78 protein-coding genes and 2 tRNA genes (1 of these 80 cut by a window edge) are annotated in these 87,510 nt (G+C 70.6%); 52 read left to right on the forward strand and 28 right to left on the reverse strand.

The genetic code is table 11. The features are described from left to right. Positions 1-301 carry the 5' end (the start) of an endonuclease NucS gene (gene nucS / locus ACX80W_RS05640; protein ID WP_459281211.1) on the reverse strand. Its footprint begins 395 nt before the window's first position, so 301 of the gene's 696 nt are visible here — the first part of the coding sequence; its start codon is at positions 299-301; the stop codon falls past the left edge of the window. 172 nt (positions 302-473) lie between these two features. On the opposite strand from nucS, the gene ACX80W_RS05645 reads away from it, so the two are divergent. Together ACX80W_RS05645 and ACX80W_RS05650 are read left to right on the forward strand one after the other, a co-directional pair. Next, the gene (locus tag ACX80W_RS05645; protein ID WP_459281213.1) at positions 474-797 is read left to right on the forward strand and encodes an Rv1322 family protein; all 324 of its coding nucleotides are present in this window, start codon (positions 474-476) and stop codon (positions 795-797) included. Positions 798-848: 51 nt separating this feature from the next. Further along, on the forward strand, positions 849-1,640 hold the full coding sequence (locus ACX80W_RS05650) for an alpha/beta hydrolase (protein ID WP_459281216.1): 792 nt from the start codon (positions 849-851) through the stop codon (positions 1,638-1,640). 16 nt (positions 1,641-1,656) lie between these two features. On the opposite strand, the gene ACX80W_RS05655 is transcribed toward ACX80W_RS05650, so the two are convergent. Then, entirely contained in the window at positions 1,657-2,853 is a 1,197-nt protein-coding gene (locus ACX80W_RS05655) for an AI-2E family transporter (protein ID WP_459281366.1), read from the reverse strand. Positions 2,854-3,296: 443 nt separating this feature from the next. On the opposite strand from ACX80W_RS05655, the gene ACX80W_RS05660 reads away from it, so the two are divergent. The 6 genes from ACX80W_RS05660 to ACX80W_RS05685 all read left to right on the forward strand — a co-directional run bounded on the left by ACX80W_RS05660 (position 3,297) and on the right by ACX80W_RS05685 (position 10,808). After that, positions 3,297-5,018 (forward strand): DUF8094 domain-containing protein, encoded by a 1,722-nt coding sequence (locus ACX80W_RS05660; RefSeq protein WP_459281218.1) that lies wholly within the window; start codon positions 3,297-3,299, stop codon positions 5,016-5,018. Between the two features lie 54 nt (positions 5,019-5,072). Continuing rightward, complete coding sequence (locus ACX80W_RS05665; protein WP_459281220.1) at positions 5,073-6,023, forward strand: tetratricopeptide repeat protein; 951 nt, start codon at positions 5,073-5,075, stop codon at positions 6,021-6,023. A 35-nt stretch (positions 6,024-6,058) separates the two neighbouring features. Beyond that, on the forward strand, positions 6,059-7,171 hold the full coding sequence (locus tag ACX80W_RS05670) for an NADH:flavin oxidoreductase/NADH oxidase (RefSeq protein ID WP_459281222.1): 1,113 nt from the start codon (positions 6,059-6,061) through the stop codon (positions 7,169-7,171). Positions 7,172-7,201: 30 nt separating this feature from the next. Further along, positions 7,202-7,501, forward strand: coding sequence for a DUF3039 domain-containing protein (locus ACX80W_RS05675; protein ID WP_459281224.1), 300 nt, complete (start codon positions 7,202-7,204; stop codon positions 7,499-7,501). Positions 7,502-7,578: 77 nt separating this feature from the next. Then, the gene (locus ACX80W_RS05680) at positions 7,579-9,030 is read left to right on the forward strand and encodes an MFS transporter (protein WP_459281226.1); all 1,452 of its coding nucleotides are present in this window, start codon (positions 7,579-7,581) and stop codon (positions 9,028-9,030) included. After that, complete coding sequence (locus ACX80W_RS05685; RefSeq protein WP_459281227.1) at positions 9,027-10,808, forward strand: DEAD/DEAH box helicase; 1,782 nt, start codon at positions 9,027-9,029, stop codon at positions 10,806-10,808. The genes ACX80W_RS05680 and ACX80W_RS05685 overlap by 4 nt, the downstream gene beginning before the upstream one ends. 70 nt (positions 10,809-10,878) lie before the next feature. Here ACX80W_RS05685 and ACX80W_RS05690 read toward each other — a convergent pair whose 3' ends face one another. Together ACX80W_RS05690 and ACX80W_RS05695 are read right to left on the reverse strand one after the other, a co-directional pair. Next, the gene (locus ACX80W_RS05690; RefSeq protein ID WP_459281229.1) at positions 10,879-11,502 is read right to left on the reverse strand and encodes an isochorismatase family protein; all 624 of its coding nucleotides are present in this window, start codon (positions 11,500-11,502) and stop codon (positions 10,879-10,881) included. Next, positions 11,499-12,767, reverse strand: a complete 1,269-nt coding sequence (locus ACX80W_RS05695; RefSeq protein ID WP_459281368.1) for a nicotinate phosphoribosyltransferase — start codon at positions 12,765-12,767, stop codon at positions 11,499-11,501. The genes ACX80W_RS05690 and ACX80W_RS05695 overlap by 4 nt, the downstream gene beginning before the upstream one ends. 158 nt (positions 12,768-12,925) lie before the next feature. On the opposite strand from ACX80W_RS05695, the gene clpS reads away from it, so the two are divergent. The 9 genes from clpS to ACX80W_RS05740 all read left to right on the forward strand — a co-directional run bounded on the left by clpS (position 12,926) and on the right by ACX80W_RS05740 (position 19,363). After that, complete coding sequence (gene clpS / locus ACX80W_RS05700; protein ID WP_459281231.1) at positions 12,926-13,234, forward strand: ATP-dependent Clp protease adapter ClpS; 309 nt, start codon at positions 12,926-12,928, stop codon at positions 13,232-13,234. A gap of 7 nt (positions 13,235-13,241) precedes the next feature. Beyond that, positions 13,242-13,808 carry a DUF2017 domain-containing protein gene (locus ACX80W_RS05705; RefSeq protein WP_459281233.1) on the forward strand — a complete coding sequence of 189 codons (567 nt, stop codon included), beginning with the start codon at positions 13,242-13,244 and terminating at the stop codon, positions 13,806-13,808. An 81-nt stretch (positions 13,809-13,889) separates the two neighbouring features. Next, positions 13,890-14,807 carry a glutamate racemase gene (gene murI / locus ACX80W_RS05710; RefSeq protein ID WP_459281235.1) on the forward strand — a complete coding sequence of 306 codons (918 nt, stop codon included), beginning with the start codon at positions 13,890-13,892 and terminating at the stop codon, positions 14,805-14,807. After that, positions 14,804-15,601 (forward strand): MBL fold metallo-hydrolase, encoded by a 798-nt coding sequence (locus tag ACX80W_RS05715; RefSeq protein ID WP_459281237.1) that lies wholly within the window; start codon positions 14,804-14,806, stop codon positions 15,599-15,601. Before murI ends, ACX80W_RS05715 begins: the two co-directional genes overlap by 4 nt. Before the next feature lie 127 nt (positions 15,602-15,728). Next, the gene (locus ACX80W_RS05720; protein ID WP_459281239.1) at positions 15,729-16,469 is read left to right on the forward strand and encodes a class F sortase; all 741 of its coding nucleotides are present in this window, start codon (positions 15,729-15,731) and stop codon (positions 16,467-16,469) included. Positions 16,470-16,532: 63 nt separating this feature from the next. Then, on the forward strand, positions 16,533-17,345 hold the full coding sequence (rph, locus tag ACX80W_RS05725; protein WP_459281240.1) for a ribonuclease PH: 813 nt from the start codon (positions 16,533-16,535) through the stop codon (positions 17,343-17,345). After that, positions 17,338-17,985, forward strand: coding sequence for an RdgB/HAM1 family non-canonical purine NTP pyrophosphatase (gene rdgB / locus ACX80W_RS05730; RefSeq protein WP_459281242.1), 648 nt, complete (start codon positions 17,338-17,340; stop codon positions 17,983-17,985). Before rph ends, rdgB begins: the two co-directional genes overlap by 8 nt. 47 nt (positions 17,986-18,032) lie before the next feature. After that, a complete protein-coding gene (locus tag ACX80W_RS05735) occupies positions 18,033-18,704 on the forward strand; it encodes a DedA family protein (protein ID WP_459281244.1) in 672 nt (223 codons plus the stop codon). Further along, positions 18,701-19,363: a GNAT family N-acetyltransferase gene (locus tag ACX80W_RS05740; RefSeq protein ID WP_459281246.1), complete on the forward strand. Its 663-nt coding sequence runs from the start codon at positions 18,701-18,703 to the stop codon at positions 19,361-19,363. The genes ACX80W_RS05735 and ACX80W_RS05740 overlap by 4 nt, the downstream gene beginning before the upstream one ends. On the opposite strand, the gene ACX80W_RS05745 is transcribed toward ACX80W_RS05740, so the two are convergent. Further along, positions 19,344-19,958, reverse strand: a complete 615-nt coding sequence (locus tag ACX80W_RS05745) for an HAD family hydrolase (RefSeq protein WP_459281247.1) — start codon at positions 19,956-19,958, stop codon at positions 19,344-19,346. The two genes, ACX80W_RS05740 and ACX80W_RS05745, sit on opposite strands and share 20 nt — an antisense overlap. 94 nt (positions 19,959-20,052) lie before the next feature. On the opposite strand from ACX80W_RS05745, the gene ACX80W_RS05750 reads away from it, so the two are divergent. Continuing rightward, positions 20,053-21,042, forward strand: coding sequence for a 3'-5' exonuclease (locus ACX80W_RS05750; RefSeq protein WP_459281249.1), 990 nt, complete (start codon positions 20,053-20,055; stop codon positions 21,040-21,042). A gap of 154 nt (positions 21,043-21,196) precedes the next feature. Here the strand turns inward: ACX80W_RS05750 and ACX80W_RS05755 are convergent, their stop codons facing one another. Then, positions 21,197-22,240, reverse strand: a complete 1,044-nt coding sequence (locus tag ACX80W_RS05755; protein ID WP_459281251.1) for an ADP-ribosylglycohydrolase family protein — start codon at positions 22,238-22,240, stop codon at positions 21,197-21,199. Positions 22,241-22,424: 184 nt separating this feature from the next. Between ACX80W_RS05755 and ACX80W_RS05760 the strand changes: the two genes are divergently transcribed. From ACX80W_RS05760 to ACX80W_RS05785, 6 genes are all read left to right on the forward strand, one after another. Further along, positions 22,425-23,399, forward strand: a complete 975-nt coding sequence (locus tag ACX80W_RS05760; protein ID WP_459281252.1) for an aquaporin — start codon at positions 22,425-22,427, stop codon at positions 23,397-23,399. Between the two features lie 108 nt (positions 23,400-23,507). Then, positions 23,508-24,668, forward strand: coding sequence for an exonuclease SbcCD subunit D (locus ACX80W_RS05765; RefSeq protein ID WP_459281254.1), 1,161 nt, complete (start codon positions 23,508-23,510; stop codon positions 24,666-24,668). A gap of 27 nt (positions 24,669-24,695) precedes the next feature. Then, complete coding sequence (locus tag ACX80W_RS05770; protein WP_459281256.1) at positions 24,696-27,836, forward strand: AAA family ATPase; 3,141 nt, start codon at positions 24,696-24,698, stop codon at positions 27,834-27,836. A gap of 70 nt (positions 27,837-27,906) precedes the next feature. Continuing rightward, the gene (locus ACX80W_RS05775; RefSeq protein WP_459281258.1) at positions 27,907-29,232 is read left to right on the forward strand and encodes an MFS transporter; all 1,326 of its coding nucleotides are present in this window, start codon (positions 27,907-27,909) and stop codon (positions 29,230-29,232) included. A gap of 112 nt (positions 29,233-29,344) precedes the next feature. Continuing rightward, positions 29,345-30,673 carry an MFS transporter gene (locus ACX80W_RS05780; RefSeq protein ID WP_459281260.1) on the forward strand — a complete coding sequence of 443 codons (1,329 nt, stop codon included), beginning with the start codon at positions 29,345-29,347 and terminating at the stop codon, positions 30,671-30,673. 136 nt (positions 30,674-30,809) lie between these two features. Next, positions 30,810-30,971 carry a hypothetical protein gene (locus ACX80W_RS05785; RefSeq protein ID WP_459281262.1) on the forward strand — a complete coding sequence of 54 codons (162 nt, stop codon included), beginning with the start codon at positions 30,810-30,812 and terminating at the stop codon, positions 30,969-30,971. Between the two features lie 137 nt (positions 30,972-31,108). On the opposite strand, the gene ACX80W_RS05790 is transcribed toward ACX80W_RS05785, so the two are convergent. The 5 genes from ACX80W_RS05790 to ACX80W_RS05810 form a co-directional block, all read right to left on the reverse strand. Further along, positions 31,109-32,083, reverse strand: a complete 975-nt coding sequence (locus ACX80W_RS05790) for a serine/threonine-protein kinase (RefSeq protein ID WP_459281264.1) — start codon at positions 32,081-32,083, stop codon at positions 31,109-31,111. Positions 32,084-32,260: 177 nt separating this feature from the next. Beyond that, positions 32,261-33,061, reverse strand: coding sequence for an alpha/beta fold hydrolase (locus tag ACX80W_RS05795; RefSeq protein ID WP_459281266.1), 801 nt, complete (start codon positions 33,059-33,061; stop codon positions 32,261-32,263). A gap of 46 nt (positions 33,062-33,107) precedes the next feature. Then, positions 33,108-33,437 carry a biotin/lipoyl-containing protein gene (locus tag ACX80W_RS05800; RefSeq protein ID WP_459281268.1) on the reverse strand — a complete coding sequence of 110 codons (330 nt, stop codon included), beginning with the start codon at positions 33,435-33,437 and terminating at the stop codon, positions 33,108-33,110. After that, the gene (locus ACX80W_RS05805) at positions 33,430-34,464 is read right to left on the reverse strand and encodes an alpha-ketoacid dehydrogenase subunit beta (protein WP_459281270.1); all 1,035 of its coding nucleotides are present in this window, start codon (positions 34,462-34,464) and stop codon (positions 33,430-33,432) included. Before ACX80W_RS05805 ends, ACX80W_RS05800 begins: the two co-directional genes overlap by 8 nt. After that, complete coding sequence (locus ACX80W_RS05810; RefSeq protein ID WP_459281271.1) at positions 34,457-35,479, reverse strand: thiamine pyrophosphate-dependent enzyme; 1,023 nt, start codon at positions 35,477-35,479, stop codon at positions 34,457-34,459. The genes ACX80W_RS05805 and ACX80W_RS05810 overlap by 8 nt, the downstream gene beginning before the upstream one ends. 248 nt (positions 35,480-35,727) lie before the next feature. Between ACX80W_RS05810 and ACX80W_RS05815 the strand changes: the two genes are divergently transcribed. The 6 genes from ACX80W_RS05815 to ACX80W_RS05840 all read left to right on the forward strand — a co-directional run bounded on the left by ACX80W_RS05815 (position 35,728) and on the right by ACX80W_RS05840 (position 42,041). Beyond that, positions 35,728-36,216: an Lrp/AsnC family transcriptional regulator gene (locus ACX80W_RS05815; RefSeq protein ID WP_459281273.1), complete on the forward strand. Its 489-nt coding sequence runs from the start codon at positions 35,728-35,730 to the stop codon at positions 36,214-36,216. 69 nt (positions 36,217-36,285) lie between these two features. Beyond that, on the forward strand, positions 36,286-36,993 hold the full coding sequence (locus tag ACX80W_RS05820; RefSeq protein WP_459281275.1) for an NUDIX hydrolase: 708 nt from the start codon (positions 36,286-36,288) through the stop codon (positions 36,991-36,993). Next, positions 36,990-38,276, forward strand: coding sequence for a quinolinate synthase NadA (gene nadA, locus ACX80W_RS05825; protein WP_459281277.1), 1,287 nt, complete (start codon positions 36,990-36,992; stop codon positions 38,274-38,276). The genes ACX80W_RS05820 and nadA overlap by 4 nt, the downstream gene beginning before the upstream one ends. Beyond that, positions 38,273-39,919, forward strand: a complete 1,647-nt coding sequence (gene nadB / locus ACX80W_RS05830) for an L-aspartate oxidase (protein ID WP_459281279.1) — start codon at positions 38,273-38,275, stop codon at positions 39,917-39,919. The genes nadA and nadB overlap by 4 nt, the downstream gene beginning before the upstream one ends. Beyond that, positions 39,916-40,872: a carboxylating nicotinate-nucleotide diphosphorylase gene (nadC, locus tag ACX80W_RS05835; RefSeq protein WP_459281281.1), complete on the forward strand. Its 957-nt coding sequence runs from the start codon at positions 39,916-39,918 to the stop codon at positions 40,870-40,872. Before nadB ends, nadC begins: the two co-directional genes overlap by 4 nt. After that, on the forward strand, positions 40,869-42,041 hold the full coding sequence (locus ACX80W_RS05840) for a cysteine desulfurase family protein (RefSeq protein ID WP_459281283.1): 1,173 nt from the start codon (positions 40,869-40,871) through the stop codon (positions 42,039-42,041). The genes nadC and ACX80W_RS05840 overlap by 4 nt, the downstream gene beginning before the upstream one ends. Before the next feature lie 30 nt (positions 42,042-42,071). Here ACX80W_RS05840 and ACX80W_RS05845 read toward each other — a convergent pair whose 3' ends face one another. From ACX80W_RS05845 to bcp, 9 genes are all read right to left on the reverse strand, one after another. Next, positions 42,072-43,007 (reverse strand): oxidoreductase, encoded by a 936-nt coding sequence (locus ACX80W_RS05845; protein WP_459281285.1) that lies wholly within the window; start codon positions 43,005-43,007, stop codon positions 42,072-42,074. 82 nt (positions 43,008-43,089) lie between these two features. Further along, positions 43,090-43,554, reverse strand: coding sequence for a MarR family winged helix-turn-helix transcriptional regulator (locus tag ACX80W_RS05850; protein WP_459281287.1), 465 nt, complete (start codon positions 43,552-43,554; stop codon positions 43,090-43,092). Further along, positions 43,547-44,641, reverse strand: coding sequence for an LLM class flavin-dependent oxidoreductase (locus tag ACX80W_RS05855; protein ID WP_459281289.1), 1,095 nt, complete (start codon positions 44,639-44,641; stop codon positions 43,547-43,549). Before ACX80W_RS05855 ends, ACX80W_RS05850 begins: the two co-directional genes overlap by 8 nt. 90 nt (positions 44,642-44,731) lie before the next feature. Further along, positions 44,732-48,070: an efflux RND transporter permease subunit gene (locus tag ACX80W_RS05860; RefSeq protein WP_459281291.1), complete on the reverse strand. Its 3,339-nt coding sequence runs from the start codon at positions 48,068-48,070 to the stop codon at positions 44,732-44,734. Between the two features lie 50 nt (positions 48,071-48,120). Further along, positions 48,121-49,617: a malate:quinone oxidoreductase gene (locus ACX80W_RS05865; RefSeq protein WP_459281293.1), complete on the reverse strand. Its 1,497-nt coding sequence runs from the start codon at positions 49,615-49,617 to the stop codon at positions 48,121-48,123. Between the two features lie 64 nt (positions 49,618-49,681). Beyond that, positions 49,682-51,397 carry an ABC transporter substrate-binding protein gene (locus tag ACX80W_RS05870; protein WP_459281295.1) on the reverse strand — a complete coding sequence of 572 codons (1,716 nt, stop codon included), beginning with the start codon at positions 51,395-51,397 and terminating at the stop codon, positions 49,682-49,684. Between the two features lie 198 nt (positions 51,398-51,595). Next, positions 51,596-52,300 carry a fasciclin domain-containing protein gene (locus ACX80W_RS05875; RefSeq protein WP_459281296.1) on the reverse strand — a complete coding sequence of 235 codons (705 nt, stop codon included), beginning with the start codon at positions 52,298-52,300 and terminating at the stop codon, positions 51,596-51,598. Between the two features lie 262 nt (positions 52,301-52,562). Further along, a tRNA-Leu gene (locus ACX80W_RS05880) sits at positions 52,563-52,644 on the reverse strand. Between the two features lie 47 nt (positions 52,645-52,691). Beyond that, positions 52,692-53,162 (reverse strand): thioredoxin-dependent thiol peroxidase, encoded by a 471-nt coding sequence (bcp, locus tag ACX80W_RS05885; RefSeq protein ID WP_459281298.1) that lies wholly within the window; start codon positions 53,160-53,162, stop codon positions 52,692-52,694. 133 nt (positions 53,163-53,295) lie between these two features. Here bcp and ACX80W_RS05890 point away from each other — a divergent pair, with 133 nt between their 5' ends. Beyond that, entirely contained in the window at positions 53,296-53,817 is a 522-nt protein-coding gene (locus tag ACX80W_RS05890) for a MarR family winged helix-turn-helix transcriptional regulator (protein WP_459281370.1), read from the forward strand. Between the two features lie 253 nt (positions 53,818-54,070). Continuing rightward, a complete protein-coding gene (locus ACX80W_RS05895) occupies positions 54,071-54,844 on the forward strand; it encodes a sigma-70 family RNA polymerase sigma factor (RefSeq protein ID WP_459281300.1) in 774 nt (257 codons plus the stop codon). A 53-nt stretch (positions 54,845-54,897) separates the two neighbouring features. On the opposite strand, the gene ACX80W_RS05900 is transcribed toward ACX80W_RS05895, so the two are convergent. Continuing rightward, complete coding sequence (locus tag ACX80W_RS05900; RefSeq protein ID WP_459281301.1) at positions 54,898-55,851, reverse strand: glycosyltransferase family 9 protein; 954 nt, start codon at positions 55,849-55,851, stop codon at positions 54,898-54,900. Between the two features lie 116 nt (positions 55,852-55,967). Here ACX80W_RS05900 and ACX80W_RS05905 point away from each other — a divergent pair, with 116 nt between their 5' ends. From ACX80W_RS05905 to ACX80W_RS05935, 7 genes are all read left to right on the forward strand, one after another. Beyond that, positions 55,968-56,513 carry a D-glycero-alpha-D-manno-heptose-1,7-bisphosphate 7-phosphatase gene (locus ACX80W_RS05905; RefSeq protein ID WP_459281303.1) on the forward strand — a complete coding sequence of 182 codons (546 nt, stop codon included), beginning with the start codon at positions 55,968-55,970 and terminating at the stop codon, positions 56,511-56,513. Continuing rightward, the gene (locus ACX80W_RS05910) at positions 56,510-57,610 is read left to right on the forward strand and encodes a glycosyltransferase family 9 protein (protein ID WP_459281305.1); all 1,101 of its coding nucleotides are present in this window, start codon (positions 56,510-56,512) and stop codon (positions 57,608-57,610) included. Before ACX80W_RS05905 ends, ACX80W_RS05910 begins: the two co-directional genes overlap by 4 nt. Beyond that, on the forward strand, positions 57,607-58,608 hold the full coding sequence (locus tag ACX80W_RS05915; protein WP_459281306.1) for a glycosyltransferase: 1,002 nt from the start codon (positions 57,607-57,609) through the stop codon (positions 58,606-58,608). The genes ACX80W_RS05910 and ACX80W_RS05915 overlap by 4 nt, the downstream gene beginning before the upstream one ends. Further along, complete coding sequence (locus tag ACX80W_RS05920; RefSeq protein ID WP_459281309.1) at positions 58,605-59,891, forward strand: glycosyltransferase; 1,287 nt, start codon at positions 58,605-58,607, stop codon at positions 59,889-59,891. Before ACX80W_RS05915 ends, ACX80W_RS05920 begins: the two co-directional genes overlap by 4 nt. 119 nt (positions 59,892-60,010) lie before the next feature. Continuing rightward, positions 60,011-60,580 carry a D-sedoheptulose-7-phosphate isomerase gene (locus tag ACX80W_RS05925; protein ID WP_459281372.1) on the forward strand — a complete coding sequence of 190 codons (570 nt, stop codon included), beginning with the start codon at positions 60,011-60,013 and terminating at the stop codon, positions 60,578-60,580. Then, positions 60,577-61,938, forward strand: coding sequence for a PfkB family carbohydrate kinase (locus tag ACX80W_RS05930; protein WP_459281311.1), 1,362 nt, complete (start codon positions 60,577-60,579; stop codon positions 61,936-61,938). The genes ACX80W_RS05925 and ACX80W_RS05930 overlap by 4 nt, the downstream gene beginning before the upstream one ends. Before the next feature lie 70 nt (positions 61,939-62,008). After that, complete coding sequence (locus tag ACX80W_RS05935) at positions 62,009-62,728, forward strand: SDR family oxidoreductase (RefSeq protein WP_459281313.1); 720 nt, start codon at positions 62,009-62,011, stop codon at positions 62,726-62,728. On the opposite strand, the gene ACX80W_RS05940 is transcribed toward ACX80W_RS05935, so the two are convergent. After that, complete coding sequence (locus tag ACX80W_RS05940) at positions 62,694-63,845, reverse strand: glycosyltransferase family 9 protein (RefSeq protein ID WP_459281315.1); 1,152 nt, start codon at positions 63,843-63,845, stop codon at positions 62,694-62,696. The two genes, ACX80W_RS05935 and ACX80W_RS05940, sit on opposite strands and share 35 nt — an antisense overlap. Positions 63,846-64,086: 241 nt before the next feature. On the opposite strand from ACX80W_RS05940, the gene ACX80W_RS05945 reads away from it, so the two are divergent. From ACX80W_RS05945 to ACX80W_RS05965, 5 genes are all read left to right on the forward strand, one after another. Continuing rightward, the gene (locus ACX80W_RS05945; protein WP_459281317.1) at positions 64,087-65,490 is read left to right on the forward strand and encodes an aldehyde dehydrogenase family protein; all 1,404 of its coding nucleotides are present in this window, start codon (positions 64,087-64,089) and stop codon (positions 65,488-65,490) included. Continuing rightward, a complete protein-coding gene (gene rfaE2 / locus ACX80W_RS05950; RefSeq protein ID WP_459281319.1) occupies positions 65,490-66,983 on the forward strand; it encodes a D-glycero-beta-D-manno-heptose 1-phosphate adenylyltransferase in 1,494 nt (497 codons plus the stop codon). The genes ACX80W_RS05945 and rfaE2 overlap by 1 nt, the downstream gene beginning before the upstream one ends. Further along, the gene (locus tag ACX80W_RS05955; protein WP_459281321.1) at positions 66,980-67,840 is read left to right on the forward strand and encodes a glycosyltransferase; all 861 of its coding nucleotides are present in this window, start codon (positions 66,980-66,982) and stop codon (positions 67,838-67,840) included. Before rfaE2 ends, ACX80W_RS05955 begins: the two co-directional genes overlap by 4 nt. Before the next feature lie 30 nt (positions 67,841-67,870). Further along, complete coding sequence (locus ACX80W_RS05960) at positions 67,871-68,062, forward strand: DUF2795 domain-containing protein (RefSeq protein ID WP_459281323.1); 192 nt, start codon at positions 67,871-67,873, stop codon at positions 68,060-68,062. 170 nt (positions 68,063-68,232) lie between these two features. Beyond that, positions 68,233-69,870, forward strand: a complete 1,638-nt coding sequence (locus ACX80W_RS05965) for an MFS transporter (RefSeq protein ID WP_459281324.1) — start codon at positions 68,233-68,235, stop codon at positions 69,868-69,870. A 52-nt stretch (positions 69,871-69,922) separates the two neighbouring features. Here the strand turns inward: ACX80W_RS05965 and ACX80W_RS05970 are convergent, their stop codons facing one another. The 3 genes from ACX80W_RS05970 to ACX80W_RS05980 all read right to left on the reverse strand — a co-directional run bounded on the left by ACX80W_RS05970 (position 69,923) and on the right by ACX80W_RS05980 (position 72,348). Then, on the reverse strand, positions 69,923-70,177 hold the full coding sequence (locus tag ACX80W_RS05970) for a hypothetical protein (protein WP_459281326.1): 255 nt from the start codon (positions 70,175-70,177) through the stop codon (positions 69,923-69,925). 327 nt (positions 70,178-70,504) lie between these two features. Next, a tRNA-Lys gene (locus ACX80W_RS05975) sits at positions 70,505-70,577 on the reverse strand. 100 nt (positions 70,578-70,677) lie between these two features. Then, positions 70,678-72,348, reverse strand: coding sequence for a sensor histidine kinase (locus tag ACX80W_RS05980; protein ID WP_459281328.1), 1,671 nt, complete (start codon positions 72,346-72,348; stop codon positions 70,678-70,680). Between the two features lie 157 nt (positions 72,349-72,505). Here ACX80W_RS05980 and ACX80W_RS05985 point away from each other — a divergent pair, with 157 nt between their 5' ends. Then, entirely contained in the window at positions 72,506-73,471 is a 966-nt protein-coding gene (locus ACX80W_RS05985; protein WP_459281330.1) for a 2-hydroxyacid dehydrogenase, read from the forward strand. A 3-nt stretch (positions 73,472-73,474) separates the two neighbouring features. Here the strand turns inward: ACX80W_RS05985 and ACX80W_RS05990 are convergent, their stop codons facing one another. After that, on the reverse strand, positions 73,475-73,894 hold the full coding sequence (locus ACX80W_RS05990) for a hypothetical protein (protein ID WP_459281332.1): 420 nt from the start codon (positions 73,892-73,894) through the stop codon (positions 73,475-73,477). A gap of 249 nt (positions 73,895-74,143) precedes the next feature. Between ACX80W_RS05990 and ilvD the strand changes: the two genes are divergently transcribed. The 7 genes from ilvD (at position 74,144) to metG (ending at position 84,289) form a co-directional block, all read left to right on the forward strand. After that, entirely contained in the window at positions 74,144-75,844 is a 1,701-nt protein-coding gene (ilvD, locus tag ACX80W_RS05995) for a dihydroxy-acid dehydratase (RefSeq protein WP_459281334.1), read from the forward strand. Positions 75,845-76,454: 610 nt separating this feature from the next. Beyond that, positions 76,455-78,338 (forward strand): acetolactate synthase large subunit, encoded by a 1,884-nt coding sequence (locus tag ACX80W_RS06000; protein ID WP_459281335.1) that lies wholly within the window; start codon positions 76,455-76,457, stop codon positions 78,336-78,338. Positions 78,339-78,340: 2 nt separating this feature from the next. Further along, the gene (gene ilvN, locus ACX80W_RS06005; protein ID WP_120165272.1) at positions 78,341-78,853 is read left to right on the forward strand and encodes an acetolactate synthase small subunit; all 513 of its coding nucleotides are present in this window, start codon (positions 78,341-78,343) and stop codon (positions 78,851-78,853) included. 65 nt (positions 78,854-78,918) lie between these two features. Then, complete coding sequence (gene ilvC, locus ACX80W_RS06010; RefSeq protein WP_459281338.1) at positions 78,919-79,944, forward strand: ketol-acid reductoisomerase; 1,026 nt, start codon at positions 78,919-78,921, stop codon at positions 79,942-79,944. A gap of 160 nt (positions 79,945-80,104) precedes the next feature. Beyond that, positions 80,105-81,694 carry a phosphoglycerate dehydrogenase gene (gene serA / locus ACX80W_RS06015; RefSeq protein ID WP_459281340.1) on the forward strand — a complete coding sequence of 530 codons (1,590 nt, stop codon included), beginning with the start codon at positions 80,105-80,107 and terminating at the stop codon, positions 81,692-81,694. A 27-nt stretch (positions 81,695-81,721) separates the two neighbouring features. Further along, the gene (locus ACX80W_RS06020; RefSeq protein ID WP_459281342.1) at positions 81,722-82,645 is read left to right on the forward strand and encodes an acetamidase/formamidase family protein; all 924 of its coding nucleotides are present in this window, start codon (positions 81,722-81,724) and stop codon (positions 82,643-82,645) included. Positions 82,646-82,717: 72 nt separating this feature from the next. Beyond that, on the forward strand, positions 82,718-84,289 hold the full coding sequence (gene metG, locus ACX80W_RS06025; protein ID WP_459281344.1) for a methionine--tRNA ligase: 1,572 nt from the start codon (positions 82,718-82,720) through the stop codon (positions 84,287-84,289). A gap of 18 nt (positions 84,290-84,307) precedes the next feature. Here the strand turns inward: metG and ACX80W_RS06030 are convergent, their stop codons facing one another. Both ACX80W_RS06030 and ACX80W_RS06035 read right to left on the reverse strand, forming a co-directional pair. Continuing rightward, complete coding sequence (locus tag ACX80W_RS06030) at positions 84,308-84,844, reverse strand: hypothetical protein (RefSeq protein ID WP_459281346.1); 537 nt, start codon at positions 84,842-84,844, stop codon at positions 84,308-84,310. Positions 84,845-84,904: 60 nt separating this feature from the next. Beyond that, a complete protein-coding gene (locus ACX80W_RS06035) occupies positions 84,905-86,593 on the reverse strand; it encodes an ATP-binding protein (protein WP_459281348.1) in 1,689 nt (562 codons plus the stop codon). Between the last annotated feature and the right edge of the window lie 917 nt (positions 86,594-87,510).

The raw sequence follows: 87,510 nt of genomic DNA on the forward strand, positions 1-87,510 counted from the left end.
CGAGGTCGTGGGAGGACTCGTGCAGCTGCTCGCGGATATTGATGACGAGCCGGTCATCGCTCTTGGCGTGCTGCACCGTCCACACCTCGGTGATCCCCTCCGCAGCGTCGGCCTCGTCGGGGGCGCTGACGCGCAGCGACGCCGGCGGGCTCATCCAGTTCAGCGGCTTGTAGGAGCCGCCGTCGGAGTGGACGAGGACGGAGCCGTCGGCCTTGACCATGAGCAGGCGGGTGGCCAGCGGCAGGTGGGCGCGGAGGCGGCCGATGTAATCAACGGAGCAGCGGGCAATGACTAGACGCACACGCTTCACTGTACCGTTTGGCGGCCCGCTGCCCGGTGCGCACCCGCCCCGGCGCGGCCAAGCCGGGGCAGCCCAGCCGGGGTCCGGGCCCGCCGGTCCGCCGCGGAGGGAAACCCGGGCCGGCCGCGGGGTGGGGTTTCGGCGCGGGGGTGGGTTCGGGCACACTTGGACAATGCCCCGCTCGAACCGCCCCCGCCGCACCAAGGGCTCCCCCCGCGGCAAGGCGCCGGAGCCGGAGGAGTCGGACCTCGAGCGGGCACGGGTCGGTTTGCCGCTGCGCGTGAGCGCCCCGGACGGGGAGTGGGCGGTGCGCCGGATCACCGAGCGGAACGCGGCCAAGGAGTACACCTGCCCGGGATGCCACCGGACGATCCCCCCGGGAATTGCCCATCTCGTGGTGTGGCGGGAGGACTCCCTGCTCGGCGCGGAGTCGGCCCTGGCGGACCGCAGGCACTGGCACGTGCACTGCTGGAACATCCGCAGCTACCGGTACTGAGCGCCCGGCGCCGGCGTCCAAGGGCCCGCGGGCGGGCCCTAGAATGGGGAAATGGCCAGCAATCCCCAGGACTATGACTTCTCACCGAGCACCGAGCCGATCGAGATCCGCGCCTCAACCGTGCTGCCCGCGGACCGGCGGAACATCGAGCTGAAGACCGCGGACGGGCTCACGCTCGTGGGCGAATTCGCTGCGCCCCTGGACGGGAAGCCGAAGGCGACCCTCATCACGCTGCACCCCCTGCCGACCCACGGCGGCTTCATGGACTCCCACCTCTTCCGCAAGGCCTCCTTCCGCCTGCCGGCCCTTGCCGGGATCGCCGTGCTGCGGTTCAACACGCGCGGCACCTGCTCCCCGCGCGGCTGCAGCGAGGGGACCTTCGACGGCGGTGCCTCCGAGCGCCTCGACGTTGAGGCGGCGGTGAAATGGGCCGTGGACCAGGGCCTGGAGAACATCTGGCTCGTGGGGTGGTCCTTCGGCACCGAGCTGTGCCTGAAGTACGGGGCGTCCGATCCGGTTGCGGAGCACATCGAGGGTGCGATCCTGATCTCCCCGCCGCTCCACCGCGCCGGGGACGCCGACCTTGAGGCCTGGGCCGACGCGGGGCTGCCCCTGACCGTCCTCGTTCCCGAGCTCGACGACTACCTCCGCCCGGAGGCCGCCCAGGAACGATTCGCCGCCGTCCCGCAGGCGGTGGTGACCCCCGTCGACGGAGCGAAGCACCTGTGGGTCGGGGAGAAGTACGCCTCCCGGGCGCTGAACGAGATCGTCGACGTCGTCCTCCCCTCGCCGGCTTCCCCGCTGCCCACCCGGTGGGAAGGCGAGGCGGCGACCGCCTCCTGAGCGCGGCCGGCGGGCCCTACTGCTGGTCCTGCCGGGCGATGAAGACCTCCTTGAGCAGCAGCATGATCGCCGCCGCCGTGGGGATGGCGATCAGGGCGCCGAGCACGCCGAGCAGGCTGCCGCCGGCGATCACGGCGATGACGGCGACGGCGCCGGGCACCGCGACGGCCCGCTGCATGATGCGCGGGGAGATGAAGTACGCCTCGAACTGCAGGTACGCGATGTACGGGATGGCGAACAGCAGCGCGGTCTGCCACCCGACGGTCAGGGCCACGAGGCTGACGAAGCAGGCGGCCATGAGCGCCCCCACCAGCGGGATGAACGCCAGCAGGACGACGACGAACGCCAGCAGCACCGAGAACGGCACTCCCACGATGGACATGACGATGAAGGCGAAGGCGCCGTTGAGGAGGGCGACGCAGGCCTGCCCGATCACGTACATGCCCACGCTGCGCGTGATCTCCTCGGACAGCGACTGCACGCGGGCCCGCCGCGACCGCGGGGCGAGGCGGTAGGCCCACTTCTTCATGGAGGGAAGGGAAGCGAGGAAGTAAAGGGTCAGGACCAGCACGATCAGGGTGCCGAACAGTCCGTTGAGGATGACGGTGCCCACCCCCAGGACGCCGCCGAAGATCCCGCTGACCGCGCCGCCCTCGGCGAAGAAGTTGTTGATCTCCGTCGACACCCGGTCGCGGACCTGGAACTGCTGGTCCACGGTGCGGAAGAAATCGGAGTTGAGGAAGGTCTGGGCGTAGGCCGGGCCGCGGTCGATGATCTGGGCGGTCTGGTCCACGATGGTGGGGATGAGGGTGGCGAAGAACCCCACCACCAGGCCCACCAGGAGCGTCAGGGACAGGGTGATCCCGGCCGGGCGGGGGACCCCGCGCTCGTCGAGCCACCGCACGATCGGGTCAAGGCCAAGGGCGATGAACAGGGCCGCCCCGATCCACAGGAGCAGCTGGCCGACATTCATGATCATGAAGTAGGCGAGCAGTGCCAGGCCGACCCCGACGCTGGCCATGAACCCGAAGTGGATCGGGTGCTGGCGCATTGAGCGGGGAGGAAGCCCGCCGAACTTCAGCCGCTCGTCGGTGAGCTGAACCGAGGGGTCGACGGGGACGGTCACCGGATCCATCTCCGGCGGGAACTCGAAGCGCCGCCGGGGCTGGGCCCCCGGGATCGGCCGCCGGAGCCGGGTGAACAGCGCAGCCATCCTGCCCTGGGCGAGTGCGGGGGTGGGTCCGCCCCCGTCGGCCGGGGGAGTTGCGCCGCTGTCCGTGCCGGCCGGGGCGTCGTCGGGCCGCGGCAGCGGCGCGTTGACCGGCACTTCCTCATTGTTCGTCACGCTGCGGTCTGCCTTCACTGGTGCTGCGTTCGGGGTTGGATCACAAGCGAAACACTACAGCCGGGCCCCCGTGAAGGCAGGCCTTTCCCCTCGCCCGGGCGTCGGAGTGTCCGGCGGCAGCACGCACCGGCGCCGCCGCGCCGCAGTGAGCCGGTCCACAGGAATCGAACCCCCACGCGCAACTTAGCTACCATGGGAGAACTAATCGAGAGTGAGTGCAGCCTGGTTCTTCCGTGCCCGCGGACGGCCGGCGGTGCGCCGCGGATCGGGAGGTCCGCTCGACAAGACAACGAATAGGTACCCGCGTGCGCGTGAAAACTGCAGTCCCGATCATTATTGCCGGCGTGCTGCTGATGCTCCTGGGCATCGGCCAGCGGACGTTCTGGGCGCCACCGGAGACGGTGACCTTCAGCGTGCCCGACGGCGCGGAGACCGGACCGGTGACGGTCATCGATGCCGCCGCCCGCAACGACGGGGCCGGTGGCGTCGAGATCACGGTGAAGGGCGACGGCGCGTTCACCCTCGCCGTGGGCAGGGCGGCGGACGTCGACGCCTGGGTCGGCGACGCCGCGCACCTGCGGGTCACCGGGGTCGGCGAAGACACCCTGGAGACGGAGTTCACCAAGGGCGAGGCAGAGGTCCCCGATCCCCGCGGCGCGGACCTGTGGACGAGCGAGGAGACGGCCGAGGGATCGGTCACCCATTCCTGGATCAACCCGGCCGAGGGCGACTTCTCCATCCTGCTCGTCGCCGACGGCACCGCGGCGGCGCCGTCGGACATCTCCATCACCGAACCCAATGACGCCTCGACGCCCTTCGCCGTGCCGCTGATCGTCGCCGGCGCCCTCGTGGCCGTCCTCGGCATCGCGCTGCTCTTCGTCACCCCGCGCAGCCCGGGGACCGGGCCGGGCCGCCCCACCCCGGCTCCCGAAGGCTCCCGGGCCTACCTGCGGCAGCAGCAGCGCGCCGGCGGCGCCGACCGCCGGGCCCGCGCCCGGCGCCTGGCCCACCCGGTGTCGGCCGTGACCGTCGCGGCGCTCCTGGCCGGAACCGCCGTGGCCGGCCCGGCCGTCGCCAAGCCGGCCGATCAGCAGCCGGAGCAGACCGGGTCCGCCGAGGGTTCAAAGTCCGGGGGAGCCCGGCAGGGCGCCCCGGCCGTCCTCGAATCCCAGCTCGAGCGCATCCTCGGATCGGTCGCCACCACGGTGGCCGAGGCCGACGCCGCGGCGGACTCCGCCCTGCTCGAGCCCCGCGTTGCCGGGGCGGCGGTCGAGCTGCGCACGGCGGGCTATTCGGTGCGGTCCAAGGACAAGGAGGCCCCGGCTCCGGCTCCGGTGGCAGGCTCGCCGGTGCTGACCCGGGTCATCCCGGCGGCCGGTGAGTGGCCCCGCACCGTCGTGGCCCTGACCCAGGGCGAGGGCAACCCCGTTCCGCAGGCGCTGGTCCTGACCCAGGACAGCCCGCGCACCAACTACAAGCTCGTGTCGGCGATCCAGATGCTTCCGGGCACCACCTTCCCCGCATCCGCGGCCGACGGCGGACTCAATGAACTTGCGCCCGACGCCGAGGACACGCTCGCCATGGCACCGCAGGCCGCGGTGTCCGCCATCGCGGACTTCCTGACCTCGCCGAAGGGCCAGCACAAGGACACCTTCGAAGCGAACTCCTTCGCCGACGCCATCACCGGCTTCCAGTCGCAGGTGGTGGCGGACAAGGACAACGCCGCAGCCACCATCTCCTTCCGCCATGTCGCCCAGGCCCCGAGTACCCGGGCGTTGGGCACCGAGGACGGCGGCGCCGTGGTCTTCGGCTACCTCAAGCACACCTACTCGAGCGTGCCCAAGGGCAGGGGCGACTCCATCGACCTCAACGGCACGATCTACGAGACGCTCACCGGCCAGAAGAAGACCGAAAAAGGAATTGACGTCGACTACGGTGAGGCCGTGATGATGTACGTACCACCGGCCGGCAGCAAGGACAAGATCCGTGTGATCGGCGCCGCCCAGCAGCTGTTGGCCGCCAAACTCAAGTAGGCGCCCCACCTCCGCACCCCTGAGTCCGGGGTTCCCGACCCGAAAGGCAAGCTCTTGTCCACACCAGCCGGCCGCGGCAATGTGCCGCCGTCAATGAACCTTCACGGTGCCGTCGACCTCTCCGCCGTCAAGGCGCGTGCAGAGGCGGCCGCCCGCCCCGCCGCGGACCGGCCCTCCGCCGCCAGCCCCTACATCGTCCAGGTGACCGAGCAGACCTTCCCGCAGCTCGTGCAGCTCTCCGCCACGGTTCCGGTGATCGTCGACCTGGGCGCGGCCTGGAGCGAGCAGTCGGCCCAGGTCAGTGCCGTCCTCGAGGCGGCGGCGATCGAGTTGGACGGCCGGATCCTGCTGGCCAAGGCCGACCTGCAGGCCCAGCCCCAGATCGCCCAGGCGTTCCAGGCTCAGGCCGCGCCCACCGTCGTGGCCGTCGTCAAGGGCCAGCCGGTGCCAATGTTCGAAGGTGCGCTGCCGGCCGAGCAGATCCGCGCCTTCATCGATGAACTGCTCAAGGTCGCCGAGGCCAACGGCGTCACCGGCACCCTCAACGACGGCGCGCAGGCGGCCCCCGGCGCCCCGGCGCCGGAGCCCGAGCTGCCGCCGCTCCACCAGGAGGCCTTCGATGCGATCGAGGCCGGCAACTTCGCTGCGGCGGCCGCGGCCTACCGCAGGGCGCTGGCCGAGCAGCCGGCGGATGCCGACGCGAAGGCCGGGCTGGCGCAGGTCGAACTCATGCAGCGGCTCGAAGGCGCCGACGCGGCCGCGATCCGCAGCGCCGGTGCCGAGCGGCCCGACGACGTCGACGCCCAGCTCGCGGTCGCCGACCTTGACCTGAGCGGGGGACACGTCGAGGACGCCTTCGCGCGCGTCACCGGCTTCATCGCGCGCAGCGCGGGGGAGGACAAGGAAGCGGCCCGCAAGCGGCTGCTCGAGCTGTTCGAGATCGTCGGACCCACCGACCCCCGGGTCACCAAGGCGCGGGCCGCGCTGGCCCGGGCGCTCTTCTAGGCTCCGCACCCCGTTCCACCCACCGTTAGGACTTCATGACTTCCGGCACCGCCCCCGGCCTGTTCGACCCGATCACCCTGCGTTCGCTGACGGTGCCCCACCGGGGGTGGGTGGCCGCGATGTGCCAGTACTCCTGCGACCCGGTGGGCGCCCCCGGGGTGCCGACGGACTGGCACCTGATGCACCTTGGCCAGTTCGCCGCAGGGGGAGCGGCGCTGATCATCACCGAGGCCGCTGCGGTGAACCCCGAGGGACGGATCAGCCCGCGGGATGCGGGCATCTACAACGGGGAGCAGGTGGCGGCCTGGCGCCGCATCACCGACTTCATCCATACCCAAGGCATCCCCGGCACCCTCACCGGGATCCAGCTGGCCCATGCCGGGCGCAAGGCCTCGACGTACTGGCCCTTCAGCGGGCTGCACGGCTCGGTGCCCGAGGCCGAGGGGGGCTGGCAGACGGTCGGCCCCACCAACGACGCCTTCGACGGTTACGCCGCCCCGCGGGCCATGGTGGAGGATGACATCCTCGCGGTGATCCGCGACTTCGGCCTCGCGGCGCGGCGCGCCGTCGAGGCCGGTTTCGACACCGTCGAAATCCACGGCGCGCACGGCTACCTGCTGCACGAGTTCCTGACCCCGCTGGTCAACACCCGCACCGACGGCTGGGGCGGTTCCGAGGAGGGCCGGTTCCGGCTCACGCTCGAAGTGATCGATGAGGTCCGCCGGAACATCCCGGCCGAAATGCCCCTGCTCCTGCGCATCTCCGCCTCCGACTGGGTCGAGGGCGGCCTGGACGGGGCCGCGTCGGCGCGGCTCGCGCGGCAGGCGGCCGAGCGCGGGGTCGACTTCATCGACGTCTCCTCCGGTGGTGCGGTGCCGCACGCGAAGATCCCCGTTGGGCCGGGATACCAGGTGGAGTTCGCCGAGACGGTGCGGGCGGCCGGGCTGCCCACCGGGGCCGTCGGCCTGATCGACGCCCCGGAGCAGGCCGAGGCCATCATCCGAGGGGGGAAGGCCGACGTCGTGCTCATCGCCCGGGCGGCGCTGCGCGACCCCCACTGGTGGCTGCGGGCGGCCTCCGCCCTGCAGCGGGAGCTGGACCCGGTGCCGCAGTACCAGCGGGCCGGATCCTTCGGCCGTCCCGCCTGACGCACCGGGGGCCGGCGGTAGAATGGGCTCATGACGATGCCCGCAGACCCCTTTGCCAACGATCCCCTGGACAGCCCCGGCGCCGGCTCGACCGCCACCCTTGAGCGGGAGGAGATGCGCCAGGAGGTGGAGCCCGGCGACAGTGAGCGCTTCGCGCACTATGTGCGCAAGGAAAAGATCATGGAATCCGCCCTCACCGGCGAGCCCGTCATTGCGCTCTGCGGCAAGGTCTGGACCCCGGGCCGCGACCCGGAGAAGTTCCCGGTGTGCCCCGAGTGCAAGGAAATCTACAACGGCCTGCGGCCCGGCAAGGACGAAACGCCGAAGTAGGCCTCCGGCCGGTTCCCGGCTCCCGCCCCACCGCCTCCGGCCCGCCGCAGGAGGAGAGCTACGACGCGTAAGGTGAAATGACGGATACCCCCGCGCCCGAATCCGCGATGGCGGCCCGCCTGCGTCCGCTGACGATCGGGCTGATCGCCATCATCACCTGTGCCGCCTTCGAGGCAATGGCGGTGGCTACCGCCATGCCCGCCGTGGCCGCCGAGCTGGGTGGGGAGGCGAGCTACGGGCTCGCCTTCTCGATGTACCTCACCGCGTCCCTGCTGGGCACCGTCCTGGCGGGGTCCTGGACCGACCGGCAGGGTCCGCGTCCCGCGCTCGGGGTCGGTATGGCCCTGATGATCGCCGGCCTGCTCCTCTCCGGGGCGGCGCCGGAGTTCTGGGTGGTCACGGCCGGCCGTGCGGTCTCCGGGCTCGGCGGCGGCTTCCTGATCGTCGCCGTCTACGTGGTCATTGGACGGGCCTTTCCCTCCGGGGCCCAACCCGTTGTCTTCGGCTGGCTCTCGGCCGCCTGGGTCGTGCCCTCCCTCGTGGGACCCCTGGTGGCGGGCGTGGTGGCCGAGGAGCTGCACTGGCGGTGGGTGTTCCTCGGCGTTGCGCCCCTGGTGGCGGCCGCCGGACTCATCGTCGCTCCGCGGATCCGCGCCCTCGGACCGGCGGGTGACACCGCCGCCAACGCCGGCGGGAACGCCGGTTGGCAGCGTGCCGTACGCGGCCTTGGCCTTTCCGGCGGTGTCTTCGCCGTGCAGTGGGCCGTGAGCCGGCTGGCGGTCGACGGCACCAGTGCTGCCGCGACCGGGCTCCTGGCCGCCCTCGCCGCGGCCGGGCTGGCGGCGGTGCTCATCACCCTTCCCGGCTTGCTGCCGCGCGGCACCCTCCGCTTCGGCCGGGGCCTGCCAAGCATCATCGGAACCCGCGGGCTGGTGAACGTCGCCTTCTTCGGGGCGGAGGCGTTCATCCCGCTGATGCTCGTGAGCTCCCGCGGGGTCAGCGTGTCCACCGCCGGGCTGGCCCTCAGCGCCGGCGCGCTGGGCTGGAGTGCCGGCTCCTTCCTGCAGACCCGGGTGCGGTTCCGCCGCCAGTGGCTCCTGGTGGCCGGTTCAACCCTGCTGTCGCTGGCCCTGGGCGGCTTCGCCCTGGCCTCGGGGGTGGCGGCGCCCCTTCCCGTCCTGGTCCTGGTGTGGGCCCTGGCGGGAATGGCGATGGGCATGACCCTTTCGAGCACCTCGGTCCTGGTGCTCTCGCTCTCGCCCAGGGACGAACAGGGCCGCAATTCGGCCTCCCTGCAGATCGCCGACCAGCTCGGCGGCGTGGCCGGCACCGCCGGCGCCGGGACCCTCTTCGCGCTGCTGCGGGACCCCGCGGCGCCCGGACGCGTGGAGGTCTTTGTTGCGATCTGGCTGGCTCTGTGCCTGTTCGCGGCAGCAGGTATAGTTTCCGGTCTGAGAGGGGCACAGGCACCCAAGGCCGGCCCCGAAAAGGACACCAAGAAGTCAATGGAAGGTACTGTCCCGGCGTGAGTAGTGACACCCTGTTCGGGGCCGGCCCAGCCCTGCCGCCCGCCTATCCGGAACGTGCGGCCTGGGGTACGGCTCCCAAGCTCCGGCAGTGGCAGAGTGAGGCCCTCGAGAAGTACTTCGCCAATTCGCCGCAGGATTTCCTCGCCGTCGCAACCCCCGGGGCGGGTAAGACGACCTTCGCCCTGCGCGTCGCCACCGAACTGGTGGAGCGCGGCATCGTGAACCGCGTCACCGTCGTGGCCCCCACCGACCACCTGAAGCGGCAGTGGGCCGACGCCGCCGCGCGGGTGGGCCTGGCCATCGACCCGAACTTCAAGAACGCCGACGGCCGCCACGGGAACGGCTTCATCGGCGTCGCCGTCACCTATGCCCAGGTCGCCAGCAAACCCATGCTCCACCGGGCCAAGACCGAAGCGGCGAAGACCCTGGTGATCCTCGACGAGATCCACCACGGCGGCGACGCCCTGTCCTGGGGTGACGGCATCCGCGAAGCCTTCGAGCCCGCCACCCGCCGGCTCGCCCTGACCGGCACCCCCTTCCGGTCCGACACCGCCGCGATTCCGTTCGTTGAGTACGTCGAGGACGGCGAGGGCATCCGGCGCTCGCGCTCGGACTACACCTACGGGTACGGGCAGGCACTGCGCGACCACGTGGTGCGCCCGGTGATCTTCATGGCCTACTCGGGCCAGATGCGCTGGCGCACGAGCACCGGCGACGAGATGGCCGCCTCCCTCGGTGAGGCCGCTGTGACCAAGGACATCACCGCCCAGGCCTGGCGCACCGCCCTGAACCCCTCCGGCGAGTGGATCCCCGCGGTGCTCGCGGCGGCCGACAAGCGCCTCACCGAGGTGCGGCGCACGGTGCCCGACGCCGGCGGGCTGGTCATCGCGACGGACCACGACGACGCCCGCGCCTACGCCGGCCGGCTCAAGAAGATCACGGGGGAATCCCCGACGGTCATCCTCTCCGACGATGTGAAGGCGTCCTCGAAGATCGAGGAGTTCTCCGCGGACACGACGCGGTGGATGGTCGCCGTCCGCATGGTCTCCGAGGGCGTTGACGTGCCGCGGCTGGCGGTCGGGGTGTACGCGACCTCCACGGCGACCCCGCTCTTCTTCGCCCAGGCCGTCGGCCGGTACGTGCGCGCGCGGCGCCGCGGCGAAACGGCGTCGATCTTCCTGCCCTCCGTCCCGAACCTCATGGCGCTGGCCAACCAGCTGGAGGCCGAGCGCGACCACGCCCTGGACCGCCCCAAGACGGGGGAGGAGGACGACTTCGCCCTCGAGGACGGCCTGATGGAGGCCGCGAACCGCGAGGAGAAGGCCTCGGATTCGCTCACGAAGCAGAAGTTCGAAGCCCTTGAGTCGCAGGCCTCCTTCGACCGCGTGCTCTTCGACGGCGGCGAGTTCGGCACCGGCGGTGAGATGGGAAGCGAGGAGGAGTTCGACTTCCTGGGCATCCCCGGGCTGTTGGACGCCGACCAGGTGGGGCAGCTGCTCCGCCAACGCCAGCAGGAGCAGCAGTCTCGGCGGCGCGGGCGCCCCGCCGAGCCCGCCCCGGCGGACCCATCGGTGCCCGACCACCGGCAGCTGACGGAGCTGCGCGGCCAGCTCGCCAAGAACGTTTCCGCCTGGTCGGCCCGCACGGGCACGCCCCACGGCGTGGTCCACACCGAGCTGCGCAAGGCCTGCGGCGGGCCCGCGGTCGCGCAGGCCAACGAGGAACAGCTGCAGCGCCGCCTGAAGAAGCTGCAGGACTGGTTCATCGGGCGCAAATAGGCTCCTGCCGACCCCCGGCACCCGGCACCCGTTATCCCGGTCCCGGGACCGGGGTGACGGGTGCCGGTACTCAGCGCCGGACTTCGACCCCCGCCGATTCGAGTTCCTCGAAGGTGTCCTCGATCTTCCCGGCATGTACCGCCCGGGTCAGGTCCGGAAGCACCGTGACCGAATAGCCGGCCGCGAGGGCATCCAGGGCCGTGGCGCGCACGCAGTAGTCGGCGGCCAGACCGGCCACCACCACCTCGTCGACGTCGCGGTCCCGCAGCCAGTCGTCGAGGCTCAGCGGCGTCTCGTCCGGCTCGGCCAGGGCCGCGCCGAGCTTCCGCTCCCCGGTGGGAACCTCGTCCTCGGGCGCCAGGACGCCCTCGAAACCGGAGTAGGCGGCCTCGAACTGGCCCTTGCGGAACACCGCGTCGAGGTTTTCAGTGTCGAGGTCGGGGTGGAAGTCCGCCCCGCGGGTATCGGCCACGCAGTGAACGGGCCAGGAGTCGATGAAGTCCGGAGTCTCGGAGAAATGCGGCCCCGGATCGATGTGCCAGTCCTGGGTGGCCACGACGTAGTCGTAGTCGGCCGCGCGGGCGTCGGCGTGGTCGCTGATGGCGGCCGCGACCTCCGCGCCGCCCTCCACCGCGAGGGAACCACCCTCGCAGAAGTCGTTTTGGACGTCGATGATGATCAGTGCGCGCGTCATGGAAGAATCTCCTCGTACTCGGTTGGGATGGCTGGCTCGCCGCGCTGAAGGCGGTGCACGGACTCCGGAAGCTCGGCGACGGACTCCGAGTGGCGCAGGGCCGCCCGCTGGACGCCCTCCGCGCCGGTCCAGCCGGGCAGGACCTCCCCGCCCTTGACGAGCTGCTGGAGCAGGGGGCGGTCATTGCCGTCGTCGGTCGGCGATGCGGAGATGCCCACCACCTCGGCCGTGGCCCTCCCGTGTTCATCGAGCCGGCGCAGGGCGTATTTCCTCCCGCCCACTGACGACTTGTTCTTCGCCGCCTTCGCCACCGACACGAAGGTGCCGTCGTTGTCCTCGCGGCTGACCAGCTTGTAGACCATCCCGGCGGTCGGGGCGCCCGAGCCGGTCACCAGGGAGGTTCCCACGCCGTAGGCGTCGACGGGCGCCGAGGCCAGCAGTCCGATGGCGAACTCGTCGAGGTCGGAGGTCACCACGATGCGGGTGTTGGTGTTGCCCAGGTCATCGAGCAGTTCGCGCACCCAGCGGGCCTGGGTCACGAGGTCGCCGGAGTCGAGCCGCACCGCCCCCAGGTCCGGGCCGGCCACCTCCACGGCCGTGCGCACCCCCTGTTCGACGTCATAGGTGTCAACGAGGAGGGAGGTGCCCCGGCCGAGGGCCTCGACCTGGGCCTCGAAGGCTTGGCGTTCGGTGTCGTGGAGCAGGGTGAAGGAGTGGGCCGCCGTGCCGACGGTGGGTACCCCGTAGCGCCGGCCGGCTTCGAGGTTGGAGGTGCTGGCGAATCCGCCGATGATCGCGGCCCGTGAGGCGGCCACCGCGGATTCCTCGTGGGTGCGGCGCGAGCCCATCTCGATGCACGGCCGGCCCGCGGCGGCGCTGGTCATGCGTGAGGCCGCCGAGGCGATGGCGCTGTCGTGGTTGAGCACGGAGAGCACCAGGGTCTCAAGGATGCATGCCTCGGCGAAGGTGGATTCAACGATCAGGATGGGGGAGTTCGGGAAGTAGGCCTCGCCCTCGGCGTAGCCGTAGATGTCCCCGCTGAAGGAGAAGTCGGCGAGCCAGTCGAGGGTCCGGTCGTCCACGATGGCATTGTCCGAGAGGTATCCGAGCTGGTCGTCCTCGAACCGGAAGGAGCCCAGCGCCTCGAGGAGGCGGCCGGTTCCGGCGGTGACGCCGTAGCGCCGGCCGTCGGGTAGCCGGCGGGCGAAGGCTTCGAAGACCGAACGGCGGTGCGCGGCACCCGAGTGCAGGGCCGCCTGCAGCATCGTGAGCTCGTACTGGTCGGTGAACAGTGAGGTGTTGGGCTGCCCCTTCCGGGGCGCCGGAGCGCTGCTGGCTTTGGTCACAGTTCAAACATTAGCGGGGCGTTCGCTATGTGAGTACCTGACCGCCCGGGGTCCCGGGGCAACTTAGAATGAGGTACATGACACCTGGCGCTTCCACAGATACCCGTGTGCGGGACGAAGCCTCAACCCGTTCAGAGGCCAGCCTGGACCAGCCCTGGGTCGTTGTCGTCTGGAACGACCCGGTGAACCTCATGACCTACGTGAGCTACGTCTTCCAGACCTACTTCGGGTACAGCGAGTCCAAGGCGCGCACGCTGATGCTCGAGGTCCACGAGCAGGGACGGTCGGCGGTGGCCACGGGCAGCAGGGAAAAGGCCGAGCGCGACACCGTCGCCATGCACTCGTTCGGACTCTGGGCCACCTTCGAAAAAGCCGGAAGCGAGTAAGCCCTCCATGGCAAAACCGTTCAAGTCGACCCGCCGCGGGATCACCGGACACTTCGAGCCGGGTGAGGTGCGCCTCCTGGGCACCCTGTTCAGCGACATCATCACCATGCTCGAGCCGGAGACCGGCCCCAGCACCGACCCGCTGGCCGCGATGGTCGGGGTGGACACCGAGGCGGAGCGGCCCACGGACTCGGCGCTCCAGCGCCTGTTGCCCGACGCCGTGCGGGGCGACGAGGCCGAAGCACTCGAATTCCGCAGGCTCACCGAGCGTTCCCTGCGCGAACAGAAGATCGGCGCGCTGCGCAGCAGCGCCCTGCTGCTCGAGAACAACCCCGTGACGCTGAACCCCGAGCAGGGGCGGCTGATGGCCCAGGCCTTCAACGATGTCCGGCTTGTGCTGGCCGACCGGCTGGGGATCCGGACCGACGAGGACGCCGCCCGCCTCCACGGGATCGATGATTTCGCCGACGCCGAGGACGTGGAGACGTACCTGGCGCTCGTGTACAACTTCCTCACCTGGCTCCAGGAGTCCCTGCTGCAGGCGATGCTCAGCAGCGGCCGCACCGCCCGGTAGGCGGCCCCCGCCTTCGGTGTGATGGATCCCACGCGGAATCAGTTAGTCTCCGGGCTCCGCACGCCCTATTCTCAGTAGACTATGAGCTCAGAGCCTGCGGGAACATCGCCCTCGATGAAGTCCGGGGCGCCGATCGGTATCTTCGACTCCGGAGTTGGCGGCCTGACGGTCGCCCGCGCCGTCATCGACCAACTGCCGAACGAGTCGATCCTCTACGTCGGCGACACGGCCAACGGCCCGTACGGGCCCCTGCCGATCGCCCGGGTGCGCGCCCATGCGCTTGGCGTCATGGACGAGCTCGTCGACTCGGGCGTGAAGCTGCTCGTCATCGCCTGCAACTCGGCCTCCGCGGCGGTGCTCCGCGACGCCCGGGAGCGCTACACCGCGCGGTACGGCATCCCCGTCATCGAGGTCATCCAGCCCGCCGTCCGGCGGGCGGTGGCGGCGACCCGCAGCGGGGACATCGGCGTCATCGGGACCTCCGCCACCATCGGGTCGCGGGCCTACGAGGACACGTTCGCCGCGGCTCCACATCTGCGCATCACCTCGGCGGCCTGCCCGGAGTTCGTTGAGTACGTCGAGGCCGGGGTCACTGCGGGGCCGGACCTTCTTTCGGCCGCCGAGCGGTACCTCGAGCCGCTGAAGCGCGCCGGCGTCGACACCGTGGTGCTTGGCTGCACCCACTACCCGCTGCTGACCGGGGTCATCTCGTACGTCATGGGGGACAGCGTCAGCCTCGTCTCCAGCGCCGAGGAGACGGCCAAGGACGTCTACCGGGCCCTGGTGTCCCACGACCTGCTCAGCAGCGGGCCCGGTCCGGCGGAGCACAGCTTCCTGGCCACCGGGGACGCCGAGAGCTTCGAGGTCCTCGCCCGCCGGTTCCTTGGCCCCGAGGTGCTCAGCGTCCAGCACGTCGACCACGTCGCCGCGCAGTACCCCACGGGAAGCCTCGCGCGGATCACCCCGGACATGATCAGCGCCTCCGGCGGCCCGCGGTGAAACTGACGATCGTGGGCTGCAGCGGCTCCTTCCCCGGCCCGCAGTCGCCCGCGTCGTGCTACCTCATCACCGCCGAGCACGAGGGCCGGACCTGGCGGATCCTGCTGGACCTCGGCAACGGCTCCCTGGGGGCCCTCCAGCGGTACATGGACCTGCGGCAGATCGACGCGGTCTTCCTGAGCCACCTGCATCCCGACCACTGCCTGGACCTGTGCGGGCTCCACGTCGCGGTGCACTGGGACCCCGCCGGCTGGGGGCGGCCCCGGATCCCCGTCTGGGGCCCGGCCGCCACGGCCGACCGCATGGCGACGGCGTACGGCCTGGCGCTGGACCCCGGCATGCATGAGGACTTCGAGTTCCATTCCTGGCAGGACCGCACCACGGTGCGCCTCGGCCCGTTCAGCATCACCCCCTACACCGTGCTGCACCCCGCCGAGGAGGCCTACGCACTGCGTATCGAGGTCACGGAGCCGAACGCGGACGGCGTGCCCGAAACCCGGGTGCTGACCTACTCCGGGGACACCGACTCGTGCGAAGGCCTCGTGGAGGCGGCGACCGAGGCCGACCTGTTCCTGTGTGAGGCGGCGTTCCAGGAGGGACGCGACGACGCGATCAGCGGGGTGCACCTGACCGGCCTCCGCGCGGGGGAAGCGGCCGAGGCGGCCGCGGCCAAGCGCCTGCTGCTGACCCACCTGCCCGTCTGGAACGACGCCAACGTCTCGATCGGCGAAGCCCGCTCGCGGTACAGCGGGCAGCTCGCCGTCGCCGTCGCCGGGGTGTCCTACACGGTCTGACCGGCCGCCCTTTCAACGTGCCAACGCGCCGGACCCCGCCGCACCCGCGGCGGGGACTGTACCCTGTGCGGAGGTACCGGTTCCTGGTGGGCCGCGACCTCCATCCTCCTGAAAGGAGCCCGCAGCGATGGCACCCACGGCGCACCCCGACGGGCCCCCGGTACCCAGCGGCCCGTCCCGACCAGGGGACCGGAAGGAGCGCGCGTCCCGGCGCCGCCGTGCCCTGGCCCTGCTGCTGTCCTCGGCAGGGGCGCTGGTGCTCGCCCTGCTCGTGTTCAATCCCCAGCTCCAGCCCGGCTCGCCGGCCGCCGGGAGCGACCCCACCGCGCCACCGCCGACGCTCTCGCAAACGCCTTCACCGACCACCGCTCCGGCCGCTCCGAGCGCAGCGCCCACGAAGGCACCGGCCGGACCGGCCGCCGCCGCACCCACCCACCTCACGGTGGAGGCAGCCGGCATCGACGTCGCGGTGCTCCCGCTGCGGCCGAGCGCCGCCGAGCTGGAGAACCAGTCGATCGTCCCTCCGTTCACCGACGACGGCTACTGGCTCGCCTCCTACGGCATGCCGGGCACCGGATCGAACAACACGACCTACATCACCGGGCACAGCTGGGAAGGCAGGGAAGCCCCCTTCGACCGGTTCAGCACGCACACCGAGGTCGGTGACACGGTGAGCGTCACGACGAAGACGGGCACCCTGCGCTACATCGTCGACGCGATCACCACCCACGACAAGGACACCCTCAAGACCAGCGACATCTGGAATGTCGTCCCGAACCGCCTCGTCATCATCAGCTGCTACACCGAGGACCCCTGGGGGAAGAACGTCGTGGTGACGGCCACCCCGGTTCCCGCCACTGCGGGCTGAGGGTCCCCGCGGGCGCGGTGCCGCCCCGCCGGGCGGGCGCGCGGTGCGGTTTAGACTTGCCTCATGACCCCAGCCGACCTGCCCTCCTCCACGCCCGTTTCCGGTACCGACGCCACGGGCACCACCGCACAGCCGCCCGTGCGGCGCGCCGACGGCCGAACCCCGGACCAGCTGCGGAACATCAGCATCACCCGGGGGTGGTCCACCCAGGCCGAGGGCTCGGCCCTGATCGAGTTCGGCAACACCCGCGTGCTGTGCACCGCCTCGCTGACCAGCGGGGTTCCGCGCTGGCTCAAGGGGGAGGGGAAGGGCTGGGTGACCGCCGAATACGCGATGCTGCCGCGGGCCACAAACACGCGCTCGGACCGGGAGTCGGTCAAGGGCAAGATCGGCGGGCGCACCCATGAGATCTCGCGCCTGATCGGCCGCTCGCTGCGCTCGATCATCGACACGAAGGCGCTGGGGGAGAACACGATCGTGCTTGACTGCGACGTACTCCAGGCCGACGGCGGCACCCGCACCGCGGCGATCACCGGCGCCTACGTGGCCCTCGCCGACGCCATCCGCTACGCCAAGGACAAGAAGCTGATCCCGGCCAATGCGAAACCGCTGATTGACACTGTTGCGGCTGTCAGCGTCGGCATCATCGACGGCGTCCCCATGCTTGACCTTCCCTACGTCGAGGACGTGCGCGCCGAGACCGACATGAACGTCGTTGTCACCGGCTCCGGGAAGTTCGTCGAGGTCCAGGGCACCGCGGAGGGCGCGCCCTTCGACCGGGCCGAACTCGATGCCCTGCTCGACCTCGCCCTGCTGGGCACCGCCCAGCTCACCCAGATCCAGCTCGACACGCTCAAGGAAGCCGTCGGTGCCTGAGCCGGCGCACCGGCTGGTGCTCGCAACCCGCAACCAGGGCAAGCTCCGTGAGCTGCGGGAGCTGCTGCGGGGGCAGGTCCCCGGGCTCGACGTCGACACGCAGGTGGTGGACGCCGAAACGGCAGGGGCCGCGGACGTCGTGGAGAGCGGCGTCACCTTCGAGGAGAACGCAGTGCTCAAGGCGCGCCAGACCGCGGCTGCCACCGGACTCGTGGCGGTGGCCGACGATTCCGGCCTCGCCGTCGACGTCCTGGGCGGGGCTCCCGGGATCTTCTCGGCCCGCTGGTCCGGCCGCCACGGCGACGACGCGGCGAACCTCGAACTCCTCCTGGCCCAGCTCGCGGACATCGGCCCGGAGCACCGCGGGGCGGCCTTCCACTGCGCCGCGGCGCTCGCCGTGCCCACCGGTGCCGTGCACGTGGAGGTCGGCGAACTGCGCGGGACCCTGCTGGGCGGGCCCCGGGGCACCGGCGGGTTCGGGTACGACCCGCTGCTGGTTCCCGCCGGGCTCGACCGCACCTGCGCCGAACTGACCCCCGAGGAAAAGAACCGCATCAGCCACCGGGGCCTTGCCTTCCGTGCGCTTCTGCCGCACCTGATCCGGGCGTTGGACGATGCCGCGGACGGCGCCCGGCCCTGACCGGTTTTGGCGGCGGGGCCCGGGCATAGGGCAGACTTGAAGGCGATATGACTACATTTCTGCAGCAGGGCCTGACCACCGAGTCCGACGGATCCGCACTGGGCGGGGTAGCGGAGTGGGCGGTGAACGTCATGGAGACCATCGGCGCGCCCGGCGCCGGCCTCGCCATCGCCCTTGAGAACCTCTTTCCTCCGCTGCCGAGCGAGGTCATCCTTCCGCTCGCCGGGTTCACGGCGAGCCGGGGCAACTTCACCCTGTTCGAAGCGATCTTCTGGACCACCCTCGGCTCGGTGGTGGGCGCCTACGTACTCTATGCGCTCGGTGCCGGCCTCGGGCGGCGGCGGATGCGCGCGATCGTCGGGCGGGTGCCCCTCGTCGACCTTGAGGACATCGACAGGGTTGAGGCGTGGTTCGCCCGCTACGGCTACCGCGCCGTCTTCTTCGGCCGGATGATCCCGCTCTTCCGCAGCCTGATCTCGATCCCCGCGGGCATCGAAAGAATGCCGCAGGGGAAATTCCTGCTCCTCACCACGGCGGGCAGCCTCATCTGGAACAGCATCTTCGTCCTGGCCGGCTTCTACCTCGGGGAGAGCTGGCATCTCGTGGAGCGCTACGCGGACACCTTCCAAAAGATCGTCATCGCCGCGGTGATACTGTGTGCCGCGTGGTTCATCATCAGCAAGGTCCTCAAGCGCCGCCGCGCCCGCGAAGCCCAGTGACCGCCGACGGGCCCCGCCTGGCCGGGCTGTGGCCGCTCTTCGGGCTCTCGATCACCACTCCGCGGCTCACCCTCACCCCGGTGCGCGATGAGCACCTGCCCGGGCTCGTCGAGGCGATCCTGGCGGGCATCCACGACCCGTCGGTGATGCCGTTCGACGTTCCCTGGACCGACGCGCCGCGGGACACCCTCATCCGGGAAAGCCTGAAATACCACTGGGGGCTGCGGGCCGCCCTCGGCCCCGACGACTGGACCGTCAGCTTCGCCGTGCAGCACGGGGACCGCATCATCGGCGTCCAGGACCTCTCCGCGCGCAGCTTCCCGCTGCTGCGCCGGGTCAGCACCGGCTCCTGGCTGACACTGGACGCGCAGGGCAGGGGGCTCGGCAAGGAGATGCGTGCCGCGGTCCTCTCCTTCGCCTTCGACCACCTCGGGGCCCACGCGGCGGTCTCCGACGCGGCGGTGTGGAACGCGGCCTCGCTCGGGGTATCGGCGGCGCTCGGGTACCGGCCCAACGGCACCACCGTCATCGAGGCGCGCCCGGGCGAGGTGTGCGAACACCAGCTGCTTCTGCTGGCACGGGAGGATTTCCGCCGGCCGGAGTGGACGGCGGGCGTTGAGGGCTTCGACGCGGTGCGTCCTATACTGACAGGCGCCTGAGCTCCCGCGAGAGGTCCGTCTCGGGCCCGTAGAGCCGGGCGTCGATCCCTGCGGAGCGTGCGGCCTCGATGTTCGCCGGCGAATCGTCAATGAAGAGGACATGCCCGGGCTCGGCGCCCAGTTCGGTCAGCACCTGCGCGAAGATGGCGGCGTCCGGCTTGGCCAGCCGCAGGGACGAACTGAAGAACAGCTTCTCGAAGTGCCTCGTCCACGTGGCGCCGGCGAAATGCCCGACCATCGGGGCGGGCATGTTCGACAGGAGCGCCAGGCGGGCCCCGGAGCCGGAGAGTTCATCGAGCACATCAAGGGTCTCGAGGTTGTAGTGGGACCACTGGTTTGCGTCGAGGACGTCGAGCCAGGAGGCGCGGGCTTCGCTGACCGGGTATCCGGCCACCTGCGACCAGTACAGGACCGGGCTGGACTCTCCAGCGTCATAGCCGTCGCGGTGCCGCCAGTAGGCCGAGGAACGGTCCCGCAGCCGCGCAACACCGAGCTCGTCCTCCAGCCGGTCCCAGTCCTCGGCCGTTGGCTCGGTGGAGATCACCATGCCGTAATCGAAGAGGTACCACTGAGGGGGGCGCATTGAACCGGGCATGGTTCAGCCTACGACCCGCCGGCGGTTACCGGCACCGTCCCCGCGTGAACGTTGGGTGAACGGCTCCACTCCGCGGCACGGGTAGCCTTGAGGGGTGGGAATTGAGTTCACGGCGATCGACTTTGAAACAGCCAACGGGTTTCGGGGCTCGCCCTGTGCGGTGGGACTCACGAAGGTCCGGGACGGACGCGTCGTCGACGAGGCTTCCTGGCTGATGCGCCCGCCCGCGGGCCACGACTACTTCGATTCCCGCAATACCGCCATCCACGGCATCACGGCCGACCAGGTGGCCGCCGCCCCAAGGTTCGGCGACCTGTTTCCCGAGATCGGCGGGTTCATCGGCGGAGACATCCTGGTGGCCCACAACGCCGCCTTCGACCTCGGGGTGATCCGCTCGGCGCTCGAAGTGTCGGAGCTCGCCGGGCCCGGCTGGGACTACGCGTGCACCGTGATGCTCTCGCGCCGCAGCTACTCCCTCGCCTCCTACTCCCTTCCGTTCGTCGCCGAAGCCGCTGGGGTGCCGCTGGTCAACCACCACGACGCCGTGGAGGACGCACGCGCCTGCGCCGGCATTCTGCTGGACATCGCCCGGCGCAGCGGCGCCTCGACGGTTGAGGAGCTCATGGCCGTCCAGCGGCTCCCGCTTTCGCGCGCCGAGCCCTATGAGCCCGGGGTCGACGAACTGTCAAAGGCCACCCGGACGGCGCTGGAACGCGGTGCTGCGGCAGGGTGGGCCGGGTGGCCGGAGGAGGGCGACAACCCGCCGCCCAACCCGGCCGCCGATGCAAACCACCCGCTCTACGGGCAGACCGTCGTCTTCACCGGCGACCTTGGCATGCCCCGCCCGCAGGCGAAGGAACGGGCGGCGCGGGTGGGCGCGCAGCCGGCCAGCGCGGTCACCCGCCGCACCACGGTGCTGGTGGTCGGCGACGGGTTCGTGGCTTCCGACCTGCGCAACGGCCGCGTCACCGGCAAGGCCCGCCGGGTGCTCGAGCTGCACGAGCGCGGGCAGCGGATCGAGGTCCTTTCGGAGGCCGAGTTCCTGCAGATGATCGGCGGGCTCTGGCCCGCAGGCAGTCAGTAGGTCCGCGCCGCGCTGCACGCGCCGTCCTGCCGGCCCGGCCCGGGAGCGTACCCCCGCAGCCGATCCCTCCGGCGCCAGGCGGTCGCGGCGGCCGGTTACGCCCTGGGCATTTCAGCAGGCCGCTCAGCCGGGCCGCCGGCCGCGCCGGGACCGGTTACTCCCCGGTGGCCGCGATGAGGAAGTCTCCCAGGGCCCGGATCACGTCCGAGCCGTCGAGCCTGCCGAGCCAGTGCCCCGGCAGGGCATCCTCGCCGTAGAGCGCCCCGAGGATATTCCCGGTGACGGAGCCGGTCGTGTCGCTGTCGCCGTCGTGGTTCACCGCCAGGACGACCCCGGCGGTGAAGTGCCCGCTGGGGTCCGGCCCGGCGGAGGCAAGCGACGCATAGACGGCCAGGGCGAGCGCCTCCGGCGCGAGCCACCCGCTGCCCAGCGCCTCGGTGGCCCGCTCGGGGGGAACCGGGCCGTCCGCGGCAAGCGCGACCGCCGCCCGGAGGCGGTCGGCGAGCTCGGGGTCACCCAGGACCCCGGCATGCCCGATGGCGGCCTGCACCGCCGCTTGAAGGTCCAGCTCCTCGAGGGCGAGGGAGCGGATGAGGTGGCTGAAGACGGCGGCAGGAGTCTGTGCCGCGGGATGGCCGTGGGTCAGCGCCGCGGCGTCGAGCGTCAACCGGTCCGCCATCTCGCGGGGGATCCGCGGCACGAGTCCGAACGGAGCGGAGCGCATGAGCGCTCCGGAACCCTTCGCCCGCGGGTTGAGGGGGCGGTTCCGGGTTCCCATGATGCCGGTGAGGAGGCCGGTGAGGCAGGCATCGCCGGGGTCCCTCCGCTGGTGGAGGACGGTCTGGGCGTCGATCCACCGGGGAGGCGGGGCCGGCGCGGGCTCGGGCGGCGCCTCGCCCTGGGTGGCAAGCCAGCGCAGGTAGGCGAGCCAGAGGATGGCCATCTCGTCGGCCGAGACGCCGTCGTTGGCCCATTCGAGTGCTTCGACCAGCCCGTCGACCGTGTAGAGGGTCAGTTGCGTGTCGTCGGAGAAGACAAAGGGCGCGTCCTCCGCGGGCGCTCTCACCCCGCCCGGGCCGAACCGGGACCGGATCGCCGCCAGGCTGTCGCGTTCCACAAGATAGCCCAGGGCGTCTCCGAGGGCGCCGCCGAGCAGGCTCCCATGGACGCGCTGGGGGTAGGTTGCGTGGTGTGCCATCCTTCCAGTCTAGGTCCGTCCGGCGGGCCGGTCCGGCGCGCATGCCTCGGGTTCGGCCGGACGAATTCCGCCCGGCGGGGACCACGCCTAGGATGGGACGTTGGACGGGTGTGCGCCGCTGCCGGGAGCGCGAGCGCCGACCGCGGGCACCCACGAAAACCCCAACCGAAGGACTCACTGCCCTATGTCGCATGAAAAAAAGCCCACCACGGCGGACGTCGGAACGGACCGCGCCGCCGGCCCCGACCGCTCCGGCCCGTTGTCCGAGCGGTCCTACGGCACAGTGGCCCGGTGCGCGGCCGAAGGCGTCGGTTCCTTCGCCGTCGTCCTCGCCGGACTGGGCGTCACGATGCTCAACACGCAGGCCGGAGTGCCGCCGACCCTTGCTTTCGGGTTCGCGCTGCTCGCCGCGATGATCGCCTTCGGCTACATCTCGGGCGGGCATTTCAATCCCGCCGTCACCGTCGGGTCGGCAGTGGCCGGACGCACCGCCTGGTCATCGGTGCTGCCCTACGTCCTGGCGCAGCTGATCGGCGGCGCGGCCGCCGGCGGCCTGCTGTGGCTGCTGCTCAGTGCCAATGCGCAGCTGACGGACGTCAACGGGCTCTTCGCGGGGGCCTCCAACGGCTTCGACGAGCATTCGGCGGCGCAGTTCCCGCTGACCAGCGCCTTCCTGGCCGAGGTCGTCACCACGGCCATCCTCGTCGGCGTCTTCCTCGGCGCCACCGCCCGGCAGGGCAACCGGAGCACCGCCCCGTTCGCCGTGGGCCTGACCTACGCAGCCCTGCTCACGCTGCTGCTCCCCGTCACCAACGGCGGGCTCAACCCCGCGCGTTCCACCGCCTCGGCGCTGTTCACCGGCGACTGGGCCCTCGCCCAGCTGTGGCTGTTCTTCGCGGCGCCGCTCGTCGGCGCGGTCATCGCGGGACTGGTGTTCCGCAGCATTGACGGGGCCGGCAGGCGCACCGCGCCCGCACCGGCGGCCGTGCCCGCTGCGGAGGCCGCCACCGATCCGGCTCCCACCGGAGCCGGTTCCGCCCCGGCCGGACAGGTTCCGGCCGCAGGCGGTCAGGACGCCTCCGCCGCGGGTCCGGCGGGCCCGGCCGACGAGGTGCGCTCCTTCTTCGACAAGGGGCCCGGAAAGGCCGGCCGCAACTAGCAGCCGGCCCGCCTCGGCGGGCGCCGGAGGACCCCCTTTGGGGTCGAATATCCCCGGCGCCCGCGCGGGAGCCCCAGGAATGTCCGGGGCGGGCGGTAGCGTGAAAATATGCTGTTACTCCACACCTCGGATTGGCACCTTGGCCGTTCCTTCCATGGAACGGGAACCCTCGCGGCCCAGCGGATGTTCGTCGACAACCTGGAGAAGACGGTGCGCGAGGCGCAGGTCGACGTCGTGCTCGTCGCCGGGGACGTGTACGACCGGGCGCTGCCCGGCGTGGACGTCGTGGCGCTCTTCGACGAGGCGCTCGACCGGCTCCGCGGCGCCGGTGCCGAGGTCGTCATCTCGAGCGGGAACCACGACTCGGCCACCCGGCTCGGTTTCGGCGGGCGCATCCTCGAACGCGGGGGAGTGCACCTGCGCACCCGCACCGAGGACATCGACCGGCCCGTCACCTTTTCCCTCGGCGGCGACGCCGAGCTCGCCGTGTACGGCATCCCCTACCTCGAGCCGCGGGTCGTTGCCGGCGCCCTTTCGGCCGAGCCCACCCACTCCAGCGTCACCCGGGCGGCCGTGCGGCGGATCGAGGAGGACCTGCGCCGCCGCAGGGCCTCAGGCACGGTGCACTCGGTGGTGATGGCCCATACCTTCGCCAGCGGGGGCGCCAGCTCCGACAGCGAACGGGACCTCGCGCTGGGGGGCCTCGGCGCCGTTCCGCTGGACCTGTTCGACGCCTTCGACTACACGGCGCTGGGCCACCTCCACGGGCAGCAGAAGCTTTCCCCGACCGTCCGGTACTCGGGGTCGCCCCTGGCCTACTCCTTCTCCGAAGCCCGCCAGACGAAGGGTGCCTGGCTTGTTGAGGTGACCGCCGCCGGGCTCGGCCCGGTGACGCCGGTCCAGTGGCCCGCGCCGAAGGAACTCGCCGTCCTGAGGGGCCGCATCGAGGACCTCCTTGCCGATGCCTCCCTCGCCGAGGCCGAGCACGCGTACTGCTCGATCACCCTTACCGACCCCGAGCGGCCCCCGCGCGCCATGGAGCGTCTGCGGGCCCGCTTCCCCGACACGCTGGTCCTTGCCTTCGAGCCCGAAGGCGGCCGCCCGGAGGACTCCCGCACCTACAGCCAACGCATCGCCGCGGCGGTGGACGACGCCGATATCTGCTGCGGGTTCCTTGAGCACGTGCGCTCCCGGGAGGCATCCCCCGAGGAACGTGAACTCCTGGTCTCCACCGTGGACGCTGCGCTCAGCTCGGTCTCCGAGCGGTGAGCGGCCGATGAACAAAGGAAACGCAGGATGAGGATCTCCCGCCTTGAAGTGCAGGCCTTCGGACCCTTCGCCGAACGGCAGGTGGTGGACTTCGACAGGCTGGGCGCCTCGGGCCTGTTCCTGTTGAACGGCCCGACGGGTGCGGGAAAGTCGAGCGTGCTCGATGCGATCTGCTACGCCCTGTACGGATCGGTGCCCGGGGTGCGCCAGGGCGCCAAGAGGCTGCGCAGCGACCACGCGCCCGTCGACCTCGCCCCCGAGGTCGAGCTTGAATTCACGGTGGGGACGCGCCGGTTCACGGTGACCCGTTCCCCCCAGTGGGAGCGGCCCGCCAAACGTGGCACCGGCACCACGACCGAGCAGGCCCGGACGCTGCTGCAGGAATTCGTCGACGGTGCCTGGGTGCAGAAATCGGCACGCAACGACGAGGCGGGCCTCGAACTTCGAAACGTGCTGGGCATGGACAAGGAACAGTTCACCCGGGTGGTGATGCTCCCACAGGGCGAATTCGCGGCGTTCCTGAGGGCCGACGCCGCCTCCCGGCGCGAACTGCTGCAGCGTCTGTTCTCCACCGACAGGTTCGAGAACGTCGAAAAGCTGCTCAACGACTCGGCCGTCCAGGCAGCGGCCCGGCTGGCTGCAGCGGAGGAAGGACAGCGGCAGACCATCCAGCGGGCGCTCGACGAGGCGGCCCGGCACGGTATCGAAGCGGACCCACCGGCCGACGGCGGGACCGGCCCGGGCGGGCAGGCGGTCGTGGAGAAACTGCTCGAGGCGGTCGCCGCGGAACACCGCGGTGCGGTGGCGGCGGCCGGGCGAACGGCGCAGCAGCTCGAGCGCGGCAAGGCACACTACGAGGAGCTCGCCGCAGCCCGGGCACGGGCCGAGGCACTTGAGCGGTACCGCGCGGCGCAGGCCCGACACGACGCCGCCGCCGGGGAGGCGGCCGGGTTGGCTGCGGCCGTGGCCCGGCACCAGGACGCACGCTCGCTGGCGGGCGTCGTCGACGCCGCCGGGGAGGCCGGCCTCGAACACGAGGGCTGCCGGACCACCTACGGGCGCGCCCTCGACGCGCTGCACGCAGATGAGACCGCGGCAGGTTACCTGGCGGCCGTCGGCGACCCATCCACGGATGGCCCCGCAGCCGGCGCGGCGGACCCGGCAGCCGACCCGGCAGCCGGCGCCGTGGCATCCGGCCCCGGGGCACCGGCCCTTCCGGCGGGGCCCACCTCGGTCCAGCTCGACGCCGCGGCCCGGGCCGCGGCGTCGGATCTAGGGGTGCTGCGCGCGGTGCTCCCCGACGAGGAGAAGCTCCAGGGACTCCACGACCGCATCGGCGGAGTTTCGGCGGAACTTGCGTCGCTGATGGGCCGGGCCGCCGGGCTCGACCAGCGGTTGGCGGAACTGCGTGCCGACAAGGCCCGGCTCGAGCAGGAGGCCGCAGGGTTGAAGGACACCGCCGGGCAGGAGACCCGGCACGCCGAGGCGCTGGCGGACGCCCGGACGCTGGAGGCCACCATCGCCGACTATGCGAAGGCCGAGCAGCGGCGTTCGGCCGCCGAGAGCGCCTATGCGGCGGCCCACGCGGAGCACCTCGACCGGAAGGAAACGTGGCTGACGCGGCTGCAGCTGCGCCTCGAGCAGGCCGCCGTCGAGCTCGCGGGCCAGCTCGAGGACGGCACGGCGTGCGCCGTGTGCGGCAGCCTTGACCACCCCGCGCCGGCCCAGGCGGGTGCCGATGAGCGGGTCACCCACGCCGACGAGCAGGCGGCCCGGGAGGCCCACACCGCGGCCGAGGCGCGGCTCACCGAGGCGCGGGCCCTCCGGGACGCCGCGGCACTGGAAGCGGCCCGGCTGGCTGCCCTGGGCGGTGACGGGGATGCCGCAGCGGCCCGGGAGGCGGCCCTTCACGCCGAAGCCCGGCTCTCCGACGCACGCCGGGCGCAGCAGGAACTCGAGCGGGCCGCCGCGCGGATCGACGGACTCGTCGCCGGCGAACAGGAGATCCTGGCACAGCAGGAGGCGGCAGGGCAGGGGGCGGCCGAGGCCTCCGCCCAGCTGCGCAGCCTGGAGGACCAGGCCGGTGAGCTCGCGGCGCGCCTCGAGGACCACAGGGGCGGTTACGGCTCGCTTCGTGAGCGGGCGGACGCAGTCGACTCGGCCCGTGCCGTCCTGGTGGCGGCCCGCGAGGCCCTCGAAGCCCAGGACCGGGCCGCAGTGCGCGCGGCCAAGGCCGCCCGTTCCCTCGCCGATGCCCTGGCCGGCTCGGACTTCGACGACGCCGCCGCGGTCCGCGGTGCCCTCCTTGAACCGCCGGTGCTCGAGGAGCACCTCCGCCGCATCCGGGACCATGAGGCGGCAGGGCACCGCCTCGAGGCCGAGCGGGAAAGCCGGGAGGTCACCACCGCCCTCCAGGACGAGGCCGAGGGGCGCCCCGTCCCGTCCGGGGCCGAGGTCGAGTCCGCGGGCCGGGACCACGCGGCGCTGGCGCAAAGGGCCGCCGACGGCACAGTGGCGGTCCGGCTCCTTGAGCAGTCGCTGAGCCAGCTCCGGGCCTACAACGCCCTCCTGCTGGAGCAGGAGGGCGCCGTGGCGCCGCTGCGCGAGCGTCACTCGCTGCTGCGCTCGGTGGCCGACTCCGCGCGGGGTGGTGGGGACAACCGCTACAAGATGTCGCTGAGCACCTACGTCCTCGCATCACGCCTCGAACAGGTGGCCGAGGCCGCCACCGAACGGCTGCTGGCCATGACGGACGGACGCTTCGCCCTCGTCCACAGCGACGCGCTGGCGGGGAACAGGAAAGCCGGGCTGGGCCTGAGCGTCATCGACGGCTGGACCGGCAACCGCCGGGACACGGCGACGCTTTCGGGGGGAGAGTCCTTCATGGCCTCCCTGGCCATGGCGCTCGGACTCGCCGATGTGGTCCAGCAGGAGGCCGGCGGGATCGACATCGAGACGCTTTTCGTCGACGAGGGCTTCGGGTCCCTGGATGACCAGGCCCTTGAACAGGTGATGGATGCCCTTGAGGGCCTCCGCAGCGGCGGCCGGGTCGTGGGCCTGGTGAGCCACGTTGCCGAGTTGAAGCAGCGCATCCCGGCCCAGCTCCAGGTGCACAAGGACAGGAAGGGCTCACGCCTGGAATTTGTGGATCAGCTCCAGATGGTGTAGATTCGCTCAGTTACCGGGTAGGGCGCATCGGGAGGAGGGACGATGCGCGCTTCGAAGTACCCGGATTACGATGAACTCAACCCCTGGTTTCAGCCCCGCTGCTGAACGTTTCCCCGCCGCCCCCGATTCCCAGCCCCGCAGCAGGTTCGGCCGCCTCCCGCAGCTGGCGGGCACCTCCTTCCTCTCAGTGGGCTTCCTCGCCCGCCTTCCCCTTGCCATGCTGACCGTCGGTGCGCTGACCATCGTCACCTCCGCCAGCGGATCCTACGCGCTGGGAGGGTTCGCGGCCGGTGCCGTCGGCATCGGCTCCGCCCTCGGTGCGCCGCTGCTCGGTTTCCTGGCGGACCGCTTCGGCCAGCGGGGGGTCCTGCTGCCGGCAGCCGTCCTCAACACCGTTGCCATCGCGGCCCTTGTGGTGCTCGCACTGACTCCCACCGGACCTGCCGCCGCGGCCGCGGGCCCGGTTCTGGCCGCTGCGTTCCTCACCGGCTTCACTTCCCCGCAGATCGGCCCGCTGGCGCGTGTGCGCTGGGTCGCAATGACCCGCAGACCCGCCGACCTCGACACGGCCATGTCCTACGAAAGCACCGCCGATGAGCTGACCTTCGTGCTCGGACCGGCGCTCGTCGGCCTCCTCGCGAGCCTGGTGGCCCCCTGGCTTCCGCTGACCGTCGCCGCGGTCCTGACCCTCGTCATGGTGAGCGCCTTCGCACTCCACCCGACCGGCCGCCTCGTGGGGTCCTCCCGCGGGCGCTCGGAGGAGCAGCCGGCCGGATCGGCGCTGACGGGCCGCCGTGTCCGGCTGCTGATCTCCCTCCCGGTGCTCGGCATGGTGGCCATGGGCACCTTCTTCGGGTCGACCCAGACCGCGCTGACGGCCTTCGCGGGACAGTTCGACGCCGCCTCGGCGGCGGGGCTGCTCTACGCCGTAATGGGACTGAGCTCGGCGGGCGCGGCCCTTTCGGTGGCCTTCTGGCCCGCCGCCTTCAAGCACTCCTGGCGCTGGATCGCCGCAGCGGCTGCGATGGCCGGGCTTGCCGCGCTGCTCTTCCTGCCGTCGAGCATCCCGCAGATGGTGGTCGTGCTGTTCCTGCTCGGCATCCCGGTCGGGCCCACGATGGTCTCGATCTTCAGCATCGGATCCATCGTGGCGCCCCGGCGCCTGCTGGGCACCGTCATGACCCTGCTCGCCAGCGGCATCGTCGCAGGCTCCGCCCTCGGGTCGTCCGTCGCCGGTTCCCTTGCGGAGGGCGCGGGAGCCGGGGCCGCCTTCGCGGTGCCGGTGCTGTCCGCGGCGGCGCTCCTCGTCCTGGGCTTTGCCGGCGCGGCCGGACTCCGCGCCCACGACCGGTCCTTGGCCGCCTCCGTAGCCGCCTCCGCCGTCCGCGGTTCCTGACCCGCGGAAACGAATCCGCAGGACCTCCCCCATTCGGGGGAGGTCCTGCGTATGATGTGGATCACATGACCGAACGTTCTGTCGGTAATGTTTTCCGTCCCTGGGAGTGACAATGACGTCTTTCACCGCTGCGGAGGCCACGGGCCACCGCACCTCACGCGAGGAGCGCCGGGTTCTGGCCGGAACCCTCGTAGGAACCACCATCGAGTGGTACGACTTCTTCATCTTCGCCCAGCTCACCGCCACGGTCCTGGGCGCGCTGTTCCTCACTCCGCTTCGGGAGTCCAACCCGGGGCTGGCCCAGGTCCTGGCGTTTTCCCTGATCGGCATCAGCTTCCTGTTCCGCCCCCTCGGCGCGATCGTCGCCGGCCACCTCGGCGACCGCATCGGCCGGAAGTCGGTCCTCGTCTTCACCCTCGTCCTGATGGGCGCGGCGACGGCGCTCATCGGGCTCCTTCCCACCTACGCGTCGATCGGCGTCTGGGCGCCGGTCCTGCTGATCCTCCTGCGCATCGTCCAGGGGTTCTCGGCCGGCGGCGAATGGGGCGGCGCGGCCCTGATGTCGGTCGAGCACGCCCCGGTCGGCAAGCGCGGGCTGTTCGGCGCCTACCCGCAGATCGGGGTTCCGATCGGCATGATCCTGGCGACCGGCACCCTGCTGCTGCTGCGCACCGCCATCCCGGAGGACCAGTTCCTCGAATGGGGCTGGCGCGTGCCGTTCCTGCTGTCGGTGGTGCTGATCATCGTCGGCTACCTGATCCGGCGCGCCGTCAGCGAGAGCCCCGTCTTCAAGGAGATGCTGGCCCGCAAGGGCGAGAGCAAGGCGCCGCTGCGCCAGCTGTTCCGGAAGAACACCCGCGAGGTACTGCTCGCCGCCGTCATCTTCATCGGCAACAACGCCGCGGGCTACCTCGTCATCGCGTTCTTCATCTCCTACGCCACCACGGCCCTGGAGATGCCCGTGGTGCCGGTGCTGCTGGCGACCACGCTGGCCTCCTTCGGGTGGCTGATCTTCACCATGGTCGGCGGGTGGCTGTCGGACCGGATCGGGCGCGTCCGGACCTTCCAGATCGGCTATGCGCTGGTCTTCGTCTGGATGCTGCCGATGTTCCTGCTCGTGGACACCGCCAACATCTTCCTCTACGGGCTCGGCCTGTTCGTCCTCACCATCGGCCTCGGCCTTTCCTATGGGCCGATGTCGGCGATGTACGCCGAGATGTTCCCCGCCAACGTGCGCTACTCCGGGATCTCCATCGGGTACGCGCTGGGGGCGATCCTGGGCGGTGCGTTCGCCGCCATGGTCGCCCAGCTGCTGCTTGAGACCTATCAGTGGTCCGGGGCCGTGGCGATCTACATCATGGTCCTGTGCGCCATCTCCTTCGTCGGGGTCACCCTGGCCAGGGAAACCCGCGGCGCGCCCCTTGGGGTATCGCAGCACTAAGCCCCCGGGCCATACAGGAAAAGGCCGGAAGGCCCAGGAAAACCAGCCTGGGCCTTTCGGCCTTTTGCGTTTCCATCGGGGCCCATAGGATCGATGGCAGGAACACCGCAATCAACACCGACATCGGAGGCTGAAAATGACCGAGACGCCGAACGGCCGCGGGCAGGACGACGGAGCGGGCCCCGAAGGAACAATCCCCGACAGCGCCGACGGCATCGGTGCAACGACGCTGGACGAACCGTCGAACTTCGAGCCCGAAGAGGACGACGTCGACACCGAAAGCGGCGAACCCCGCTAGGCAGGGCGAACCCCCGCAAGGCGGGTGGGGAGCCGGCCTGGCCCAGCCGCGGAGTCGACGTCGACACCGAAAGCGGCGAACCCCGCTGGGCGGGGCGGGAGTGTGCATGTTTAGGCGGGGCGGGCCCGGGAGCCGGCCTAGCCCAGCCGCGGAGCGTGTGACGGCGGGGCGGGAATGTGGATGTTCCCGGTGGTGATGCCGCCGGTCGAGGCGCCGTCGCCGTCGTCGGAGCTGCCGGAAACGGCCGCGGCGACCGCCGGGGGCGTCCCGATGCCCGAGAAGCCCACGCCCTCATCGGACTGGCCCCGCAGGAGCAGGGCGACCTCGTGGGCGTCCGGGCGGTCGGCGGGGTTGCGGGCGGTCATGCGGGAGAGCAGGCCGGCCCAGTCGCCGCCCAGCCATTCGGGCACTTCGGGGTCGCGGAGCAGCCGGGCCAGGGCGGCCTCGACCACCGGCCCGGGGAAGGCTTTTTCCCCGGTAAGGCACTCGAGGAGGACCAAACCCAGGGAGTAGATGTCGCTGTGTTCATCGATCTCGCCCGACTCGGCCTGCTCGGGGCTGAGGTAGTTCGCCGTGCCAATGGTGGCACCGACCGCCGTGGCCATCGTGGCGTCGACCATGCGCGCGATCCCGAAGTCGGTGAGCTTCGGGTAGAGCCGCGTGTCGTTCTCACCCGAGTGGAACATCAGGATGTTCGCCGGCTTCACGTCGCGGTGCACCACCCCGTGGGAGTGGATGTAGGCGAGGGCATCGGCGAGGTCGGCTCCGACCTGGGCGACGGCGGCGGGCGCCAGGGGGCCCTTCTTCAGCAGCCTGCGCAGGTCCTCGCCGTCCACGAGCTCCATGACCAGGAAGCCGGTGGTGCGTCCGTCCTCGTCCTGGTGCAGCCCGGCGTCGTGCAGGGTCACCAGGCCGGGATGGTTCAGGGTGGAGAGCAGCAGCGTTTCGGTGTGCTGCCGGCGGTAGTCGTCGTCGTCGGCGGTGGTGGGATTGAACACCTTCACTGCGACCTCACGCTGCAGGTTCCGGTCGAGCGCCCTGTAGACGGAGGCGGCGCCGCCGACGCCCAACAGGTCGGTGGTCTGGTACCGCTCGGCTAGGAGCACATCCATGGGTGTTCTCCCGGGAAGATGAAAGGTGGAGGTGGAGCAGGGCCGCACAGGAAAGGTAAGTGTGCTGACGACTTTTCCGATTGTATCCTGTGCCAACGGATTTTTCGCCCAAGGCGCCGGTCCTTTTACCGAAACATTATGCCTCCCGGTACCCCGGCGGGCACCGGCCGACGGGGATCAGGCGGACAGGAAGGCGACGGCGGCGGCCTTGAAGGCACGGGAGGTCACGGCGTTCGCGTGGGTGCGCGCGGGCAGCTGCAGGAACTCCGCGTGCGGGGCGAGGTCCACGAGTTCCCGGGCCGTCGCGGCGAGCCCGTCGTTCTCACCGGCCACGAGCAGCAGCGGCATCCGCGGCACGGCCTCGGCGGGGGTGAACGGTTCATCCTTGACCGCCTCCACCATCGTCAGCAGGGCGAACACATCGTTCGTCGGGACGAGGCGCGCCATGCGCATCAGTTCGGCCGTCCGGGGATCCTCGATCGGCGTCCCCTCGGCCAGCAGCTGCTGTGCCGCGGGCAGGTCGAATTCCGCCAGCGGGTCGCCGCTGCCCGGGCCGCCGAGCACCATGCGGTGCACCAGTTCGGGCTGGGTGGCACCGAACTCCCAGGCGAGGCGGGAGCCCAGGGAATACCCGATGATGTCGACGCCGCTCGTGGGAATCCCCTCGCGCAGGGGCACCACGTGGTGGTCCTGGAGGACCTGGAGGATGTCGGCGCGGATGCGGCTGGGGGAGTAGGAGTCGCGCGCCTCCGGGGCGGCGCTGGCGCCGTGTCCGGGAAGGTCGACGGTGAGGACGGCCCGCCCGGCCTCGGTGAGGTAGCGGATCCAGCCCGTATCGACCCAGTTCAGCTTCGTCGAGGAGGCGAACCCGTGAAGGAGCAGCACCGGGCGCAGTCCGGCGTCCGCGACGGGCGGGTGCAGCGCCACGCTCAGCTGCGGATCCGAGCCCTCCACCAGGTGGTCGCGGTGCCGTCCCATGTCTTTCCTCTCCTGCCGTTCCGGATCCCGCACAGCGGGGAGGTGCCTAGTCGTCATCGAGCACGGCGCTGAGCCGCACGCGCCGGGCCGGGGCCTTCTCGACGGGCACGGTTCCCACAATGCCGGCCGTGTCATCCGGCACTTCGAACACGATGAGCGGATCACCCACGGCGATCACCGATCCGGCGCCGCCGTGGACCTTCACGACTGTACCGGCCTGGGGGGAGGGCAGTTCGACGGCGGACTTGCTGGTTTCCACCTCGACGAGGGGCTGGTTCCGCTCGACCTGGTCGCCCTCGGCGACGAGCCACTCGAGGATCGTCGCCTCGATGAGGCCCTCGCCGAGGTCCGGCAGGGGAAATGACAGTTCAGCCACGGCGGTGCTCCAATACGCGTTGGATGCCAAAGAGGATCCGGTCAATGTTGGGAATGTACTCATCCTCAAGGTCGCCCGACGGATAGGGAACATCGAATCCCGTCACCCGCTCCACCGGTGCCTTGAGGGTATTGAAGCACCTTTCCGTCACGAGGGCGGCGATTTCCGCCCCGAGCCCGCTGCTGCGCGGCGCCTCATGGACGACGACGGCGCGCCGGGTGCGGGAGACCGATTCGGCAAGGCCGTCGGCGTCGACCGGACTGAGCCAGCGCAGGTCGAGCACCTCCACCTCGATGCCGTCCTCGGCGGCCAGTTCGGCGACCTGCAGGCAGCGGGCAACCATGGCACCCCAGGCGATCAGGGTGAGGTGGCGGCCCGGGCGGGCGATGCGCGCACCCTCGAGCGGGCCGGCGTCGGCCGGGTCCACCGGGCCCTTCTGCCAGTACCGGGACTTGGGCTCCATAAAGATCACCGGATCGGGCATCGAGCCGGCCCGGCGCATCAGGTGGTAGGCCTGGTGCGGGTCCGCGGGGGAGACGACCTTCAGGCCCGGGACGTGGACGAAGAGGCTCTCGAGGCTCTCGCCGTGGAGTTCAGGTGCGCGGATTCCGCCGAAGCTGGGAACGCGCAGGGTGATCGGCATGGGCAGGGTTCCGCGGCTGCGGTAGTTCATCCGGCCGATTTGGGACACGATCTGGTTGACGGCCGGGTAGGCGAAGCCGTCGAACTGCACCTCGGGGATCGGGTGGAACCCCGCCATCGCCAGGCCGACGGACATGCCGAGGATGCCCGATTCGGCCAGGGGCGTGTCGAAGACGCGTCCGGCGCCGAACCGGGCCTGCAGGCCGTCGGTGATGCGGAAGACCCCGCCGAGCCGGCCGACGTCCTCGCCGAAGATCAGGGCCTTGGGATTGTCCTCGAGGACCTCCCCGAGCGCACGGTTCAGTGCGGCCTGCATCGAGAGCGTCAGCGCTGCGGGTGCGGCCCCCACGGCCGGGGACAGAGGGTTCGACAGGGTCTCAGACATGCTCGGATTCCGTCCTCCAGGCCGCGGCCTGGGCTTTCAGTGCGGCGGTGGGCTCCTGGAAGACGAAGTCGAACATCTCGCTTCCCGGGCGGGGGGCAAGGCCCTCAAGGCCCTGCCGGACGCGGTCGGCCTCCTCCTCCCCAGCGGCCCGGGCCGCGGCGAAGAAGGAATCGGGGGTGCCGAAGCGGGTGCGCAGCTGCGCCTCGCACGCCGCCAGCGGATCGGAGCGGCGTGCCGCCTGCTCCTCGTCGAGGGTGCGGTAACGGCCGGGGTCGTCGCTTGTCGAGTGCGGGCCGAGCCGGTAGGTCAGGGCCTCGATGAGGATCGGACCGCCGCCGTTCCTGCAGTGCGCCAGGGCCGAGCGCGTCGCCTCGAGCACCGCCGTGACGTCGTTGCCGTCGACGCTGAGCGAGGGCATGCCGTAACCGGCCGCCCGGGCCGCGACGGAGCCGCCCGCCACCTGGCGTTCGGTGGGCACCGAGATCGCCCAGCCGTTGTTCTGGACAAAGAAAATGACGGGTGCCTTCATCACGGCCGCGAAGTTCATCGCCTCATGCACGTCGCCCTGGGAACTTGCGCCGTCGCCGAAGTAGCTCAATGCCACGTTGTAGCCGTCGGCGCCGGGGCCGGCCAGGGTCTGCCCGTGCGCCCAGCCGACGGCGTGGAGCACCGATCCACCGACCACGGCCTGGATCGGGGCGAAATGGGTGGCGGCGGGGTCGTAGAGACCGCCGTGCCAGGTGGCCTTGTGGGTGGCCATGTATTGAACCATGTCCACGCCGACGGCGCGGGCGACGCCGAGTTCACGGTAGGTGGGGAAGACGAAGTCCCGCGTGGGATCCACGGCGTACCCGCTGCCCACCTGGGCCGCCTCCTGCCCGAGCAGGGGGGCGTAGCCGGGGATGATGCCCTGGCGCTGCCAGCGGACCGCGGCGGTGTCGAGCTGCCGGACGGCAGCGAGGAGCCGGTAGAGCTCCTCGAGCTCGTTCGGGTCCGCAGGTGTCGGAGATTCCATGGTGCGTCCTTGCGTAGGTGGCCTGGGGCGACGGTATCCGCACCCGGAGCCCTGCGCAATCTGCCGGGTCGGTCCTCCGCAGATTGCCGTACCGGATCCCCGAATAGCGCAGCCGACTGTACAGGTTGCTCGGTCGTACGGCTATTGTCTGTACAAACGGGCGTCCGTCGCACGGGGGTGTCCGCCCACCGCGCTGCACGGTGCAGGGTGGCGACGGCAGGGCACGGTGTGTCCGGAGGAAGGATCCAGTGGAGATCGACGGGCTTGATTCACGCATTGTTGAGCTGTTCACCGACAACCCCCGGATGTCGGTGCTTGAGGCATCGCGCGTGCTCGGGGTGGCCCGGGCGACGGTGTCGGCGCGGCTGGAGCGGATGCAGCGCAACGGGGTGATCACCGGCTGGGGGCCGCGCATCGATCCGGCGCCGCTGGGGTACGGCGTCACCGCCTTCTGTTCGCTGATCATCCACCAGGACTCGGGCCATGACGCCGTGGCCCGGGCGCTCGCGGAGATCCCGGAGATCCAGGAACTGCACACCGTGTCGGGGGAGAGCGACCTGCTGGCGAGGGTGACTGCCCGCTCCAATGCCGACCTGCAGCGCGTCATCGACGCCATCATCGCCACCCGGACGGTGATCCGCTCCTCCAGCGTCATCGTCCTCAACTCCCACTTCGAGGGGCGGACCCTTCCCCTGATGCGCGCCGCCGCCAGCCGAGACCCCGCCGGGAGCCTCTGACACCTGTTATAGTCATAGTGACTTTAACCCGGGTTGCGGCGGCGGCCCACCTTTGAAGGCGGTGCAGGGATGGGCTTCAATTCGGCCAACGTCACCGAACGCGACCGGCTGTCCCCGGCACTGGCGATCTCGACGGTGATCTTCGCGCTGCGCTCCGACGGCGGCCGGAAGGCCCTCTGGATGCCGCTGGTGCGCCGGATCCGTGAGCCGCACCTGGGCAAGTGGGCGCTGCCCGGCGGGCCGCTGACGGGACGGGAATCCCTCCAGGACGCCGCGGCGCGGAACCTGAATGAGACCACGGGCCTGGCTCCGCGGTACCTGGAGCAGCTCTACGCCTTCGGCGGGCTCGACCGCGCCGCCACGCAGCGGCTGGTGTCCATCGTGTACTGGGCCCTGGTCCAACCCGGGGAGGCCGACCTCGCCCGCGAATCGGAGAACGTCCGGTGGTTCCCGGCCGACGACCTCCCGGACCTCGCCTTCGACCACAACTCGATCGTCGAGTACGCCCTCTGGCGGCTGCGCAACAAGATGGAGTACGGCCCGATCGCCTTCTCCTTCCTCGGCGAGTCCTTCACCCTGGCCCAGGTGCGCGGGGTCTACGAAGCGGTCATGGGCAGGGAACTCGACCCGGCCAACTTCCGCCGCCACCTCCGGGCCACCCCGGACATCGTCCCCACGGACACCTTCCAGCAGGGCGGCCGGCACCGCCCGCCCCGCCTCTACCGCTACACCGGCCCCGCCTCGCCCGATTCCGGCTTCCCCAGGAGAACCCCATGACCTCTGTCAACACCGCGATCCAGCTCATCACCCGGGCTGAGGCACAGGCCGCGCCGGCCGCAGGGGGAACCTGCTCACCGGCGCTCGCCGAGGGCCCGTGGGTGTTCGACACGCCGGTTCCGGCCTACGGCCCGGGCGCCTCGATGGCCGACCCCGCGCCCGCCGCGACCCCCCGCCAGGGCGAACTGCCCGAGGAGTACCGCCTGGCCGGCGACGACGAACTCGAGCGGCGCATCACCGCGGCGAAGGAGGCCCTGGGGGACAGGGTGGTCCTGCTGGGGCACTTCTACCAGCGCGACGAGGTCATCCGGCACGCCGACTTCGTCGGGGACAGCTTCCAGCTCGCCCGCGCGGCGACCCAGCGCGGGGACGCCGAGGCGATCGTCTTCTGCGGCGTCCACTTCATGGCCGAAACCGCCGACCTGCTTTCCCGGCCGGACCAGGCGGTGATCCTGCCCAATCTCGCCGCGGGCTGCTCGATGGCGGATATGGCCGACATCGATTCGGTGACCGACTGCTGGGAGCAGCTCGCCGAGGCGTTCGGCACCGAACCCGACGCCGACGGGAAGGTCCCGGTCCTTCCCGTCACCTACATGAACTCCTCCGCGGCGCTCAAGGGATTCTGCGGGGAGAACGGCGGAATCGTCTGCACCTCCTCCAATGCCGCCGCGGTGCTCGAATGGGCCTTCGAGCGGGCGCAGCGGGTGCTGTTCTTCCCCGACCAGCACCTGGGCCGCAACACCGCCAAGGCGATGGGCGTCCCGCTCGAGCGGATGCCGCTGTGGAACCCGCGCAAGGACCTCGGCGGCCTCGGGGATCAGGAACTTCGAGACTCCCGGGTGATCCTGTGGAACGGTTTCTGCTCGGTCCACAAGCGCTTCAGCGTGGCCCAGATCGAGAAAGCCCGGGCGGAGCACCCGGGCGTGCGCGTCATCGTCCACCCCGAGTGCCCGATGCCCGTGGTGGACGCCGCGGACGAGGCCGGCTCAACCGACTACATCCGCAAGGCGATCGCCGCCGCCGCGCCCGGCAGCACCTTCGCCGTCGGCACCGAGGTCAACCTGGTCAACCGCCTCGCCGCCGAACACCCCGAACACACGATCTTCTGCCTCGACCCGGTGATCTGCCCCTGCTCAACGATGTACCGGATCCACCCCGGGTACCTCGCCTGGGTGCTCGAGGGTCTGCTCGAAGGGGAGGTGCGCAACCGGATCACCGTGCCGGCCGGAACCGCCGGTCCCGCCCGCACCGCCCTGCAACGCATGCTCGCGGTCCGGCCATGACCCCGGCCCCGGCCGCCCACCCGGACGCCCCGCGCCGGGTCGTCGTCGTGGGCGGCGGGATCGCAGGCCTGGCCACCGTGCTCAGGATCCGCCGGAGCCTCCCGGGGGCGCAGCTGACGCTGATCACGAAGGCTGCCCTCGAGGAAAGCAACACCTGGTACGCCCAGGGCGGTATGGCTGCAGTCCTCCCGGGGGCGGAGGGCACCGGGGCCACCGGACGCGCGCAGGCCGGCACCGGGGGTGCCGGCGCGGACAGCGTCGCCGCGCACATCGCCGACACCCTGGCAGCCGGCGCGGGCCTCGCCGACCCGGACGTGGTCGGGCTGCTGTGTGCCGGTGCGCAGGCCCAGGTCGACTGGCTGGGGTCCTTGGGGTTCCGCTTCGACAGCGCCGCCGGAGTCCTCTCGAGCGGGCGGGAGGCCGCCCACAGCGCGGCAAGGATCCTCCACGCCGGAGGAGACGCGACGGGCCGCGCCCTGGCCGGGGCCCTGATCCGCGCCGTGCGCGCCGACCCACAGGTGAGGATCCTCGAGTCCACCTTCGTCACGGAGCTGCTGCGTTCGGGACCCGCCGGGGGCCGGGTGATCTCGGGCGTGCTCACCCGCTCCGCCACCGGCGTGCCCCCGGTCCAGGAGATCCCCGCCGACGCCGTCGTGCTCGCCACCGGCGGAGCAGGCATGCTCTACGAGCACACGACGAACCCGTCGGTTGCCACCGCGGACGGCGTGGCCCTGGCCTGGCGGGCGGGGGCGGTGGTGGCCGACGTCGAATTCTTCCAGTTCCACCCCACGGCGCTCGCTGTGCCCGGCAGCCCACTCATCTCCGAGGCGGTGCGGGGTGAAGGCGCCGTCCTCCTCGACGCCGCGGGAACCCGCTTCCTGCCGGCCTACCACCCCGACGGCGAGCTCGCCCCGCGCGACGCCGTCTCCCGGAGCATCGCCGCGCACCTCGCGGCACGGGGCGAGCCGTGCGTCTACCTCGACGCGACCGGCCTGGGCCGCGCGTTCCTCGCCCGGCGTTTCCCCTCCCTGACCTCCCTGACCGCCCGCCACGGCCTGGACTGGGCGTCCGAACCGATCCCGGTGGTACCCGCGGCGCACTACTGGATGGGAGGGATCCGCACCGACACCTCGGGCCGGACCTCCCTCCCGGGCCTGTATGCGGTGGGTGAGGCCGCCTGCACGCGGGTCCACGGCGCCAACCGGCTCGCCTCGAACTCGCTCCTCGAAGCACTCGTGTTCGCCGAACGCGCAGCGGCGGCCCTTGCGGCGCCGGCGCCGCCGTGGCCCCGGTTCCCGGCACGCGGGGTGGACCTCGTGCACCCCGGCGCCGGCGAGCCCTTCGACCGGGCGCAGCTGCAGCGCCTGATGACCGGGCACGCCGGCGTCGTCCGGGACGGGGCCGGACTCGAACTGGCCGCGAAGCAGCTGGCCGCCTTCGCGCCCGCCGCCGACACCGTGGAGGAGCTGGAAACGGCGAACCTCCTGCTGTGCGCGCGGCTGCTCGTCCAGGCCGCCGCGGCCCGCCGCGAGAGCCGGGGCGCCCACTACCGCACGGACTTCCCGTCGGCCGATCCGCAGGCAGTTCCCGGGAGCGCGGCGTACGTCCGCGCCTCCACCTCCGAGGAAGGATTTCCGCTATGACCCCACCGGCAGCAGCCTCCGCCCCGCCCGCCGCGGTGATCGACGCGGTGATCGCCGCCGCGCTCGCCGAGGACGCCCCCTGGGGCGACCTCACCTGCCAAAGCCTGATCGCGCCGGAGGCCCAGGCACGGGCTGCGGTCACGGCCCGGGAGGCGGGGGTCTTCTGCGGGGCGCAGGTCATCGAATCCGCTCTGCGGCTGGCCGATCCGCGCATCACCGTGGAGCGCGCAGTGGAGGACGGTACCCGGTTCGCCCCGGGCACGGTGCTCGCGGTCCTCAGCGGTCCCGCCGCGGGAATCCTCGCCGCCGAGCGCACCGCGCTGAACCTCGCCCAGCGACTGAGCGGCATCGCCACCCTCACCGCGCGGTATGTCGAGGCGGTCCGCGGGACCGGGGCGCGGATCGTGGACACCCGCAAGACCACCCCGGGGCTGCGTGCCCTGGAGAAATACGCGGTGCGCTGCGGGGGAGGGGCCAACCACCGCTTCAGCCTCTCCGACGCTGTGCTGGTGAAGGACAACCACCTCGCGCTGCTGTCGGTCGACGGCCCGGACGCGCTCACCCGCGCCCTCGCGGACGCCAGGGGCCGGCTGCCCCACACCGTGCACTTCGAGGTGGAGGTGGACCGGCTCGACCAGATCGAACCGGTGCTCGCTGCGGGCGTCGACACGATCATGCTCGACAACTTCTCCCTGCCCGACCTCGCCGAAGGGGTCCGCCGCATCGCAGGACGCGCCCTTGTGGAGGCCAGCGGCAACGTCACCCTGGACACCGTCGCCGCGATCGCCGCGACCGGGGTGGACCTGATCTCCTCGGGGGCCCTCACCCACAGCGTCCGCAGCCTCGACCTCGGACTCGACTTCCAGCCCGCCGTCACGGCGGACACCGGAACCGGCGGTGCCAGGCCGGCGGCGGCTGCCGGGACCCCGGCGCAGGTGGACCTGCGGCCATGATCTACCTCGATGCCGCCGCCACCACCGCCGTGCGGCGGGAGGTGCTTGAGGCGATGTGGCCGGTGCTGACGGCCGACTTCGGCAACCCCTCGAGCCACCACACGGTGGGGGAGGCCGCCGCGGCCGCCCTCGCGTCGGCGCGGGAAACGGTCGCCGCGGTGCTGAACTGCCGCCCGGCGGAGGTGGTCTTCACCTCCGGGGGAACCGAGGCCAACAACCTCGCGCTGAAGGGCATCGCCCTCGCGGCCCCCCGTGGGCGGCACATCGTCACCAGCGCCGTCGAGCACGCCGCCGTGCACGGCCCGCTGTCCTACCTCGAGCGGTTCCACGGTTTCCGGATCACCGTGCTGCCGGTGGACGGGGCCGGCATGGTGGATCCGGGGGAGCTCCGGGCCGCCCTGACGGAGCAGACCACCCTGTGCAGCATTATGTACGCCAACAACGAGGTCGGCACCGTGCAGGACGTCGGCGGACTCGCGGCGATCTGCCGGAGCCGCGGCGTCTATTTCCATACCGACGCCGTGCAGGCCGCGGGGTGGCTTCCCCTCGACGTCCAGGGCCTCGGCGTCGACGCGCTGGGCATCTCGGGCCACAAGCTGGGGGCACCCAAGGGATCCGGTGTGCTCTACCTCCGCCGGAGGGTTCCGGTGGAGCCGGTGGTCCACGGCGGAGGCCAGGAGCGCGGCCGCCGGTCGGGCACCGAAAACGTCGCGGGCGCCGTCGGGGTGGCGGCGGCCCTGGCGACAGCGCGGGAGGGCATCCGGGATGCCGCGGCGCAATCAGCCCGGCTGCGGGACCGGCTCATCGCACAGGTCCTGGCCGGGGTGCCGGGCGCTGTCCTGACCGGACACCCCGAGCGGCGGCTGCCCAACCTCGCCTCCTTCTGCTTCCCGGGCCTCAGCGGCGAATCGGTCCTGCTGGAACTGGAGCGCCTCGGCGTGGTGGCGTCCTCCGGTTCGGCCTGCGCGGCCGGGTCGGACGAGCCCTCCGCCGTCCTGCTCGCCCTAGGCCTCGACGCCGACACAGCCACCAGCGCGCTGCGCCTGTCCTGGACGCGGGAGGCGACCGCGGAGGACCTGGCGGCGGCGGCCGCATCGGTGGCCGACGCCGCCGCACGGGTCCGGGCCCCGCACGCCCGGCACCCGGACGGCGCCTGGATGGCGGGCTGAAACGAACGCCGGAGGGATCCTGCCGGCTGCTCAGGGGCGGTGTCCGGCGTCCGGCTGCAGGGCGCGGTAGTCGACTCCGGTGAGTTCGACGCTGCGTTCCCAGAGCCGGGCGGCGACCCCGGGGTCAAGGACGTGCGGGGAGGGCGCCACGAGGCGGACGTTGCCCCGGGTTTCGCCGGGACCGTCCGGCCCGTAGTAGTCCCCGCCCACCACGCCGGCCCCGGTGGCCGCATGGAGCACCGGAAGCGCCCCGGCCTCCTCCGACTGGCTCAGGACGCCGAGGAACCCGCCGAGCAGGTCGAGCACCGGTCCCGCCTGCCGGTTCCGGACCAGGTTGGTGCGGGCGAGCCCCGGGTGCGCCGCCGCGGCCGTGAGGTTCGAGCCGGCCGCGCGGGCGCGCCGGTCCAACTCGAGGGTGAAGTAGAGGTTGGCGGCCTTGCTCTGGCCGTACGCGGTCCAGGGGCGGTACCGCCGGGCGGACTGCAGATCGTCGAAGCGGATGCGGCCGCGTCGATGCGCGAGGCTGGAGACGGTCACCACCCGGGGGCGTGCGGCCGCCCGCAGCTGGTCGAGGAGCAGCCCGGTCAGGGCGAAGTGGCCCAGGTGGTTGATGCCGAACTGCGCCTCGAAACCGTCCTCGGTCAGCATCCGCCGCGGCGGCGCCATCACTCCGGCGTTGTTGACCAACAGGTCCAGTGGTCCGCTCCAGTCCGCGGCGAACCGCCGGACGGAGGCGAGGCTGGCAAGGTCCAGCAGGCGCAGCTCCACCGTCCGGCTGCCGCTGAGCGAGCGGATCTGCTGCTCGGCCTCCTGCCCCCGCCGCGCATCCCGGCACGCGAGCACGACGTGCGCACCCTTCCGCGCCAGGGCGAGGGCGACCTGCCGGCCGATGCCGCTGTTGGCCCCGGTGACGATGGCGCTGCGGCCGGTCAGGTCGGGGACGTCGCCGGAGGTGTTGCTGTGCATGGGGCCGCCTTCGCTTGGAACGGTAGACGCCGATGCGTCAGGCCCCAGCCTAGGGGCACCGGGCGGTGCCCGGTGCCCCGGCTCAGGACGGGCGTTCCACCCCGGAGCTGATCTTGGCGGTAAGCCGGCGGAGCTGTTCGAGCTCCTCGACGTTCAGCACCGGCCCAAGGGTCTCCTGGATCACCCGCACGTGGGAGGTGCCGATGCGCTTCTGGAGCGCCCGGCCCTCCTCGGTCAGGGAGACCTCCACGCCGCGGTGGTCGTGCTCGGCCGGCCGGCGCTGGATGAGCCCCTTGGCCTCAAGCCGTTCAATCATCCGGCTCAGGCTCGGCTGGCTGATCAACAGGTTCGCGTTCAGCTCATTGAGCCGGGCCCACCCGGTCTCGCACCGGCTCAGGTTGAACAGCACGTCGTAGTCGCGGATGCTCAGCTGCTTGAAGGCCTCGTCCTGCCTCAGGATCTTCATCACCGCGACCTGGGCGCGGAAGAGGGACTCCCACGCCTCGGCGGTGAGGCGCACCGGCGGGAGGTCGGCCCTCTCAGCCACGGGAGGCCGCTGGTGCGTCCGCGGCAGCACGCCGGTTCTCGAAGGTCGGCCCGGCCGGAACCTCCGCCGGAGTGCGCTTGGCGAACTCGGCGCGCAGCTCGGGCAGGACCAGTTCGCCGAAGAGGTCGAGCTGGTTCAGCACGGTCTTCAGCGGCAGGCCCGCGTGGTCGACGAGGAACAGCTGGCGCTGGTAGTCGCCGAAGTACTCCCGAAAGGTCAGGGTCTTCTCGATGACCTCCTGCGGACTGCCCACCGTCAGCGGCGTCTGCGAGGTGAACTGCTCAAGGGACGGGCCGTGGCCGTAGACCGGCGCATTGTCGAAGTACGGGCGGAACTCCTTCACCGCGTCCTGGGACTTCCGGGCCATGTAGAAGTGCCCGCCCAGCCCGACGATGGCCTGCTCCGGCGTTCCGTGGCCGTAGTGGGCGTAGCGCTCACGGTAGAGCCCGATGAGCTGCTGGTAGTGCTCCTTGGGCCAGAAGATGTTGTTCGCGAAGAACCCGTCGCCGAAGTACGCGGCGATCTCGGCGACCTCGGGGGTGCGGATCGACCCGTGCCAGACGAAGGGCGCGACGCCGTCGAGCGGGCGCGGGGTGGAGGTGAAGTTGCGCAGCGGGGTGCGGAACTTTCCCTGCCAGTTCACGACGTCGTTGTCCCACAGCTGGCGCAGCAGGTTGTAGTTCTCGATGGTCAGTTCCACGCTGTCCTGCTGGTTCTTGCCGAACCAGGGGTAGACCGGCGCCGTGTTGCCGCGGCCCAGGACCAGGTCGACCCGGCCGTCGGCCAGGTGCTGGAGCATGGCGAAGTCCTCGGCGATCTTCACCGGGTCATTCGTGGTGATCAGCGTCACGGAGGTGGAGAGGATGATCCGCTCGGTCTGCGCAGCGATGTACCCGAGCAGCGTGGTGGGGGAGCTTGGCACGAACGGGCGGTTGTGGTGCTCGCCGGTGGCGAAGACGTCAAGGCCGATCTCTTCGACCTTCTTGGCGATGGCGACCATGGCCTTGATGCGCTCGTACTCGCTGGGTGCGGTGTTGTTGGTGGGGTCGACGGTGACGTCGCCGACCGTGAAAATGCCGATCTGCACGTGCCCTCCTGGGCTAGATAGATGCGTTTGCATCCATTGTACGCCCGGGAGGGGGCGGCCGGTCCGGGGGACCTCCGATCCGGTGGAGGGCTAGGCCGGAACGGACTCGGTGGCCCGCTCCAGGCGGTCCGTCGCCGCGCGGCGCCGGGCCCGCAGCTCCCGCCGTCCCTCGATCAGCCGGTAGAGAACAGGAACCAGGATCAGGGTCAGCGCGGTGGAGGAGACGAGTCCGCCGATGACGACCACGGCGAGCGGCTGCGAGATGAAGCCGCCCTCCCCGGTGAAGCCCAAGGCCAGCGGCGTCAGCGCGAAGACCGTGGCAAGGGCGGTCATCAGGATCGGGCGCAGCCGCTGCCGGGCGCCCTGCAGGATGGCCTCGGGCACCTCGAGGCCCGGGGTGCCGTCCCGCGGCCGGCGGTACTGGTTGATCAGGTCGATCAGCACGATGGCGTTTGTCACGACGATCCCGACGAGCATGAGCATGCCGATGAGCGAGGGCAGCCCGAGCGGGATGCCGGTGAGCACCAGCAGCGCAATCGCGCCCGTGGCGGCGAACGGGATGGACACCAGCAGGATGAGGGGCTGAAGGAGGCTCTTGAAGGTTGCGACCATGATCACGTAGACGATCGCGACGGCCGCCCACAGCGCGATGAAGAGCTGGCCGAAGGAGTCCCTCTGCTGCGCCGCCGCCCCGCCCACGGTGGCGGTGGCTCCGGCGGGCAGTTCGACGCCGTCGAGCCGTTCCGACACCGCCGCGGTCAGGGCGCCCAGGTCGTCGCCGGCAGGGGTGACCGAGACGCGGGCGGTGCGCTCTCCGTTGGCGCTGGTGACGGTCAGCGGGACCTGGACCTCCTCGATGGTGGCCACCTCCGTCAGGGGAACCGGACCTCCGGCCGCCGGGATGACCAGGTCGGTGAGCTGGGCCAGGCTCGTGATGGGGGTTCCCTCACCGATGAGGACCGGATAGTCGGTGGCCTCGAGCCGGAGCACGCCCGCGGGGACCGGGCTGATGCTGCCGCCGAGCAGGCCGGCAATCTGCCCTTCGGTGAGTCCTGCTGCGACCGCGGCGGCCCGGTCCACGCTGATCTGGACCTGGGGCTGAGCGGCCGAGAGATTGCTCACCACCTCGCCGGCGCCTTCGAGCCCCGTCAGGCTCCCGGCCACCGCATCGCTTGCGCGCTGGAGGTCTTCGCGGACCGGTGCGGTGATGTTCACGTCGATGGTGCTCGAGGTGCCGAAGCCGCCCTGCTGGGTCGACAGCGTGAAGTCCCCTGCGTCGTTGGCCGTGTCGAGTTCGTCGAGCAGCTCGAGGTCGTCGCGGATCCGCGCCTGCAGCGCTTCCTGGTCGGCGTCCTCGTCGGTGGTGACGGTGAAGCTCGCCACCGAGGCCCCTTCGGAGAACTGGGCGGCAAATGCGCCTTGGGCGTTCCCGACGGTCAGCTGGATGTCGCGGATGTCCGGGTCGCGGGCCAGCACCTCCTCGGTGCGGGCCGCCGCCGCGGCCGTCGTGGCAAGGCTCGAGCCGGGCGGGAGGGTCTGGGAGATGCTGAAATTGTTCTGCCCGCTGTCGCCCAGCAGGTTCGTCGACAGCAAAGGGACCATCGCGGCCGTCGCGCCGAGCACGAGCACACCGGCGGTCAGCGTCCAGACCGGGTGCCGCTGGGTCCCGCGGAGGACCGGAAGGTAGCCGCGCTGCAGCCAGGAGCGGCGTTCGGCGCGGTGGGCCTCCTCCACCGCCGCGGCGCGCGCCCGCCGGACCGCCTCGGGTGCGGCGTCGCCGTCCTCCCCGGTGGCGGCGGCCCGCGTGCGGGGCAGGAACCAGAATGCGAGGACCGGGATGATCGTCAGGGACACCGCGAGGGAGGCCAGCAGGGCAATCCCGGTGGTGACGGCGAAGGGGCGGAACAGCTCCCCGGCCAGTCCGCCGACGAACCCGATGGGGGCGAACACGGCCACGGTGGTCAGGGTCGACGCGGTCACCGCACCGGCGACCTCGCGCACCGCCGTGAGGATGGCGAAGCGTTTTTCCTCGCCGTAGCTCAGGTGCCGCTTAATGTTCTCGATGACGACGATCGAGTCGTCGACCACCCGGCCGATGGCGATGGTCAGGGCCCCGAGGGTGAGGATGTTGAGGGAGTACCCGGCCGCGTAGAGGCCGATGAAGGTGACCAGCAGCGACAGCGGGATGGAGATGGCGGTCACCAGGGTGGAGCGGACCGAGAGCAGGAACACGAGGATCACGAGGACGGCGAAGGCGAGGCCGAGCAGCCCCTCGGTGGTGAGGTCCTTGATCGAGCGTTCGATGAAGGGCGCCTGGTCGAAGACCACGGTGATGTTGGCGCCGTCGCCGAGTTCGGTCTCGAGCTCGGGGATGAGGTCGGCGACGGCCCGGGAGATGCGCACCGTGTCGCCGTCGGGCACCTTGGTGATGGTGAGGCCGAGGGTCTCGACCGCGTTGGTTCGGGTGATCGAGGTGGCAGCGTCGTCGGCGATTTCGACGTCGGCGACCTCCCCGATGGTCACCGGAGCCGCCGGGGGCGCCGGCGCCCGCGCGGCCGGCGGCACGGCCCCCGCGTCCGCGGTGCCGGGCTCCGTGGTGCCGGGGGCGCCCGGAACGGCGCCCGGAACCCCGGGGACCGGGAAGCCTGGGGGGGCCTGGGTGTCCTCCGGGGCCGGCGGAGGCCCGGCGGAGGGGAGGACGGGCAGGCGCCGGATGTCATCGAGTGAGGTGACGGGGCTGCCGGCCTGGATGGTCAGGGACCGCAGTTCCTCCTCGAGCGTGCCCACGGGGAACAGGGCGCCATTGGCTTCGAGCGTGTCGACGATGTCGCGCACCTCCACCCCGGCCCCCGCGAGGGCGCCGTCGCGGGGAAGCACCGCGATGTGCTGCCGCGAGCCGCCGGTGATGCCGGCCGAGCGGACGCCCTCGAGCTTCTGCAGCCGGGGAACCGTCAACCGGGTCAGCTTGTCATTGAGTTCGCTGAGCGGCCGGTCGGAGGAGACGGCGAGGAAGGCGATCGGGAAGTCGCTGATGCTGCCGGCCAGCGCCTGCGGCTCGACATCCTCGGGCAGGTTGGGGCGCACGGTGGAGATGGCCCGGTCCACCTGGGCGCGGGCACGGTCGAGGTTCGTGCCGTAGACGAATTCGAGGTTGACCGTGGAGACCCCGCTGCGGGAGGTCGCGGAGGAGGACTCGAGGCCCTCGACCCCGCTGAGCGCGCTTTCGAGCGGGCTGCTGACCTGCTTGTCGATGTATTCGGGGGACGCCCCGGGCACCGAGGAGACGACGGTGATCCGGGGGAACTCCAGCGAGGGGATGAGTTCCTGCTTGAGCGAGCCCACCGTGATGACACCGAACACCGAAGCGAACACGGTGATCAACGCAATCAGGGCCCGGTTGCCCAGGGAGAGCTGCGCCAGTCGGAACATGGGCCTGCCTTCGGTGCTGACGGTGCCTGGTGTCCCGGGGCAGCCGCGGCTTACTGGAGTTTCAAGACCCGATCCGTCATGGACAGGATTTCCGCGGCAAGCTCCTCGTTCTCATTGAGCTTCACGCCGTAGCCGGGGATCATCTCCTTCAGCTTCGCCTCCCAGCCCGACATCTTCGCCGGGAAGCACCGCTTCAGGAGTTCGACCATGATCGGGGCCGCCGTGGACGCTCCCGGCGATGCGCCGAGGAGAGCCCCCACCGACCCGTCGGCCGAGGTGATGACCTCCGTTCCGAACTGCAGAATCCCACCCGTCTTGGGGGCCTTCTTGATGACCTGTACACGTTGGCCGGCGGTGATGAGTTCCCACGCTCCGCCGTCGGCCGACGGGACGAACTGGTTGAGGGCCTCGTTCTTGGCCTCGCGGTTCTTCAGGACCTCGGAAATCAGGTACTTGGTCAGCGGAACGTTGTCCTTGGCGACGGCGAGCATGGGCACCAGGTTGGACGGGCGGACCGACCCGGGCAGGTCGAGGAAGGAGCCCCGCTTGAGGAACTTGGTGGAGAAGCCGGCGTAGGGTCCGAACAGCAGGGACCGCTCGCCGTTGACGAACCGGGTGTCGAGGTGCGGCACCGACATCGGCGGGGCGCCGACCGAGGCCTGGCCGTAGACCTTGGCGTTGTGCTGGTTCACCGTGTCGGGATCGGTGCAGCGCAGGAACTGTCCCGAGACCGGGAAGCCCGCGAAGCCCTTGCCCTCGGGGATGCCGCTGCGCTGCAGCAGGTGCAGGGCGCCGCCGCCGGCGCCGATGAACACGAACCTGGTGCTGACGGTGCGGGTTGCCCCGGTGCCGCGGTTCTTCACCTTGATGTCCCAGCGTCCGCTGGAGGCGCGGGACACGTCGAGCACGTCGTGGTGGTAGTTCAGTTCGACGCCGTTGCCCTCGAGGTAGGTGGTGAGCCCGCGCGTGAGGGCCCCGAAGTCCACGTCCGTCCCGCCGGCGACCCGGGAGGCCGCCACGGGCTGGCTCGGGTTGCGGTCCTTCATAATCAGGGGGGTCCACCCGGCGATGGTGGCCGGGTCTTCCGAGTGCTCCATGGTGCGGAAGAGGGGCTGTGCGCTGAGCGCTTCATGGCGCCGGCGCAGGTAGGACGCATTGGCGCTGCCCCAGACGAAGCTCATGTGGGGGACCGGGTTGATGAAGTTGCGTGGATCTCCGAGGTGGCCGTTCGAGACCATATGGGCCCAGAACTGGCGCGACACCTGGAACTGCTCATTGATCGCAACGGCCTTGGCCGGGTCGACCGAGCCGTCCTTGCCCGCCGGCGAGTAGTTCAGCTCGCACAGGGCGGCGTGCCCGGTCCCGGCGTTGTTCCACGGATCGGAGCTCTCGAGGCCGGCCCGGTCGAGGCGTTCGAAGACGGAGATGTCCCAGTCCGGCTGGAGCTGCTTCAGGAAGGCCCCGAGCGTGGCGCTCATGATGCCACCGCCGATCAGGACAACGTCGGTGGTCGATGCGGGTGATGCCGCCTGGCTTTGTGCAGTCAACGTTGTCTCCAGTCGCGAGGTCCTAGCCCTTGAAGCCTAGCGGCTGGGAGCCGCCTAGTTTAAATCAGCCGGCGCTTGCGTCGCCGCTGGGGGCCGGCACCCCGTCCAGGTCGATCCGGTTGAACACCTCGTTCATGACCGGGCTCACCGGGTAGGAGGCCACCCGGGGGGCCATGGCCAGGGCCGACACCGGGAAGGCCAGCGGAACGGCCGGCAGCCTCGTGGCGATCTGGGCGCTGATGTCGGCGTACGCCTCGAGCCGGTCGGTGCCGTTGGGCAGGGTGCCGGCCCGGGAGATCTTGCTGAACAGCTGATGGTCCTCGAAGCCGAACTCGCTGCTGTAGCCGCCGAAGATCGCGCCGGCGAAATTGTCCGGATCCTGGTAGCTTCCGCTCCAGCCCAGCAGGTGGAAGGCGCGGTCGCCGTCCTCGAGGACACGGTCGAGGTAGCCCTCGTTCCAGTCCACCGGGACCGGCTTGAGGTTGAATCCGGCGGCGGTGAGCTGCCTGCTGAGCTTGGCATACGTCTTCTCCGGCGCGGGGAGGTACGGCCGGGAGATGTTGCGCGGGTAGTAGAAGGGCAGGGGGATGCCCGTATAACCGGATTCCTCGAGCAGCTCCCGGGCCTTGCGGGGGTCGTGGTTGTAGGAGGGAACCGATTCGCTGCCCACCCCGAGTTTCTGCGGGAGGAATCCCCGGGCCGGCTTGGTGCCGTTCAGGAAGCGCCCCTCGATCAGCGCCTCCTTGTCGATCGCGTGGGCCACCGCCTGGCGGAAGAGCAGGTTGTCGACGCCCGGGAAGTTCTGGTTCATCCCCAGGTACAGCACCGAGTAGGGGTCGCGCTGCAGCAGCTGCTGTCCGGCCCGGGCCAGCTCGGCGGCGTTCTCCACCGTGACGAAGTCGTAGCCGTCGATGCGGCCGGCCTTCAGGGCGCGCAGCCGGGAGTCGGGATGGGTGAGCGTGGTGAACACCACGTCGGTGACCTCGCCGGGGTCGCCCCAGTAGGAGCCGGACGCGGCGAGCCGCACCTCGCCCTTGGTCCAGCTCACGAGCCGGAACGGGCCGGTGCCGACCGGTGCCAGGGCGTACCGGGACAGCCGGTTGCCCTCCCGGGTTTCGGTCGGTTCGTCCGCGCCGAGCCGCTCAAGGGCCCGGGGGGAGGACATGGCGAAGGACGGCAACGCGAGGGCGGGGATGAACTCGGTCATCCGGCTGTTCAGCTCGATCAGCACCTCGTGGCTGTCCAGGGGCCGGCAGCCCTTGTAAAGGGAGGCCTCCGCATTGTCGGAGAAGGCGAGGAACACGGTTTCGAAGGGAAGGGTCGCGGCGTCCGCGCGCGCGGCGGGGGGCGTGGTGAACCAGCGGTTGAAGTTGGCGCAGACAGCTTCGGCATCGAAGGGTTCGCCGTCGTGGAAGACGACGTCCTCCCGGAGTTCGAAGGCGTACGCCCTGCCCTCGTTGCGTTCCTCCCACGACTCGGCGAGGAGCGGCGCCGGCTCGGAGGTGAGCGGATCGATCCCGACGAGGCCTTCAAACAGCTGCTGGGTGACCCGGAAGGATTCGCTGTCGGTTGCCATCGCCGGATCGAGGCCGGTGGGGTCGGCCGCGGCTCCGAAGGTGAAGGTGGTGTCGGAGGCGGTGGGCGCCGGATCCGGGGCGGACGGCGTGGGCGACGGCGCGGGGGAGGTGGCCGTGCAGGCGGGAAGGATGAGCGCCACCGCGGCCGCGGCAAGGGCCAGGGGGACACGTCGGGACCGGACGCGCCCGGCGGTATTCTTCACGGCCAGATTCTCCAAAGGGCGCAGCGCCCTGACTAGACGGTTGGAGAGTCCAGTCTAGGCGATTCGGCCGGACGGCCCGCCCGGCCGCGGGCGCCGTCGGCCGCCCGTCCCCGGGGAAAGAACAGGCCCCCGCACGCCAGGTGCGGGGGCCCGTCCAGGTTCCCTGGTCACGTTAGAGGAGTTACACCAGGGAAGCGGTTAGCCCGCCGGCGGCGTGAGGACTCCGTCGATCAGGTACACGGTGGCGTTGGCGGTCTTGACTCCGCCGCAGATGACGTTCGCGCCGTTGACCATCAGTTCGTCGCCCGAACCGGTGATTTCGACGTCCCCGCCCTGCACCGTGGTCTGAGTGGTTCCCTCAAGGTCGGCCGGAAGCATCTGGCCGGGTACGACGTGGTAGGTCAGGATGCCCGAGAGCAGGTCCTTGTCGGTCTTGAGGGCCTCGACCGTCTCGGCGGGCAGCGCCTTGAAGGCGTCGTCGACCGGGGCGAAGACGGTGAACTCATCGCCATTGAGGGTGTCAACCAGATTGACCTCGGGATTCAGCTGGCCGGAGACGGCAGCCGTGAGCTGGGTCAGGATGGGGTTGTTCGAGGCCGCCACCGCCACCGGGTCGAGGGACATGCCTTCGACCGATCCGGCGCCGTCGGGCACCTGGGCGGCGTAGTCGGCGCATCCGGGCCCGACGAGGTTCGCCGCCGGATCCATTGCCGCGTCCGAGGAGTCGCCGGTGGCTTCGGGGGCCATCGACTCGGTTGCCTCCGACTCCATGCTTTCGGGAGCGGCCGAGGTGCCGGAGGCCGCCTCGCCGCCCCCGCCGCCCCCGCCGCAGGCGGAGAGGCCGAGGACCGAGATGGCCGCGAGGCCGAGGACGCTGAGGTTCCTGCGCTTGATGAGTTCCATGAGATTTCTCCTTGATTTGACCTGGCCCGGTGGGGGAGTCCGGGGCCCGCTGGCTGTGGGCTGGAGCACATCGTGTCGACGTCTCGGAGGTACTTCGAGGGTGGGCCGAAGCCGGATGGGTGGGACCTGGAAATTCCCGGCCGGCCCGCCTCCCGCCGGGCCGGCCGATCCGCCTTAACGAAGCAAGCCGCCTTAACGCAGCAACGGCACCCCGGTCCGAAGACCGGGATGCCGTTGCTGCGGGCCCGAGGGGGCCTTCCTGTGCGCAAGGGGGGACTTGAACCCCCACGTCCGAAGACACTGGAACCTAAATCCAGCGCGTCTGCCAATTCCGCCACTCGCGCGCGCCGACCCGCGCCGGAGCGCAGTGTCGGCTTTCAGTCTACGGGAGTCAGGAAACCCCGAGGTCGCGCCGGAGCTTGGCGACGTGCCCGGTCGCCCGGACGTTGTACTGGGCGAGCTCCACCTTCCCGCTCTCGTCGACGACGACGGTGGAGCGGATGAGGCCCTCGTAGGTCTTCCCGTAGTTCTTCTTCTCGCCCCAGGCCCCCCACGCCTCGGCGACCGCGTGGTCTTCGTCCGAGAGCAGCGGGAAGGTCAGCTGCTCCTTGTCGCTGAAGGCGCGGAGCTTCTCCGGGGCGTCGGGGGAGACCCCGAGGACGCTGTACCCGGCCCCGGCGAGGGACGAGAGGTTGTCGCGGAAATCACAGGCCTGGGTGGTGCAGCCCGGGGTCGCCGCCGCAGGGTAGAAGTAGACGACCGTCTTCCGGCCGCGGAACTCCGAGAGCGAGACCGAGTTGCCAAACGCGTCAGTGAGCGTAAAGTCGGGGGCATGATCTCCAGCCGCCAGTTGGTGTGTCATTCGGGTTCCTCAGTTCGATAGGGGCGGCGGCCAAGGCACTAAAAAAGAACGGGCACGCCTAGTTATCATAGGGGGACGGGTTGGCGCCATCCATGAGCGTTGATCAGCTTAGCGAAAGGGAGTGCACACTTTCATGCCGGATCTGGAGCAATGGCCCACTGGCCGACTGCTGACGACGGCTGCCCGCCTTGTCGAGCACGCCTGGAATGAGCGGCTTGTGGACATTGGGGTCACCCATGCCGGAGTGATAGCACTTGGGGTCCTCGCATCGCAGGGCGCCATGACCCAGGCGAGCCTTGCCCAGATTGTCCGGGTGCAGGCCCAGACCATGGGGAAGACACTCGCCAGGCTCGAATCACGCGGACATGTGGCCCGCGTGCGGAACGACCTCGACCGGCGGTCCCATCTCGTCTCGATCACCGATGCGGGCCGTGAGGTCCTCACCCGGGCCGACGACGTCGAACGCACGCTCGTGGCAGGCGGCGGCCTTGTCTCCGACGAACTCCGGACACACCTCCAGAGCGTGATCAAGGAACTCGGCGCGCCCCGGTGGAACTGGGCGGCCGCTGCGGCAGCCCCCGAGGTTGCCTCGGCCCTTCAGGACGACTCCGTCCCGGGACCCGAGTCCGGCCCCGCGGCGACCATCACCACCTGAAGCGCCCCGGCATGCGGTGCCGGGCCCGGTCATCTCCGGCGGACGCCCGTGTCCGTCGGGGCGGGCATCGCCTTGGCCCGGAGGACGGTAAGACCGACCGCGAAATCCGGCGCGAAGAGCACCGAGAACGCATACTCCATCGGAATTGAAAATAGAAGATTTCCGGAGCAAAACTTTCGAATAATCGTTGCAGGGCCCGTGCGCCCGTGGTTCTTTGGGGGAGTCAGTTGGACACCCCGAACTGGAGAACCATATGTCGAATCCTGCCGCCGCCCCGACGCCCGAGTTCGAGCCTCCACGCAGGACCGACGGACCGTTGCGGAACGCGCTGCAGGACGACATCGCACTGCGGCACCTGGACCTTGCCGAGTCGGTCGCACGGTCCTTCTCCTCGTTCGGACCGGACGCGGCGGATATCCGGCAGGTGGCGTATCTCGGCCTGATCAAGGCGGTCCAACGGTTCAATCCCACCCGGGGCGTGCCCTTTGCCTCCTTCGCGATCCCCACCATCACCGGGGAGATCAAACGCTACCTGCGCGACTGCTGCTGGGTGATCCGGCCGCCGCGGCACCTCCAGGATCTAAGGACCGAAGCGGTCCGCGCGGCGCCCGTGCTGGCACAACGGTTCGGGCGGGAAGCCACGGCGCGGGAGCTCGCGGCGGAACTGGGCGTGGAGGAGTCGTCGGTGGCCGAGGCGCTGACCTGCTCGACGAGCCTGCGGCCGGAGTCCCTCGATGCGCCGTTCGAGGGCAGGAGCTGGGGCGAGACACTTCCCGCGGCGGACAACTGCATCGAGCGCAGCGACGACCTCGTTTCGCTGCGGGCGGCGGTCAATGGGCTCACCGCGGCGGAGAAGGAACTGCTGTACCGGAGGTACTTCAACGAGGAGACCCAGCAGCAGATCGGTGAGCACCTCGGAATGACCCAGATGCAGGTGTCCCGGAAGCTGGCCCGCATCCTCGTGCTGCTGCAGGAACGGCTGGTCGGCACGGCGGCCGGGGGACCCGCCGACGTCCGGATCGCCTGAAATCTGCCGTCCGGTCGGCGCCCGGAGCCGGCGGGGGCGGAGCCGGGGCGGCCCTAGTACACGCCGAGCCGCGAGGCGGCCGCGAGCACCGCGTCGGCGGTCACGGCGAGCAGCGCCGGGTCCGGCTCGGTGGCGAAGGTCTCCCCGACCCGCTTTGACTCGTCGGTGAGCACGATGTGCGGCCCGGGCGGCGGGCCCCACTCCTCGACCGGCGCGGGCCCGAAGATCACGACGGAAGGGCGGGCGTAGGCGGAGGCAAGGTGGGCCGCGCCGGTGTCGGCCGACACCACGAGCGAGGCGCCGGCCACGAGTGCCGCGAAGCGTTCGAGCGGAAGTTCCCCGGCGACGACGGCGCCCACGGGCAGTCCGGCTGCCTCCGCCACGGCCAGTGCCCGCGCCCGTTCCCCGGCGCTGCCGGTCAGCAGCACGCGGTGCCCGGCCCCCGCCAGGGCCTTGGACACCGCGGCGAACCGCTCAACCGGCCACAGCCGGCTGCCGTAGGCGGCCCCGACATGCACGACGACGGCCCCGGGTGCGGGACTTCCCCCCGCGGGGATACGCAGCCGCTGGTCGAGGGGATCGGCCGGCGCCCCGTGCCAGGAGACGAGCCCGGCCCACCGGTGCCGCTCGTGGATCCCATGGAGCCAGGGCGGACCGTCCCAGCCGGGGGCACGGTGGCCGATGCGCCGGGCGGGCGCCAGCTCCTCAAGGCGGCCGCGGCTTTCGGGCCCATTGCCATGCAGGTTCACGGCGATGTCAACGGTCCCCGGCGCCAGCGCCAGCGGCCCGTCCAGGCCGTGGGTCGGGAGCAGCTCATCGACGGCGTCGGTGAGCGCGACGATTGGCGCCAGCCACGCCTGCGCGGCGTACCGGATGCGGTGTTCGGGGAAGGCCCGGCGCAGTCCGCGCAGGGCCGGCACCGCCACCAGCAGGTCCCCGAGCTTCAGGGCCCGCAGTGCCAGCAGTTCCGGCCGGCCGTCCCGGGCCGCGGTGGGGTTCGATGCCATTCCCCCATCCTGCCAGAGGCCTCCGGGCCGCGGCCGGGCACTTTCCCTCCGCCGGGGAGGCAAAGAAGTTTGCCTTCAAGTGTTTAGCCCTGCTTCTTCTCGGGAACAGAGGTTGTATGAGAAGCAGGGCTTCGGCCGCGACCGCTCCGAAGGCGGTCCTGTTCGACCGCGACGGGACGCTCGTTATCGACGTCCCGTACAACGGTGAGCCCGCGCTCGTGCAGGAGATGCCCGGAGCGCGGGCGGTGCTGGACTCCCTGCGCCGCGCCGGGGTCGCCGTCGGAGTGGTGACGAACCAGTCGGGAATCGCCCGGGGCCTGCTCACCCGCGCTCAGGTGGATGCCGTCCACGCCCGGATCGAGGAGCTCCTTGGCCCCTTCGCGGTCTGGGAGATCTGCCCGCACGGGCCCGCCGACGGGTGTTCCTGCCGGAAGCCGGAGCCCGGCATGGTGCTGTCCGCCTGCAGCCGGCTCGGGCTGGATCCCGGCGAGGCGGCAGTGATCGGTGACATCGGGGCCGACATGGGGGCTGCCCGCGCCGCCGGGGCCGTGGGCGTCCTGGTCCCCACGGCGGTGACCCGGCGCGAGGAGGTCCTGGCCGCACCGCTCGTCGCCGATTCCCTCGCCGGTGCCGTCGAGCTGCTGTGGCAGGAGCGGCGGTGACCGCGCGCGTGCTGGTGGCCCGGCTCGACAGCGCCGGGGACGTGCTGCTGGCAGGGCCGGCCGTCCGCGCCGTCGCCGCCGGGCGCGGTGGAGGGCACTCCGAGGTGGTCATGCTGTGCGGGCCGCAGGGCGCACCGGCGGCGCGTCTGCTGCCGGGCGTGGTCGACGTCGTTACGTGGGCGGCGCCCTGGATCGTCGACCCGGCGCCGCCGGTGACCGCCGGCCTGATGCGGGAACTCGTGGACTTGGCGGCTGCCTGCGGAGCCGGGGAGGCGGTGATCCTCACCTCGTTCCACCAGTCCCCGCTCCCGCTCGCCCTCGCGCTGAGGCTCGCAGGGATCGGGCGCATCACCGGTGCGTCAATCGACTACGCCGGCTCCCTGCTGGACATCCGCCTCAAGCCCGGCGAGGACTTCCCCGAGGACCAGCCCGAGGCCGAACGCGCGCTGGGGATCGCGGCGGCCGCCGGCTACCTCCTGCCGCCCGACGACGACGGACGGCTCCAGGTTACCGGCCTTCCCGACGTCTCGGACCTGGTCGGGACGGCCCCCTATGTCGTCGTCCACCCGGGGGCCGCAGTGCCGGCACGCGCCTGGCCGCCGCTGCACCACGCGGCAGCCGTCGAACTGCTTACCGCCGCAGGCTTCCGGGTGGTGGTCACCGGCGGTCCGGCGGAAAAGGGGCTGACTGCGACGGTCGCCGGACCGGAGGGCCTCGACCTCGGCGGCCGCACCGACCTGGCGTCCCTGGCTGCGGTCCTGCAGGGCGCCGAGGCCCTTATTACGGGCAACACCGGTCCGGCCCACCTCGCCGCCGCCGTGGGGACGCCGGTGGCATGCCTGTTCTCGCCCGTGGTGCCCGCCGTGCGGTGGGCCCCCTACAAGGTTCCCGTTGAACTCCTCGGCGACCAGTCGGCGGCCTGCGCCTCGAGCCGGGCCCGGACCTGTCCGGTGCCCGGACACCCCTGCCTCTCCCGCGTCCAGCCGGAAGAGGTCGTCGACGCCGTCGTCAGGCTCACCGCCGGGGTCCCCTCCCTTGCTTCACGCCGCCGGATCGGGCGCGCCGAGACGCGCCGCAGCGAAAGGAGAGCGCCATGAGGATCCTGTTGTGGCACGTCCACGGAGGGTGGACCGACGCCTTCGTGCGCGGCAGCCACACCTACCTGCTGCCCACCACCGCCGACGGCGGTCCCTGGGGGCTCGGGCGGGCGGGGCGGGACTGGCCCGGGTCCGTGCTGGAGGTCGCCCCGACGGACCTGGCCGGACAGGACATCGACGTCGTCGTCCTGCAGCGGATCGAGGAGCTGGCCGAGTGCGAGCGGCTCCTGGGCCGCACGCCCGGCCGGGACCTGCCTGCGGTCTTCGTCGAGCACAACACCCCGAAGGGCAACGTCCCCTCGGCGGTGCATCCCCTCGGCTGGCAGGACCGCATCCCTCTTGTCCATGTCACCCACTTCAACGACCTGATGTGGGACAGCGGGGTGGCTCCGACCACGGTCATCGAACACGGAATCGTCGACCCCGGCCACCTCTACACCGGGGAGCTGGAGCAACTCGGGGTCGTCGTCAACGAACCGGTCCGGAGGGGGCGCGTCACCGGAACGGACCTGCTGCCCCGCTTCGCCTCGACGGCGCCGCTCGAGGTGTTCGGCATGGGCGCCGAGCGCCTCCCGGAGCTGCTCGGGCTGCCCCCGGAGCGGCTCCGGCTCGGCGGGGACCTCCCCGCGGCGCAGCTCCACGCCCGCCTCGCCCGCTCCCGTGCCTACCTCCACCCGCTGCGGTGGACCTCCCTTGGGCTCGCCCTGCTCGAGGCGATGCACCTGGGCATGCCGGTGCTCGTCCTGGCCACCACCGAGGCTGCCCGGGCGGTCCCGCCCGGGGCCGGGGCCATCTCGACGAACCTTGAGGATCTCCGGGCCATGGCGGTGCGGCTCCTTGCCGACCCCGACGAGGCCCGCTCCCGGGGCCGGACCGCCCGCCAGGCGGCCCTTGACCGTTATTCACTGGCCCGTTTCCTGGCGGACTGGGACGACGTACTGGACTCCGCGGCTGGGCGCGGGCGGGTCCTTGCAGTTACCGAAAGGAAGGCGCAGTGAGGATATCCCTGGTTTCCGAACACGCGAGCCCGCTCGCAGCCCTGGGCGGAGTCGACGCCGGTGGGCAGAACGTGCACGTGGCGGAGCTGTCGCGGGCGCTCGCCTACCGCGGCCACGACGTCACCGTCTACACCCGGCGGGATGATCCCGCGCTGCCCCGGCGCGTGCGCCCGGTGCTGGGGCTCGAGATCGTGCACGTCGACGCAGGCCCTCTCCGTTCGGTGCCCAAGGACCAGCTCCTGCCCTTCATGCCCGAGTTCGCCCGGGGCATTGTCGAGGACTGGGGCAACCGCCCGCCCGAGGTGGTGCACGGGCACTTCTGGATGTCGGGCCTTGCCTGCCTCGACGCGGCGGCGCAGTGCCGGCCCGCCGCGCTGCGGCCCGCGGTGGTGCAGACCTTCCACGCCCTGGGCACCGTCAAGCGCCGCCACCAGGGGCCCGACGACACGAGCCCGGCCGAACGCATCCGGCTTGAGGCATCCGTCGGCCAGGGCGCCGACCGGATCATCGCCACCTGCAGCGACGAGGTGTTCGAACTTAAGGCACTCGGCGTCCCGGGGCACCGGGTCTCCATCGCACCGTGCGGGGTGGACCTCGAGCTCTTCTCCCCGTCGGGGCCCGCCTCACCGCGCGGACGCACGCACCGGATCGTCTCAGTGGGACGCCTCGTCCCCCGCAAGGGCATGGACCTGGTGATCCGTGCCCTGCGCATCCTCCGCGACGGTGGGCACGACGTCGAACTCGTGCTCGTCGGGGGACCCGGGAACGCGGCCCGCCTCGAGGAGGACCCCGAGGCGCGGCGCCTGAAGGCCCTGGCCGTCGAACTGGAGGTGGACGACCGGGTCGTGTTCGCCGGGCAGGTGGGGCGGGAGGAGATGCCGCCGGTCCTTCGCAGCGCCGACGCCGTCGTCTGTGCCCCCTGGTACGAGCCATTCGGCATCGTCCCGCTTGAGGCGATGGCCTGCGGGGTGCCCGTGGTGGCCGCCGCCGTCGGGGGCCTTGTCGACACGGTGGTCGACGGGCGCACCGGCAAGCACGTTCCGCCGCAGGACCCAGGCGCCATCGCCGGGGCGGTGGCGGAAATCCTCGCCAGTCCGGACTGGGCCGCCGAGCTCGGCCGGAACGGTTACCGGAGGGTCCGGGCACGGTATTCGTGGAACCGGATCGCCGCCGACACGGAGAAGGCGTACCTGCTGACCCTGCGCGGCACCGGGGTGCTTGGGCAGGCGCAGGGCTCCACCCTGCCGAGGTCCCTGGAGAGCACGGGAGGGAGGGCGCTGTGACCGCCGAATACCTCAATGCCGGCCGGCACGTGGGGACCCTGCCGGAGCAGCTCACGGTGGACCTTCCGGCCGGGCTCGGGGAGCTCGCCGAGGAGCGGCACGCCCGCTCGCTCGAGGCCGTGGTGGACCACCTCGCGGCGGTCCTCCCGGCCCTCGAGTCGCTGCGCGCCGAGGCGGACACCCTCGCCCGGTGGGGCGTGGAGCTGGCCGGACGGCTCCTGTCCGGCAGCCGGCTCCTCGTGGCAGGGAACGGCGGGTCGGCCGCCGAGGCCCAACACCTCACCGCCGAGCTGGTTGGGAGGTTCGACGGCGAGCGCGAACCGTTCTCGGCGATCTCCCTCCATGCCGAGAGCTCGGCCGTGACCGCCATCGCCAACGACTACGGGTACGACCAGCTCTTCGCACGCCAGGTCCGGGCCCACGGGCGGCGCGGCGACGTGCTGATCCTGCTGAGCACGAGCGGGAAGAGCCCGAACCTGCTGCAGGCGGTGGAGGCCGCCCGCGCCGCGGGCATCACCACGTGGGCGCTCACCGGTTCGGCGCCGAACCCCCTCAGCTGCTGCGTCGATGAGTACGTCGCGGTCGAGGCGGCCTCGGCCAACGCCCAGGAGGGGCACCTGATCGCGCTCCACGCGCTCTGCCGGGCCTTCGACTCGGAAGTGCGCCGGCACCGGGAGGAACAGCCATGAGGGTCCTGGTGATCGGCGACGTCCTGCTCGACGCCGACCTGTCGGGGGCGGCGGAACGCCTCTCCCCGGACGCCCCGGTCCCCGTTGTCGACGTCGACACCGTGCTGCGGCGGGCCGGCGGGGCGGGCCTCGTGGCGCGGATGCTCCAGCGCGACGGGCACGACACCGAGCTCGTCACGGTGCTCTCCGACGACGGCGCCGCCGCCCTCCTGCGCGCCGAGCTCGACGGCATCACCGTCACCGCCGGCCCCTCCGGGGCGCCGACACCGGTGAAGACCCGCGTCCGGGCCGCGGGGCACCCGATCGTGCGCTTCGATGAGGGCTGCGCTCCGGCGCCCGTTCCGGCCTGCACTCCGCAGATGGCGGCGGCACTGGAGCGCGCAGAGGTGATCGTGGTGGCCGACTACGGCAGGGGGCTGATGGGCAACCCGGACCTGCGCCGGGCCCTCTCGCGGCAGGTCGGCAGGGTGCCGGTGGTCTGGGACCCGCACCCGTCCGGGGCCGATCCCGTCCCCGGTGCCACCGCGGTCACGCCCAACTTCGGTGAGGCGGTCCGGTTCGCCGGCGTCGGCGGCGAGCGCACCGCGGCGGCGGCGGAGGCGGCGGACCGCCTGCGCTCGCGGTGGCAGGCCCGTGCGGTGGTTGTGACACTGGGCGAACGGGGTGCACTCGTCTCGGCCGACGGCGCCCTCCCGCAGGCCATTCCCGCCCCGGCGATCGCCGCGCCCGATCCGTGCGGCGCCGGCGACCGCTTCGCCGCCACGCTCGCCGTCGCGCTGGCCCGCGGGAAGCCCCTCGATGCTGCCGCGCAGGAGGCGGTGAGGGCCGCGGCCGCCTTCCTGTCGGCCGGCGGGGTGTCCTCCCTGCGGGCACCTCAGGCCCCTCCTGTCCTGGCGGTCCCCGGCTCGGATGCGGTCGAGACCGCCCGGCGGACGCGCGCGGCCGGCGGCACGGTCGTGGCCACCGGAGGGTGCTTCGACCTGCTCCACGCCGGCCACGCCCGCACCCTGGCCGCGGCCCGGGGGCTCGGCGACTGCCTCATTGTCTGCCTCAACTCCGATGCCTCGGTGCGCCGCCTCAAGGGCGAAACCCGGCCGATCATGCCGCTCGAGGACCGGGTCGAACTGCTGCTTGCCCTTGAGTGCGTGGACGCGGTCCTCGTCTTCGAGGAATCGACGCCCGAGAACGCCCTCGGGCGCCTCCGGCCCGACATCTGGGTCAAGGGAGGCGACTACGCCGCCGCGGACCTGCCCGAGGCACGCCTGATCAGCGGGTGGGGCGGCAGGACGGTCACCGTGCCCTACATCCCGGCCCGCTCCACCACTCGGCTCGCGGCCGCCCTGGCCCGGGTGGGCTGAGCAGCCCGCCCCCACGACGGTGCGGCCGGTCCACCCGGCCGTGCATGTTCCAGCACTAGGAAGGAAAAACATGACCTATACCGCACCAGAGACCCAGGCCGCCCCCAACCCCGGACGGGTCCTGATCACCGGGGGAGGCTCCGGCCTCGGCGCCGCCGTGGTCGAGGCGGTCATCGCCGCCGGAGGCACCCCGGTTGTGTTGGACCTCGACGTGAGCCGGGTCTCCGGCGTCAAGGCGTTCGAGGTCGATGTGGCCGACCGGCATGCCGTCGAGGCCGCCGTCCGGGAGGCCGGCGAGGCACTCGGCGGGCTCGACGCCGTGGTGACAGCGGCCGGCATCGACCGCTGCGGGAAACTCGCGGATGTTCCGGCCGAGCAGTGGGAAAAGGTCCTCGGGGTGAACCTGCTCGGCACGGTGTCCACCGTCCGGGCGGCGCTGCCGTACCTGCTGCCCACGCACGGCCGGGTGGTCACGATCGCCTCGACGCTGGGCATCCGGGCCGTCGCCGACGCCACCGCCTACTGCGCCTCCAAGTTCGGCGTCGTCGGCTTCTCCCACGCCCTGGCGGCCGAGACCTCCGGTGAGGTCGGCGTCACCACGATCATCCCCGGCGGAATGAAGACCCGCTTCTTCGATGACCGCGACGAACAGTACAAGCCGCAGGACGACTCACGGCTCAACGACCCCGAGCGGGTGGCCGCGGCCATCCTGTTCGCCCTGTCCCAGCCCAAGGGCTGCGAGGTGCGTCAGATGCTCATCTGCCATGAGGAGGAAGGCTCGTGGCCATAAGCTCCCGAACATCCGCGTAGACGGCGGCGGGCCGGACCGACTGGACCAGTGAGTCATCGTGCTCGCAGCGCTCGGCCGTCCAGCCCACCTGGGTCACATCCACCCCGCAGACGGGGCAGGCGATGACCCACGCGAGGTGGACCCGGTGCAGTGTCCGGCCGAAGGCGCCGGCATTGATCACATTGCCGACCCAGTAGACGCCGACGGTCGGGGTGCCCACGGCCTGCGCGAGGTGGCGCGGCCCGCTGTCATTCCCAACCACGACGGCGCTCGCGGCGAGCACTCCAGCAAGCTGGCCCAGGTCGAGGGCCCCGGCCAGTGAGGTGATCAACCCACCCGGGGCCCGCCGCCTGGCGCGCCGGACGATCTCGTCCGCAGCCGGGACGTCGGTGTCGTCGCCGACCACGACCACCCGGGCGCCGTCGGCGGCCGCCAGGGCGGCCACCGCGGCGAAGGATCCGGCCGGCCACCGCCGGCGCGGATCCGTCGCGCCCGGATGGATCGTCACCAGCGGGCCGCTGCCGGGGACGAGCCGGGCCGCGTTCACGAGTTCGCCGGCCCGGACGGCGATCCGGGGTTCGAGGATCCGCGGCTCGGCCCCTGCGAGCCCCACCACCTCAAGGGCGCGGAAGACCTCGTGCTGATAGTAGACGTACGGCAGGGTCCGCTCCAGGGCAACGGCGTCGGGGGTCCGGGTTCCGACGGTGTGCCGTGCGCCGAGACGGAGCAGGAACGGATTCGAGTTGCGGCCGCCGCCGTGGATCTGGACGGCGAGGTCGAAGTCCACCGCGGCCATCCGCTGAAAGAATCGGCCGACCTCCCGCTCGTCGGGTGTGCCGGGGCGGATGCCCGGCGCCACCGGCAGGATCTCGACCTCGGCGACGGGGCCGGGCCGGCCGGTGAGCAGGGCGGCGTGGAGCGGCGTGCCCAGCAGGGTGATGCGTGCCTGGGGGTAGGCGGCCTGGAGGGCGTCGATGGCGGGCACGGAGAACATCAGGTCCCCGAGCCCTCCGCCGCGCAGCACTGCGATCCGCTGCACATCCTCGAAGGGCGGATGCACCGGTCCCACCCCGGTTCCATAGGTCGTGTCGGCCAACACGGGTGGCGCGTGGTCCATAACCCCTCCTGATCATCGTGCCGCAACGGGTTGAGCCGGGTTCCGGTTCCCCGCGGGGGTGGTGGCCGCGCAGGACCCGGCCGTGCTGAGGAAACGATAGGGTGCTGCGGTGGCGCGCCACAATTTCTAATTTCCCCGCCCCGCAGCTGTGTAAACGCGCGGACGCCGGGGTATTGGTTCAGCTACCCGCCGGAAATTGGACCCGCGGCGGGCCGATTCGGAGAACCCGCCAAGGAGCGCAATGTCCACCTACTCCCACGTCCATTCACCCGCCGTGGCCGAGTCGATCACCGTCCTTGACCCGCGGGACGGGACGCATGTCGGCACCCTCGAGTCGTCAACACCGGAACAGGTCGAGATTGCGCTGTCGCTGGCCCGCACCGTGCAGCCCGAATGGGCGGCGACCGATCCGGCCGCCCGCGGCCGCCACCTGCGCTCGGCCGCCGACGCGCTGCGGGCGGCGGCCCCGGAGCTCGCCGCGCTGAACGCCCGGGAGACCGGACGGCCCGTCGAGGAGGCGTTGGCGGGGGCCTACGCGGCGGTCTCGGCCCTCGAGCAGTACGCCGAGCTCGGGCCGGTGCACCGGGGACACGCCCTCCGCGGGGCGGCCCTCGCCGCGGACTACACGGTGGCCGAGCCCCGTGGGGTGGCCGTGCTGCTGACCCCCTGGAACGATCCGGTGGCCGTCGCGGTGGGACTGATTGCCGCGGCACTGGTCACCGGCAACACCGTGGTGCACAAGCCCAGCGAACGCTGTCCGCACCTCGGCCTGCGGCTCGGGGAGGTCCTCTCCCAGACCTTTCCCTACGGAGTGCTCATCACGCTCACCGGCGGTCCCGAGGTCGGTGCCCTCCTGACCCGGCAGGGCGGGGTCGATGTTTTCGCCCACGTCGGCTCCAGCGCCACGGGGGAGCGCATCGCCCGCGCCGCAGCGCTGACCGGTGCGCACGTGCTGCGGGAGAACGGCGGGAACGATCCCCTCGTGATCGACGCCGACGTCGATCCCGGGTGGGCCGCCGAGCAGGCCGCCATCGGTTCCTTCAGCAACAGCGGGCAGATCTGCACGGCCGTCGAGCGCATCTACGTCCACCGGGCGATTTCCGGACGGTTCGCCGAGGCGCTCGTGGAGCAGGCCCGGACCCGCAACGGGTCCGGAGCGGTGGCACCGCTTGTCGACACCCGGTTGCGCGACGCCGTCCACGCCCAGGTCTCCGAGGCGCTTGCCTTCGGCGCTGTGCGCGCCGTCGGGGGAGAGGTCCCCGAAGGCCCCGGGGCCCACTACCCGGCCACGGTGCTCCTTGGCTGCACCGAGGTGATGCGGGTGATGACCGAGGAGACCTTCGGCCCGGTGGCACCGGTGAGCGTCGTTGAAAGCTTCGAGGAGGGCCTGGCCCGGGCGGCGTCCGGTCGGTACGGCCTGGCCGCGACGGTGCTCACGGGCAGCATCGCCAATGCCCAGCGGGCCGTCGCCGCCCTGCCGGTGGGCACGGTGAAGATCAACGCGGTCTTCGGGGGCGCCCCCGGGGGTTCCGCCCAGCCACGGGGGATCAGTGGGGAAGGCTTCGGCTACGGCCCCGAACTGCTCGACGAGTTCACCCGGGTCAAGGTGGTGCACATCAGCTCCCCGCCCGCCGGGAGCGCCTGATGGGTGGCCTGGAGGAGGTCCGCGGCCTCGCCGGGTGGGTCCCGCTGAGGATCGCCGGGATCGCCCCGGTCATCACGGTGGTGGGCGATGTGATGCTCGATGGCTGGTTCAGCGGCACCATCGAACGGCTCTGCCGGGAGGCGCCGGCGCCGGTCGTGGACCTTGACCGCAGGGACTACGCGCCGGGCGGCGCGGCGAACACCGCGATGAACCTCGCCGCCCTCGGTGCCCGGGTGCGCTTGTGCGGGCTGACGGGCGCCGACGACGCCGGCGCGAAGCTGCGCGCGCTCCTCGCCGCGGCCGGGGTGGATGTCACCCATCTCATCGAGGACCCCGGTATGACGACGACCACCAAGTACCGGATCCTTGGCGGCGGCCAGGTGCTGCTGCGGCTCGACGAGGCACCTCGGAACGTCCGGAACGGCCCGGCCCTGGTGGCCGCCGGGGTTCCGGCCGCCGTCGCAGGGTCCGACGCCGTCATCGTCTGCGACTACGGCACCGGGGTGCTTGGCGGTGAGGTGCGCGATGCGCTCGCCGCCGCCGAAGGTGACCGGCTCACCCTCGTCGACGCCCACGATCCCGCCGCGTGGGCTGCGCTGCGGCCCGACCTCGTGACACCGAATGCGCGCGAGGCGGCGGCTCTGCTGGGCGGGCGGCTCGACGTGCGGCAGGACCGGGCCGCGGCGGTGCGTGCCCGCAGCGCCGACCTGCTCACCGCGAGCGGAGCGGCGGCCGTCGTCGTCACCCTGGACCGGGACGGGACTGTCCTGCTGGGAGCCGACGGGGAGTTCCACCGCACCTGGGCGAGGCCCGCCACCGAGAAGCAGGCCTCCGGCGCGGGCGACACCTTCGTTGCCTGCCTTGCCGCCGCCCGCGCCGCCGGGCTGCCGCTGACCACGAGCCTGGACCTCGCGCAGGCGGGCGCCGACATCGTGGTCCACCGCCCCGGCACCTCGGTCTGTTCGACCGAGGACCTCGCCCAGCACCTGGGCAGCTTCGCCGATACGGCCCTCGAACCGGACGAACTGCTGCGGGCCATCGGCCGGGAGCGGGCGGAGGGGCGGAGGATCGTGCTCACCAACGGCTGCTTCGACGTGCTCCACCGCGGCCACACCGCCTACCTCAACCAGGCCAAGCAGCTTGGCGACGTGCTGGTCGTCGCCGTCAACGACGACGACGGCGTCCGGCGGCTCAAGGGGCCCGACCGCCCCATCAACCCTGCCGCCGACCGGGCCGGTGTGCTGGCCGCCCTGAGCTGCGTCGACTATGTCACCGTCTTCAGCACCGACACCCCCGTGCCGCTGATCGAGGCCCTGCGGCCGGACATCTACGCCAAGGGCGGCGACTATTCGGAGCAGATGCTCACCGAAGCGCCGGCCGTCGAGGCCTGCGGGGGGTCGGTGCGGATCCTGGACTACGTCCCCGAGAAGTCCACCTCTGCCGTCGTGCGGAAGATCCGCGGCCCGGGCCCCGTTGTGGAGGGAGCGTCATGACCCGGCGCTGGTCGGGGGAGTGGGCCACGCCGGCCGGACCGGCGGCGCCCGAGATTGACGTCCTCATTCCCTCGCTCACCCGGCCGGCGGAACTCGCCGTCACCCTTGCCGGCCTGGCGGCCCAGGACGCCCCCGACTTCCGGGTCGTCATCAGCGACCAGACCGACGGGACGCCGGCCTGGGAGCACCCTGCGGTGCAGGCGATGGTTCGCGTCCTGCGTGCCCAGGGCCGGGCCGTGCGGTGCGAGCACCACCTGCCCCGCCAGGGACTCGCCGAGCACCGCAGCTACCTCCTCAGGCTCGCCGAGGCGCCGACGGTGCTGTACCTGGACAACGATGTGTGGCTCGAACCGGGGGTGCTCGAGCGGATGCACCGGGCACTTACGGAATCCGGCGCCGGTTTCGTCGGCTCCGCCGTCCAGGGCCTTTCCTACCTGCAGGATGACCGCCCGCACGAACGCGCGACCCTCCAGTTCTGGGAGGGCGGCAGGGTGGTGCCCGAACGGCTGCGCCCCACCAGCGCGGGCTTCGGCCGCTGGCGCCTGCACAACGCCGCGAACCTCACCCACGCGGCCGCGGCGCTGGAGCTCGGGCCCGGGGAATCCCTGCTGTACAAGGTCGCGTGGGTGGGCGGCTGCGTGCTCTTCGACCGGAGCGCCCTGGAGCAGTGCGGTGGCTTCGACTTCTGGGAGCACCTTCCGGCCGGCCATGCGGGCGAGGACGTCGCGGCGCAGTGGCGCGTGATGGAGCGCTTCGGGGGCGCGGGTCTGCTGCCCTCCGGGGCGGTCCACCTGGAGTCGCCGACCACCGTCACCGACCGCGCAATTGACGCTGCCGGGGCAATCCTTGGCCAGTGAAGGGATCAATCAACCGAAGGGATGCACGCCATGGCAAATCCAAGTCCGATCGATATCCAGAAGGCGCTCGGGGGCATCGACTACCCGGTCTCAAAGGACAACCTGGTAAAGCACGCGGAAGGCTCGGGCGCCGGCGACGAGGTGCTCGAGACCCTGCGGGCGCTGCCCGACCGGGAGTATGACTCCCCGACGGACGTGAACAAGGAAGCATCAAACTCCTGAGCCCGCTGCGGGCCCGGCACACCCCGGGCCCGGAGGGGGTCCGGCCCGGTGCCCGGGAACCGCGGCGTCATGCTGGCAGGTTCCCGGGCACCTTCCTTGTCTGCCTTTCCGGTGGGTGGGACACTGGCACTTGGCAGCCGCCGGAAGGCCTGCCGGGAGGCAGATAACCAATGAACGAGGTGGTACGGCTCGCATCGGCGTCAGGCCGCTGGCTGTTGCTGGCGTCGATTCTCGGCTCGGCGATCGCGGGAATCGACGCGACCGTCGTCAACGTCGCCCTCCCCGCAATCGGTGAGGAATTCGACGCCGGGTTCGAGGTACTGCAGTGGACGGTAACGGCCTACACGCTCACGCTCGCCGCCTTCATCCTGTTGGGCGGGGCGCTGGGTGACCGGTTCGGGCGCAAGCGGGTGTTCGTCATCGGGGTCGTGTGGTTTGCCGTGGCGTCCCTGCTGTGCGGGCTGGCGCCGAACGCCGGCACCCTGATCGCCGCACGTGCCCTCCAGGGGATGGGGGGCGCCCTGCTGACGCCGGGCAGCCTGGCGATGATCCAGGCGTCGTTCGCGTGGGAGGACCGCGCCCGCGCCATCGGTGCCTGGTCGGGGCTTGGCGGCGTGGCGACGGCCATCGGGCCGTTCCTGGGCGGCTGGCTCGTCGAGAGCGTCTCGTGGCGGTGGATCTTCCTCATCAACGTGCCGATCGCGGCGGTCGTCGTGATCATCTGCCACCGCCGGGTCCCGGAAACCCGCAATCCCTCGGCCACCGGCGCGCCGGACTTCCTCGGGGGCCTCCTGGGTGCCGGGGCGCTCGGGGGCTGGACGTACGCCCTCATCGATATTCCAACCGCCGGGCCGCTGGCGGCCCCTGTGGTCACCGCCGCCGCGCTGGGTACCCTGTGCGCGGTTGCCTTCTTCATCTTGGAGAGCAGGATCGCCATGCCGATGTTGCCGCTGGGCATTTTCGCGAGGCGGCAGTTCAGCGCCACCAACGCCGTCACCTTCCTGATCTACGGTGCCTTCGGCGGCATCTTCTTCCTGCTGGTGGTCCATCTCCAGGTCGTCGCCGGGTTCTCGCCGCTTGCCGCAGGCGTCGCGCTGCTGCCCATCACGGGGCTGATGCTCCTGCTGTCGGCGCGGGCCGGCGCCCTGGGTGCGCGCATCGGGCCCCGGTTGCCCATGACGCTGGGCCCGGCCATCTGCGCCGTGTCGCTGCTGTTCATGCTGGGCATCGATGAGGGCGCATCCTATTGGGCGGATGTGCTTCCCTCGGTGATCATCCTTGGGCTGGGGCTCTCCCTCCTGGTTGCGCCCCTGACCGCGGCGGCGATGTCTTCGGTACCCGATACCCAGGCCGGGCTTGCCTCCGGGGTGAACAATACGGTGGCCCGCGCCGCCGGCCTCCTCGCCATCGCGGTGCTGCCGGTGCTCGCGGGGCTGTCCGGGGATGCTTACACCGACCCGCCGGTCTTCGCCCAGGGGTTCCGCACCGCAGTGGTGGTGTGCGCCGTGGTGCTTGCGGCCGCGGCGGTGCTGGCCGCAGTCACGATCCGCAACCCCGCGCTGCCCGAAGGGGCGGAGCGCCCGGCAGCACCAAGGTCGAAGCCCGCAGACGGCGGCGCCACCGGCGCTGAGACCGCCGACACCGGCGGTGCCGGGACCGCCCGCGCTGCCGGTGCATGGACTACCGGGTCCGCTGTGACCGGTGCCGCGACCCTGCGCCACTGCGCGGTGGACGGCCCGCCCACGGCGGTGAGCGCCGCGGCCCAGGAACTGCGCCACCGGCCCGACACCCAGCAGTCGGGTAACTAACGGGTCCGGCCCGGAGCATCCACTGGGTTGGAGCCGTCACTGGTTGGAGCCGTCACTGGGCTGGATGCTGTCCCCGGGCCGGGTGCTGCGGCCGGCGCCGCCTCATCCAGACAACAACGACGTACAGGATGATGCAGGTGACGACGATCCGGCCGAGGTCGGGGTTGGACAGGGCTGTGTCGATGAGGATGACGGCGATGATGATGCTGCCGATCACCGTCCGGGCCGTTGAGCGTTCACCGGAGCGCGGAAGCCGGGGCCAGGGGTGGAAGTCGAACCGCTGTGGGTCGTCGGCGTTGGATTTCACCGGGAGCTCCTGGATGCCGGTTGGGATCGGTGGCGGCCCTGCCCGGGAGCCGGCCCACCCCGTGGATTGGGTGTCGGCGAAGATGTGGCGGAATTACTCTACAACGAACGGAACCCGGCAGCTGGCGAGAGCTTGCCGGGTTCCTCGAAGCCCGCTGGGAGCTTCTACCTCAAGCATAGACCGCTGCGGGCCCGCCGTTGACCATCCGCCGGTCCTCCCGGGCTCCCGGACACTTCCTGCGGTCTGCTGATCCGGGAAGTTTCCCGGGCACAACGAAAGCGGCTCCGACCTGGCGCAATGCCTGATCGGAGCCGCTTTTCTTTCGTGTGCACCCCCCGGGACTTGAACCCGGAACCCATTGATTAAGAGTCAATTGCTCTGCCAATTGAGCTAGAGGTGCGTGGCGTTGATCCGGTCCTTTTCACCAGTCCGTGTCATCCGCAACAGCATGAAACTCTACCAGCACTTCGGCGGAATCGAAAAATCGGGCAGCCGATCCGTCAGCTCCGGCTCAGCGCGTGCTGCTCCAGCGGCAGGCAGAAGGTGATGGCCGTGCCTTCGCCGAGCCGGCTCTCGCATTCGATGCCGCCGTCGTGCTGGTCGATGATCTCCTTCACGATCGCCAGGCCCAGCCCCACGCCCGGGATCGCCGCACGCACCGCGTCCGGGCTGCGGAAGAAGCGGGTGAAGACGCTGCGGCAGTCCGCCTCGCTCATCCCCATACCGGTATCGGCCACGGTGCACACAAGCCGCCCGTCCTCGGAGTGGGCGCGGACGGTCACCGTCCCGCCGCGCGGAGAATACTTGATGGCATTGGAGATGAGGTTGTCGAGCACCTGCCCGATCTTGCCCGGGTCGCATACGACCTGCAGGCCGTCCGCCAGTTCCGTTTCGAGTGCGGTGCCGGCCTCGATGGCGCGCGGGGTCGCCGAGGCGATGGCATGGGAGACCACCTGAACGAAGTCGATGGGGGAGGGGTCGAGCGCCGTCGGGCCGTCGGCGGTCCCGAGCAGGTCGTTGACCAGCCCCAGCAGCCGCTGGGCATTGCGGGAGACGACGTCGAGGCCGGCCACCATCGGCGCGGGGGCGCCGTCGACGCTGGAGAGCATCTCGACATAGCCGACGATCGAGGTCAGCGGGGTGCGCAGTTCGTGGGTGATATTCGAGATGAAGGCCTGTTTGGCGCTGAGCGCCGACATCAGTTCGGTGACATCGCTGAACGTGACGACGGTGCCGTCATGCCGTCCATCGTCGGACTTCATCCGGGCGGCCGAGGCCGAGAGCGTCTTCTGGTCGCGGCCGTCGCCGATCCGCACTATCTCCTCGGAGAAAATTTCTCCCTCGACGGCCCGGCGCACCGGACGCTTCTCCGGAGGCAGGGCCGTGACGCCGTCCTCCTGGAACATGGCGGTGGCGGCTTCGCCCCGGACTGCGCCGTCCGGTGCGGTGGTGGCGGGCAACAGGTGCCGCTGCTTCTCGTTGGCGAGCATCTCCCGGCCGGAGGAGTCGACGGCGAGCACCCCGACATCGACGGCGTTCACCACGGTGTGGAGCAGCCGCTCCCGCAGGGCACTGGCCTTCAGGAGTGAGCGCAGCTCGGCATCCTTGCCCTCGAGGATCCTCCGCTGGGCCCGGAAACCCTCGGTGATCGCGCTGACGGTAACCCCGATGGCAAGCATCATGATGGGCACCAGCATCGGCCGGGCCAGCTCATCGGGGGTGACAGGTCCCCGAAGGAACTGCGGGAGCCACACCACCGCCAGGGTGGCTGCCACCCCGGTCAGGATCGCGGCCCGGGGATGGATCCCCGAGGCCGTCAACCAGATGACCGGAAACACGGCGAGGAACCCAAGGGCCGTGAACTCGGTGCCGGCTGCCTCACGCATCAGCGCAATTGGAACGAATTCGAGGACCGGAATGGCGAGCGTGGCGGCCAGGGGAAGCCGGCCCCAGGGGATGGCGGCACAGAGCACGAGGAGCAGCAGGTGCATCAGCATGGACAGCTGCAGGAGGGGACCTTGCAGGAGGGCCGGCGCGAAGACGGCGACCCCGGCGAGGAGGATCAGGGCCGTGGCGGTCAGGGGCACCTGGCTGAGCAGCATCCGGCGGCGCGGCGAGAGCCTCTCGAACTGCTCGGGGTTGAACGAAAGGTACGTCGATGCTCGATCCAAGCTGCGGCTCCGGGAATGGCTGAACGGCGGTGGGCTGGCGGCAGCTCGTTCGGGCGGTGCCGGTCCTTGTATGATCACACACCGCCACCGGGGGGATGGCGCCGCCGCACCGGGCGGCATCACCCGGTCCGCCGCACGCCCCCGCTAGGCTGGGCCGATGGAGACCCAGAGGCTGCCCCGGCGCACGATTCGAACCCTCACCGTTCCCTCGGAGGAGCTCCGTGAGGCACTGGCGCCCGCGGCGGGTGCCATCCGGCTGGCGGTCTGGGACTTCGACCGCGCACCGGCAGGCCTGGACCCCGCGGAGATCGACGCCGCGGTCCTTCCCTACACGGGCACGCCCGACCTGCGTTCCGCGCTTCCCCAGGCCTCGGGCCTGAAGCTCGTCCACACCCAGACCACCGGATACGACGGGGTGCCGGACCTCGTCGGGTCCGGCGTCGGCATCGCCACCGCCTCGGGCGTTCATGCCGCCGCGACCGCTGAACTGGCCGTCGGCCTTGCCCTGGCCTCGCTGCGCGGCATCGACGACGCGGTGCGCAATCAGCTGGAGGGCCTCTGGCGTCCCCGGCGGTATGCAGGACTCGCGGACCGCCGCGTGCTCCTGGTGGGGGTGGGCGGCATCGGGCGGGAGATCCAGCGCCGCCTCGAGGCGTTCGACGTCACCCTGACCCGGGTGGGAAGCTCTGCGCGCGACGATGACTTCGGGCACGTGCATGCGGCCTCGGAGCTTGCGGAGCTCGCGCCACGGCACGACGTCGTCATAGTCATCACGCCGCTGACCGCTTCGACCCGGGGGTTGATCGGCGCCGAGGTGCTCGCCGCGCTTCCCGACGGCGCCCTGGTGGTGAATGTTGCGCGCGGTCCGGTGGTCGATACGGAGGCGCTGACGCGGGAGGTGGTGGCGGGCAGGCTCAAGGCCGCCCTCGACGTCGTCGATCCCGAGCCGCTGCCGGCGGAGCACCCGCTGTGGCGGGCTCCGGGGGCCCTGATCACCCCGCATGTCGGCGGCAACACGGGCGCGTTCTGGCCGCGTATCGTCCGGCTCCTCGAGCGCCAGCTGCAGCTGTTGGACAGCGGCGCTGCGCCGGAAAACCTCGTGCAGCCCGGACCGTGGGCCTGAGGCCTAGGCGAGGCCGATGAAGACCTCCATGAAGGCGTCGAAGTCGGTCCGGTCCTCGTCCTGCTCAAGGACGATGCCGTTGCCGGGGCCGACATCCAGGACGGGACGGTCCCCAACGATGAACCGGAAGACCTTTCCGGTGCTGGTGCCCACTTCGTAGCAGTCGTCATCCCACATCATGGCGTGCGAAAGGTTGGTCATATTGATCTCCACCGGGGTTCCGGCGCCGCTGAGGTCCGCCACGCGGACCGGCGCGATCATCAGTTCGGCAGGCTTCCAGCGGTAGCCCACCACGAAGGAGGTGGCCTCCGAGGAAGGAGCGTCCCTGGACTGGTCTGACCCGTCGGGGACCGCGAACACGAGGTTGTAGGCGCCGAAGTTCGGGATCTGCGAGTCGAAGACGCGGCGAAGGGCGTTCTTCAATCCCCGGCCGCCCTGAAGATGCTCTGATGAAGGTTCAGGCTCGGACGTCATGTTCCGCCAAAGGAGTAGGTGCCGGCTGATGGGACGGCCGCGGCGATGAACCCCCGGCCCGCGGGCGCTGCGCCCACTGCGGCCGATTGTACCGGAGGCGTTCTCCCAACCACAGGTTGCCGGGCGCGAACCGCCGGGTGGTAACAGCCCGGAAATACAAATCAAGAACCCGCGGCGCCAACCCCTAGACTTTCAGGCATGACCGTGACTACCCCTGACATCAAGCCAAGAAGCCGTGCCGTAACCGATGGGATCGAGCGCGCCCCGGCGCGTGGGATGCTCCGGGCCGTCGGCATGGGCGACGATGACTTCGTCAAACCGCAGATCGGCGTCGCAAGCTCCTGGAACGAAATCACCCCCTGCAATCTCTCCCTGAACCGGCTCGCCCAGGGTGCGAAGGAAGGGGTGCACGCCGGCGGTGGGTTCCCCATGCAGTTCGGCACCATCTCCGTCTCCGACGGCATCTCCATGGGACACGAGGGCATGCACTTCTCCCTGGTCTCCCGTGAGGTGATCGCCGACTCGGTTGAGACCGTGATGGAGGCCGAGCGGATCGACGGCTCCGTCCTCCTCGCCGGCTGCGACAAGTCGCTGCCCGGAATGCTGATGGCCGCGGCCCGGCTCGACCTGGCCAGCGTCTTCCTCTACGCCGGGACGATCATGCCCGGCTGGGTCAAGCTCGAGGACGGCACCGAAAAGGAAGTCACCCTCATCGACGCGTTCGAAGCCGTGGGTGCGTGCGCCGCCGGGAAGATGTCGGTGGGGGACCTCACCCGCATCGAGAAGGCGATCTGCCCCGGTGAGGGCGCCTGCGGCGGGATGTACACGGCGAACACGATGGCCTGCATCGGCGAGGCCCTCGGCATGTCCCTGCCCGGTTCGGCGGCCCCGCCCTCCGCGGACCGGCGGCGCGACCACTTCGCCCGCCAGTCGGGGGAGGCGGTGGTGAACCTGCTGCGCCTCGGCATCACCGCCCGCGACATCATGACGCGCAAGGCGTTCGAGAACGCCATCGCCGTCACCATGGCCTTCGGTGGCTCCACCAACGCCGTCCTTCACCTGCTCGCCATCGCGCGCGAAGCCGAGGTCGAGCTCACCCTCGACGACTTCAACCGCATCGGCGACCGCATCCCCCACCTGGGCGACCTCAAGCCCTTCGGCCGGTACGTCATGACCGACGTCGACAGGGTCGGCGGCGTGCCCGTCATCATGCGCGCCCTGCTCGACGCCGGACTCATCCACGGCGATGCGCTCACCGTCACCGGCAAGACCGTCGCCGAGAACCTGGCGGAGATCAACCCGCCGGACCTCGACGGGAAGATCCTGCGCGCCATGGACAACCCCGTCCACAAGACCGGCGGCATCAGCATCCTCAAGGGCACCATGGCCCCCGAAGGCGCCGTGGTGAAGACCGCAGGGTTCGACGCCTCCGTCTTCGAGGGAACCGCCCGCGTGTTCGAACGGGAACAGGGGGCCCTCGCGGCGCTCGCCGAAGGCGAGATCAAGGCCGGCGACGTCGTCGTCATCCGCTACGAAGGTCCCAAGGGCGGCCCGGGCATGCGCGAGATGCTCGCCATCACCGGTGCCATCAAGGGTGCCGGACTCGGCAAGGATGTGCTCCTGGTGACCGACGGCCGCTTCTCGGGCGGAACCACAGGGCTGTGCATCGGACATGTGGCCCCCGAAGCGGTGGACGGCGGTCCCATCGCCTTCATCCGCGACGGGGACCGCATCCGCGTCGACATTCCCAGCAAGAGCTTCGACCTGCTGGTCGACGAGGCCGAACTCGAGGCACGCAAGGTGGGATGGGTGCCGCTGCCCGCCCGCTACACCAAGGGCGTCCTGGCCAAGTACGCCAAGCTCGTCCACTCGGCCTCCGAAGGGGCTTACTGCGGCTAGAACCTCCCAAGGTGCCACGCGCTAAGCGCATGGCACCTTGGGGCCCTCGGTCCGACGCCTTATTGTGGGTCGCCGGCTCGGTGCCTCTGTCGCCGGGCCCGCGCGCTAAGCGCGCGGGCTTAGGGGCCCCTGGTTTCTACCCTTATTGTGGGTGGCCGAGTGAGTGCCCACGTCGCCAGCCACGCGCAAGAGCGCATGGCACCCTCGGGGCCCTCAGGTTCATCGCCTTATTGTGGGTGGCTAAATCAGTGCCTCTGTCGCCAGGCCCGCGCGCTGAAGCGAATGGCGCACTCGGGACCCGCTGCACTCCTGCCCCACCCTCACCGGTCCAGTTAGTGTCCACTAACTGGACTAGCATGTCCAATATGTGAGACAGCGCGGAGTGCTGTTGACACTGCATAACCGGTACGAGGAGACTTCAAATATGCAGCCAGTGAACGTAGTAGTCGTCCTTACCAAGCGCGTGGCCTAAAGCCCGACCGGTAGAACCTACGTCACGCGCAACCCCTCACCAGCCCACCAGGCGGAGGGGTTTTTTGTTTCCACCAGACAAATCGCGCACCAACTGTCCAGCACGTCAATGCAGTACCCGTTCCGAAGGAAGTTCCAGATGTCCAAGGGATCGCCCATCAGCCCGGCGCTGATGGCAGCAAGGCCGGCCGCTCCCGCAGCGCCGGGCCGGGACACGTCCCAGCCCGTGGCGCAGCCAAGTGCAGTCCGGGGTCCGAACAATGTTGTGGCCCCCATCGAAATGCTCGGCTCATCGGCCATCGTCCGGTCCCTTGAAGAACTGGGCGTCGACGACATCTTCGGGCTCCCGGGTGGAGCCATCCTTCCCACCTACGACCCGCTCATGGCCTCGACGAAGCTGCGCCACATCCTGGTCCGGCACGAGCAGGGTGCCGGCCACGCCGCCCAGGGCTACGCCATGGTTACCGGACGACCGGGAGTCTGCATCGTCACCTCCGGCCCGGGCGCAACGAACCTCGTCACCGCCATCGCCGACGCCCACATGGATTCGGTGCCCCTGGTCGCCATCACGGGCCAGGTGGCAAGCGCCGTCATCGGCTCGGATGCCTTCCAGGAGGCAGACATCGTCGGCATCACGATGCCGATCACCAAGCACTCCTACCTGGTGACGAACCCCAACGACATTCCCCGCGTGCTGGCCGAGGCGTTCCATATCGCCTCGACCGGCCGCCCCGGGCCGGTGCTCGTCGACATCGCCAAGGACGCCCAGCAGGGCAAGATGACCTTCTCGTGGCCGCCGAAGATCGACATCCCCGGCTACCGGACAGTGGTGCGCGGGCACTCAAAGCAGGTCCGCGAGGCGGCCCGCCTGATCGCCGGCTCCACCCGCCCGGTCTTCTATGTCGGCGGCGGCGTGATCAAGGCCCATGCCGCGGCAGAGCTGAAGGAGCTCGCCGAGCTCGTCGGCGCGCCGGTGGTGACCACCCTCATGGCCCGGGGCGTCTTCCCGGACTCGCACCCGCAGCACGTCGGCATGCCGGGCATGCACGGTTCGGTCTCGGCGGTCACCGCCCTGCAGCAGTCCGACCTGTTGATCACCCTCGGCGCACGGTTCGACGACCGCGTCACCGGGGTGCTCTCCAGCTTCGCGCCGGGCGCCAAGGTCATCCACGCGGACATCGATCCCGCGGAGATCTCCAAGAACCGCACCGCCGACGTCCCCATCGTGGGCTCGGTCAAGGAAATCATCCCCGAACTCATCCAGGCGGTCCGGGAACAGTACGACGGCGGGGGAGCGCCCGACATCTCCGCGTGGTGGAACACCATCAACCGGCTCCGCGAGACCTACCCGATCGGCTTCACCCAGCCCGACGACGGACTTTCGGCACCCCAGCAGGTCATCAAGCGCATCGGTGAGCTCACCGGCCCCGAGGGCGTCTATGTCGCAGGGGTAGGCCAGCACCAGATGTGGGCGGCCCAGTTCATCCAGTACGAACGCCCGCACGCCTGGCTCAACTCGGGCGGGCTCGGCACCATGGGCTACTCGGTGCCGGCAGCCATGGGCGCCAAGGTCGGCAACCCCGACCGGGTGGTGTGGGCCATCGACGGCGACGGCTGCTTCCAGATGACCAACCAGGAGCTCGCGACCTGCGTCATCAACAACATCCCCATCAAGGTCGCCGTGATCAACAACTCGTCGCTCGGCATGGTGCGGCAGTGGCAGACCCTCTTCTACGAGGGCAGGTACTCCAACACCGACCTCAACACCGGTCATGACACCGTCCGGGTTCCGGACTTCGTCAAGCTCGCTGACGCGTACGGGTGCGCCGGGCTCCGCTGCGAACGCGACGAGGACATCGACGCCACCATCCAGCAGGCCCTTGCGATCAACGACCGGCCCGTCGTCGTCGACTTCGTCGTGAGCCGCGACTCGATGGTGTGGCCGATGGTGCCCGCCGGCGTGAGCAACGACCTCATCCAGATCGCCCGAAACATGACCCCGGTATGGGAGCAGGAGGACTAGCCATGACCCGTCACACGCTCTCCGTACTCGTCGAGGACGTCCCCGGCGTCCTGACCCGTGTCGCGAGCCTCTTCGCCCGGCGCGCCTTCAACATCAACTCCCTGGCCGTTGGGCCCACCGAGATTCCGGGGATGTCCCGGATGACCGTTGTGGTCGAGGCGGAAGGCGACCTGCTGGAGCAGGTCACCAAGCAGTTGAACAAGCTCATCAATGTCATCAAGATTGTCGAGCTGACCTCCGAACAGTCCGTGCAGCGGGACCACATCCTGGTCAAGGTGCGCGCCGACGCGGCAACCAGGCTGCAGGTCACCCAGGCCGCAGACCTGTTCCGGGCCTCTGTGGTCGACGTCTCCACCGACTCGTTGATCATCGAAGCCACCGGCACCCCCGAGAAGCTCAGCGCCCTCCTGTCCGTGCTTGAGCCGTTCGGGGTACGGGAAATCGTCCAGTCCGGCACCCTCGCGATCAGCCGCGGGGCGAAGTCGATGAGCGACCGGGCGCTCCGCAGCGCCTGAACCCGCACCGCCCGTTCCACCGACCCCAGTTTTTTTCCGAGTAATCCACTAGAGGAGACATCCACGTGACCGAGTTGTTCTACGACGACGACGCAGACCTTTCCATCATCCAGGGCCGCACCGTGGCCGTCATCGGCTACGGCAGCCAGGGCCACGCGCACGCGCTGAGCCTCCGCGACTCCGGCGTCGATGTGCGCGTCGGGCTGAAGGAAGGATCGAAGTCACGTGCCAAGGCCGAGGCCGAGGGCCTCCGGGTCCTCTCCGTCGCCGAGGCCACCGCCGAGGCCGACCTCATCATGATCCTCACCCCGGACCAGGTGCAGCGCCACGTCTACGCCGAGGACATCGCCCCCAACCTGCAGGCCGGCGACGCCCTGTTCTTCGGGCACGGCTTCAACATCCGCTACGGCTACATCAAACCGCCGGCCGACGTCGACGTCGCCCTCGTCGCCCCCAAGGGCCCCGGGCACATCGTCCGCCGCGAGTTCGAGGCCGGACGCGGCGTTCCCGACCTGATCGCCGTCGAGCAGAACCCCTCGGGCAAGGCGCGCGAACTCGCGCTGTCCTACGCCAAGGCCATCGGCGGCACCCGTGCCGGGGTCATCGAGACGACCTTCACCGAGGAGACCGAGACGGACCTCTTCGGCGAGCAGGCTGTGCTCTGCGGCGGCGCATCGCAGCTGATCATGTACGGCTTCGAGACCCTCACCGAGGCCGGCTACAAGCCCGAGGTCGCGTACTTCGAGGTACTCCACGAGCTCAAGCTCATCGTCGACCTGATGGTCGAGGGCGGCATCGCCAAGCAGCGCTGGAGCGTCTCCGACACCGCCGAATACGGCGACTACGTCTCGGGTCCGCGCGTGATCGACCCGTCGGTGAAGGAGAACATGAAGGCGGTCCTCGCCGACATCCAGAACGGTGCCTTCGCCAAGCGGTTCATCGACGACCAGGACGCCGGCGCACCCGAGTTCGCCGCCCTCCGCAAGAAGGGCGAGGACCACCCGATCGAGAAGACCGGCCGGGAACTGCGGAAGCTCTTCTCCTGGATCCAGACCAACGACGACTACACCGAAGGTTCAGTGGCCCGCTAGGCGCCGCGGCAGCGACCCTGCTGCCACCCCGCTGGGGGACACTCCAGGAAAAGATAGGCCGGGCTCACTGCTGAGTAACATAGCGGGCCCGGCCTTTCCTGCACCCTAAGCTGGCCGTAAACTCCACCCGCCCCGCATTGCAGCAGTGAAGGAACACCCTGTGGAAAAACCCGTAGTTCTCCTTGCCGAAGAACTCTCGCCCGCCACGGTCGAGGCGCTCGGACCGGATTTCGAGATCCGGAGCACCGACGGCGCCGACCGCGAGCAGCTCCTGGCCTCCCTCGGCGACGTCGACGCCGTCCTGGTCCGTTCGGCGACCCAGATGGATGCCGAAGCCATTGCGGCCGCGCCGAAGCTGAAGGTGATCGCCCGGGCCGGGGTGGGCCTGGACAATGTCGATATCAAGGCCGCCACGCGGGCGGGCGTCATGGTGGTGAACGCGCCGACCTCGAACATCATCTCGGCCGCCGAGCTGACCGTCGGACACATCCTCAGCCTGGCCCGGAACATTCCGCAGGCCAGTGCGGCGCTGAAGGCGGGGGAGTGGAAGCGCTCCCGCTACTCGGGGTCCGAACTGTATGAGAAGAAGATCGGGATCATCGGCCTGGGCCGGATCGGGGCCCTCGTCGCGGCGCGCCTGCAGGGGTTCGGCACCGAAATCCTCGCCTTCGACCCCTACGTGACCTCCGCCCGGGCCGCCCAGCTGAACGTGCGGCTCGTGACCCTCGACGAGCTCCTCACGGAGTCGGACTTCGTCACGATCCACATGCCGAAGACGCCAGAGACGGTCGGCATGCTCGGCGAGGACGCATTCGCGAAGATGAAGAACAGCGCCTTCGTCGTCAACGTCGCCCGGGGCGGGCTGATCGACGAGGCGGCACTTCATGCCGCGCTGGAGCGCGGGGAGATCGCCGGCGCTGGCGTCGACGTTTTCGTCTCCGAGCCGAGCACCGACCTTCCCTTCTTCAAGCTCGACAATGTGGTTGTGACCCCGCACCTGGGTGCGTCAACTGCGGAGGCGCAGGAGAAGGCCGGCGTCTCAGTCGCGAAGTCGGTCCGGCTCGCCCTTGCCGGGGAGCTGGTGCCCGACGCCGTCAACGTCGCCGGCGGCGTCATCGACCCCGCCGTCCGCCCGGGTATTCCGCTCATCGAGAAGCTGGGCCGGATCTTCACCGCGCTCACCCACGACTCGCTCACCCAGATCGAGGTCGAGGTCGCCGGCGAGATCGCCGCACTGGACGTGAAGGCGCTGGAACTCGCCGCCCTCAAGGGGGTGTTCACCGACATCGTGTCCGAGCAGGTGTCCTACGTCAACGCCCCGGTGCTCGCGGAGCAGCGCGGGATTGCGACCCGGCTGGTCACGACGCCGGAATCCGAGGAATACCGAAATGTCCTCAGGATCCGCGGCGCCCTGTCGGACGGCTCCCAGATCTCGGTCGCCGGAACCCTCACCGGTCCCAAGCAGATCGAGAAACTCGTCGGCGTCAACGGTTATGACCTCGAGATTCCGATCAGCGAGCACCTCCTGGTGCTCCTCTACGCCGACCGTCCGGGCGTCATCGGCACCCTCGGGCGCCTGCTCGGCGAAAAGGACATCAATATCGCCGGCATGCAGGTGGCGCGGAACAAGGAGGGCGGCCAGGCCCTGTCGCTGCTCACGCTCGACAGCGCGGTTCCCCAGGACGTGCTCGACGCCGTCAAGGCGGAGATCGGGGCGACCGTCGCACGCGAGGTCGACCTGCAGTCCTAGGCACCCGTCCCAGTCGAAGGGAGCCCGATGGCGGTCCACACCCTGCCGGCCGAGCGCGGAACCGTAGTCCAGGCGTTTAACCGCTCCACCCCGGCCGTGCTCGAGGTCGATCCGGGCGACACCGTCCTGGTGTCCGCCCTCGACGCGTCAGGGCATCTTGAGCGCCAGGAATCTCCGGGGGAGGCAAAGCCGGTGATGTTCCCGGGCGGCGCGGGCCATTGCCTGACCGGTCCCATCGGGGTCCGCGGGGCCCGGCCCGGCGACGTGCTTGCCGTGTCCTTCGCCTCCCTGGTACCGGGCGCCTGGGGGTGGACCATTGCCGGTCACCGCGGGGATGCCCTTGCCCGCGCTCTCGGGGTGGACCGCGCGGAGCCGGAGTGGCTTTTGTGGGAGCTGGATCCCGGGCAGGGCACCGCGGTGAACCAGTTGGGGCATTCGGTCGGTCTGAGCCCGTTCCTCGGCGTCGTCGGGATGCCGCCCGATGAGCCGGGGGACTTCCGGACGGTTCCTCCGCGCGCCGCCGGCGGAGGGAATATCGACTGCCGCGAACTCGTCGCCGGATCGGTCCTCTACCTGCCCGTCACCGTGCCCGGGGCCCTGCTCTGCGTGGGGGACGGCCACGCCCGCCAGGGCGACGGGGAAGTGGGCGGCACGGCGATCGAGTGCCCGATGACGGCGGAATTGGTGTTGGACCTCGTGGCGGAGCCGGCACTGCGGTCGATCCACGCCCTCACGCCCACCGCTAGGATCACCTTCGGCTTCAATCCGGACCTCAATGCCGCCAGCGCCGAAGCCCTTGGCGCCATGCTGACCTGGATGGAGGCCCTGTACGGCGTGGGACGGACGAAGGCGCTGGCCCTGGCCAGCACGGTGGTGGACCTGCGCGTGACCCAGATCGCCAACGAGGTGTGGGGTGTCCATGCCGTGCTGGGCCGGGACGTCCTGGGGTGAGGCGGCCGCGCCCGCGCGGGGCGCGCCCGTTGCGGAATCGGGTTTCGACCGCGGACAGGGTAATTTCGTAGGGTGACTTCTCCCGGCTCCAACACTCCGTTCTACATCACCACCGCGATCTCGTACCCCAACGGCGTCCCGCATATCGGCCACGCCTACGAGACGATCGCCACCGACGCCATGGCCCGGTTCAAGCGACTGGACGGGTACGACGTGCTGTTCCTCACCGGAACGGATGAGCACGGGCTGAAGATGCAGCAGACAGCGGACAAGGAGGGCGTCCCCGTCCGCGAACTCGCCACGCGCAATGCGAAGGCCTTCCGGGCGATGAACGACGCCCTTGGCATTTCCTACACGCGCTTCATCCGCACCACCGACGAGGACCACTATGCTGCGGCGTCGGAAATCTGGCGGCGGATGGAAGCGAACGGGGACATCTACCTGGACAAGTACGCGGGCTGGTACTCCGTCCGGGACGAGGCCTTCTGGCCCGAGGACGAGACGGAGTTGCGCGAGGACGGGATCCGCTACGCCACGGAGACCGATACCGAGGTGACCTGGACCGAAGAGGAGAGCTACTTCTTCCGGTTGGCCTCCTACCAGCAGCGCCTGCTCGACTTCTACGAGAAGAACCCCGAGTTCGGCGCGCCGCAGTCCCGCTTCAACGAGGTCATCAGCTTCGTTCGGGGCGGCCTGCAGGACCTTTCGATCAGCCGCACCACCTTTGAGTGGGGCGTTCCCGTCCCGGGCAATGACAAGCACGTGATGTACGTCTGGGTGGACGCGCTCACGAACTACCTGACGGGTGCCGGGTTCCCCGATACGGCGTCGGAATCGTTCGAAAAATACTGGCCGGCGGATGTCCATGTGATCGGCAAGGACATCTCGCGTTTCCATGCCGTGTACTGGCCTGCGTTCCTCATGTCGGCAGGGCTCGAGCTGCCCAAGCGGATCATGATCCACGGCCACCTGCACAACAAGGGCGTGAAGATGTCCAAGTCGCTGGGCAACACGGTCGCGCCCCAGGACTGGGTGGAGCAGTACGGCCTTGACCAAATCCGCTTCTTCCTGCTGCGCGAAGTTCCCTTCGGCGCCGACGGTTCCTACAGCCACGAGGCCGTCGTGGGACGGATGAATGCCGATCTGGCCAACAACTTCGGCAACCTTGCCCAGCGTTCACTGTCCATGGTGGCCAAGAACTGCGCCGGGATGGTGCCCTCGCCGGGCCCCTTTACCGAGCCCGATGCCGCTCTGCTCGCCAACGCCGGCGCACTCCTCGACACGTGCCGGTCGGCTTTCGAGAAGCAGGAGTTCTCCCGGGCGCTGGAGGCGCTCTGGACGGTGCTGGGGGACACCAACGCCTACTTCGCTGACCAGCAACCGTGGGTGCTCCGCAAGACGGATCCCGAGCGCATGAACACCGTCCTCTATGTGACGCTCGAGGTACTGCGCATCGTCGCGGTGCTGTCCCAGCCGGTGATGCCCACGAGCGCCGGGCAGCTCCTCACAGTGCTGGGGCAGGGCACCTCCGAGGCGGACCCGCTGCGGGCGTTCTCCGCCCTCGGGACCGCCTTGAAGCCGGGCACCGCGCTTCCGGCTCCGACCCCGATCTTCCCGAAGTACGAGGAGCCGGCCGAAGCCTAGAGCCCGCCGGCAGCAGGCTCAGTCCGAGAAGAACCGCTCCACGGCTGTTTCACGCATGATCCGGGCGACGGTCTGCTGCTGCTCCCGGGCTGCCGCAAGGAGTCCTTCAAGCTCGGCGGGGTCCAGGGCCGGTTCCCGCCGGCCGGCCGGCGTACCGGCAACGAAGAGCAGGGTGTCCCAAAGCGCTTCCTTGCCCCGCAGGAGGGACTGCAGCGCTTCGAACTCGAGCTGGGCACCCTCGCCGGAGCGCCGGCGCAGCAGGTTGATCGGGTTGACCGCCGAGACCACCGCACCGCCATGGGCCGCGGCCATCTTGATCCTGCCGGGCCGGTGACCGAGGGCGTGGATGAGCTTCACAAGTTTGGCCCGCTCACCGGAGATATCGCGCGCCATCCGGGCGAGCTCGGTCCCGCTCTCGGTGCCGTCCCAGGATCGGCTCGCCGCTTCAAACAGCCGCACCCCGTTCGTCGCACCCAGCAGGTGGGTGTCGAGGTACCCGAACAGGGTTCCCTTATCGAGTTCGGTCCGTTTGGGCATCTGCTGGCGTTCGTTCATATACCCATCCTTACGGTTCCCCGGCAGGGCGCAAATCGGCGGTCTCGACCGGACGGGAGGTCAGGCCGGGGTGGCTACGGAGGCGGGAGCCTTCAGCGGCAGTTCGATGCGCACAGTGGTTCCCTCACCGAGAGTCGAATCGACAGTGATCGAGCCGTCGTGTGCCGTCAGCGTCCGCTGGGCAATGGCCAATCCCACTCCCGCCCCGGGGACGGCGCCGTCGGTGGCATTCGAAGCACGGAAGAAGCTCTCGAAAAGGCGCGGAATGTCGGCCTGGGGTATCCCGATGCCGGTGTCCCGCACCACCACCTCGGCCAGCCCGGAGGCCGGGCGGAGCGCGGTCCTGACCTCGACCGACCCGCCGGGCGCGGTGAACTTGACGGCATTCGAGATCACCAGGCCCACGGCTTCCTTGAGCTGATCGTAGTGGCCCGCGACAAGGACGCTTTCCTCGGCGGGTAGGAAGAGGAGGCCCACCTGCTTCGCGGCCGCCGCCGCTGAAAGGTCACCCGCTGCTGCGGCAACCACGTGGCTGAGGTCTACCGCGAGGTGGCCGTGCGGCTCATCGATTGTTGGAGAGAGCGCAGTGATGTTTTCGATCAGGTCGCGAAGACGCGTCGTGTTGCGCTCAACCGTTTCGAGCATGCGGCGGGCTCCCTCGGGCAGCGGACCCCCTGAGCCGTCAAGGATCATTTCAAGGTACCCGGCCATTGAAGCGAGCGGGGTCCGCAGCTCGTGGTTGACCGTACCGACGAAGTCGCTCTTGGCCTTATTGAGGCGTCGGAGCTTCTCGACGGCCTGCTGCTGCCGGGCGATCAACTGACCCTGGATCAGGCCATGTGCGAAGTTGCCCAGCACGTGCTGGGTCAGGGAGTTCTCCACCGGGGTCCATTCGAGGGGCCGGTGGTTGTTGATGAGCCATACCAGCCCGAATGGGGTAGTGCCCTCACCGAGCGCGACGACGACACCGCTCGTGATGCCTGCGAGGTCTGCGACGTCCTCGAGAACGGAGGTGCCTGCCGGTGATGAGTCTTCAGCCGGCGGGAAACGTTCGCCGGATGAGCTCTCCCACAACCTCAGCGCCAAGGCTTTCGCCCTTCCCGGATGGGCCAGGGATGGCGCTTCCATCGGTTCCGCGTCGGGACTTGACCAGTGCGAACTGAGGTCGGCAACGCGGTCGTCAGGGAAAATCTGCAGGAAGACCGAGTCGGACCCCAACGCACGGCCGAGGCCTGCGAGAAAGTTGCCGACCATGGTTTCGAGGCTGTTGGTGGCACGGATTCCCGCGGATATTTCGCGCATCCGCTCGCGAAGCAGCGACGCAGACTCGCGCTGCACGCGGTGCTGACGACGCCGGGCTATGGCGGAAGCAGCCCGCTGGATGATTTCGCGGTCCTGGTAAGGCCGGAAGACGAAGTCGGTGATGGGATATTCGAGCAATCCTCCGGGTTCCAGTGGAGCGCTGTCGGGCAAAAGAAGAATTACCGGAAGGCCGGCGAAACGGGAATCCGATTCCAGCACACCGACGAGTGCCCGGCTACTCTCGGCGGCAAGCGCAAGATCGAGGAAAACGATGTCGGGCGTGCTCTGGCGGAGGGTCCCCAATAACGCCGAACTGGATGCAACGGCGACGGCCGCATATCCCGCCTGCTGCAAAATGGCGCACAGATCCTGGCCGTCCTCATCGCTTGGCGATGCCACGACCGCCGTGCCGCCGAACCCGGCCCAGCTGATGTCTTGCTTACTCACGGCGTCCCTTCCCCCTTTCACCTGCGCTCACACTATCCGAAGGCCCGTCCAGTGTCAGGTAGAAGGCACGCGACGCGACGGATTCGGGTGGTCAGACAGTTCCCATCACCATTTCGAGGTGCCGTGGGGCGCCCAGTACCCCGGGAGTAGATTTTCGAGTGATTACGCGAACTACTCGAAAACGAACGAGTATTGACCACTCGCGACTATCCACGCAGCCATTTCTAGCCTGAGTAAGTAATCAAAAACTGATGATTCTGCTGGGGAAACATCAAGGTTTTGAGTCGGTCTCATCCGGAAATTGAGCGCCTCTCTATAACGCCATTTGGCGCCTTATTTCAGCTCCCCAGGAGTGGTCAGTTAAGCCACCGTCTGGTTGGAGAGCTGCCATGAAATCAATACTTACAACTGTCGGGCTTGTGGGCTTCGCCTTTGCTGCGACCACCGCTCCCGCTCAGGCTGCGCCGCCTCCGAAGAATACTCCCTGCCACTCTGCCGGCTTGAGCGTCAGCGGAGTGAGCGTCTCGGCGGCGGGCGGAAACGGGGCAAACTGTTCCGGCGGCGGCCAGGGGCCGGTGCAGGGTCCTCCCGCAGCCCCCGTTGAGCCCGCGGTTCCGGTTGAGCCTGCAGCCCCGGTACAGCCCGGGACACCGGCGCCCCCTGCGGTGCCGGTCGAGCCCGCCTCTCCGGTCGTGGCGCCGGTAGCGCCTGTCGCTCCGGTGGTGGCCCCCGTAGCGCCTGTCGCTCCTGCTTCCCCTGAGCAGGCGGGCAATTCGAACGCTGGGAAGCCTGGTAACGGCGGCGGCAACAACCCCGGCAACGGTGGCGGCGGGGATAACAACCCCGGCAACGGTGGCGGCGGGGATAACAACCCCGGCAACGGTGGCGGCGGGGATAACAACCCCGGCAACGGTGGC

Source organism: Arthrobacter melezitosi, from assembly GCF_054511055.1.

Bases quoted from the DNA above. Each gene is read 5' to 3' on its own strand.
- ACX80W_RS05645 (WP_459281213.1), top strand. From the start codon at position 474: ATGCCCCGCTCGAACCGCCCCCGCCGCACCAAGGGCTCCCCCCGCGGC.
- ACX80W_RS05650 (WP_459281216.1), top strand. From the start codon at position 849: ATGGCCAGCAATCCCCAGGACTATGACTTCTCACCGAGCACCGAGCCG.
- ACX80W_RS05655 (WP_459281366.1), bottom strand. From the start codon at position 2,853: ATGGCTGCGCTGTTCACCCGGCTCCGGCGGCCGATCCCGGGGGCCCAG.
- ACX80W_RS05670 (WP_459281222.1), top strand. From the start codon at position 6,059: ATGACTTCCGGCACCGCCCCCGGCCTGTTCGACCCGATCACCCTGCGT.
- ACX80W_RS05675 (WP_459281224.1), top strand. From the start codon at position 7,202: ATGACGATGCCCGCAGACCCCTTTGCCAACGATCCCCTGGACAGCCCC.
- ACX80W_RS05680 (WP_459281226.1), top strand. From the start codon at position 7,579: ATGACGGATACCCCCGCGCCCGAATCCGCGATGGCGGCCCGCCTGCGT.
- ACX80W_RS05690 (WP_459281229.1), bottom strand. From the start codon at position 11,502: ATGACGCGCGCACTGATCATCATCGACGTCCAAAACGACTTCTGCGAG.
- ACX80W_RS05695 (WP_459281368.1), bottom strand. From the start codon at position 12,767: ATGCTGCAGGCGGCCCTGCACTCGGGTGCCGCGCACCGCCGTTCGGTC.
- clpS (WP_459281231.1), top strand. From the start codon at position 12,926: ATGACACCTGGCGCTTCCACAGATACCCGTGTGCGGGACGAAGCCTCA.
- ACX80W_RS05705 (WP_459281233.1), top strand. From the start codon at position 13,242: ATGGCAAAACCGTTCAAGTCGACCCGCCGCGGGATCACCGGACACTTC.
- murI (WP_459281235.1), top strand. From the start codon at position 13,890: ATGAGCTCAGAGCCTGCGGGAACATCGCCCTCGATGAAGTCCGGGGCG.
- ACX80W_RS05720 (WP_459281239.1), top strand. From the start codon at position 15,729: ATGGCACCCACGGCGCACCCCGACGGGCCCCCGGTACCCAGCGGCCCG.
- rph (WP_459281240.1), top strand. From the start codon at position 16,533: ATGACCCCAGCCGACCTGCCCTCCTCCACGCCCGTTTCCGGTACCGAC.
- ACX80W_RS05735 (WP_459281244.1), top strand. From the start codon at position 18,033: ATGACTACATTTCTGCAGCAGGGCCTGACCACCGAGTCCGACGGATCC.
- ACX80W_RS05745 (WP_459281247.1), bottom strand. From the start codon at position 19,958: ATGCCCGGTTCAATGCGCCCCCCTCAGTGGTACCTCTTCGATTACGGC.
- ACX80W_RS05755 (WP_459281251.1), bottom strand. From the start codon at position 22,240: ATGGCACACCACGCAACCTACCCCCAGCGCGTCCATGGGAGCCTGCTC.
- ACX80W_RS05760 (WP_459281252.1), top strand. From the start codon at position 22,425: ATGTCGCATGAAAAAAAGCCCACCACGGCGGACGTCGGAACGGACCGC.
- ACX80W_RS05765 (WP_459281254.1), top strand. From the start codon at position 23,508: ATGCTGTTACTCCACACCTCGGATTGGCACCTTGGCCGTTCCTTCCAT.
- ACX80W_RS05770 (WP_459281256.1), top strand. From the start codon at position 24,696: ATGAGGATCTCCCGCCTTGAAGTGCAGGCCTTCGGACCCTTCGCCGAA.
- ACX80W_RS05775 (WP_459281258.1), top strand. From the start codon at position 27,907: ATGAACTCAACCCCTGGTTTCAGCCCCGCTGCTGAACGTTTCCCCGCC.
- ACX80W_RS05780 (WP_459281260.1), top strand. From the start codon at position 29,345: ATGACGTCTTTCACCGCTGCGGAGGCCACGGGCCACCGCACCTCACGC.
- ACX80W_RS05785 (WP_459281262.1), top strand. From the start codon at position 30,810: ATGACCGAGACGCCGAACGGCCGCGGGCAGGACGACGGAGCGGGCCCC.
- ACX80W_RS05790 (WP_459281264.1), bottom strand. From the start codon at position 32,083: ATGGATGTGCTCCTAGCCGAGCGGTACCAGACCACCGACCTGTTGGGC.
- ACX80W_RS05795 (WP_459281266.1), bottom strand. From the start codon at position 33,061: ATGGGACGGCACCGCGACCACCTGGTGGAGGGCTCGGATCCGCAGCTG.
- ACX80W_RS05805 (WP_459281270.1), bottom strand. From the start codon at position 34,464: ATGTCTGAGACCCTGTCGAACCCTCTGTCCCCGGCCGTGGGGGCCGCA.
- ACX80W_RS05810 (WP_459281271.1), bottom strand. From the start codon at position 35,479: ATGGAATCTCCGACACCTGCGGACCCGAACGAGCTCGAGGAGCTCTAC.
- ACX80W_RS05820 (WP_459281275.1), top strand. From the start codon at position 36,286: ATGGGCTTCAATTCGGCCAACGTCACCGAACGCGACCGGCTGTCCCCG.
- nadA (WP_459281277.1), top strand. From the start codon at position 36,990: ATGACCTCTGTCAACACCGCGATCCAGCTCATCACCCGGGCTGAGGCA.
- nadB (WP_459281279.1), top strand. From the start codon at position 38,273: ATGACCCCGGCCCCGGCCGCCCACCCGGACGCCCCGCGCCGGGTCGTC.
- nadC (WP_459281281.1), top strand. From the start codon at position 39,916: ATGACCCCACCGGCAGCAGCCTCCGCCCCGCCCGCCGCGGTGATCGAC.
- ACX80W_RS05840 (WP_459281283.1), top strand. From the start codon at position 40,869: ATGATCTACCTCGATGCCGCCGCCACCACCGCCGTGCGGCGGGAGGTG.
- ACX80W_RS05845 (WP_459281285.1), bottom strand. From the start codon at position 43,007: ATGCACAGCAACACCTCCGGCGACGTCCCCGACCTGACCGGCCGCAGC.
- ACX80W_RS05860 (WP_459281291.1), bottom strand. From the start codon at position 48,070: ATGTTCCGACTGGCGCAGCTCTCCCTGGGCAACCGGGCCCTGATTGCG.
- ACX80W_RS05875 (WP_459281296.1), bottom strand. From the start codon at position 52,300: ATGGAACTCATCAAGCGCAGGAACCTCAGCGTCCTCGGCCTCGCGGCC.
- bcp (WP_459281298.1), bottom strand. From the start codon at position 53,162: ATGACACACCAACTGGCGGCTGGAGATCATGCCCCCGACTTTACGCTC.
- ACX80W_RS05890 (WP_459281370.1), top strand. From the start codon at position 53,296: ATGCCGGATCTGGAGCAATGGCCCACTGGCCGACTGCTGACGACGGCT.
- ACX80W_RS05895 (WP_459281300.1), top strand. From the start codon at position 54,071: ATGTCGAATCCTGCCGCCGCCCCGACGCCCGAGTTCGAGCCTCCACGC.
- ACX80W_RS05900 (WP_459281301.1), bottom strand. From the start codon at position 55,851: ATGGCATCGAACCCCACCGCGGCCCGGGACGGCCGGCCGGAACTGCTG.
- ACX80W_RS05905 (WP_459281303.1), top strand. From the start codon at position 55,968: ATGAGAAGCAGGGCTTCGGCCGCGACCGCTCCGAAGGCGGTCCTGTTC.
- ACX80W_RS05915 (WP_459281306.1), top strand. From the start codon at position 57,607: ATGAGGATCCTGTTGTGGCACGTCCACGGAGGGTGGACCGACGCCTTC.
- ACX80W_RS05930 (WP_459281311.1), top strand. From the start codon at position 60,577: ATGAGGGTCCTGGTGATCGGCGACGTCCTGCTCGACGCCGACCTGTCG.
- ACX80W_RS05935 (WP_459281313.1), top strand. From the start codon at position 62,009: ATGACCTATACCGCACCAGAGACCCAGGCCGCCCCCAACCCCGGACGG.
- ACX80W_RS05940 (WP_459281315.1), bottom strand. From the start codon at position 63,845: ATGGACCACGCGCCACCCGTGTTGGCCGACACGACCTATGGAACCGGG.
- ACX80W_RS05945 (WP_459281317.1), top strand. From the start codon at position 64,087: ATGTCCACCTACTCCCACGTCCATTCACCCGCCGTGGCCGAGTCGATC.
- rfaE2 (WP_459281319.1), top strand. From the start codon at position 65,490: ATGGGTGGCCTGGAGGAGGTCCGCGGCCTCGCCGGGTGGGTCCCGCTG.
- ACX80W_RS05955 (WP_459281321.1), top strand. From the start codon at position 66,980: ATGACCCGGCGCTGGTCGGGGGAGTGGGCCACGCCGGCCGGACCGGCG.
- ACX80W_RS05960 (WP_459281323.1), top strand. From the start codon at position 67,871: ATGGCAAATCCAAGTCCGATCGATATCCAGAAGGCGCTCGGGGGCATC.
- ACX80W_RS05965 (WP_459281324.1), top strand. From the start codon at position 68,233: ATGAACGAGGTGGTACGGCTCGCATCGGCGTCAGGCCGCTGGCTGTTG.
- ACX80W_RS05985 (WP_459281330.1), top strand. From the start codon at position 72,506: ATGGAGACCCAGAGGCTGCCCCGGCGCACGATTCGAACCCTCACCGTT.
- ilvD (WP_459281334.1), top strand. From the start codon at position 74,144: ATGACCGTGACTACCCCTGACATCAAGCCAAGAAGCCGTGCCGTAACC.
- ACX80W_RS06000 (WP_459281335.1), top strand. From the start codon at position 76,455: ATGTCCAAGGGATCGCCCATCAGCCCGGCGCTGATGGCAGCAAGGCCG.
- ilvN (WP_120165272.1), top strand. From the start codon at position 78,341: ATGACCCGTCACACGCTCTCCGTACTCGTCGAGGACGTCCCCGGCGTC.
- ACX80W_RS06020 (WP_459281342.1), top strand. From the start codon at position 81,722: ATGGCGGTCCACACCCTGCCGGCCGAGCGCGGAACCGTAGTCCAGGCG.
- ACX80W_RS06030 (WP_459281346.1), bottom strand. From the start codon at position 84,844: ATGAACGAACGCCAGCAGATGCCCAAACGGACCGAACTCGATAAGGGA.